Raw genomic sequence first — 87285 nt, 5'->3', positions numbered from 1 at the left:
GCAACTAAATTAGCGGCATATGGTGGCTGAAAATAGTTAGGGGCATTAGCACAGAATAGTCAGCGCGATAATGGCCAAAATTTAGCGACTGATTTGGGTATTGGGGTTGCTGGTAGTGGATTAACGAGAGCGATTACTCCGCTATTAGGTAAAGCTTATAATGCAGTTGTGCAACGTACAGCATCACCAGCATCAACTGAAATTAACACGGCAAATGATATTGTACAATTAGCCAGATCTGAAGCAGGACGAGAATCAATAGCAGAACAAGCCGCCAAAATAGATCCGGATGTTGCTAAAGCAGCTGATGTTACGGGTATTGACATTAATGCTTTAACGCCAGGTATGCGTTCAGGTAGTACAGGCATTGCGCAAAACTGAAGGAGTTTTATCTTCAACACCAGGAATTGTGCAAGATGCTCACATGAAAGCATTTGATGAAATAAAAAGCAAGTTGAACAAAAACTTAGAGGAATTAGGTGCAGAATCTGGAACGGCATCAGAAAAAAGCGCAGCGATTAAAGGAAGAGTCATATCAAAATCTAGATGAAATGAGAGAGGCAGAGTGGAAAGCCTGGAATAATGTTAGATCTACAATGCCAAATCAAAAGATGAAAATGGCTAATGCCAATGCGGTTGTTCAAGCTGAAAATTCTGCTGGCGTTCCTTTATCATCTGAAATGAAGCAATTTGTTTCTGCTTATAAAAAAGGGGGAATTACGTTTGATGGCATGAAAGCATGGAGAGCTAAATTTTCTGATGCAGCAGAAAAATATAGCCGTAGAGGTGAAGCAAATGCGGCCAGACGTGCTGGAGAAGTTAGACAAGCATAACACAAGATATGCAGAAAATGGCACAACAGGGTGGTTTTCTTGAAGACTGGACGAAAGGCTAATGAATTATCTAAGGCAAGAATAACCGCCCAAAAGATGCTGAAGCTATTTTTGGAAGAGACCTATCAAATGATGCGCTAATCACAAAAGGCGTTTCTGCATTACAAAGCTCATCGAAAAAGGTTTAAAAGATTTTCATAAAATAATGAAATCTGTTCCAAAGGATGAACATGAACCAACGATAGCATCAATATTGCAGGATGCAGCATCACAAGGTGTAGAGGGGGTAAATCAGAAGGCGCGGGAATTTCACATATTGCTTCAATACTTACACCACAAAACATTAATGTGATTAGACAATATTCACCCGATCTTGGAAGACTGACAGAAGCTTATGGCTTATTAGCAAAGCGGCGTCAAAACCTTTAAGAAGCATTGAACATACAGGGAAGATCAGTTCCGTCCTGAAAACGCTCAATGGTGAATTACCAAAAATATTACAAATTATTTCTGACCCACTCAAGAATAAGCGGTTGGGGCTATTGCTGGCTATGCAGGAGCTGGAGTAACTGGTTCTGTATTAGTTCTTTAGCGAGTTCTGCTTTGTATTCTGGTATTGCCGCAATTTAGCCAGTAAACGTAGTGGCAGATATGCAATAGAGAAAGCTATTCAGCGAAGCAACTAAGCGGTTAATGCTGGAGCGAGTCAATCAGCCATTGAAGCTGCTGAAAGACGCTTTGTTAAAAATAAAGCCGTAATGAGAGTACTTCGTGATACGCTGAGTCGTGAAGAGTTCCAGCAAATGGCCAGACTTGGTTTGTTGCTACGATGAGTGGAATGACAAAAAGTAACAACAACGAATAACAATCCTATCTAAAAGTTTTATAAATCCCATTATTTAATAAATATACACCTCATTTCTATCTGGAGAAAAAATGTCAGATATTATGCCTAATGTTGTCGTGAGTATGCCAAGCCAATTATTCACCTTAAGAAGAAAGTTTGCTGCTGCAAGCAATGGTAAGGTTTACATCGGTAAAATCGATAGGGATCCCACCATCCCAGAGAACCAGATTCAGGTATATCTTGAGAATGAAGACGGATCACATGTCCCTGTTGCACAACCTATTATCATCAATCAAGCTGGCTATCCAGTTTACAACGGTCAAATTGCCAAGTTTGTCACAGTAGAAGGTCATTCAATGGTTGTGTATGACAGCCATGGTGCGCAACAATTCTATTTTCCAAATATTCTAAAGTACGATCCTGACCAATTTAAAGGTAAGCTTAAACAACCCGATGGTGCATCAATGATAGGTGTCCAGCCATCGGGTAATCTGCAACAGATGTTGCATTATGTTACGCCTGAACAATTTGGTGCGATTGGTGATGGTAATGTCCACCCGCTATCTGAGCGATTTAAGACATTAAAAGAAGCACAAACGGTTTACCCTCACGTAACTTCATTAGATCAAACCATTGACTGGGCGGCATGCCAAGCAGCAGAGAATTATGCTAGAGGGAAGACAGAAGTTAATTGTCCTTCATATGCTCAATATCATTTTAAATTCGACTATTTAAGCATAGGTGTAAATTCAAAATGGAAAGCTGGAATCAACCCACAAACTGACTCTGGAGGCACAACAATAAAGCGTACCATTAATGTCGTCTCACCGCCATTCGGACAAGACTGCTTCGTAAGAGTAATGAACGCTACAACAGCAGGTAGTGCAGATGAATTTATACGCGGAGTGGTTTTCAAAGGATTTAAGCTTACGTATGGATTACCAAGAAGATCTCCCACTAAGAGTACTGGCAGAATCGGATTACATCTTAATTATGCTATTAAGGCTGAAATAGACGTTACCGTCAATGACTGTGAGTATGGGGTATTTGGATATTCATGCTGGGGAACAAAAGGTACAATTCGCATAGACTCATGTCATAAGGGTTTTTATGCAGATCCCGTGACACCAACGCCTGAGAATCTTTCTCCTCCAAATAATGGAAATACAAGTTTTAATTTGCGAGTAGAAATTGATGCGTGTCCTTTTGGCCTTGTATTGAGAAGTTGTGGTTATTCTGAATTTACTGGCTATATTGAGGGAGCAGTTGTAGGTCAGGGGAACTATGATAGTACAAACGAGACAGCAATTGCGGTGACAATGTTGAATGGTGATGGTAATAACATGAGGTTAGGAATTGAAGCATGGGAAGGAATTCACGTACTCTTGCAAAATGCTGCTCTTGAGATATCAGAGTCATTTGCACAGCAAAAAGATATAGTTAATTCAACGGGGAAAAATGGCCCCTGGCATTCGATGTCATTACTTACAGGTAATGAACAGCCATTAACAATTCCATCTGGTAATAATTCATTGTTTTATTCTATGTCTCATGGACGATTAACTGTCAAAAATTTAAAAATGGATGCATCAAGGGAGGTCTTCAATTCGGCATATCTTAGTTATCAAGATTCATCTAGTGGGGTACTTTTCTTTAATACAGGTATTTATACTGGCGATATTCGAAGACTATCACCAAATAATTGGGTGAATATAGACGTAATTAATGATAAATATTTAGAGCCCTGCTTTTTGCCTGATTCGGGTACAGCATACAGATACTTAGGCAAAGGAATGTGTATTATGAAAGGTTGGAAACTTAAACCCGTTAACCCAGATGGACGAGTATCCATAGACGCCCCCGAAGGATTTAAAATCATTGATTTTGATGTTCACACTGTGATTTCTAGTCAATCACAAGCTACAAATGCAGCTCCAATAGGTGTAGTATCTAACACTGATTCACAAATAGTTTTACAAACGCCAATAAATTCAGTTGGATTTTCAGTTTCATATAAATTAATCTTAGAAATTAATAAGTAAATGAGTTATTAATGAATCCGTGGTGATTAAATAATTTTTATGTCATATATAATCCGTTATAATTTATGGATATTGTTATGAACAATAAAAAATTAGATGCTATTCAGTTTCTTAGGGGGATATCTGTATTATTAGTCATCGCTTTTCATTTTAGGCAATATCTGAATAACGTCTATTTACAAGTTGATATTGGTGATAGATTATTCGGATTAGGTGAAGTAGGTGTTGATATATTTTTTGTTATTAGTGGATTTGTCATAGTTTACTCATCAATAAATAAAAAAAACAATACAACTTTAGAATTTTCTCTTAAGAGATTTTTTAAACTTTATCCTGTATATTGTTTTGTATTGTTATTACTAATTATTTTTAACATCAATCAAAATTATACTGCCTCGCAAATAATTAAAAGTTTTATTTATATACCCAATGACTATAACTTTATTGGTCCATGGTATGGATATAGCATCAATATACCCGCATGGACACTCACGTATGAGGTTATTTTTTATGCTATATTTGCTGCTGCAATATTTATGAGTCATAAGCGTCGGACAACAATCTGCATCTTTATGATAATTATTATTGTATGTACCGCACAGATGTATTTTCGTGGTTTTCTACAATTAGATCCAATAACTAGAGACATCGATAACAATAATATCGTTAGAAATTTAACTTTTCTTTCTAATCCAATCCTATATGAGTTTATTTATGGGATGATCATAGCTGAGTTTTACGTTCGTGTTATAGCTAGGCGACTTAATTTTGATTACAGCATATGTATTAAAAACAGGTCATCGATAGTGCATCCTGTTTCCATCTTTTTACGTTTAGCTTGAGACCATTTATGTTCTATAGGATTTAAATCTGGTGAATACACAGGCAAATATTCTATCTGGTGTCCTGCGTTTATAATTGCCTGTTCAATATTCTTACCTTTGTGAAAGCTAGCGTTGTCCATAAAAATAACAGAATTTTCAGGAAGTTCTGGGAGCAATATTTTTGTGATCCAAACATAAAAAACATCACGGTTAATATTGCAATCAAATAATCCGATAGCAAAAAGGGTTGTTCCCAATAAAGCGCCAATAACATTTGTTCTTCCCTTAGCACCCCAGTTTTTCAGGCCAAAACAACGGTGACCTTTTGGGGAATAGCCGTGAGTTCGTGGAGTGTCATGTGAAAAACCACTTTCATCAATAAAAACAACAGATTTATCTTTTTTTTCATACTGTTGTCTTTTTTGCTGATGTGCCAGCCTGTCGCTTTCGTTGGTTTTTGGATGGAATAGAGTTTTTTTTATAGGTTAATCCCAGCTTTTTAAGGGATTGCCAAATAGTCTTTTTACAAACACCGAATCGCTCTGCCCGTTCCTTTTGGTAAGCATCTGGATACTGTTCCACATCTTTTGCTAAAGCATTTTTATCGAGCTTCCTCTTACGTGGCGTTGAATTTTTTGGCTCTGGTCGTTTAAGCCAACGTACTAAAGACGCTTTTCCAATACGGAATTGTTTCGCAGTTTCTCGAATTGTTAAACCTTCGGCTTTCCTTACAGATATTACTTTACGTCGAAAATCAATTGTATAACTCATAACACACCTTGTAATCAAAATTAAGTCGCCTAGCTATAATGAAAGAATATCGAATAATATTATTTTTAATATTGCTATGGTAAGCATATTTTGGGTTTCCGTTGTACTAATAATTTCTGGATATAATCGAGGATCCGGACTAGGAGGGTTATATTCATTTGCATTGGTTGGATCGCTTATTCTTCTTTGTAAGAATAAAGAGATTAATTTTGGAAAATTCTGGCTTATGATGGGGGAGATGTCATACTCTCTTTATATTAATCACATGGTGGTAAAAAAATTAAGTGGAATTTATCTCAGGGATTTGGGAATTTATAATAATAATGGAGGAGTCACACTTTTTATAATTTTGTTTATACTCACCTTTGTTATGTCTTATAGCACTTATAACCTAATCGAGAAACCGAGTGTTAATTTTGGTCGTCGAGTTGTTAACATGCTTATTCAAAAAAATAGAAGTTAAATACAATAGTTAAAGCTAACTAGCCCCAATCAAGGGCCATCATATTAGCAGCGTTGAAGCAAGTTGTTAACTATTAGTTGTTAGTTGCATGTTAGTGGTTATATGTGAGATAGGCTAAACGAGTAATTGATTATTTTGAATTGTGATTAATTTAGACATAAATATATCTCCGTAGTTAAAGAATGGTAGGGTGTTTTGGTTGGATAAATTAAATGGGTGACAAATAAATTTTCTTACCAAGGGATAAAAAGTAACTTAAATTTATTGACTATTTCTTTCAGAAGATAAATCAAATTGTCTACCTATTTAATTGTTTTTATTACTACTTATATTCGCGTTATGTTCTGAAAATAAACGTAATATATTGATTTATAAACAAAAATATACTTATTTAAAATCCCTCAGCCTTAAGGCTGTGCGGGTTCAAGTCCCGCCCTGGGCACCATGAAATTTTCCAATGTTTATCAATAAGTTAAGTGGTGAAAACTTAGTCTCTTAAGAGTAAATTTTTGTGACTAAAATCACGTTTCACTATATTTTCGCTATATAATTTCACTATATTTTTGATTTAATCATTGCTTTTTCTGACCTCCAACAACAGGGACAACATTAATTTTTCTATCGTATCTTGCGGTTTGAGAAATGTTTTTATGACCAGATATTGTTTGTTTTTCAGATAAAGAACCATCAAGATCTGAAACACCTTTTGCTTTTAAATCGTGAAAAGTAAAATCAAAGTTTAAGTGTGGAAATTTAATTTTGGCTTCTTCTTTTGCTTTCCTCCATCGGCTATTGAAACCATCACGAGTGTACCCAGATCCACTTTGTTGATGCAGAACATATATACTGCTAATTCCTTTGTCTAAAGGTAAAGTATGACTTAACTCTATGGCTGCATGTAAACGATCTGTCCATGCTTTTATCTGTGCGATCCCTGTTTTACCTTGCTTAATAAATATGCCGTCATTAGATAGCTGAGAATAAGTTAAAGATAAAATATCTGCTTGCCTAGCAAGGCAAAGATAGGCAAGCTCCATCGCAATTTTTACTACAATTGGTGATATAGAATAAAGTGTATTAGTCTTAACTTAATCCGACAATTCTGATTTAAAAAAGAGCGTTACCGGTTTTAATTAACATCATTAGATAATTAAATAAAAGGTAATTCTATGTATCAAACAAATAATCCTATCATCAAACATAAAGTCGGGTTACTTAACCTCGCTGAAGAGCTTAATAACGTCTCAAAAGCCTGTAAGATTATGGGGGTATCCCGAGATACGTTTTATCGCTACCAGGAACTTGTTAACGATGGTGGGATATAGCTAGGCGACTTAATTTTGATTACAGCATATGTATTAAAAACAGGTCATCGATAGTGCATCCTGTTTCCATCTTTTTACGTTTAGCTTGAGACCATTTATGTTCTATAGGATTTAAATCTGGTGAATACACAGGCAAATATTCTATCTGGTGTCCTGCGTTTATAATTGCCTGTTCAATATTCTTACCTTTGTGAAAGCTAGCGTTGTCCATAAAAATAACCGAATTTTCAGGAAGTTCTGGGAGCAATATTTTTGTGATCCAAACATAAAAAACATCACGATTAATATTGCAATCAAATAATCCGATAGCAAAAAGGGTTGTTCCCAATAAAGCGCCAATAACATTTGTTCTTCCCTTAGCACCCCAGTTTTTCAGGCCAAAACAACGGTGACCTTTTGGGGAATAGCCGTGAGTTCGTGGAGTGTCATGTGAAAAACCACTTTCATCAATAAAAACAACAGATTTATCTTTTTTTTCATACTGTTGTCTTTTTTGCTGATGTGCCAGCCTGTCGCTTTCGTTGGTTTTTGGATGGAATAGAGTTTTTTTTATAGGTTAATCCCAGCTTTTTAAGGGATTGCCAAATAGTCTTTTTACAAACACCGAATCGCTCTGCCCGTTCCTTTTGGTAAGCATCTGGATACTGTTCCACATCTTTTGCTAAAGCATTTTTATCGAGCTTCCTCTTACGTGGCGTTGAATTTTTTGGCTCTGGTCGTTTAAGCCAACGTACTAAAGACGCTTTTCCAATACGGAATTGTTTCGCAGTTTCTCGAATTGTTAAACCTTCGGCTTTCCTTACAGATATTACTTTACGTCGAAAATCAATTGTATAACTCATAACACACCTTGCAATCAAAATTAAGTCGCCTAGCTATAGACGCTTTAATTAATCAAAATCGACGGGTGCCTAACGTAAAAAATAGAGTAGATGAACAGATTGAAAGCGCTGTAGTCGAGTATGCGATTGAATACCCTGCACACGGTCAACACCGCAGTAGTAATGAACTAAGAAAAAAAGGCATTTTTGTTTCGGGGAGTGGCGTTCGCTCTATTTGGCTGCGCCATAATCTCGAAAATTTTACAAAACGCCTAAAAGCGCTTGAAGATAAAATCGCAACAGAAGGAATTATCCTGTCAGAATCACAAATCAGTGCTCTAGAAAAGAAAGCGCAAGATGATGAAGCCTGTGGTGAGATTGAAACAGCGCATCCAGGTTATCTGGGTTCACAAGATACTTTTTATGTCGGTCATTTAAAAGGCGTTGGTCGTGTTTATCAACAAACTTACATTGATACTTACAGTAAAGTCGTTCATTGTAAGCTTTACACAACAAAAAGCGCGATAACGGCGGCAGATTTATTAAATGACAAGGTTCTCCCTTTTTATTCCCAGCATGGGTTACCGGTGTTACGTATACTGACGGACAGAGGCAGTGAGTATTGTGGTAAAGTTGAACATCACGATTATCAACTTTATCTCGCTATCAATGATATTGATCATACAAAAACTAAAGCTCGTTCACCTCAAACTAATGGGATTTGTGAACGCTTTCATAAAACTGTATTACAAGAGTTCTATCAGGTGGCTTTTCGTAAGAAAATCTATAGGGCTTTAAATGAATTACAAGCTGATTTAGATAAATGGTTAGCGGAATATAATAACCAACGCACTCATCAAGGAAAAATGTGTTGCGGTCGAACTCCTATGGCAACTTTACACGATGGAAAACAACTTTGGAGAGAGAAAGATTTAAATCAAATTTAACCTGACAGGTACTGTATAAATAACCGGTAACTGTCAGATTAAGTCTGAGCTACTACAGATAAAGCCCACTTCGGTGACCGTGACATCAAACTCATTGAGGCAATATCGCGCTCTAGCTTGTGGTTCAAGGGCAATGCCCCGTTCAATGGCCTGATTGGTTTTAATTTCTTCTCGTCGTCCGGTAAGGGTTTCACAAACTAATTGCATGAGGTAGTTTCGTTGCGTTGTTCCCCTGCCTTTGGATAACACCTTGTGTAAATTGCTGGCGGTGACTTTCCCAAGTCTTGCCTGAAACCATTCGTCCGTTTTCTGCTTCATGATTAGCCTCGTTTTTCATTGCAATATTGCGATAAATAGCCATTTTATTTTCTTCGCCAATGATATCCGTCTCTTCTGGTGTTAATTTCAGCCAATGGGATTTCATTGATTCAATACCGCCTTTTGCTGATGTTTCTAATTCCTGGATTAATTGTTCGTAACGGGCTTTTTGTTGTGCGGCTTCTTTCTGTATTACAATTTTTTCCTGTTCAGGCAAGTCTTCTCCGGCATAGATATAAAATCCTAATCCAAACATTGAAATAGCCTTGGTGAGACAGCGCATGAGCGTTTTATTGATATCAACGGCATTAGGGTTAGAAATAGCCTGATTCCGGTAATCCATAACGGGTAACCACATTTTTCGGGGAAACTCATTATTTCCTTGTTTAACCGTGAGTGTTAACGACACCATCGCACTGCCATCATTGTTATAGCTAATGGCATCAATGACATAGTAGGATTCTGGATAATGTGCCATTAATACGCCCCATGCCCAAGCCCATGAGAGATAAGAAAGGCCGTTTTTCTTTTCAACTTTATCGTTAACATTAATCACCGACAGCGTTTCCCAAACCTGTTGTTGAAAACTTCTCTCTTTTTCGGTATGTTGTGTTTCGCTCATAGATATTTCCTCTTAGGTGCTCGAAGTGCTTTGTACTGATGGATGTTCTCATTTTTGAAATGGTTAAACAGCGCCTTCCAGATATCGTCAAAATCCTCAATACTGAGTTTTCGCATCACTGAGGAAGGTAGGCAGTCATAAACAGGCTGGACAAGTTCGCTGATTTCGTCGTCCAGCCTGTCTTCCCAATAAGCAATTTCTTGCTGTTGTTCGTACCAGTAATCTTGCATGGCGTAAGGGTTCATTTGACCTCCTCGAACTGAAATAGCATCCTGTTTTTCTGGTTTTAATCTCCGCGACTAATAACTCGATTTCATTTTGTGAAAAGGACGAATCCAGTAGCAGAGTGATAATTTTTTCTTTAAGATGGCGTTTTTTCGCCTTTTCAGATTTAAGGGGCATGATGATTTTTTCCATAAGCTTTTAGTTGCAGTGATAAAGCGATTAGCCATATATCTTGTCGTTGGGTATCAATCGCTAACTTTGCTGCCTGTCTTGCCAGCGCTAGCAGGATGTTGTCTTTGTTCATCGTTACCCCTTATGCCACCTGACTATATTTGTCGTGAGTGAATTCGCCGTTCCAGTCTTTCTTCATCGGTAGCTTACTTTTGAGGTATTGGTTATATAGCCATGAAGCCCCCTTTTTTAGCAGAACGATTTTATAACACTGGCGTTTCCCGTAATCGTTTGTCATGATGAAGGGTGATTCGGTTAGATAGGTATCTCTCGCATAAGAATGAACACGCCAGACATGAGCCTTGCTGATATCCTTTTCTGCATCGTAGAGAAAATGACGCGATTCCAGAAAAAGGTTGACCTGGTTAATATTTACGCCATTAAGCTGCTTGCAGAATTGAACAGGTGTCATACCAATCTGAAACAGGTTTTTTAGGCTATCGATTTCGGTTTCAAGCTGTTGAACCTGTACCCCTAACAGTTGAACTTTTTTATGCTGCTCAGCCCATGCAATGGCTGATTCAGCAGGGTCAAGGAAATTAGGTAAGCCTAAAGTTGTTGGGTTATTAGATAATTTCGGCTGTAAAATCCGTCTCTCACATTCAATAAAATACTGTCTGGCCTGTTTCCCTTTTTCATTACGCTCAACCATTGATAATTCTTTCGCCATATCGATACTGATGCAGTAGTCTTTCATAGGCCGTTGGCGAGATTTTGCACTCCCCGATTTTGGGGAGCTCAAATTTTCTACAATTACGTAGTCTTCGTTTTCAACAAATCCATACTGGTTAACTCGGTCTTTAATCCATGTGGTAAAATCCTTGCCTACTTCTAGAAACGCATGTAAATCACGGGCATTAACCGTCTGGATTAATGTACCATTGATGTTTTTTGTTTCGATGTTGATTAAATTTTGCATGTAGAAATTCTTCAAAGTTAATTGATGAAAGATTTTGCAGACTGAACCCTAAACCCGTTATACTTACCAAAAAGGAGGATTTCCTATGGGTCAAGTTGCATTTGATACACAAGAATTTGTCGAAACATTAGAGAATGCAGGTTTGCCAAAAGAGCAGGCAAAAGCAATTTCTATTGCTGTACGTAAGTCACATGAGGTTGCTGATGTAGCAACAAAAAGAGATTTAGAAGACGTACGTAAAGATATGGTTGCTCGCTTTGAAAAGAACGAAGCTCAAATCGCTGATGTTCGTAAAGACTTATCTGCTGAAATAGCTGATGTTCGCAAAGATATGGCTGCTCGTTTTGAGAAGAACGAAGCTCAGATACAAGCACGTTTTGAAAAAACTGACGCTCAGATAGCCTTAATTCGTAAGGATGTTGAACATATTGCTACAGGACTACTTTTAAAGCTGGGTAGTGTGATAGTTTTGACTATCGGTGCTGCAACAGCAATACTCAAATTCTTCTAGTCCCTATGTTGCAGGTTCAAATCCTGCACAGCCCGCCAATTTCACGGTATATCTTCATCAGTCTTAAATTCTCTTTTTTAAGACGCTTATTTTCTTTTGTTAAGCACTGTATAATTTCTTTGAAAGTTCTTGTTTCCATGTCGTCGTCATTCCATATATCAATGCTGCTTAAGTATTTTGCATCGCTCAAATGACGACTACCATTAGTAATCCCAACCAGATTACCCATATTGGGATGCTTTGCCGTTACAATGCGTGGATTGTCCAATCTCATTATGTGTACTCCTTGTTAACATTTGCTGAAAAGTTAGGATGTGTGCCAAGTGCCTCTTGGTGTCCGATTACAGTCATCACGGTCGGGTAAACGCAATCAAACTATATTTAGCTATTTGAAAGATAATTTATAGAATGTTGACTGTCCCGCGAGCGCAGAGCCGCATTCACACATCCTGAAACTAATTTGATTGCCAGATATTTCTGGCGCGTCAGGCTCGCTCCCTCTGTGTAATCCAACAACACACAAAACAGGAATAATGATCACCTTAATAAGACATTGATTATATTATGAATTGTTTATTTATGATTAATAAAAAGAAAGGATTTGATTTTGTGAATTGATTAATTATTCTCCTATCAGATGGAATTCAATGTCTTCAGGTTCGCAGAAGTCGATATTATCATAAATTCCATATTTGCTTGCTATATCAAGAATTGCATCATTCATCTTGCTGGATGTCATTTGTGAATCGATAATTCTTTCAAATTTTTTATAATCTTCTTCGTTCATATCTACTATAAGCATGTTGCTCAATAGTGAAATAAAGTTGCTTAAAATAAAAACAAGTTAGATACATCTAAAAAATACAAAAATAGTTTATTTTTTAATCTTACATAGGTTATTTTTAATGCAAAAATTGATGATTTTATCATCATCGGCTGGTTTTTTTGTAAGTCATAATTAATTTTGCTATTGAGCAACAGGCTTTATATAGTTACACTTTGCTCTAACATCAGCAACAATTTGAACCTTAATCGTTTTGTTATTCTCAAACATTAGCAGTTACTCCGAAGTTGAGCTTAGGTTTATTTTTAAACCTTTTAGCAGTGTATAAAGCTATTTCAGGCAAACAGCAATTATCAAATGAGTCATAAACTTTAGTTAGGCGTATTGATATTGCTTTTTCTACACGACTCATCATTTTTCTTTTTAGTGAAAGAACAGGGCGTTTAGGATTTGGAGTTGTTAGTTGGTTAGATTTTTTAGATGGGTTTAACGCTGCTTTCAATGCCAAATTAAGCGCTTTGTTATAGTTATAGGCTGCTCGCTTGGCGCTTCTACGCTCATGTCTACGACAGCGAGCATTATCATAACCATGAAAGTTACACATATTACCTCCTGACAATGGGTTTTGGTGGTGTGTGATAGAACTAACAAGTCAAATTTACAGTCATATTGGTAGTACCCTGGTGTTGGTTTTAACTTAATGGCTGTATTTTGTTTATTCACACACCCCAAAACCGACTGTTTGGGTGTTTTATGGTTCGCTTTTTCAGCGAAAGGGTGTTAAAGAGCGGTATAGCTTAACTGTCGTCACTTGCCTTCATGTTCATACGCCTCAGGCTGGCTACTTGGCAACGTCTGGCAAAGTTTCAGATAACTCGTGGTATTGTCTGGCGTTTGCCTGTTGCAGTGAGTTGATGGGGTTATTATAAAACTTTGGTTTTAATTTTGCCAACAACTTAAGTTGTTTTGTTGGTTTGATGAGCTCATCTATTTGGTTTATAAATAGAAAAAATTTATTTTTATTCAAAAATGAAGGAAGATAAGTGAAAGTTGAATCAGAAAAGCTCTCAGAAAAACTAAATGTATTGGAATTGGTTTTTAAAGATTATCCGTGAAATTTATATTTTACTGATTGACTGATGAGTACCTTAGCCATGATATACAAATCAGTAATCATATTTTCTTCTAGATACCAAGTTTCGTAACATGGATTATCTGAAATAATAGCGATTTTTTTATGTTGTTTTTGTAAACGTTTTATATAAATTTGCTTTTCAAGCACAAAGACATAAATGCCATCATCATCAAAATAATTTACTGAAGTATCAACAAATATTTGATCTTGTGGTTCAAAAGTTTTAGCCATTGAATCACCTTTCACTGTAATTATTTTTATTGACTTATCAGGCCTTCCGCCAAATAACTTTCTACCTTCATAATCCGCATATTCTATCGATTTGATTGTTTCAATAAATTCATTATGAATCATTATTCCTTTACCTGCACTTGCTTCAATATCTAATACTTCAACTTTATATGAGTTTGTTGAATTACTTTGATTTGTTGCTAAAAGTATAGACGAGGAATCTTCTTTTGATAGGGAATTTTGATCATCTATCAGCCCCAGTGATAACCATTCAGGATTCACATTTAGAATTTTAGCTATATTTATCAGCTTAGTAGAATTGAGTGCTTTTCCTGATTCTAGTTTTTGAATAGCAGCCTGCGACACACTTACTGCTGCGCCTAATTCTTTCTGTGACAAACCAGCAGATTTTCTCGCCTGCCTTAATCTTTGTGCAAGTGTTGTTTTCATAAGTAAAAGATACAACTCCGGTTGTTAAAATTCAAACGAAAATAGTTGTTGATAAAAACAACTTAAGTTTTATATTTATAATAAACAACGGAGGTTTTATGAATGAAGCAATTAAAACAGCCATTGAAATTGTTGGAACTCAAAAAAAATTAGGTGAAGCATGTGGCTTGACACAACAAGCAATTTTTAAATGGCTCCACAATAAGGCAAAAGTTTCCCCAGAACATGTACCAATGATCGTTAGAGCAACAAAAGGCAAAGTCAGTGCTAAAGATATTAGACCAGACTTAGTGCATGTATGGGATCTTAATTTAAAAAAACAGTAACACTAACGCTCTTTAACAACCTGGCCTCCCTGAAATTGGGAGATTTCAAATTCCCAACCTATCGGGAGGGAAAGCTATTATCTGAAACTTATGGATTAAGTGTAGGATAAGATTGCTGCAAAGACTATCAAATCATTTTGTATGTATGCTATTTGATTTGCGGGTTTTTGAGTATTTTCTTGCAGAATAGAGATAAGTATTCGGTAAGCAACAGTTATCAAATGAAGGCTGAGGCTTTTTGTCTTTTAGATTGAGAGTGAGTGATGCAATGGTATTAATGGTGTCATCTTGCTTGTTGAATATGGAATCAAGGATTTGCTCTGTAGAACGGGCTTGGCATTTTTGTTCTGCTTCCTGACGTTTTTTAGCCAGAAATGCAGCTCTACGTTCATATCTACGTTGGGCGTAGTTACTACGCTTAATGACGGCAATCTGTGTCATGTTGACCTCCAAAGTAAGTTTTAGCGGTGTGTGCCGGATATTTCCGGTTTGTACCCACAGTCTGTTTATTCCCTGGTGTAGAAACGAGATTTGACTGTTCTGTACATTTCACACACCCCAAAACTCACTCAATGATGGTTGATTCAAGAGTGCCTGAATCCGTTCTAAGATGTTAAAGAGCGATAATGCTTAGTTACTGATGACTACACTTGCCTTCATGTTCGTATGCCTCAGGCTGGCTACTTAGCAACGTCTGGTAAAGTTTCACAGATAACTCGGAGTATTGTCTGGCGTTTGCCTGTTGCAGTGAGCTGATAGGGTTAATTAAACCATAGAGTTTTTATTTTGTCAACCAAAGGTTTATTTTAGGTGTGTCTTCAGAAGAGATTAAGATGATGTTTAGATTTTTTTGATACCTCTTTTGGCCATTAACTCATTTAATATTTTATCATAGTGAATTTTTACTCCTTGAATTTCTTCAAAAAACTTGCTTGCTTCTGATTCAGGTAATGACCTAAAAATATCAATCAATTCTGATTCGTGCTCAGTTAATAATTTTAACCCTTTTTTCTCATTTTCCGAAGGTGAAGGGTAGGTATCATCACCAAATAGCCATTCTATAGAGACATCAAGAGACTTTGAAATCTTTAAAGCACTTTCTTTGCTTATTTTCCCCCTTTTGTTGCCTCTAAACCATTTATAAACAGCTTGTGGCGATACTTGACATATGCGAGCCAAATCAGCTTGCTTAATGCCTTTTCTTGCCAAAAGCTGTTCTAGTCTTGTTGCAACGATTTCGTTGGCATTTAAGTTATTTTCTTTTTTCATTTTATAAGTATAAACCTAAAGGTTATAAACCAAAATGACCTTTAGGTTGACAAATTAATAAACCAAAGGTAACTTATTTAGTTGATTAGGAGGTATCATGAACGGATTACAGAAAGCTATTTTAGAAATGGGCAGTAGCAAAACTTTAGCTCAAAATCTTGGCTTATCACAAATGTCAATAAGCAAATGGAAAAATAAGTATAAAGGTCGTGTACCTGTCGATCGTGTTTTAGCAATTTACGAGTTAACAGGAATAACTCCCCACGAATTACGCCCCGATCTTTACCTAAACCCAACAGATGGTATCCCTGCTGATAAGCAAAATGCCATCTAAGTAACACCGCTCTTTAACAACCTGGCCTCCCTGAAATTGGGAGATTTTACCTTCCCAGCCCATCGGGAGGGATAACTATTATCTGAAACTTATGGAATTAAGTGTAGGATAAGATTGCTGCAAAGACTATCAAATTGTCAGGCAACTCTTAATTTAGTGGCTCTTGTCCGTGATATTGCAAAGTTTGATGTGTGAGGAAGTAAAGCCGCATTTTTATGTTTCACTGGTTTACTCTGCCCATAACATTTACGACGTACATCACGAATGATAGCTAATTGATAGTCACTTGCTGTAGGGTGAAATTCCTTAATGTGTTCGTAAGATTTGTTGGGATTGAAACGTTTAGAACATACAGGGCATATAGCAGATGTTTTTTTCATAATATTTTTCCTTAACAAATTAGATGAATGAATAATCGTGTTTGTAATGGAAAATGGGTTCTGCCTCTTCGGTACATTGTCTCTTAAGAGATACGCCGTCCGCCCGTGCGTTAGAGTGCGCCGTTCACTTTTTTCAATCGCTAGCTATTTGCCTTTGATGAACATCATATTGAACTATAAGTACAATTAATTCAAGTACCAAAAGTACGTTATTTTGATAAAAATTTTTCAATAGATATTATATTATTGATTTATAGAGGATTATTTTTTTTCTTTTTTAGCATTTCATTGAAAACAGAATCAAAATATTTTTTTTGCTTTCTCATTTCTTCAAGGAAATATAAAGCTTTTTCTTCTGGGAGATCATTAAATAATTTGATTAATTCAATGTGTTCTGGGGTTAAAGTTTCTTGAAATGATTTTCGATCTTTATCAAAGATGATATGTGAAACAGGGCTTATTTTACCATGTTGCAACCAAATAGGATCACAGTTTAAAAAATTAGCAAGAGCATAAATTTTATCTTGTCTTGGCAAAGATTCTCCATTAAACCATTTACTAACAGCTTTAGAAGTGACACCTATAGCTTTAACTATAGCTGCACCTCGACCATGTTGGTTTAACCCAGCTTGTTCACAGGCTCGTGCTAGCCTCTGGGAAAATTCTTTACGCACTTTTTCACTCTGTACCATAGGTACAATATAAACCTCTTGCAAAAAACTATCAGTACGATAATATGTGTACTGTAAGTACATAAGGAGAATGTCATATGAACAATCTATATGACCCAATTAAGAATATAGGCATATCTAGAGTTGCTAATGCATGCGGTGTTAGTGATATAGCTAGGCGACTTAATTTTGATTACAGCATATGTATTAAAAACAGGTCATCGATAGTGCATCCTGTTTCCATCTTTTTACGTTTAGCTTGAGACCATTTATGTTCTATAGGATTTAAATCTGGTGAATACACAGGCAAATATTCTATCTGGTGTCCTGCGTTTATAATTGCCTGTTCAATATTCTTACCTTTGTGAAAGCTAGCGTTGTCCATAAAAATAACAGAATTTTCAGGAAGTTCTGGGAGCAATATTTTTGTGATCCAAACATAAAAAACATCACGGTTATAGCTAGGCGACTTAATTTTGATTACAAGGTGTGTTATGAGTTATACAATTGATTTTCGACGTAAAGTAATATCTGTAAGGAAAGCCGAAGGTTTAACAATTCGAGAAACTGCGAAACAATTCCGTATTGGAAAAGCGTCTTTAGTACGTTGGCTTAAACGACCAGAGCCAAAAAATTCAACGCCACGTAAGAGGAAGCTCGATAAAAATGCTTTAGCAAAAGATGTGGAACAGTATCCAGATGCTTACCAAAAGGAACGGGCAGAGCGATTCGGTGTTTGTAAAAAGACTATTTGGCAATCCCTTAAAAAGCTGGGATTAACCTATAAAAAAAACTCTATTCCATCCAAAAACCAACGAAAGCGACAGGCTGGCACATCAGCAAAAAAGACAACAGTATGAAAAAAAAGATAAATCTGTTGTTTTTATTGATGAAAGTGGTTTTTCACATGACACTCCACGAACTCACGGCTATTCCCCAAAAGGTCACCGTTGTTTTGGCCTGAAAAACTGGGGTGCTAAGGGAAGAACAAATGTTATTGGCGCTTTATTGGGAACAACCCTTTTTGCTATCGGATTATTTGATTGCAATATTAACCGTGATGTTTTTTATGTTTGGATCACAAAAATATTGCTCCCAGAACTTCCTGAAAATTCTGTTATTTTTATGGACAACGCTAGCTTTCACAAAGGTAAGAATATTGAACAGGCAATTATAAACGCAGGACACCAGATAGAATATTTGCCTGTGTATTCACCAGATTTAAATCCTATAGAACATAAATGGTCTCAAGCTAAACGTAAAAAGATGGAAACAGGATGCACTATCGATGACCTGTTTTTAATACATATGCTGTAATCAAAATTAAGTCGCCTAGCTATAATATTGCAATCAAATAATCCGATAGCAAAAAGGGTTGTTCCCAATAAAGCGCCAATAACATTTGTTCTTCCCTTAGCACCCCAGTTTTTCAGGCCAAAACAACGGTGACCTTTTGGGGAATAGCCGTGAGTTCGTGGAGTGTCATGTGAAAAACCACTTTCATCAATAAAAACAACAGATTTATCTGTAGTAGCTCAGACTTGATCTGACAGTTACCGGTTATTTATACAGTACCTGTCAGGTTAAATTTGATTTAAATCTTTCTCTCTCCAAAGTTGTTTTCCATCGTGTAAAGTTGCCATAGGAGTTCGACCGCAACACATTTTTCCTTGATGAGTGCGTTGGTTATTATATTCCGCTAACCATTTATCTAAATCAGCTTGTAATTCATCTAAAGCCCTATAGATTTTCTTACGAAAAGCCACCTGATAGAACTCTTGTAATACAGTTTTATGAAAGCGTTCACAAATCCCATTAGTTTGAGGTGAACGAGCTTTAGTTTTTGTATGATCAATATCATTGATAGCGAGATAAAGTTGATAATCGTGATGTTCAACTTTACCACAATACTCACTGCCTCTGTCCGTCAGTATACGTAACACCGGTAACCCATGCCGGGAATAAAAAGGGAGAACCCTGTCATTTAATAAATCTGCCGCCGTTATCGCGCTTTTTGTTGTGTAAAGCTTACAATGAACGACTTTACTGTAAGTATCAATATAAGTTTGTTGATAAACACGACCAACGCCTTTTAAATGACCGACATAAAAAGTATCTTGTGAACCCAGATAACCTGGATGCGCTGTTTCAATCTCACCATTGGCCTCATCATCCTGTGCTTTTTTTTCTAGAGCACTGATTTGTGATTCTGACAGGATAATTCCTTCTGTTGCGATTTTATCTTCAAGCGCTTTTAGGCGTTTTGTAAAATTTTCGAGATTATGGCGCAGCCAAATAGAGCGAACGCCACTCCCCGAAACAAAAATGCCTTTTTTTCTTAGTTCATTACTACTGCGGTGTTGACCGTGTGCAGGGTATTCAATCGCATACTCAACTACAGCGCTTTCAATCTGTTCATCTACTCTATTTTTTACGTTAGGCACCCGTCGATTTTGATTAATTAAAGCGTCTATCCCACCATCGTTAACAAGTTCCTGGTAGCGATAAAACGTATCTCGGGATACCCCCATAATCTTACAGGCTTTTGAGACGTTATGAAGTTCTTCAGCGAGGTTAAGTAACCCGACTTTATGTTTGATGATAGGATTATTTGTTTGATACATAGAATTACCTTTTATTTTATTATCTAATGATGTTAATTAAAACCGGTAACTCTCTTTTTTAAATCAGAATTATCAGATTAAGTTAAGACTAATACAATTTATCTTTTTTTTCATACTGTTGTCTTTTTTGCTGATGTGCCAGCCTGTCGCTTTCGTTGGTTTTTGGATGGAATAGAGTTTTTTTTATAGGTTAATCCCAGCTTTTTAAGGGATTGCCAAATAGTCTTTTTACAAACACCGAATCGCTCTGCCCGTTCCTTTTGGTAAGCATCTGGATACTGTTCCACATCTTTTGCTAAAGCATTTTTATCGAGCTTCCTCTTACGTGGCGTTGAATTTTTTGGCTCTGGTCGTTTAAGCCAACGTACTAAAGACGCTTTTCCAATACGGAATTGTTTCGCAGTTTCTCGAATTGTTAAACCTTCGGCTTTCCTTACAGATATTACTTTACGTCGAAAATCAATTGTATAACTCATAACACACCTTGTAATCAAAATTAAGTCGCCTAGCTATATTATTCACTAATAAGAACGGATAATTTTCCAAGTCCTTTTGGCGTAATTCTTACCTGTTCAGTTAACTTTTCCGAACCGTCATTTCTGGCAACGACAGTCACTTTATGCTCGATTAAATCCTGCTTGATTTTATCCTGATAGCCAACCCAATTTTTTCCACCAACACGCCGATAAATCCAATCATGTCCTTGTAACCATGAAAAAAGTGCTTTGGGTTTCATTTTGAGTGATTTTGCCGCATCAGTAATACAAAGCGAACCTTCTGAATAGCTGATTCGTTTTAGCGCTTCGACTTGCGGTTTCATATCATCGACTGTGTGTTTAAGTGCAATAACTTTTTCTGTGTAATTAAGCAACAATCCTCTCATCGCTGATGGGTCATTTAGTATCTCAACCGGACTGACAGCTTCTAATGCTTTTCTTTCACATTCAATAAAATGCTGTCTGGCCTGTTTCCCTTTTTCATTGCGCTCAACCATTGATAACTCTTTCGCCATATTGATAGAAATTGCATACTCTTTAAGCACTCGTTGACGAGATTTTGCACTCGCCAGTTTTGGAGAGCTCAAATTTTCAACAATAATGAAATCATCGCCCTCTACAAATCCATATTGTTTAATTCTATCTTTTATCCAGTTGGAAAAATCTTTACCAATTTCCAGGAATAAATGTAAATCACGAGCATTAACCGTTTGGATTAATTCGCCATTGATATTTTTTGTTTCGATGTTGATTAAATTTTGCATATAATAATTCCTCAAAGTTAATTGATGAATGAGTATTTATGTTCATTAAGTAGAATAGGTCAGGTAGGGTAATTACTTTTTAACGCAAATCGCTTTGGCGTTGATATCCTTGAAAGTTTCAAACTCCCGCTCAAACTGTTTAGCGGCAAATTGACACATGTTCTCAGTGTCAAACTCTTGAGTATGAAGACTTGCAAAGTTACTTGATGAGTAAGGACTGGCGTACATGGACAAGATTAAAATCCACATAGTAATTTCTCCTGCGTCTAAAAGGGGATGGAATCATCAAAATCAGGCTCAATCACAGGATTATTGCTTGGCTGATTATTGGTTGGCAGATTCGGTCTACTTTGACTTTCCTGCGGTTTTCTTTCCTTCCGGTTGCCTAATATTTCAATGTCATTGACTAAAAATTCCGGTGTTATCCTTTGCTGACCGGATTTATCTGTCCATTTATTTTCCTGATAGACTGTGGTAACACGAACAAAAGTGCCTTTTTGTGCATGATTATTGATATATTCCGCTATTTGTTTAAATGCCTTGCAGTTTATCCATGTTGTGTCATCAATCCATTGACCACTGTTGTCTTTTCTTGATTTGCTGATATCGATTGAGAATACGGTGATGGGATTTTTATCCTGGGTATAGCGAATTTCTAATTTGCCGATGCGTCCGGTAAAGTTACACTGGTTTTGGTTTGCCATTTAAGCGACCTCTTTTATTTTAAGTGCTTCTTTTTTGGATTCGTAAATTTCTTGTGCTTTAGTTTGCTCTGGTGTATCTTTCAATGCCTTATAAGCCTCAGCAAATAATATTTGCAGTTCATTCATATTTTTTGTTTGGTTAACAGAATCAGTAAATAACATTAAATGTATTTCAGCCTGACTTCTGCCATCATTTAGCCATTCATTCAAGCGTTTACCTACATCCTCATTAATCACTATAAAATCAGCATTGCTAAACAATCCTGTTCTATCTTTACTTGCTGAGGCGGTATGTGTTTCATGGTTTAAATCTAAAACGGTGGTGAACTCATATTCTATACCGTCTCGTTGTTCTGATTTCATGCCGAGTTTATCGACTCTTTTCTTGCCATTTCCTTTATCCACTTGCGCCGTTTCTGTTTTACTACGCATTGTTGCAATAATGTTTATATTTGAACGGAGAATTGAATTGATAAATTTGTTATGTCTGGGCGTTATATTATTCCATGCTGACCAACTATTTCCTTTGTATTTGGTGCTTGTAATGGCATCCAATATTTCAAGGCATCCCCCTGTTCCGTTCCATTCATGCGTTATACTGTCAATAATAAGGTTGTCGTAGCTGGCTTCTTGTGCAATATTCATTGCCTGAATAAAGCGTTCAGGGGTGAAGGGTGGGTCAAGTTCAAGCACATTAAAATTAAAATAATTTGAATATAATGAAGCACTTCCTTTTTCAGTATCAATAACTGCTGTTTTGCCACCAAGCCCTTTAGCAATAGTGAGTGCGCCATAGGTTTTCCCTGAACCACTTGGTCCTGTTAAAGCGAGCCGGAGTTTTGCTTTTTTTCTCATTGCCTTGGTAAAATTCATTGTTAATCCCCCATGTATCTACCTTGACCGTAACCTCGGTCATCTTCATATTTGCTTGTTTGCGGTTCTTTAGATTGCCAATTAATCGGTGATTCAATAGATAAACTGCTTTTTATTTTATTGTATTTAAAATGTTATCCGACCTATGATTTGCAAGGACTTCTTTTTGGTTTAGATAGAACACGGGTATGTCGCTGGGTAAAAATATTATTGCCGGTTTTAGAGATGACCTTGGGGCGAGAATGTGTTTTGCCCGCTCGTCAAATTCGCTCTGCTGAGGAATTTTTTCGCGCCTTTCCTGGAGTTAAAGACGTCTTTATTGATGGGACAGAGCGACCTGTCCAAAAGCCTAAAAGCGTGTTGCTTAATAGTGAAATAAGGGTATTTCGGTGATTGAAGTAAATTTTAGGCTGTTCTGAGATGGAAATTCCAAAGACCGGCACTAAGGAGTAAAAAGGTATCATCAATAAAGGGTCTACGATTCCGTAAAATTTGGGTCATACAACCGAGGCGCTTGATACCCGCGATGGCGTGTTCAACCGTAATACGGATGCCCGAGATTATTTTATTTTCTTGTTTTTGTTCAGGCGATAAAGGTCTTTTTCGAGTTCCTTTTTTTGGGATTTGTGTATTAGGATGCTGTTTATCTATACCTTGAAAACCGGTATCGGCCCAGATGGTTACCTCAGGGGGAATATGGCGAATTATATCGACTTTATCGAGTAAGCGTTTATCGTGACGGCGCCCATTTTTGATCATGGGGATAAATCCAATTTTCCTCGTTTCGTCAGTCATAATAAGCCCTTTTCGAGTGGTCTGTCTTTTCTTTCCCGAATACATTTTTTTTCGCCGACGCAGATTCTTAGGCTTTTGGACAGGTCGCTCTGTCCCATCAATAAAGACGTCTTTAACTCCAGGAAAGGCGCGAAAAAATTCCTCAGCAGAGCGAATTTGACGAGCGGGCAAAACACATTCTCGCCCCAAGGTCATCTCTAAAACCGGCAATAATATTTTTACCCAGCGACATACCCGTGTTCTATCTAAACCAAAAAGAAGTCCTTGCAAATCATAGGTCGGATAACATTTTAAATACAATAAAATAAAAAGCAGTTTATCTAATGGGGTTGGGATAAATCCTTTCTGCCCTGCACCCATCTGCCGCTCGTGATCTTTTCGATTCTTTTTCCGATAAATCAAATAACAAGCTGAAAATTCAGCGGCTAAATTTTTCAATTCTTCGACTGATAATCCAATGATTGCTTTACATAAACGATTATCTCGTAACAACCGCTCTTTGTTGATCATTTCAAACCGTTATTTTCTAAGTTAAACCTCTTTTTATTGTCTATAGCGTGACAAAAAATGCAAGTCTCTATTCAGCAACTATTTTTAAGAATCTGCGTCGGCGAAAAAAAAATGTATTCGGGAAAGAAAAGACAGACCACTCGAAAAGGGCTTATTATGACTGACGAAACGAGGAAAATTGGATTTATCCCCATGATCAAAAATGGGCGCCGTCACGATAAACGCTTACTCGATAAAGTCGATATAATTCGCCATATTCCCCCTGAGGTAACCATCTGGGCCGATACCGGTTTTCAAGGTATAGATAAACAGCATCCTAATACACAAATCCCAAAAAAAGGAACTCGAAAAAGACCTTTATCGCCTGAACAAAAACAAGAAAATAAAATAATCTCGGGCATCCGTATTACGGTTGAACACGCCATCGCGGGTATCAAGCGCCTCGGTTGTATGACCCAAATTTTACGGAATCGTAGACCCTTTATTGATGATACCTTTTTACTCCTTAGTGCCGGTCTTTGGAATTTCCATCTCAGAACAGCCTAAAATTTACTTCAATCACCGAAATACCCTTATTTCACTATTAAGCAACACGCTTATTGATACTTACAGTAAAGTCGTTCATTGTAAGCTTTACACAACAAAAAGCGCGATAACGGCGGCAGATTTATTAAATGACAAGGTTCTCCCTTTTTATTCCCAGCATGGGTTACCGGTATTACGTATACTGACGGACAGAGGCAGTGAGTATTGTGGTAAAGTTGAACATCACGATTATCAACTTTATCTCGCTCATACAAAAACTAAAGCTCGTTCACCTCAAACTAATGGGATTTGTGAACGCTTTCATAAAACTGTATTACAAGAGTTCTATCAGGTGGCTTTTCGTAAGAAAATCTATAGGGCTTTAAATGAATTACAAACTGATTTAGATAAATGGTTAGCAGAATATAATAACCAACGCACTCATCAAGGAAAAATGTGTTGCGGTCGAACTCCTATGGCAACTTTACACGATGGAAAACAACTTTGGAGAGAGAAAGATTTAAATCAAATTTAACCTGACAGGTACTGTATAAATAACCGGTAACTGTCAGACCAAGTCTGAGCTACTATGTGCCGGCGAATCCGTAAGTTATCACACACAGCTATCGGAGTAGAATCGGCAACCGACAGACCCGTGCACTTTCCCTTAATTGACTCAAACAGTGCCGTTAAAGCTAAGGCACTGCGCGGAAGTAACTCTACGCAGCGTGAATATGATGGCAAGTTAGGAAATTCCTTCCTGAGATATAAACGGACATAATAGAGATAAAATACCTTGAATTGGCTGAATCGGAGTTGATGAAACAAAAAACAACCAGTGTCATCATTTCAGCCAATGAAAGCTGAGTAGACCGTCTACGACGCTTACTATCGTTATTCAGCTAAATTTCATACATTTTTGGCTCGAAGTCTTTACAAAAATCATCCATCAGGCAATAAAGTTCAGTAAAATTTTCCATAATTGTTTAACAATGCTCTACTCTTTAACCAGATTGTTAGAGTATTTTAACGAAATATGCGCATTCAACTATTTGAATAGCAAGACTTTCACTTTATTTCTTATCCCGACCTCAGGTTAAATAAGAAATATCAAACACGCCAGTTGCAGTACGAACAGCATGGTGTTCATCAATTTGAGAACCGTAATGCAATGACATCAGCCAGCCATGAAAATCGATCATGGTTGCATTACATGCTAAATGCTGCTCATATAATGAAGTCTGTTTTATCGTCATTGTTCTATTTTCCTCATTAATAGGTATAGACAAATTAAGTTGTTAAATCAAAGTACCTATTAGTAGAGTAAAATATTGAGCTTAAAAACAGAGTAACTACAGTAGTAAAAATAATAAACGAAATTGCTGAAATAAATTAATTGAAACAACTATTTCAAACCAGCAGTGTTATTCCCTGTAAAATGATAGATTAAGAGCAATGCACCGATAAGTTACACTATTTCTGAGGAATTTGTCGTGACTTTTGCTAACCATTCAGGCATATCATGTGCTCCTAACGCATAGCTTAACAACTTTGGTTTTATGCCTGGTAGTGTATTAGCCAACAGTAATCCAACATCACGAACCATTTTTTTGACTGGATTATTGCCATCAAATAATTGCCGAAGCCCCTGCATACTAGCCAACATCAGTACAGCACTATGTTTACGTTTACGTTCATAACTTTGTAAATAAAAATACTGCCCAATATCTTTACCTGCGCTATTCAAACGCCGTAATTGTCCAATCAACTCTGCAACATCCATAAAGCCTAAATTTACCCCTTGACCTGCTAAAAGATGTATCGTGTGAGCAGCATCACCTAATAAAGCAATACGTTGACCGGCAAAATTTCGCGCATACTGGCCAATAAGTGGAAGAATCTGACGTTCACTAATTAACTGACAAAAACCGAGGCGCATATCTAAAGCTACACTTAACTCTTTTTCAAATGCAGAAACCTCTAAATTCAAGCGTCTATTCGCTTGCATTGCCGGCAATGACCAAACAATTGAGCAAAGATGAGGATCGTGTAGCGGTAAAAAAGCTAAAATGCTATCGTTATGAAAAGATTGACGAGCAGTTAGCATATGGGGCATCTCAGTTCGAATGGTGGCAACCAATGCCGTATGTTCATAATCCCAAAAGCTAAGCGGAATATCCGCTTTTTCCCTTAACCATGATTTAGCACCATCGGCACCAACTACCAACCTTGCCGTCAACATTTGCTCATTATCAAAAGTCATAAATACTTCATTCTCGCCCCAAACAACTTTTTTCAATCTATTGTCTGTTAATAAAGTAATATCTTTGCTTGATTGAGCCTGTTGCCATAATGATCCACGAATAATCGAATTTTCAATGATATATCCGAGACCAGGTAAATAATGCTGCTTGGCATCAAATTGAATATGACCAAAGCTATCCTGCTGCCAAACCTCCATTTGCTGATAACTACCAACTCTTTTCTGCACGATGGTTTGCCAAACACCTAAATAATCGAGTAATTTTTGACTCGCTGCATTGATAGCAGACACTCTGAGTGAAGGCGATTGTTGCGGATCAAATTGATGTTGCACAGGAGAATTTTCAATAACAGCAATCCTCATCCCGCCCCCCCGTAATCCACAAGCCAGAGCGAGGCCAACCATACCACCACCCACAATAACCACATCAAACGATTGCATAGTTAAAATATTCCTCTTAAATAATTAGAGATCAAACGATCGTCCCATTGCTTGGTGGGCTAAAATGTCACGCATAAGTGGTAGTGTTTCCATTGCCATTAATCCAACATTACGGCCAATAGCAAAAATTAGATGATTATTGGAAAATAAATGAACCAGATTATCGGTTAACTTTATGGTGCTTTGACGATCATCATGACGCTGCATTTGATACTGCATAAGAACCGAGTAAGCTCCCATATCTCCACCATGATTGGCTACTTCACTAATTATATTGGCAAGGATCATGACATCACGCATACCAAGATTAAACCCCTGACCAGCAATAGGATGTAAAGTTTGTGCTGCATTGCCAACTAAAACCAATCGATGGCTAATCAATCTTTTCGCTTGCGAAAGTAACAATGGAAAACAATAACGCTCGCTAACGGCCTTAATTTCACCTAACCGCCAGCCAAACCATTTTTGTAATTCTGTTATAAATTGGTCATCACTCCACTGCATAATAGACTGCTGGTTTTCCAATGGGTGACACCAAACCAATGAACTACGCCCTTTAGACATAGGTAACATTGCCAACGGACCATGTTGGGTAAAACGCTCAAAGGCTTGGCCCTGTGGCGCTTCGCTAGTTAAAACATTAGCAATAATTGCACATTGTTGGTATGACGCGCGCTGCCATTCAATTTGACTGAGTTTACCTATCATGGAATCGCTGCCATCAGCAGCAACTAATAACTGCCCGGTTAATACTTTACCACTCGTTAATTTGACTGATACATGCTCAATTGTGCGCTCAATAGCAATAACTTCATCAGGACAATATAATTCAACACCCTGAGCTTTTTTAAGCTGCTCAAATAAGTAATTTCCTGCATCCTGCAATTCAACAACATAACCAAGTGCAGGAAGGGAATAATCTTTGGCATACATATTTACCGCGCCAGCATGGCCATAGTCAGAAACATGAATATTAGTAATTGGCGTCACATACTTTTTTAATCTGTGCCAGATACCAATTTGATTAAACTGTTGGCAAGTGCCATAAGCCAATGCAATTGTTCTGGCATCAAAACCAGGATGTGCCTTATTAGGTAACCTTGCTTCAATTAATGAAACTTGAACCTTTCCCTGACTGAAGGCCGAAATAGCAAGTGCTAATGACGCACCTGTCATACCACTGCCAACAATAATTACTTTCATCGTTTCTAATTCCCTGCCTACTTTGCTGCTGCCATCAGTGCTTCTATCTCATCAGGATCTTTAATAACAGCCACTGTCAGGTTTTCATTACCCTCTTCAGTGATCACAATATCATCTTCAATACGGATACCAATTCCTCGATAAGCTTCAGGCACATTAGCATCCGGTGCAATATAAAGCCCCGGTTCAACGGTCAATACCATACCCAGCTCTAACGGACGATCGCGATTGTTACCATAGTCACCAACATCATGGACATCAAGCCCTAGCCAGTGACTTAAACCATGCATAAAAAAAGGCAAGTGAGCTTTACTTTCGATCAGTTTATCTAGCTCACCTTGCAAAAGACCCAACTTAATTAAACCTTCGATCTTAATCTTTATCACCACCGCCATCACTTGATGAATAGTGACCCCAGGTCGATATAAGGTTAAAGCGCTATTTAGTGCCGTCAATACAATGTCATAAATTTCACGCTGCGATGGGCTGAATTTACCATTGACTGGAAAGGTACGCGTAATATCACTGGCATAACCTTGATATTCTGCACCTGCATCAACCAGAACTAAATCCCCTGCCTTCATCACGGCATCATTTTCGGTGTAATGCAAAATACAGGCATTTTGCCCACTGCCTACAGTGGTGGTATAAGCAGGAGATTTTGCGCCTTGACTGGCAAACTGATGTTCAATTTCTGCAGCCAGCTGATATTCATACATATCAGGCTGGCAGGTTTGCATTGCTCTAAGGTGTGCATCAGCAGAAATCTTGCTAGCTTCACGCATTAGAGTAAGTTCTTCAGGTGATTTAAATAATCGCATTTCGTGAAGCATTGGCCGCCAGTCAATTTGAGTAGATGGAGCTTTTAATTTTTGCCGACTACCTTGCCTTAACCGATTAAGTGCTGCACCAACGATCTGATCCGCATAAGCAAATTCACCTTGCGCATGATAAATAACGGCTAAACCATTTAATAATTGATAAAGTTGTTGATCAATTTCAGCAAACGGTAATGCCCGATCCACGCCCAGTTTTGCAATCGCGGCTTGCTGGCCTAAACGACGACCAAACCAGGTTTCCATCGCTTGATCACGCACACGATTAAATAGTATGCTCTCACTAGAGGTTTCATTATATTTAATGATAACTAAGGCTGCTTCAGGTTCACTAAAGCCAGTTAAATAGAGAAAATCACTGTGTTGCCGATAAGGATATTCACAATCTGCATTTCGCAAAGCAGATGGAGCGGCAAAAAAAATAGCCGCGCTGGCAGGTGCCATTTTTTTTAATAACTTATGGCGACGAGATATAAATGGTTGTTGAGTCATGCCTTCTCCCACAAGCGATTAAACAACAAAATAGGTTAGAATATTATGCCTATCAATGTAATGTTGGTTTATCGTTTTTTGCTTTCATTCGCCGATCTTTTACCTCCATAAAGGTAATAAAACAGAGCTGAACTGCGACCTTAACATACTCAATGATCTCTTCCAAAGCCTGTTCTAACTTATTTTGATCGTCATTTTTTGTCATAACCCAACCGGCTAAGGCATCAGCTCGCTCAGACACCTTATCATTTTCAGGTAACAACAAATTAAAAATGAAATCATTATTATCTAAAGATGCAAATGTAAAGTTATAAAGCTCACGGAGTGGATTAGTTAATATCTGCGAAAAAGCTAATCCATCATTGGTTAGTTCATAAATTGACTTTTTCCAGTTATAATCGTGATTACCGCCACAAATTAGGCCTGTAATTAAGCCGTACATTTCTGCGGCTGTTAAAGCAACATTCTGTTGTTGCAATAGTAGCTCAAGAGTTTGATAATTAGGTAAAGATTTCTGTATTGGCATGTCTGCTCAGTTACGTTAATAATATTGAGTATGTAATATGCTACCATCAAGGACGGTCGCTATACTAGATAAGTGCACAAATTGCACATAAATCACTCATAATTATTCTGATAGCATCAATAGAATTATGGGCAGCGAAATATTACTAGTCTATTTCGTCTCCCCACACAATCAGGAAGATATAATGTCTACACAACCTGTTAATATTCAAATTTTAGGACGAACATTAAGGGTTAATTGCCCCAAAGACCAACAAAATGCCTTAAAATCGTCTGCGGCTGAGCTTGAGCAACGGCTAAAAGATTTAAAAAACCGAACTGGTGTCACAAATACCGAGCAACTTATTTTTATCGTCGCTTTAAACATTTGCCATGAACTTGCGCAAGAAAAAATCAAAACTCAGGACTATACTGATAATATGGAACAAAAAATCCGTGTATTGCAACATACGATCGAACAGGCATTGCAAGAGCAAGCGCGCATTACTGGACGAACAATTACTCCGTTAGAATAAAACAACATTGGTACCAAAATAGAGTAAGAATAGGTTGCTTTCTGTATTTACTTTCATACAATAGATACATAAGATATAGTTTGAATTCTCTGAGATGCTCGTCAGCGGGTCAGTCCCCTGAGCCGATATTTCAAATCACTTAGAATGTGGCTATCTGTTTATGGTGTGCATGCCTGGTCAGCTAGAGAAAGCCTAGCCACCAGGAAGCCTAAAGTTAACGATACTACGTTCACCTTGAACCACGGGTTCAAGGGTTACAGCCCGCAACGGCATCTTGGAGGTCCTCAATGAGCTATACTGTTATACTCACAATGTTACCATTCAAATATACTATGCTTCAATCAATAAAAGCTGAATGATACAACTATAAAAAACCGTATTATTTTATTGCTGCCAAATTAATAATTCCCAATTTTATGTTTAATAATCTACCCAAACGACAGAAAATTATCCGGCAAACAGTTCGCCAATATCGTCGACAATTAACATGCGAACAACAAAATAGCGCAGCAGATAAAATAACTCACCTGGTGTTAGAACACGAGCTTATCCGATCTGCCTCCCATTTGGCGTTATTTCTTTCATTTGATGGTGAAATCAATACTCATTCATTAATCAAAAAACTTTGGACAAAAAATAAAAAAGTTTATCTACCTGTTTTGCATCCCTTCAATCGCCATCAACTGCTGTTTCTACACTATCGCCCTGATACTCAACTGATAAAAAATCGCTTTCATATCGCTGAACCAGCACTTAATGTTATGGATATTATGCCAATAGCACAGTTAGATATTCTGTTCGTGCCACTAGTTGCATTTGATAAACAAGGACAACGATTAGGTATGGGCGGCGGATTTTATGATAGGTTGCTTGCCAATTGGCGTAAAAAACACTTTTATCCGATTGGATTGGCGCATGACTGCCAATTGGTTGATAAAGTTCCCACCGCACCATGGGATATCCCATTACCAGAAACAATTACACCATCAAAAAGATGGCGTTGGTAAACAATTTAACAGGGATTAACCAAAGTTATATTAAAATCAGCAATTGATCTTATGGTCAAATAGTTGTTATTAACTGTTTCTTTCCCTTAACAATATTTTGTTGCAGCATAGCAATATTATGCTGATAAGAATTACGATAAACATCGTAATGGCCGTTGCGTTTATTTAAATATATTCGTTTACCCTGATATTTATCTAAATCTTGTTTATGTTGTTGGATAAAATGCTTTATTTCATCCGCAGATAAGCTATCGATAGTTAATTCAATTTTTTTATTGAAGTTTTTTTATGGTTAATAATTTCTAACTGAGTTGTTCGTGTTTTTTCATCCATGGTAATAAATTTTAATAATATTTTCTCATCAATTTTTATTTTTTGTTGACTATTAGTCAGTTTAGCTAATGCAATAATCGAAATTTCATTATCATTAACCAAAAAACGATTTAACTGTTTTTCTTTCTGCTCATTTTTATTATAGCTAGGCGACTTAATTTTGATTACAGCATATGTATTAAAAACAGGTCATCGATAGTGCATCCTGTTTCCATCTTTTTACGTTTAGCTTGAGACCATTTATGTTCTATAGGATTTAAATCTGGTGAATACACAGGCAAATATTCTATCTGGTGTCCTGCGTTTATAATTGCCTGTTCAATATTCTTACCTTTGTGAAAGCTAGCGTTGTCCATAAAAATAACAGAATTTTCAGGAAGTTCTGGGAGCAATATTTTTGTGATCCAAACATAAAAAACATCACGGTTAATATTGCAATCAAATAATCCGATAGCAAAAAGGGTTGTTCCCAATAAAGCGCCAATAACATTTGTTCTTCCCTTAGCACCCCAGTTTTTCAGGCCAAAACAACGGTGACCTTTTGGGGAATAGCCGTGAGTTCGTGGAGTGTCATGTGAAAAACCACTTTCATCAATAAAAACAACAGATTTATCTTTTTTTTCATACTGTTGTCTTTTTTGCTGATGTGCCAGCCTGTCGCTTTCGTTGGTTTTTGGATGGAATAGAGTTTTTTTTATAGGTTAATCCCAGCTTTTTAAGGGATTGCCAAATAGTCTTTTTACAAACACCGAATCGCTCTGCCCGTTCCTTTTGGTAAGCATCTGGATACTGTTCCACATCTTTTGCTAAAGCATTTTTATCGAGCTTCCTCTTACGTGGCGTTGAATTTTTTGGCTCTGGTCGTTTAAGCCAACGTACTAAAGACGCTTTTCCAATACGGAATTGTTTCGCAGTTTCTCGAATTGTTAAACCTTCGGCTTTCCTTACAGATATTACTTTACGTCGAAAATCAATTGTATAACTCATAACACACCTTGTAATCAAAATTAAGTCGCCTAGCTATATGAGTAATGTGACTCTTTTTAATAAAACTTCCCATGGCAAAAGTGAAGTTTCCATCTGCTTGTTTTTCCACCGCATAGATAGCAGCAAGTTGATTAAAAAACTCCATTTTCATCGGAAATGATATTTATTTAAAAAAATTATTATATCAATAAATTAAATAAAACAATGTCTTCTATATTTATTTTTATATACACAGTTATGTACAAATTATTTTTTCACTCCCGTGTGCTATCTTTGGCAAAATACCAAGAACAAAACCGCAATCTCACACAAAGCCACTTACACGCCAACCAATAACTAATGGTTAACAACTTCTTACAACGCTGCTAATATGATGCCCCTTGGGTCTGAGGAATCCCCAGAAAATCAGTGTTAATAAACCAACACCATATTTCGGTAGTTTTTAGTCAGATGATCAGTACCGTTCGCCTTAAAATTGGCGGGGTGTGTCGCAGGATACTCTTCGCTAACGTCAGATAAGAGATAACTCGTCGTGATTTAATGCTGTTGGCCTGGTACCTCAGGTGTAATCCTTTATTTTCAGCGTGATAACCAAGAAGCCACATGACGATTGTACTCAGCGTTGCCAGCAGACTCAGAACCAACATTCTTCCTGTTGAGCTACTTTTACTGGCCCGAAGACCAAACCCAAAGCATTCGCTTTTTTCGTCGCTGAAGTTCTGCTCTATCTGTATGTAGTAGCTCAGACTTAATCTGACAGTTACCGGTTATTTATACAGTACCTGTCAGGTTAAATTTGATTTAAATCTTTCTCTCTCCAAAGTTGTTTTCCATCGTGTAAAGTTGCCATAGGAGTTCGACCGCAACACATTTTTCCTTGATGAGTGCGTTGGTTATTATATTCCGCTAACCATTTATCTAAATCAGCTTGTAATTCATTTAAAGCCCTATAGATTTTCTTACGAAAAGCCACCTGATAGAACTCTTGTAATACAGTTTTATGAAAGCGTTCACAAATCCCATTAGTTTGAGGTGAACGAGCTTTAGTTTTTGTATGATCAATATCATTGATAGCGAGATAAAGTTGATAATCGTGATGTTCAACTTTACCACAATACTCACTGCCTCTGTCCGTCAGTATACGTAACACCGGTAACCCATGCTGGGAATAAAAAGGGAGAACCTTGTCATTTAATAAATCTGCCGCCGTTATCGCGCTTTTTGTTGTGTAAAGCTTACAATGAACGACTTTACTGTAAGTATCAATGTAAGTTTGTTGATAAACACGACCAACGCCTTTTAAATGACCGACATAAAAAGTATCTTGTGAACCCAGATAACCTGGATGCGCTGTTTCAATCTCACCACAGGCTTCATCATCTTGCGCTTTCTTTTCTAGAGCACTGATTTGTGATTCTGACAGGATAATTCCTTCTGTTGCGATTTTATCTTCAAGCGCTTTTAGGCGTTTTGTAAAATTTTCGAGATTATGGCGCAGCCAAATAGAGCGAACGCCACACTCCCCGAAACAAAAATGCCTTTTTTTCTTAGTTCATTACTACTGCGGTGTTGACCGTGTGCAGGGTATTCAATCGCATACTCGACTACAGCGCTTTCAATCTGTTCATCTACTCTATTTTTTACGTTAGGCACCCGTCGATTTTGATTAATTAAAGCGTCTATCCCACCATCGTTAACAAGTTCCTGGTAGCGATAAAACGTATCTCGGGATATCCCCATAATCTTACAGGCTTTTGAGACGTTATTAAGCTCTTCAGCGAGGTTAAGTAACCCGACTTTATGTTTGATGATAGGATTATTTGTTTGATACATAGAATTACCTTTTATTTAATTATCTAATGATGTTAATTAAAACCGGTAACGCTCTTTTTTAAATCAGAATTGTCGGATTAAGTTAAGACTAATACAAATTAAAAGCCTGGCAACAACGCCCTCTGGAGGCGCTCTATCCTTTTGTCTGGCTCGATGCCATTCATTACAAGATAAAACATGATGTGTAGTGGTCAACTAAAATTGGCCACCCTACCTGACTGTTCACGGAACAGTCGCTCTGATTCGTTTGGCGTTAATCCACCGTTATACCAGTGAGGTCTTATATCGCTATAGTAGTGGGTTATGTAGCGAATAATTGCTGACTGAGCAGTACTAAAGCTTTGGTAGCCAGTCGTTGGCACCCATTCGGTCTTCAGACTACGGAAGAATCGTTCCATCGGACTATTATCCCAACAATTCCCTCTGCGACTGATACTTTGGGTCATCTGATAACGCCACAATGCCTGCCTATACTGACGACTGGTATAATGACTTCCCTGATCACTATGGAACATCACCTGTTTGGGATGCCCACGTATAGCTAGGCGACTTAATTTTGATTACAGCATATGTATTAAAAACAGGTCATCGATAGTGCATCCTGTTTCCATCTTTTTACGTTTAGCTTGAGACCATTTATGTTCTATAGGATTTAAATCTGGTGAATACACAGGCAAATATTCTATCTGGTGTCCTGCGTTTATAATTGCCTGTTCAATATTCTTACCTTTGTGAAAGCTAGCGTTGTCCATAAAAATAACAGAATTTTCAGGAAGTTCTGGGAGCAATATTTTTGTGATCCAAACATAAAAAACATCACGATTAATATTGCAATCAAATAATCCGATAGCAAAAAGGGTTGTTCCCAATAAAGCGCCAATAACATTTGTTCTTCCCTTAGCACCCCAGTTTTTCAGGCCAAAACAACGGTGACCTTTTGGGGAATAGCCGTGAGTTCGTGGAGTGTCATGTGAAAAACCACTTTCATCAATAAAAACAACAGATTTATCTTTTTTTTCATACTGTTGTCTTTTTTGCTGATGTGCCAGCCTGTCGCTTTCGTTGGTTTTTGGATGGAATAGAGTTTTTTTTATAGGTTAATCCCAGCTTTTTAAGGGATTGCCAAATAGTCTTTTTACAAACACCGAATCGCTCTGCCCGTTCCTTTTGGTAAGCATCTGGATACTGTTCCACATCTTTTGCTAAAGCATTTTTATCGAGCTTCCTCTTACGTGGCGTTGAATTTTTTGGCTCTGGTCGTTTAAGCCAACGTACTAAAGACGCTTTTCCAATACGGAATTGTTTCGCAGTTTCTCGAATTGTTAAACCTTCGGCTTTCCTTACAGATATTACTTTACGTCGAAAATCAATTGTATAACTCATAACACACCTTGTAATCAAAATTAAGTCGCCTAGCTATAGTTCCCAAGCCATTTGTAGTGCTTTGGCGGTTAATTCTGAGTCTAGTGCAAATGACATTGCCCAGCCCACCGGTTTTCGGGCAAACAAATCCAATACCACAGCCAGATAGGCCCATCGTGAGCCTGTCCAAATATAGGTTACATCGCCGCACCAAACCTGGTCAGGCTTTGTAACAGCGAACTGCCTATTGAGCAGATTTGGAATATCAATACGTTCATTTCCACCGCGGTTGTATTTATGTTTTCGCTCTTGGCAACTGACGATGATTAATTCTTTCATCAACTTACCCGCTAACCATCGCCCAAGTTTCACGTTGTGTGTATTGGTAACCATCGTGGCGATAGTCCTTGCGCCAGCAGAGCCGCCACTAACGTTCCACGCTTCGCTGACTAGGCTACGTTTTATCGTCCGCTCAATATCTGGCTCCTTAGGCCGACACTAATAGCGATAACTGCTTCGGTGAACATTAAAAATACGACACAAAGTTTTCACCGGATAAAGCACTCTTAGCTTTTCAACTACCGAAAATTTTTCAGTGAGTCGGACATTAAGAGCGCAGTAGCCTTTTTTAAGATGTCATTCTCCATTTCCAGCCGGTGGATTTTTTTCTTCATTTCTCTGAACTCAATTTGTTCAGGTGTTAATGGTAGACCAGGCGATGTTTTCCCTTGACGTTCTAAACGAAGGGCTCTTACCCACCGGCTAATCGCTGAAAGACTGACGTTCATGCCTTTCGCGGCTTCCTGGTAGGTGTAATTTTGGTCAAGGACTAATTTGGCGGTTTCACATTTAAATTCAGCAGTAATTATTTTACTCATTTCGGCACCTATAAAAATTATGAGGTAAGCATATCACCTCAACTTAGGTGGCCAAATTTAGTATGCCACTACAATGGTCACTATATCAATAAGGCAATCTACACAGTACTTGGACTAACCATCGATGGGCATAAGGAATTGTTAGGACTCTATATGTCTGAAACAGAAGGAGCACATCATTGGCTGAGCGTTCTGACTTACATAACCGTGGTATACAAGATATTTTTATCGCTTGTGTTGACGGATTAAAAGGGTTTCCAGAAGCGATGGCCAGTATTTTCCCGCAGACAGAAGTTCAGCTATGCGTAGTTCATCAAATTCGCAATAGCTTACGTTATATTGCCAGTAAAGACCAAAAAGCCTTTATGGCTGATTTAAAGCCGGTTTATCGTGCAGATAAGCGCCTGCTGAGCTTGCCCTTGACGAACTGGAAACGAAATGGGGTGAAAAATACCCGATAGTGCTAGAATCCTGGCGAAGTAAATGGGAGTTGCTCAGTGCTTATTTTCGATACCCTAAAGCCATTAGAAAACCCATTGATACGACCAATGCAGTAGAGGCGGTTCATCGGCAGTTTAGGACATTAACCAAAACCAAAGGGGCTTTTCCTAATGAAAACAGCTTATTAAAATTACTCTATATTGGCATCAATCAGGTATCCAACAAATGGACTATGCCGATTAGTAACTGGGCGTTAACCATTGCTCAATTGTCCATCTATTTTAAAGGGCGCCTAAATGGTATAATCAAAATATAAAATCCCCTGACACAGAATTATGAACACCCTCGCATATTTCGTTAAAATACTCTAACAATCTGGTTAAAGAATAGAGCATTGTTAAACAATGATGGAAAATCTTACTGAACTTTATTGCCTGATGGATGATTTTTGTAAAGACTTCGAGCCAAAAATGCATGAAATTTTGCTGAATAACGGAAGTAAGCGTCGTAGACGGTCTACTCAGCTTTCATTGGCTGAAATGATGAACACTGGTTGTTTTGTTTCATCAACTCCGATTCAGCCAATTCAAGGTATTTTATCTCTATTATGTCCGTTTATATCTCAGGAAGGAATTTCTTAACTTGCCATCATATTCACGCTGCGTAGAGTTACTTCCGCGCAGTGCCTTAGCTTTAACGGCACTGTTTGAGTCAATTAAGGGAAAGTGCACGGGTCTGTCGGTTGCCGATTCTACTCCGATAGCTGTGTGTGATAACTTACGGATCCGCCGGCATAAAGTCTTCGATGGGATAGCTGAACGAGGAAAAACCTCCACGAGTTTCGCACAGGCATATAAAATTCCAGAAATGGCTTAAAAGCAATGGTTAATTTGCAAGTTACTAAAACGTATAAATTTGTTTAAATTACAATAAGTTGCTTTTAATTTATAAGATTTTGTCTATTTATATATTATGCTGAATTAAACTTAAAAATAGAGCGTTTTTTATTGGTGCGAAACTCGTGACCTCAACAGGTTGGTTCTTTGGTTTCAAACTTCATGTAATTATCAATCATTTGGGGGAAATACTCAGTTTTCGACTTACACCAGGAAACACAGATGATCGAAAAGCATTACCTGAGCTGATAAAAGATCTTTCTGGTTGTTTGTATGCGGATAAAGGGTATTTATCGGCTTCACTGAATCAGCAACTGAAAACAATGGGAATTAACCTCATAATGAATATCAAGAAGAAAATGAAGCCTGTTGAACAGACTTGTTTCGACAAAGCCATCTTACGTCATCGTTCTGTCATTGAAACGGTATTTGATGAGTTAAAGATCTTTGTCAGATAGCGCATACGCGGCACCACTCTCCTGCTAACTTTGTAGTGAATTTATTAGCAGGGCTGGTTGCATATTGTTTAATTCCATCTAAACCAAAGATACCTGTGGCAGGAACATATCTTCAAGCATAATTGATAATGCTTATCCCAAACTCAGGTTAAGACTAATACAAATAAGATGGTAGTCACCTTGTTCATGTTAATGATCAAAGCAACCCATAAAAAATGTCATACCGTAAATGGATATTTAATTGCATCATGATATTGGTAACCTATGACTTCAAAATCATCACTAGTCACCCAGCTTTCAATATCTTTTAACGTCTTAATATTAGGATTAATACGCAGTTGCGGTAAAGAATAAGGAATACGCTTCAGCTGGATATCACGCATAATCGAAAGTTGATTTTCATAAATGTGAGCATTCACTATCTTATGGTAAGCCTTACCTGGTTTGTAACCTGTGATCTGAGCAACAAGTGCCAGTAAAACAAAACATTGAACTTGATTAAAGTTTAGTCCCAAAGGAACATCACAACTACGTTGATATGAAGTTAAATAAAGCGTATCAGCTAACAGAGAAAAAATGTGCGTATGCATACAAGGGCGCAAACAACCTAATTCAAACTCACCCGGATTGTAAAAAGTGATTATCTCGGCACGATCATCTATTCCTACCGAAAGGTTGCTAATGACTTTTTGCAGCTGATCTAAATAAGTACCATCAGGCCGTCGCCATGAACGCCCCTGAACACCATAAACCCGCCCCATGTCATCTTCACCTTTACGGTTCGGATTATTGAGCCATGCCTGATTTTCATTCGCATTGGCATTCCATGTATTACAGCCAATATCACGAAATTGTGCAGCGTTAGAATAACCTCTTAGATAACCTAATAATTCAGCAATAGCCGCTTTATAAAAACTTTTGCGAGTCGTAATTAAAGGAAACTGGTTATTTGCGACATCATATTCAAGATCAGCATTAATAACCGTTAAACACCAAACACCTGTGCGTTTATTTTCTACCCACTGCCCTTTATCAATAATACGCTGACATAAATCCAGATATTGTTTCACTATTATTACTCGCTTAGAATCTATTATTTATACTATAAATAAAAACACTGTATTAAAATTTTCTGCTACTTACTCTTTTCTGCCTTGCTAGTAATGGAATAGTTCGTACAATGGTTATCTTTATTATACTTATAGGCCCAGATCATCATTAAAATACCAATAATGATCATAGGGACTGACAAAATTTGTCCCATACTTACACCACAAAATAGCCCCAACTGCGCATCCGGCTGACGGAAAAATTCAACAAAAGTACGGAAAGCCCCATAACCAATCAAAAACAATCCTGAAACACTGCCCATTGGGCGTGTTTTACGAATAAACAGATTCAAAATAATAAATAAAATGATCCCTTCAAAAAACATCTCATAAAGTTGGGAAGGGTGTCGTGGTAATACGCCATACTGCTCTAAAATCGGTAATAAAGAAGGGTCTTGACTAACAATCTGAATGTCTTCTGCCCGTGAGCCTAGGAATAACATTGCCCATGGTGTATCTAATGTTACACGTCCCCAAAGTTCACCATTAATAAAATTACCAATACGTCCCATACCTAATCCAAATGGAATTAATGGTGCAACAAAATCGGCAACTTGAAAAAAATGGCGATGGGTTCTGCATGCGTACCACCACATGGCGCATATCACACCAATTAACCCACCATGAAAAGACATTCCTCCGTCCCAAACTTTAAATAGATACAAAGGATTGCTCAGGAAGGCCGGCAAATTATAAAATAAAACATAGCCTAAACGCCCACCAATAAAGACACCTAAGAAACCAATATAGAGCAAATTTTCAACTTCGTTTTTGGTCCAGCCACTATTTGCTTTTCCGGCTCTCCGTTTTGCCAACCATAGAGCGAAAACAAATCCCACCAAATACATCAAACCATACCAATGAAGGGCTACTGGACCAATCGAGAATATAACAGGATCAATATTAGGAAACACAATATAACTATTATTCATCGTCTCCACTCTTTAGTTTTATAGAGCTTGATAGAATTGCATGACTGCATGCGGTTTAAAATCTAATAGTATTTTATTGATAAAATTCATCAACAAATCTATCTAATGCATACTTTGGCCAGTAAATTTTCCAAAAAATAAACAAGAGTAGCTTTCACTACTCTCACTTCGCTTTCAAAACGACAAAAGTTGGCTATTAAAATAAACCTACTTTCTTTCGCTAAATTTATTTAGCCACGTTTACGCCTATAGGTATGGCTCTTATTTGATGTCATTGCACTGTTTTGCAGTGACATAACCATCGGAGCAAATTCTTTCATAACGCGCCGATAAACATCGCGTTTAAAAGAAACAACCTGACGCACAGGATACCAATAACTCACCCAACGCCAGCTATCAAATTCAGGCGTTTTACTTGTTTGCACACTAATATTATGTTCATTGCAAACCAATTGTAACAAAAACCAACGTTGCTTTTGCCCTATACAAACTGGCTTTGTGTCCCAACGCACCAAACGTTTAGGTAATTTGTAACGTAACCAGTTCCGGGTAGATGCTAATATTTTAACATCTTTACGATCCAACCCAACCTCTTCGAATAATTCCCGATACATTGCCTGTTCTGGCGATTCTTCAGGATTAATGCCCCCTTGAGGGAACTGCCATGAATGTTGCCCATAGCGACGAGCCCATAATACCTGGCCCTGCCGATTACAAATTACAATTCCTACATTCGGGCGGTAGCCATCATTGTCAACCATCTGACTACCTCATCAAAAATTTAAAAGATAGCTTATTGTTTCATACTACTCTATATGGTAAGCCTTTATCAAATATAGTATTTGCAATTATAAGATAACATCTTACAATAAGGCCATCTCAACGGGGTGCTAGCTATGATTAATATTGTTAATAGCTGGCTGAGAAAAACTCGTCGAACCTGATCCGATTAACATCGGCGTAGGGATTTGAGCTACTCTAATGATTTATTCATCAATAAATAGCTTCATTACTGTCCATTCCTCAGATCCTAGAGCATCACTTTTATTTAATTATATAGGAGAACTCAGTATTGAAGAATGTACTGCTAAAAATAGTTAGTATTGGTTTAATTTGTTGTTCAGCTTTCGCTCTCCAGGCAAAACCTATATTAACCGTTTACACTTATGATTCCTTTATCGCAGATTGGGGGCCAGGGCCTACAATAAAGCCTGCCTTCGAACAAATTTGTCACTGTGAACTGAAGCTAATTGGCCTAAATGATGGAGTCGCGTTATTAAATCGCCTTAGAATGGAAGGAAAAAATAGCCCAGCTGATATTGTGCTCGGACTTGATAATAACTTAATTGATCTAGCAAAAAAAACGGGCTTATTTACTGAAAGTAAAATTGACATCAGTCAACTGAAATTACCCATAAAATGGGATAATAATATTTTTATCCCTTACGATTATGGTTATTTTGCTTTTATTTATGATAAAACGCGGATCACTGAAGTGCCTAAAAGTCTCGATGAACTTATTAATAGCCCCCAGCCATGGAAAATTATTTACCAAGATCCACGTACCAGTACACCAGGTTTAGGGCTATTACTTTGGATACAAAAAATTTATGGGCAAAACAGTGCTCAGGCTTGGCAAAAAATAGCCAAAAAAACCGTAACCGTTACTAAAGGTTGGAGCGAATCATATGGATTGTTTTTAAAAGGTGAAAGCGATTTTGTCCTCAGTTATAGCTCTTCACCAGGTTTTCATCTGTTAAATGATAAAAAAAATAATTATGCTGCGGCACTATTTAGTGAGGGGCACTATCTGCAAATCGAAGTGGCCGCCCAATTAGCAACCAGCAAGCAGCCTAAACTAGCTCAACAATTCATGCAATTTATGCTATCTCCAACGTTCCAAAAAACGTTGCCGACAACCAATTGGATGTATCCAGTCATTGATATACCCTTACCCGACGTTTATCAACAAATACCTGTGCCAAAAAAATCATTACAATTTAATGCAGAAGATATTACTCAACATCAAAATCAATGGATCTATTTATGGCAAAATGCCGTCAGCCACCAATAGGGAGTTCACTTTGGCCTGGCATAGTCGTGTCCGGCCTATTAATCACTATTGCGGTAGTCACTTTCAGCACTTTATGGTTACATGCCCCTCGAATAAATTGGCGAAAATTTATTGATGATAGCTATTTATGGCATGTCATTGGCTTTACATTTTGGCAAGCATTACTATCGACCGTCTTATCCGTTATCCCTGCAATATTTCTTGCCAAAGCCCTTTTCCGACGCCATTTTCCAGGTCGAATACTGTTTTTACGCTTATGTTCGATGACACTGGTATTGCCAGTACTGGTGGCCATTTTTGGCTTATTAACCGTCTATGGTCGGGTGGGATGGATTACTCAATTTTGTCAATGGTTAGGTATTAATTACCAATTTACCCCTTACGGCCTAAAAGGCATTTTATTAACACATGTCTTTTTTAATTTACCATTAGCTATGCGGATGCTATTGCTCGCGCTAGAGAATATTGCGGTTGAGCAACGTCAGCTTACCGCACAACTCGGCATGAACCAATGGCAACATTTTCGAATTGTTGAATGGCCTTATCTTAGACGACAGATTTTACCAACATCCGCCCTGATTTTTATGTTGTGCTTCACCAGTTTTGCTACCGTATTGACGCTTGGCGGGGGGCCTGCTGCAACCACAATTGAACTCACTATCTATCAATCATTAAGTTATGATTTTGATCTCAATAAAGCCGCTTTGCTGGCTCTGATCCAACTTTTTTGCTGTTTAGGGCTAGTATTATTAAGTCAAAAATTAAATGTCGTCTTTTCCGTCGGTGCTAGTCGACAATTGAGGTGGACAAATCCAGCTGATAGTCGATGGCAGAAATGGTGGGATACATTACTGATTAGTATAACCCTATTTTTCTTAATTCCGCCTTTCTTGGCTATTATCGTTGATGGTTTAAACTTAACGCTATTACACGTGTTACAACAGCCAGGCTTATGGCAAGCAGGCATTAATTCGATTTTTATCGCTATTAGTGCTGGCGTACTTTGTATTATTCTTACCATGATGTTGCTTTGGAGTAGTCGAGAATTACGTCTGCGTCGCTCAATACTGCTTTATCGAACTTTCGAATTAAGTGGATTATTAATACTGGCAATGCCAGGCATAGTTTTAGCAACCAGCTTCTTTTTATTGCTAAATAATACTATTAATTTAACCTACTCGCCTTATAGTTTAATCATCTTGACGAATGCTTTAATGGCTATTCCTTATGCCTTAAAAATATTAGAAAGTCAGATGTATGACTTAGCTGAACGCTATAATTTATTATGCCTTTCATTACAGATCAAAGGCATAAATCGACTAGCCCTAATTGAATTAAAAGCTTTGAAACGTACAATAGGACAAGCCTTCGCTTTTGCCTGTATACTCTCAATAGGTGATTTTGGTATTATTGCACTGTTTGGTAATGAGAACTTTCGTACCCTACCTTATTATATCTATCAACAATTAGGCTCTTACCGTAATAATGATGCGGCAGTTACCGCGTTGTTAATGCTATTACTTTGTTTCAGCTTATTTAGTTTATTAGAATATTTATCAGGAAAAGAGCATGATTAAATTAGATCAACTTGTCTATTGTTATGAAAATCCAACAATGCAGTTTGATTTTCAAGTAAATAGAGCTGAAAGGGTGGCTATATTAGGCCCTAGTGGCGCAGGAAAAAGTACTCTACTGGATTTGATCGCCGGATTTCAATATCCCAAACAGGGGGAAATTTGGCTAAATAGACAAAATCATACTGCTACACCACCCGCCAAGCGGCCAGTTTCTATCCTTTTTCAGGAAAATAACCTCTTTTCTCATTTAACTGTTTGGCAAAATATTGCGTTAGGCATTTCACCAAATTTAAGATTAGAAAGCGCTCAACATCGCGCAGTAAAACAGATCATAGAACAAGTTTCTCTTAATAATTGTATGACTCGTTTACCTGCACAAATATCAGGCGGGCAACGCCAACGTACTGCGTTAGCGCGTTGTTTGATCCGCCAAAAACCGATTTTATTGTTAGATGAACCTTTTTCTGCTCTCGATCCAGCTTTACGTAATGAAATGTTAACATTACTTAAACAGATGTGTGATGAACGCCAATTAACCTTACTGATGGTTTCTCATAATTTGGAAGATGCTAGCCAAATAGCAACTCGGTCTATCGTAATTGCAGATGGAAAAATTGCCTATGATGGTCAACCAGATTGTTTAATTAATGGATTAACACCCGCAAGTAAACTGCTGGGTATATCTCATTTTTGACATTATTTATAAAATTAATTATTAATTCACACTTTGGCAAATAATTGGATGGTATTTTTCGACCTTTATAATACTATTCGTTGTATTAATACTAAGACTATTTTTTCTAATACAAAAATATATGTTGTCACAATTTTATTAGGAATGTATCTGTTTGTTGTTTTTTATTTAAAAAAAAGGCTTTAAATATTAAAAACATCAATTAATAAAAAATTACTTTTTCAATAAATTAAAAACATAAAATAAACATTTAAAACAAAATACAAACATATTATAAATTATATCAAAATTTAATAATTATTTATTTTTTAATAATATAGAAGAATCAATAATTCGGCAAATAAAACTGAGCGTAGCTTATTTCATCATTTTTTACCTTAATATTCATCATTTCATCTCGCTTTTAGCAAGAATGACATGGATATAAGCGGTTATAGCACTCTATCAATTTAACGAAAAATTAAATAATTTATTATATAATATCGATAAAAAACATTTTGTTAAAAAGATTATTTAAAATAGCACAGAATTTTATTAAATAAATGGATATATTAAACGAAAAATTTTACTACATATAACAGCATTATCAAAAGCTAAGATTGTTGCTGACTAATTACAAAAATCACTAACTTAAATAATCATTTTTAGTGATTACAAAAATAAAAATGACTAATATGTAAAAGCAATTAATCAGAAATAATAAAGCTAAATTTAACTTGTTAAATAACTCAAAAATTATTAAAGAGTGATATCAAATACTCTATTAAATTTATTGTTAACTATAACCATTTTTATTTTATATTTTCAAAAACTAATAATTGAAAATTAAAAAATTATAATAACTTCATTAATTATATGAAAATTTTTATCATGCTGTTATATCATTACCTTTATTTTTGTATAAATAAAATTTATTTTATGCTTTATATAAAAATCCATTATTTTCAATAACAATAAAAAATAATAACGAAAATTCTAAATTTTGAATTTGATTTTATATATAACTTAAAGCAATGTAGTCATGTGTTATATAAAATATAGATGCGCATCTAATTAGCCAAATTTTAATATACCAAATACTAGATGAGGTTATATATGTCAAATAATACACGAGTTCCGCAAGCTCCGAAAAAGAAGTATAAAGTTCAAAACAAGAAAAAATTAGGATGTTTATATTTTGTCAGTTTATCCATGCATTAAAGATAACTACAAAACATTCTTACAGGTGAGCAGTGTGAGATACTCTGGTTTGGCGTTATCAGAAGTAAGCCCATCGCCTTTATCTGTATTAGTCTTGACTTAATCTGACAATTCTGATTTAAAAAAGAGCGTTACCGGTTTTAATTAACATCATTAGATAATTAAATAAAAGGTAATTCTATGTATCAAACAAATAATCCTATCATCAAACATAAAGTCGGGTTACTTAACCTCGCTGAAGAGCTTAATAACGTCTCAAAAGCCTGTAAGATTATGGGGGTATCCCGAGATACGTTTTATCGCTACCAGGAACTTGTTAACGATGGTGGGATAGACGCTTTAATTAATCAAAATCGACGGGTGCCTAACGCAAAAAATAGAGTAGATGAACAGATTGAAAGCGCTGTAGTTGAGTATGCCATTGAATACCCTGCACACGGTCAACATGTAGTGGTCAACTAAAATTGGCCACCCTACCTGACTGTTCACGGAACAGTCGCTCTGATTCGTTTGGCGTTAATCCACCGTTATACCAGTGAGGTCTTATATCGCTATAGTAGTGGGTTATGTAGCGAATAATGGCTGACTGAGCAGTACTAAAGCTTTGGTAGCCAGTCGTTGGCACCCATTCGGTCTTCAGACTACGGAAGAATCGTTCCATCGGACTATTATCCCAACAATTCCCTCTGCGACTGATACTTTGGGTCATCTGATAACGCCACAATGCCTGCCTATACTGACGACTGGTATAATGACTTCCCTGATCACTATGGAACATCACCTGTTTGGGATGCCCACGTAGTTCCCAAGCCATTTGTAGTGCTTTGGCGGTTAATTCTGAGTCTGGTGCAAATGACATTGCCCAGCCCACCGGTTTTCGGGCAAACAAATCCAATACCACAGCCAGATAGGCCCATCGTGAGCCTGTCCAAATATAGGTTACATCGCCGCACCAAACCTGGTCAGGCTTTGTAACAGCGAACTGCCTATTGAGCAGATTTGGAATATCAATACGTTCATTTCCACCGCGGTTGTATTTATGTTTTCGCTCTTGGCAACTGACGATGATTAATTCTTTCATCAACTTACCCGCTAACCACCGCCCAAGTTTCACGTTGTGTGTATTGGTAACCATCGTGGCGATAGTCCTTGCGCCAGCAGAGCCGCCACTAACGTTCCACGCTTCGCTGACTAGGCTACGTTTTATCGTCCGCTCAATATCTGGCTCCTTAGGCCGACACCAATAGCGATAACTGCTTCGGTGAACATTAAAAATACGACACAAAGTTTTCACCGGATAAAGCACTCTTAGCTTTTCAACTACCGAAAATTTTTCAGTGAGTCGGACATTAAGAGCGCAGTAGCCTTTTTTAAGATGTCATTCTCCATTTCCAGCCGGTGGATTTTTTTCTTCATTTCTCTGAACTCAATTTGTTCAGGTGTTAATGGCAGACCAGGCGATGTTTTCCCTTGACGTTCTAAACGAAGGGCTCTTACCCACCGGCTAATCGCTGAAAGACTGACGTTCATGCCTTTCGCGGCTTCCTGGTATAGCTAGGCGACTTAATTTTGATTACAGCATATGTATTAAAAACAGGTCATCGATAGTGCATCCTGTTTCCATCTTTTTACGTTTAGCTTGAGACCATTTATGTTCTATATAGCTAGGCGACTTAATTTTGATTACAAGGTGTGTTATGAGTTATACAATTGATTTTCGACGTAAAGTAATATCTGTAAGGAAAGCCGAAGGTTTAACAATTCGAGAAACTGCGAAACAATTCCGTATTGGAAAAGCGTCTTTAGTACGTTGGCTTAAACGACCAGAGCCAAAAAATTCAACGCCACGTAAGAGGAAGCTCGATAAAAATGCTTTAGCAAAAGATGTGGAACAGTATCCAGATGCTTACCAAAAGGAACGGGCAGAGCGATTCGGTGTTTGTAAAAAGACTATTTGGCAATCCCTTAAAAAGCTGGGATTAACCTATAAAAAAAACTCTATTCCATCCAAAAACCAACGAAAGCGACAGGCTGGCACATCAGCAAAAAAGACAACAGTATGAAAAAAAAGATAAATCTGTTGTTTTTATTGATGAAAGTGGTTTTTCACATGACACTCCACGAACTCACGGCTATTCCCCAAAAGGTCACCGTTGTTTTGGCCTGAAAAACTGGGGTGCTAAGGGAAGAACAAATGTTATTGGCGCTTTATTGGGAACAACCCTTTTTGCTATCGGATTATTTGATTGCAATATTAATCGTGATGTTTTTTATGTTTGGATCACAAAAATATTGCTCCCAGAACTTCCTGAAAATTCTGTTATTTTTATGGACAACGCTAGCTTTCACAAAGGTAAGAATATTGAACAGGCAATTATAAACGCAGGACACCAGATAGAATATTTGCCTGTGTATTCACCAGATTTAAATCCTATAGAACATAAATGGTCTCAAGCTAAACGTAAAAAGATGGAAACAGGATGCACTATCGATGACCTGTTTTTAATACATATGCTGTAATCAAAATTAAGTCGCCTAGCTATATCTGGGTTCACAAGATACTTTTTATGTCGGTCATTTAAAAGGCGTTGGTCGTGTTTATCAACAAACTTACATTGATACTTACAATAAAGTCGTTCATTGTAAGCTTTACACAACAAAAAGCGCGATAACGGCGGCAGATTTATTAAATGACAAGGTTCTCCCTTTTTATTCCCAGCATGGGTTACCGGTGTTACGTATACTGACGGACAGAGGCAGTGAGTATTGTGGTAAAGTTGAATATCACGATTATCAACTTTATCTCGCTATCAATGATATTGATCATACAAAAACTAAAGCTCGTTCACCTCAAACTAATGGGATTTGTGAACGCTTTCATAAAACTGTATTACAAGAGTTCTATCAGGTGGCTTTTCGTAAGAAAATCTATAGGGCTTTAGATGAATTACAAGCTGATTTAGATAAATGGTTAGCGGAATATAATAACCAACGCACTCATCAAGGAAAAATGTGTTGCGGTCGAACTCCTATGGCAACTTTACACGATGGAAAACAACTTTGGAGAGAGAAAGATTTAAATCAAATTTAATCTGACAGGTACTGTATAAATAACCGGTAACTGTCAGATCAAGTCTGAGCTACCACACTTAATTTCTGGCGTTCTGTCATAGTTTAATCTTTAAATAGGCTGCTCATTTCAGTATCAGTGAGACCCGTAAATTTCATCACTGATTGTCTGTCCATGCCACTTTCGAGCATTTGGCGCGCTATCTTCATCGAAGCCTGTTTTTCGCCCTCTTGAATCCCTTCAATTTTACCTTTTTGAAGGCCTTTCTCTTCACCAATTTGAATACCCATTTCTTCAATTTGTTGAGCAATGGTCATAAGTGCTCCTTCGTGTTTCTCTGATTGTTTGGCTATCTTAGTAATAAATTCCATGGGTTTTTGAGCGTTACCTTCTTGGATGAGATAGTTGAACATAGTAATAACCTGATTGTCCGTATAATAATTATACGACAATAGCGTAACAATTTCATTCAGAAGCTCCGTCATATCTCGGCGACGAATGTGTTTTTGTACCAGCGTTAACAGAGCCATTCGCTTATGCTTCATAATTTCACCGTCATCAAGCGTTGTCACATCTGCTAATTTAAACGGTTGCGTATAAATACGCTCTGCGAGTTTTCTGTCATGAAAACAGTCAAGCCAATTAGTGCTATAGTAATGGGTAATGTAGCGAATAATGGCTGACTGAGCAGCACTAAAGCTTTGGTAGCCAGTTGTCGCGGCACCCATTCGGTCTTCAGACTACGGGAGAATCGTTCCATCGGACTATTATCCCAACAGTTTCCTCGGTGGCTCATGCTTTGGGTCATCTGATAACGCCACAATGCCTGCCTATACTGACGACTGGTGTAATGGCTTCCTTGGTCACTATGAAACATGACCGGTTTGGGATGACCACGCAGTTCCCAAGCCATTTAGTAGTGCCTTACTTGTTAATTCTGAATCTAGCGAAAATGACATTGCACAACCCACGGGTTTTCGGGCGAATAAATCCATTACTACCGCCCGATACGCCCATCGGGCACCTGTCCAAATATAGGTTACATCGCCACACCAAACCTGGTCAGGTCGGGTGACAGCAAATTATCTGTTGAGAATATTGGGAATATCAACGCGCTCATCTCCTCCCCGTTTGTATTGATGTTTTTTCGTTTGGCAACTGACAAGGTTTAACGATTTCACCAGATTACCTGCCAACCAACGGCCAAGTTTAACCCTGAGTGTATTGGTAACCATTGTGGCGCCAGCGGACCCGCCACTGACTTTTCCAAGCTACGTTTTACCATCTGGAGCCTTCGGCCGACACCAATAGCGATAACTGCTTCGGTGGATACTAAAAATACGACACAATGCTTTTACCGGATAAAGCGCTCTTAACTTTTCAACTACCGAGAATTTTTTAGTGAGTCCGACATCAAGAGCGCAGTAGCCTTTTTTAAGATGTCATTCTCCATTTCAAGGCGTTGAATTCTTTTCTTCATTTGCTTGAGCTCAACGTGTTCCGGTGTTAATGGCAGCCCAGGCGCAGATTTCCCTCGCGTTCTAAAAGAAGTGTTTTTACCCATCGGCGTATAGCTGAAAGGCTTACATTCATCGCTTTCGCTGCTTCCAGGTAGGTGTAATTTTGGTCAAGGACTAATTGGGCGGTTTCACATTTAAATTCCGCAGTATATGTTTTACTCATTTTGGCACCTATAAAAATTATGAGGTAAGTATATCACCTCAACTTTAGGTGGCCAAATTCAGTATGCCACTACAATAGCCCAATGGAGCGATTTTTGTAGTTTCTCTTCTTCATATATTGAATCATTTATCTATTAAAAACGTTAGTCTAGTTCTAAAAAAATTTAGATATATTCGAAACCTGCTCAATATTGATTAATCATTGGGTTATGTCATAAGTTAACCTCTAGTTCAGGATGATGCTTGGTTTTAATTTTAAATAATAAACTTTGTTAAAGGATATAACATATTTTGAGTTCTTATTTTGAAAGAAAAAAATAATTTGGGGATTGATTTTTTTGCAATTTTTTTACATCATATTACCACATATTGCCTATTCATCACAACCAACTAAAAAATCTTATCCGTTAACTCCCTTTGAAAATTTAAGTCCAGAAAATTATCCTCTGGAAATGCCAGAAATTGAGGTAGTTGAAAAAGATGACGCAAAAAATACGAGAGTAAAATCTATTTTACCTGATTTAGACAGTTCTAATTTCGATCCAAAAGAAGAGGATACATTTGATAAGAAAATAGCTTCAGGAGTTACTCAGGTGAGTAATATTCTTCTAAACAAGGATCCATTAGAGACTTCTATTGGCTATGCAAAGAATATTGGCCTAGGATTAGTTAATCAACGAATTACCGGTTGGTTAAACCAATATGGTAAGGCCCGTGTTTCTTTTAATACAGATACTAAAATTTCGGGCGATTTTTTATTACCTATTATTGATAAGGAAAACAGTCTTCTTTTTAGCCAGTTAGGACTCAGAAATAATGCTGAAAGAAATACGGTAAACCTCGGTTTAGGATATCGCCAATATTGGAAAAAATTGATGTATGGTGTTAATACTTTTTATGATTATGACATTACCGGAGGTAATGCGCGTTTAGGAATTGGTGGTGAAACGTGGACAGATTATTTTAAACTTGCTGTAAATGGTTATTTTGGCTTGACTCAATCGCATCAATCAAAATTATCACGCATGGATGATTATGATGAACGTCCTGCAACAGGTTTTGACGTTAGCGCTGAAGCTTATTTGCCAAAGTACCCTCAATTTGGCGGTAGTGTTAAATATGAAAAATATTTTGGTAAAGGCATCGATCGTCACGCTAACCTTGATCCAACCCAATTAAATGATTATCCACAAGCTTTAAGTTTAGGAATAATTTACGCGCCTATCCCCCTGTTAACCTTCAGAGGGGAACATTCAATTGGTGATCAGAATAATACAAAAATTAGCATGAATGTGAACTATCGTTTTGGGGTATCACTTCAACAACAATTAGATCCTGATTCTGTTGATATAATGCGTAGTCTCGTTGGTAATAAGTATGATTTTGTCGACCGAAATTATGATATTGTGATGCAATATAGTAAACAAGAATTAATAAATATTGCTTTACCTAAAGAGATAATTGGTGAAGCTAAAGAAATAAAGACAATCAATGTTAAGGTCAATAAAACAAAGTATGGTTTAAAAGATATAAAGTGGATTGTGGACCATCACTTTTCCACTGATGGGGGAGAATTCAAAAAAATTTCACAGACTGAAGCGCAAATTATCTTACCACCTTATTCGAATTTTTCAAAAGAATATTATATCAGCGCAGTAGGTATTGATAAAAACCATAATGAGTCAAATAAAGCCACAACAGTTATTCGGAGTATTCGATCTACAAACGACTTTAGTACAAATTTAATTATTACACCACCAGGAAAAACTCTCACAGCAAATAATAAAGATAGGTATGTTGTTACAGCTGAGATCAAAGATAAAAAAGGAAAGCCACTTAGTAATGAAAACATTACTTTTGAGATAAGTGGGCTGAATTTAATTAATGGTGAATCCGGCGCAACATTATCTTCTAGTAGTCATATTGATAATAAAAAACTCACCGTTAAAACAGATAGTAATGGAAAATCCTTCATTGAAGTTTTTAGTAAAACTGCCGGTAAAGGTAGCATTACAGCAACGATGGACAATGGAAATCATAAAAGTGCTACTATTAATTTTGAGTCGGATGAAAACACAGCTGAAATAAAAGACAGTAACTTAGAAGTTATCACTGATAATCAAATAGCAAATGGTCGAGCGGAAAATAAGGTAAAAGCCGTCGTTACCGATAAGTATGGTAATGAAGTGCCGAACGTTATAGTCAAATTTACCGCGAGCAATGAAGCAAATTCCCAAAACCGTAATGTTACTACCGACAATAATGGTAAAGCGATTTTTAGTATTGTCAGTGAGCAAGCAGGACAAATGAAAATCACAGCCAATATTAATGGTTCTAATACAGAAAAAATTATTACTTTTTTAGCAGATGTCAGTACCGCGGAAATAGGCAGTGTAAAGCTTGATGATACTACGACGACAAAGATAGCAGATGGCAATCAGTATTTTACCTATACCGCACAATTGGTAGATAAAAACGGTAATCCAGTGAAAGTAGCAAATAAGATTATTCGTTGGCATCAAGATAAAAACACGGATGTTAACGTGCCACCTACTAGTGAAACTGATGCTAATGGTCAAGCCAAAATTAGACTAACCAGCACAACAAAAGCCGTTGATAATGTAATGGTAAGTGCACAGTATGAAGATACCCCTCAACGGGAGGCTAATGAGAGAGTTAGTTTTATTGCCGATATCAGTACCGCGAAAATAGGTAGTATAGAGCTTAATGATACTACAACGACAAAGATAGCAGATGGCAGTCAGTATTTTACCTATACCGCACAATTGGTAGATAAAAACGGTAATCTATTAAAGATAGCTGATAAAGTTATCGATTGGCACTTAAATAAAAACACGAATGTTAACATGCCATCTACTAGTGAAACTGATGCTAATGGTCAAGCCAAAATTAGACTAACCAGCACAACAAAAGCAGTTGATAGTGTAGTGGTAAGTGCACAGTATGAAAATACCCCTCAACGGGAGGCTAATAAGAGAGTTAGTTTTATTGCCGATATCAGTACCGCGAGAATAGGTAGTATAAAACTTGATGATGCTACAACGACAAAGATAGCAGATGGTAGTCAGTATTTTACCTATACCGCACAATTAATAGATGATAATGGTAATCTAATAAAGATATCAAATAAGATGATTAGTTGGTATCAAGATAAAGACAATGCTGTTATTTTGCCAAAAACTAGTGAAACTGATGCTAATGGTCAAGCCAAAATTAGACTAACCAGCACAACAAAAGCAGTTGATAATGTGGTGGTAAGTGCACAATATGAAAGTACCCCTCAACGGGAGGCTAATAAGAGAGTTAGTTTTATTGCAGATAGTCATACCGCTCATATTGACAGCCTAAACGTCGATAAAGGAACTGCAACAGCAAACGGCTCTGATGTCATTACATTTACCGTAACAGTGAAAGATGCAAACGGTAATCTTGTTCCAAAAAATGAAATCGCTATTAGTCAGAGCCCAGAAGGGACAGGAACATTTGAGAATTTAAATGATGGAAAAATTATAACAGATGCTAATGGTCAGGCCACTTTTAGACTTAGAAGTAACAAAGCAGAAAATGTGACCGTAACAGCAGTTAACGATACCGATACAACGGGAAAAGAAAAGGTAGTTAACTTTGAGCCCAATGATAGTACAGCAACCATAGCGATAGAAAATGATAAAGATAGCGGAATAGCGAATGGCTCTGATGTCATTACATTTACCGTAACAATCAAAGACGGAAATCGTAATCCGTTTATCAATCATCAGTTGAATATCAAAACCACTTTAGGTGGTTTAAATCCTAAAACTGTTAAAACAGATCAGCACGGTAAAGCTACTTTTACGTTAGAGAGCAAAAAATCAGGCAATGCGACAGTAACTGTTACTCATACTCAGTCTAGTAAACAGCAAACTAGCAATGTCAGTTTTAAAACTGATAGCAGCACCGCAAGTATTGCCAGTCTAACAGCAGATAAGGATAGAGCAACAGCGAATGGCTCTGATGTTATTATATTTACCGTAACAGTGAAAGATGCAAACGGTAATCTTGTTCCCAAAAATGAAATCGCTATTAGTCAGAGCCCAGAAGGGACAGGAACATTTGAAAATTTAAATGATGGAAAAATTACAACAGATACTAATGGTCAGGCCACTTTTAGACTTAGAAGTAACAAAGCAGAAAATGTGACCGTAACAGCAGTTAACGATACCGATACAACGGGAAAAGAAAAGGTAGTTAACTTTGAGCCCAATAATAGTACAGCAACCATAGCGATAAAAAATGATAAAGATAGCGGAATAGCGAATGGCTCTGATGTCATTACATTTACCGTAACAATCAAAGACGGAAACCGTAATCCGTTTATCAATCATCAGTTGAATATCAAAACCACTTTAGGTGATTTAAATCCTAAAACTGTTAAAACAGATCAGCACGGTAAAGCTACTTTTACGTTAGAGAGCAAAAAATCAGGCAATGCGACAGTAACTGTTACTCATACTCAGTCTAATAAACAGCAAACTAGCGATGTCAGTTTTAAAGCTGATAGCAGCACCGCAAGTATTGCCAGTCTAACAGCAGATAAGGATAGAGCAACAGCGAATGGCTCTGATGTTATTATATTTACCGTAACAGTGAAAGATGCAAACGGTAATCTTGTTCCCAAAAATGAAATCGCTATTAGTCAGAGCCCAGAAGGGACAGGAACATTTGAAAATTTAAATGATGGAAAAATTACAACAGATACTAATGGTCAGGCCACTTTTAGACTTAGAAGTAACAAAGCAGAAAATGTGACCGTAACAGCAGTTAACGATACCGATACAACGGGAAAAGAAAAGGTAGTTAACTTTGAGCCCAATAATAGTACAGCAACCATAGCGATAAAAAATGATAAAGATAGCGGAATAGCGAATGGCTCTGATGTCATTACATTTACCGTAACAATCAAAGACGGAAACCGTAATCCGTTTATCAATCATCAGTTGAATATCAAAACCACTTTAGGTGATTTAAATCCTAAAACTGTTAAAACAGATCAGCACGGTAAAGCTACTTTTGCGTTAAAGAGCAAAAAATCAGGCAATGCAACAGTAACTGTTACTCATACTCAGTCTAATAAACAGCAAACTAGCGATGTCAGTTTTAAAGCTGATAGCAGCACCGCAAGTATTGCCAGTCTAACAGCAGATAAGAATAGAGCAACAGCGAATGGCTCTGATGTTGTTATATTTACCGTAACAGTGAAAGATGCAAACGGTAATCTTGTTCCCAAAAATGAAATCGCTATTAGTCAGAGCCCAGAAGGGACAGGAACATTTGAAAATTTAAATGATGGAAAAATTACTACAGATGCTAATGGTCAGGCCACTTTTAGACTTAGAAGTAACAAAGCAGGAACGGTGACTATAACGGCAACAACTACCAATACTGATAAAGCAGGAAGAAAAGAAACTACAGTTTTTGACCCTGATACAAGTTCGGCACATGTTACCTCATTAAATAATAAATTAGATAAAAATTATGCAAGTGCAGATGGTAGAACTCCTGTTAAATTTATTGTAGAAGTAAAAAACAAGCAAGGTAGTGCGCTAGCAGATATTCCAGTTAAGATTACAACGACTCTAGGTCATTTTGCTGATAATAAAAAACAAGAGACAACAGTAAGAACGGATAAAACGGGTAAAGTTGAATTTTCTTTAATAAGCAATGACGATGGTCAAGCAATGTTGCATGCATCCGTTACTGACAATCGGAATGATGTCGGTAAAAAAACTGACTTTGATTTTATCAAATATGATTTTGAAATTAATGAAAAAAATAGAAGTATCATTGTTAATGGCTCGTTTCTGTATAAGGTCAAGTTAATTCCCTCACGCAATATTGAAAGCTATAAAGAAGGCGAATTTGTGAAGAATGATCTGATTGAATGGGTTTCAAGTAAGCCAAATATTGCTACTATAAATAATACTGGTTTAGTAACAGGAAAAAGCGCAGGAATTACTACTATTACTGCTAAAGGTAATCATGATGGATTTGAATTTATGGTAACATCAACGATTAACGTAAAAGAAAAAAAGTTCTCTCCTATTTATGGAGATCAAAATACAACGTTACATGAATATATAATCGAACCGCCAACCTATAGTCTTGTGTTTTCTGGGGGATGGATTGTTGATCGATTAGGAACACCAGAAAACACATTAATGACTGGCGGTCCAGGTGGGAATATTGTAAACGTAAAAAATATGAATGATGTAAAATCATTTGAGGTGACGGTGGGAGATAATTATTTTGGTACAAAAAAGTCAAGGGAAAACGTTGAAGTTCGGAAAGTAGCCGATTTAAAACTTGATATGGATATAAATAAGGTAGAATATGTAGTTGAAGGAGTTTTTATTGGTCAAATAGTTATTACGTATAAGAATGGTCTCACGAATAAAATAGGCAAAAATGAAGGCTTAATTAATCATAGAACAGAGACTTACAATATTCCAGATGGTTATATCTTACAGGGTATAAAAGTCGGGACATTTGGGGTTTACATACAAAGTATTCAGTTTATTTCTATGCCAGAATCATAAAATGTTCCATCGCCAGTCGAATGTTCATGGCCCCCAATTTATTCGGTGGGCAGAAATTAATAATTTTCTTCTAGATTATATTAGGTAATTTGTAATAATAAGGAGGTAACTATAAAGAACATAGTGATATTTCTGGTAAAGTGGTTAAATATTTTTATTTTTACGTTTTTTATGTTGATTATATCGATTTATATGGTCATAAAAACACATTGGGGAGCAGAACAATTAAGTTATTTATTAAGTAAATATACTCATTATGATGCTAAAATAGACGATATTAGCCATAGTCTTAAAACACCAGGAATAATCTTATTTAAAGATGTTTCTATCCATAATAAAAAAATAACTTTTCTCTCAATGTAAAACAAATTAGGTTAGAAATTTTCTTGCAAAAAATATTTTCAAAATTGTCGTTTGACAGAATAATCCTTACAGAAGGAAAAGTAAATCTACCTATTTCTTTCAAGGCGTTTCCTTTTATAACTAAAAGACTAAAATTAGAAAGGATTAATATAAGCTATAGAGGTAAAAATATTTCTAACGTAGCTACTAATATGACTGGCGAAATAACCTTCCACAATTCATTCGAAGAAGGTGTTTTTCAGTTCAATTCTGATCGACTTGAGTTAAATAATTTTAACTTAACAAATTTGATGGTAAAAGGAGCATATAAAAAAAATTTTCTTTCATTCAATAAATTTTCTGCTCATGTCAATAATGGTATTATTAACGCCAACATTGTTCAATATACTGATAATTCACTCACTGTTGAAAAACTAGTGTTAGCTAACACGGATTGGCAATTTTCTATGTCATTTGACGAAATGCTTAATATACTGAAAGACATTAAAAACCTAAAAGTTGAAGATATGGATTTAATAAATACTAATTTCCAAGGAAAAGAGTGGTCAATTTTAGGTTTATCAGGAAAGGTAAATGATATAAATATTATTGATGGGCATTGGAAAAACTCTTTTAATAAAAGTGAATTAAATATTGATAAGTTAATATCACATAATCAACAAATTAGTCACCTAGTTGCAGACATAACATATTCAAATGATATACTTTACTTTCATCGTCTTTTTGGTTATACACACGAAGGTACGTTTAGTTTAAAGGTAATTTCGAATATACAACACCATTCGATTAATATTGTAGATGCGAGGTTAGCTAATATACATTATCAATTACCTGCTAATTGGATAGAATTTATTACATTGCCGGTTACAAATTCGATTACTTCGTTACACGTTACTAATTTGAAATTAATTAATTCATCAATTATAGATATTAACCATAATTTCCCCTTCGAATTTACTAATATTAATGGTGATATCTCTAATATGGATTTTATAAAACAAAAAAAATGGGGATTATGGAAAGGGAAAGCTAGATTTAATGCTAACAGTGGTATGATTAATCAGATTGTTTTACGGCACCCTTATTTAGAAATATCTCAACAGAATAATACTAATATTATTTCAATGTTCAATGCCCGTATAAAAAATGCTTTAGTAAGATTTACTGCTAACATCGAACAACAAATGGATAAGTATCTTTTTGCATTGGAAGGGGAGGGCTTTAATATTAATCTAGGTATACTAAATCAATGGGGCTGGAAGAATTTACAAATAGATTCAGTTGGAAGCTTTAATTTCATACTTACAGGAAATTTATTAGCCAATTCCATTGCTGAAACCTTAGCAGGAAAATTATCTTATCAACCTACTACAGGAAAAAAAGAGACTTATTCTATTGTTAATGGAGAAATAAAGTTGTGTTGCATGTAAGCGGTGTTGAGAGGTTTTGTTCGGTTACTTCGTCATGAGTTGTAGTAGCTCAGACTTAATCTGACAGTTACCGGTTATTTATACAGTACCTGTCAGGTTAAATTTGATTTAAATCTTTCTCTCTCCAAAGTTGTTTTCCCTCGTGTAAAGTTGCCATAGGAGTTCGACCGCAACACATTTTTCCTTGATGAGTGCGTTGGTTATTATATTCCGCTAACCATTTATCTAAGTCAGCTTGTAATTCATCTAAAGCCCTATAGATTTTCTTACGAAAAGCCACCTGATAGAACTCTTGTAATACAGTTCTATGAAAGCGTTCACAAATCCCATTAGTTTGAGGTGAACGAGCTTTAGTTTTTGTATGATCAATATCATTGATAGCGAGATAAAGTTGATAATCGTGATGTTCAACTTTACCACAATACTCACTGCCTCTGTCCGTCAGTATACGTAACACCGGTAACCCATGCTGGGAATAAAAAGGGAGAACCTTGTCATTTAATAAATCTGCCGCCGTTATCGCGCTTTTTGTTGTGTAAAGCTTACAATGAACGACTTTACTGTAAGTATCAATGTAAGTTTGTTGATAAACACGACCAACGCCTTTTAAATGACCGACATAAAAAGTATCTTGTGAACCCAGATAACCTGGATGCGCTGTTTCAATCTCACCACAGGCTTCATCATCTTGCGCTTTCTTTTCTAGAACACTGATTTGTGATTCTGACAGGATAATTCCTTCTGTTGCGATTTTATCTTCAAGCGCTTTTAGGCGTTTTGTAAAATTTTCGAGATTATGGCGCAGCCAAATAGAGCGAACGCCACTCCCCGAAACAAAAATGCCTTTTTTTCTTAGTTCATTACTACTGCGGTGTTGACCGTGTGCAGGGTATTCAATCGCATACTCAACTACAGCGCTTTCAATCTGTTCATCTACTCTATTTTTTACGTTAGGCACCCGTCGATTTTGATTAATTAAAGCGTCTATCCCACCATCGTTAACAAGTTCCTGGTAGCGATAAAACGTATCTCGGGATACCACCCCATAATCTTACAGGCTTTTGAGACGTTATTAAGCTCTTCAGCGAGGTTAAGTAACCCGACTTTATGTTTGATGATAGGATTATTTGTTTGATACATAGAATTACCTTTTATTTAATTATCTAATGATGTTAATTAAAACCGGTAACGCTCTTTTTTAAATCAGAATTGTCGGATTAAGTTAAGACTAATACACATGAGTTTCGCACCAATAAAAAAACGCTCTATTTTTAAGTTTAATTCAGCATAATATATAAATAGACAAAATCTTATAAATTAAAAGCAACTTATTGTAAGTTAAACAAATTTATACGTTTTAGTAACTTGCAAATTAACCATTGCTTTTAAGCCATTTCTTGAATTTTATATGCCTGTGCGAAACTCGTGCAAATTTCATACATACAAAATGATTTGATAGTTTTTACAGCAATCCTAACCATGAGTTCATGGTAAGGCCTAACTAAATGAATAGTGCAAAACTAGACTTAAGGTTAAGGTGACTTAGTAAGTATTTTTAGTTAATTTGAACTGGTCATACGAATAGTAAAAAAATAAATCGAAAACTTTTATATTAACTTCAGATCAATTATTTAATTTTAAAAAAATATATTTATATAGGGAAATATTATGTCAATATCAGTTCAATCCAATCTAAATCCTTATTCTTTATTTACTAGAGAAATTGGCGATAAATATATTCAACAAGCAGTGAATAGTTCTTCAAAAGAAGATGCTACACATCTGGATATATTTACTAAAATAAAAGACTGGTTTTGTGGAACGAAGACAGATGAAGTTTTGGGGTTGCTTTATGACTTAACTCATACCCCAGACAATCAGTCTGATATTGAATCCTCTCTACAAAAAGCAGAAGCTTTCTATAAATTGAAGGAAATGAGTCCCGCAAAACATCAAGATAAATTTCAGGCATCTATTATAAAAAATGAAGCTAGTAGTGATTATACATTTAAATTTTCTATAAAAGGGGCGATGGAAGAAAGAGCCTTTTCTTACGGTGATATTAACGTTAAAGATAATCGTGATTTTTTTGGAGAAAAAAATTACAAAACTCATTTTAATGAAAGATTAGGAAATTTCTGTAATAAAGGTAATCCTGATAACACATGGATATATAACTTTTTTGATTCTCATCAAGAAATAAAAGAATCTATGCGTAAATCGGCTGAAAGATCTTACACAGAATCTTTTGAAGTAACCCCTGTTAAGGTAGCAACAAAATTTTATCTCAAAAAATATAAGCAGAGCGTAAGCTCTATTATCTTAACTCCAGAAAAGGCATAATGTCAAACATCGTTCCTTCAAAACAGCAACTTGCAGCAGAAGCTTTAAAAAAATCAAAAGATGATATAACAAGGGGCCATCAATCAGCGATTTGAAAAAAAGAATTGAAGAAATAAGGAAGGATGAAGTTATGCGTCGCCACGAGCTTGATGAACATAAAAAGCAGCCTGATATTGGTGAACTAAAATTGAACATTTAATTAAAGATGCTCACTTTATAATCTTTAAAAATGCCTAGCTTATCCTACAGTTAACTCCATAAGTTCTAGATAATAGTTATCCCTCCCGATGGGCTGGGAATTTGAAAAATCTCCCAATTTCAGGGAGGCCAGATTGTTAAAGAGCGGTGTGGCTAATAAATCGTAATTAACCTGAGTTCGGGATAAGAAATAAAGTGAAAGTCTTGCTATTCAAATAGTTGAATGCGCATATTTCGTTAAAATACTCTAACAATCTGGTTAAAGAGTAGAGCATTGTTAAACAATTATGGAAAATCTTACTGAACTTTATTGCCTGATGGATGATTTTTGTAAAGACTTCGAGCCAAAAATGCATGAAATTTTGCTGAATAACGGTAGTAAGCCGTCGTAGACGGTCTGCTCAGCTTTCATTGGCTGAAATGATGAGACTGGTTGTTTTGTTTCATCAACTCCGATTCAGCCAATTCAAGGTATTTTATCTCTATTATGTCCGTTTATATCTCAGGAAGGAATTTCCTAACTTTGTAGTGGCATACTAAATTTGGCCACCTAAGTTGAGGTGATATGCTTACCTCATAATTTTTATAGGTGCCGAAATGAGTAAAATAATTACTGCTGAATTTAAATGTGAAACCGCCAAATTAGTCCTTGACCAAAATTACACCTACCAGGAAGCCGCGAAAGGCATGAACGTCAGTCTTTCAGCGATTAGCCGGTGGGTAAGAGCCCTTCGTTTAGAACGTCAAGGGAAAACATCGCCTGGTCTGCCATTAACACCTGAACAAATTGAGTTCAGAGAAATGAAGAAAAAAATCCACCGGCTGGAAATGGAGAATGACATCTTAAAAAAGGCTACTGCGCTCTTAATGTCCGACTCACTGAAAAATTTTCGGTAGTTGAAAAGCTAAGAGTGCTTTATCCGGTGAAAACTTTGTGTCGTATTTTTAATGTTCACCGAAGCAGTTATCGCTATTGGTGTCGGCCTAAGGAGCCAAATATTGAGCGGACGATAAAACGTAGCCTAGTCAGCGAAGCGTGGAACGTTAGTGTGTAGTGGCATACTAAAATTGGCCACCCTACCTGACTGTTCACGGAACAGTCGCTCTGATTCGTTTGGCGTTAATCCACCGTTATACCAGTGAGGTCTTATATCGCTATAGTAGTGGGTTATGTAGCGAATAATGGCTGACTGAGCAGTACTAAAGCTTTGGTAGCCAGTCGTTGGCACCCATTCGGTCTTCAGACTACGGAAGAATCGTTCCATCGGACTATTATCCCAACAATTCCCTCTGCGACTGATACTTTGGGTCATCTGATAACGCCACAATGCCTGCCTATACTGACGACTGGTATAATGACTTCCCTGATCACTATGGAACATCACCTGTTTGGGATGCCCACGTAGTTCCCAAGCCATTTGTAGTGCTTTGGCGGTTAATTCTGAGTCTGGTGCAAATGACATTGCCCAGCCCACCGGTTTTCGGGCAAACAAATCCAATACCACAGCCAGATAGGCCCATCGTGAGCCTGTCCAAATATAGGTTACATCGCCGCACCAAACCTGGTCAGGCTTTGTAACAGCGAACTGCCTATTGAGCAGATTTGGAATATCAATACGTTCATTTCCACCGCGGTTGTATTTATGTTTTCGCTCTTGGCAACTGACGATGATTAATTCTTTCATCAACTTACCCGCTAACCACCGCCCAAGTTTCACGTTGTGTGTATTGGTAACCATCGTGGCGATAGTCCTTGCGCCAGCAGAGCCGCCACTAACGTTCCACGCTTCGCTGACTAGGCTACGTTTTATCGTCCGCTCAATATCTGGCTCCTTAGGCCGACACCAATAGCGATAACTGCTTCGGTGAACATTAAAAATACGACACAAAGTTTTCACCGGATAAAGCACTCTTAGCTTTTCAACTACCGAAAATTTTTCAGTGAGTCGGACATTAAGAGCGCAGTAGCCTTTTTTAAGATGTCATTCTCCATTTCCAGCCGGTGGATTTTTTTCTTCATTTCTCTGAACTCAATTTGTTCAGGTGTTAATGGCAGACCAGGCGATGTTTTCCCTTGACGTTCTAAACGAAGGGCTCTTACCCACCGGCTAATCGCTGAAAGACTGACGTTCATGCCTTTCGCGGCTTCCTGGTAGGTGTAATTTTGGTCAAGGACTAATTTGGCGGTTTCACATTTAAATTCAGCAGTAATTATTTTACTCATTTCGGCACCTATAAAAATTATGAGGTAAGCATATCACCTCAACTTAGGTGGCCAAATTTAGTATGCCACTACACTTCAATAAGCATGTTGCTCAATAGTGAAATAAAGTTGCTTAAAATAAAAACAAGTTAGATACATCTAAAAAATACAAAAATAGTTTATTTTTTAATCTTACATAGGTTATTTTTAATGCAAAAATTGATGATTTTATCATCATCGGCTGGTTTTTTTGTAAGTCATAATTAATTTTGCTATTGAGCAACAGGCTTAATGTTTCACCTTCACTGATCGGTGTAATCAGTGACTGGTAACAGTTCAATAAGCGTGTTGCTTAATAGTGAAATAAGGGTATTTCGGTGATTGAATTAAATTTTAGGCTGTTCTGAGATGGAAATTCCAAAGACCGGCACTAAGGAGTAAAAAGGTATAATCAATAAAGGGTCTACGATTCCGTAAAATTTGGGTCATACAACCGAGGCGCTTGATACCCGCGATGGCGTGTTCAACCGTAATACGGATGCCCGAGATTATTTTATTTTCTTGTTTTTGTTCAGGCGATAAAGGTCTTTTTCGAGTTCCTTTTTTTGGGATTTGTGTATTAGGATGCTGTTTATCTATACCTTGAAAACCGGTATCGGCCCAGATGGTTACCTCAGGGGGAATATGGCGAATTATATCGACTTTATCGAGTAAGCGTTTATCGTGACGGCGCCCATTTTTGATCATGGGGATAAATCCAATTTTCCTCGTTTCGTCAGTCATAATAAGCCCTTTTCGAGTGGTCTGTCTTTTCTTTCCCGAATACATTTTTTTTCGCCGACGCAGATTCTTAGGCTTTTGGACAGGTCGCTCTGTCCCATCAATAAAGACGTCTTTAACTCCAGGAAAGGCGCGAAAAAATTCCTCAGCAGAGCGAATTTGACGAGCGGGCAAAACACATTCTCGCCCCAAGGTCATCTCTAAAACCGGCAATAATATTTTTACCCAGCGACATACCCGTGTTCTATCTAAACCAAAAAGAAGTCCTTGCAAATCATAGGTCGGATAACATTTTAAATACAATAAAATAAAAAGCAGTTTATCTAATGGGGTTGGGATAAATCCTTTCTGCCCTGCACCCATCTGCCGCTCGTGATCTTTTCGATTCTTTTTCCGATAAATCAAATAACAAGCTGAAAATTCAGCGGCTAAATTTTTCAATTCTTCGACTGATAATCCAATGATTGCTTTACATAAACGATTATCTCGTAACAACCGCTCTTTGTTGATCATTTCAAACCGTTATTTTCTAAGTTAAACCTCTTTTTATTGTCTATAGCGTGACAAAAAATGCAAGTCTCTATTCAGCAACTATTTTAATGTTCGGATATCCATTGCATAGTGAATTCTCCACTCAGGGGAACGGCTTCAGGGTTCTTTTACCACAGATCCATCTACAGCAATGAGTGGACGATGGCTTATGGATTCAGGAATATCAAAATTCTCTGATGTTTGCTTTACGAGACCTTCTGTCATCCATTGGAACCACGCACCGCATTTATCAATACGTTTTAGAAGCGCAACATCTGAGATATTGACTAAGCCTGCAGCGGCTGCTCGAGCGACAGTTTCACGCATTGAGAAATCATTACAAAAATAAATCAGCAACACCCTGAGCAAAAGAGCAGGACTAGTAAATTGACGTCCAAATTTCAATGCACCGCATTCTCGAGTTTTATCTTGCCAACCATCAGGCAGGAGCATCGTTATTTTTTCCCAGTCGTCAAACGCCAAATTTGTAGTAGATGTCATTTTCATCATCTCTTCTCAATCATGAGACGCAATTATACATCGTGATGATTTTTTGGTTAGCGCTTATGGGGGTGCCCTACGTACCTGGCAATTTTATATCATTGCCGCTAGTTATACCGCCTTTCTTTGGTGCGGTATTACCGTTAATAGCTTTGCCGTTGCCCACATCATAGAACAAGGTTTTAGCGAAACAATTGCCGCAGGTTCCTTAAGTGCAATGGCGTTTATCAACGCCTTCTCTCGCCTGGCTGGCGGTGCAGTCGGTGAGCAGCTAGAACCAAAAAAATTATTAATAATCAGTCTAATAATTATTATTTGTGGACTTATTTGCTCTCAGTTTTGCGACATCCTGGCTGTGGTTAATTTTATTTACTATTGGTGTTGGAGTCGGTTATGGCATGACCTTTCTAGCCTCAAGTGTTTTACTGGCTAACTATTTTGGTCGAGGTCCATACCTGGAGCTTTTTTCTGTCATGAATTTACTCTCTACTTGCGCCTGTTTTGCCCCATTCTTCGGCGGAATAATAAAAGATTATACAGCGAGTTTTACTCCGACATTTTTAATTATTACTATTCCTGTTTTCATCATTTTATAGCTAGGCGACTTAATTTTGATTACAGCATATGTATTAAAAACAGGTCATCGATAGTGCATCCTGTTTCCATCTTTTTACGTTTAGCTTGAGACCATTTATGTTCTATAGGATTTAAATCTGGTGAATACACAGGCAAATATTCTATCTGGTGTCCTGCGTTTATAATTGCCTGTTCAATATTCTTACCTTTGTGAAAGCTAGCGTTGTCCATAAAAATAACAGAATTTTCAGGAAGTTCTGGGAGCAATATTTTTGTGATCCAAACATAAAAAACATCACGATTAATATTGCAATCAAATAATCCGATAGCAAAAAGGGTTGTTCCCAATAAAGCGCCAATAACATTTGTTCTTCCCTTAGCACCCCAGTTTTTCAGGCCAAAACAACGGTGACCTTTTGGGGAATAGCCGTGAGTTCGTGGAGTGTCATGTGAAAAACCACTTTCATCAATAAAAACAACAGATTTATCTTTTTTTTTCATACTGTTGTCTTTTTTGCTGATGTGCCAGCCTGTCGCTTTCGTTGGTTTTTGGATGGAATAGAGTTTTTTTTATAGGTTAATCCCAGCTTTTTAAGGGATTGCCAAATAGTCTTTTTACAAACACCGAATCGCTCTGCCCGTTCCTTTTGGTAAGCATCTGGATACTGTTCCACATCTTTTGCTAAAGCATTTTTATCGAGCTTCCTCTTACGTGGCGTTGAATTTTTTGGCTCTGGTCGTTTAAGCCAACGTACTAAAGACGCTTTTCCAATACGGAATTGTTTCGCAGTTTCTCGAATTGTTAAACCTTCGGCTTTCCTTACAGATATTACTTTACGTCGAAAATCAATTGTATAACTCATAACACACCTTGTAATCAAAATTAAGTCGCCTAGCTATATCACTAACATTATTCATGAAACCGCCAGTACAGCGATTGCCTCAAAATTACAAATTGTAATTAAAAACAGACTTATTTTACTTATTTAGCGCTTTATCTGTTGGCATTAAGAATCAATACTAATATGTAACATGATAATTTTATTGAGATCAAAAACCATGAAAAGAGTGATTTTTATTACCGGAGCCTCAAGTGGTATTGGATTATGCGCTGCCAAAATTTTGCTAACCAAAGGTTATCGAATATTAGCGGGTTGTCGTAAAGAAGCCGATTTAATTACCATGAAAACACTAGGCTTTGAACCGATTAAAATCGATATGGATAATGCAGAAAGTGTAAAACAAGCAGCCCAACAAGTTATCGAATTAACTAATGGCCGGTTATATGCCTTATTTAACAATGCCGGTTATGGTGTCTATGGCTCACTGAATACCATCAGTCGACAACAACTAGAGCAGCAGTTTTCCACTAATTTTTTTAGTATCCATCAGCTCACCACTTTATTGCTACCGGCCATGCTACCTTATAACGAAGGGCGTATTATTCAGACCAGCTCTGTGTTAGGGATTGTCTCTTCTCCTGGTCGTGGAGCCTACGCCGCTAGTAAATATGCTTTAGAGGCTTGGTCAGATGCACTTCGTCTTGAACTAAAAGGATCGGGTATACAAGTTTGTATTATCGAACCTGGCCCAATTAAGACACGTTTTACTGACAACGTCGATCAAACCAACAAAGATAATCCGGTTGAAAATCCAACTATCGCTGCAAGGCTAGCATTAACGCCAGAACACGTTGTCAAACGACTACTCCATGCATTAGAGAGTCCCAAGCCTAAAATTCGCTACCCAGTAACACTATTAACTTACGCTATTGCCTTTATGAAACGTCTATTACCTGATCGGTTAATGGATAAATTTTTAACATAACAAATAACTTTTTCCCCTTGAAATAACCAAGTTTGAGCTTATTTTATAGGGATCACCGAACATAATTTAAGAGAAACATCATGCTAGCAACTGCTTATGCCATCGACGTAAACGAATCTAATCTGCAACAAGTCATCGAACAATCAATGACGCAACTAGTTGTTTTCTATTTTTGGTCATCACAAAGCCCTCATTGCCAAACCTTAGGTACCACTCTGGATAAATTAGCGGCTGAATATGCTGGCCAATTCACGCTAGCAAAAGTCAATTGTGACACCGAGCAAATGGTTGCCGCTCAGTTTGGATTACGTGCCATTCCAACTGTCTATTTATTACAGCAAGGTCAACCGATTGATGGTTTTCAAGGACCTCAATCTGAAGAATTTATCCGCGAAATGTTAATGCATGTCCTACCGACGGCAGAAGAATTAAAAATTGCTCAAGCGACTGAATTAATGGCCGCTAGAAAAACCGCCGAAGCTTTGCCCTTGCTAAAAGAAGCCCATCAACTAGCGCCTAAAAATAGTGACATTAGCCTAACTTATGCAGAAGCATTAATTACCCTCAACCAATTAGATGAAAGCCAGAAAATTTTGAACACCATTGCTATTCAAGATCGAGATAGCCGTTATCAAGGTTTATTAGCCCAAATTGAACTACAAAAGAAAGCCGCTGATACACCGGAAATTAAGCAATTACAAGAGACTTTCGCTCAACAACCAGAAAACGCCGAACTAGCGGTACAACTAGCACTCAAACTACATGAAGTAAATAGAAATGAAGAAGCATTAGAAATTTTGCTAACATTTCTTAAGAAAGATTTGTCGGCAGGAGACGGTTCTGTGAAAAAAACGATGATGGATATTTTATCTGCATTAGGCCCTAGTGATCCCTTAACAAATCGCTACCGTCATCAAATTTACTCACTACTTTACTAACATCAAACAGGAAAAACGCGATGGACTTATTTTCTTTTGGTGCCATACCCATTATTATTTTTGTTGCTATTGTCATTGTCTTAACTTGTGTGAAAACTGTGCCACAAGGTTTTCAATGGACGGTTGAACGTTTTGGTCGCTACACCCGTACACTACTACCTGGTTTACATTTCATTGTTCCGTTCATGGATAAAATTGGAAGAAAAATCAACATGATGGAACGAGTTTTCGATATTCCATCGCAAGAAGTTATTTCTAAAGATAATGCCAATGTGACTATTGATGCCGTTTGCTTTATTCAAGTTGTTGATCCCGTTCGCGCCGCATACGAAGTGAATAACCTTGAATTATCTGTAATTAATCTCACCATGACCAATATTCGTACGGTATTAGGTGCGATGGAACTGGATGAAATTTTGTCACAACGAGATGTAATCAATGGTCGTTTACTGCATATTGTCGATGAAGCCACCAATACCTGGGGGCTTAAAATCACCCGGATTGAAATCCGTGATGTTCGGCCGCCGAAAGAATTAATTAATGCCATGAATGCGCAAATGAAAGCAGAGCGAACTAAGCGCGCTGACATTCTTGAGGCCGAGGGGGTACGCCAGGCAGCTATCCTAAAAGCTGAAGGTGAAAAGCAGTCACAAATTTTAAAAGCGGAAGGTGAACGTCAATCAGCATTTCTACATGCTGAAGCGCGAGAGCGCGCGGCAGAAGCCGAAGCCAAAGCAACCCAAATGGTCTCTAATGCCATTGCCAATGGTGATATGCAGGCGATAAACTATTTTATTGCACAAAAATATACCGAGGCGCTAACCAATATTGGTAAAGCTGATAACAGCAAAGTGATTATGATGCCTCTTGAAGTAAGTAATTTAATGGGTGCTATTGGTGGCATCAGTGAACTATTTCAAGACAACAAAAAACGCGATAGCCAAAAAAGCAATCAAACATAAATAGAGGTATTAAACGATGCTTGAGCAAATAATTGCGCAACCAGCCTGGTTTTGTGGCTCTGTTTAGGTGGATTACTGTTAATTGCTGAGCTACTCTCGGTGCCGGCGGTTATCTACTCTTGTTTGGTGTTGCTGCCGTTATCATGGCGCTTATTACCTGGCTTATACCTGAAATGAGTTGGGATTGGCAAGGTCTATTATTTGTATTAGTCTTAACTTAATCCGACAATTCTGATTTAAAAAAGAGCGTTACCGGTTTTAATTAACATCATTAGATAATTAAATAAAAGGTAATTCTATGTATCAAGCAAATAATCCTATCATCAAACATAAAGTCGGGTTACTTAACCTCGCTGAAGAGCTTAATAACGTCTCAAAAGCCTGTAAGATTATGGGGGTATCCCGAGATACGTTTTATCGCTACCAGGAACTTGTTAACGATGGTGGGATAGACGCTTTAATTAATCAAAATCGACGGGTGCCTAACGTAAAAAATAGAGTAGATGAACAGATTGAAAGCGCTGTAGTCGAGTATGCGATTGAATACCCTGCACACGGTCAACACCGCAGTAGTAATGAACTAAGAAAAAAAGGCATTTTTGTTTCGGGGAGTGGCGTTCGCTCTATTTGGCTGCGCCATAATCTCGAAAATTTTACAAAACGCCTAAAAGCGCTTGAAGATAAAATCGCAACAGAAGGAATTATCCTGTCAGAATCACAAATCAGTGCTCTAGAAAAGAAAGCGCAAGATGATGAAGCCTGTGGTGAGATTGAAACAGCGCATCCAGGTTATCTGGGTTCACAAGATACTTTTTATGTCGGTCATTTAAAAGGCGTTGGTCGTGTTTATCAACAAACTTACATTGATACTTACAGTAAATCGTTCATTGTAAGCTTTACACAACAAAAAGCGCGATAACGGCGGCAGATTTATTAAATGACAAGGTTCTCCCTTTTTATTCCCAGCATGGGTTACCGGTGTTACGTATACTGACGGACAGAGGCAGTGAGTATTGTGGTAAAGTTGAACATCACGATTATCAACTTTATCTCGCTATCAATGATATTGATCATACAAAAACTAAAGCTCGTTCACCTCAAACTAATGGGATTTGTGAACGCTTTCATAAAACTGTATTACAAGAGTTCTATCAGGTGGCTTTTCGTAAGAAAATCTATAGGGCTTTAAATGAATTACAAGCTGATTTAGATAAATGGTTAGCGGAATATAATAACCAACGCACTCATCAAGGAAAAATGTGTTGCGGTCGAACTCCTATGGCAACTTTACACGATGGAAAACAACTTTGGAGAGAGAAAGATTTAAATCAAATTTAACCTGACAGGTACTGTATAAATAACCGGTAACTGTCAGATTAAGTCTGAGCTACTACATTACGGAAAAGTTCAAGTAATTTCCGACACTCTTTTAACGTAAATCCAACCTCCTTGGCTTGCTTTAATAATGTTAATTCTTCCAAGTGAGCAAGTTGATAATGGCGATAGCCATTTTCACTTCTCGCTGGCGGAGTAATTAATGACTTTTCCTCATAAAACCGAATTGTCTTGGCACTTAATCCCGTTTTCTCTGCAACTTGAGTAATATTCATTATTTCTCCTTGACCTTACCCTTACTAGAAGGTTTAACCTTTATCATAATCCAGGTTATTTCAGCCATAATATTAGGACGTAATTAAATTAATTTATTGTATGCATTAGGAGTGTCAATCATGCCTAATATCACCATTCTAGCGCTACAAGGACTGACTTGCTCCAATTGTATTAGCAAGCTAACTAAAGCGCTGGAAGCACGGCCAGACATACAACAAGTTGCCGTTACACTTAATTATGCCAAAGTTACCGGTTCTGCTTCAATACAAGATATGATTAAAACCATCGAACAAACCGGTTACCAAGGGAAAGTGGCAACACAGCCTGATATTAAACTACAGTTTACAAGGCTCAATTGCCGCAACTGTGTCAATAAAACACAACAAACATTGGAAAATATCAGTGGTGTTGCAGCCGCCATAGTAACCACTCAAACAGCCCAAATTTTTGGTACTGCCGAGCCTACAGAGCTAATTGCGGCGGTTAGGTCGGCCGGCTACCAAGCGACATTGGAAACAGCAAGCAATCCTTCCACTCGCCAACAATCAGCCACACTATCACCCGAGACAGCCCAAACAGTTAGCAAACAAACTGCATCGGATAGACTTGAGAAAGTAAATATTGATAGTGAGACAATACAATTACTCATCAATGGTATGACTTGTGCCAGCTGCGTTAACAAAGTACAAAAAGCGTTACTTAGTATTCCAGGCGTACAAAACGCTCAGGTTAATTTAGCCGAGCGCAGTGCTCTAATCACCGGACAAGCTAAACATCACGCATTAATTCAAGCGATGCAAAAAGCGGGTTATGACGCCGAAATCATTGACAATGAAATGGAACATCGAGAAAAACAACAGCAGCTAACCAAGGACACTATAAGCAAATTTCGTTGGCAAGCCGCTTTAGCACTACTAATTGGTATCGCCGTTATGATTTGGGGCATGATTGGCAACCATATGATGTTAAGTGAAGAAAATCAATTTAGCTGGCTGCTTATTGGTCTACTCACTCTGATTATCATGGTTTTAACTGGTGGCCATTTTTATTATAACGCCTGGAGAAGTCTAAAAAATGGCAGTGCGACAATGGATACCCTGGTCGCACTTGGAACCGGTGCCGCCTGGCTATATTCAATTAGCGTTAATTTGTGGCCAGATAAATTTCCTTTCCAGGTTCGTCATCTTTATTATGAAGCCAGTCTAATGATCATTGGTTTAATTAATCTTGGCCATGCATTAGAACAAGGTGCCCGTCAACGTTCATCAAATGCGCTAAGGCGATTACTTGATCTCACGCCACCCACTGCACTGGTTATTAGTGAAAAGGGCGAAAATAGAGTGCCACTGTCTCAAGTTGAACAAGGTATGGTATTACGTCTAACTACCGGTGATCGCATTCCCGTTGACGGTGAGCTGACTAACGGTGAAATTTGGCTAGATGAATCCATGTTAACTGGGGAGGCTATTGCACAATATAGGACCGTAGGTGAAAAAGTACATGCAGGAACGGTGGTACAAGATGGTACTGCATTATTGCGCGTTTCGGCAGTCGGCCAATATACCACCTTAGCACGCATTATTAAATTAGTGCGCCAAGCACAAAGCAGCAAACCAGCAATAGGACTATTGGCTGATAAAATCGCCGCTATTTTCGTTCCTATTGTGATCATAATTGCCTTAATTGCCGGAACTATTTGGTATTTCTTTGGACCATCACCTCAAATCAGCTATGCATTAATAGTTACCACCAGCGTACTCATGATCGCCTGCCCATGTGCACTCGGTCTAGCAACGCCAATGTCAATTATTGCGGGTGTTGCTCGCGCTGCAGAATACGGCGCTCTAATACGCGATGCCGAAGCCTTACAACAAGCTAGCAACCTAGACACCTTAATTTTCGATAAAACCGGAACATTGACGCTAGGTAAACCTGAAGTCACAGAAATTCATACTTTTAATCAATTTGAACAATCCCAAGTACTGGCCATTGCTGGCGCCCTTGGGAAAGGTGCTAATCATCCATTAGCAAATGCGATTTTAGCGAAAAGCGTTGGGTTATCGTTACCAGAGGTAAATCAGTTCCGCACTTTAGCCGGCGCCGGAGTGAAAGGTGAAATCGACAATAAAACAATTTTGTTAGGCACCCAAGCCCTGATGTCACAATACTCGATTAGCAGCCAACAAGTTGATCAATTAATTGCTAAACAAGCCAATAATGGGATCACTCCGGTCTTGCTGGCCATTGATAATCAATTAGCTGCTTTATTTTCAATTCGAGATCCACTACGAGAAACCGCCATTAGCGCTTTACAGCGGCTACATAAGCAAAAATATCAATTGATCATGTTAACCGGTGATAATCCAATCACCGCCAATGCCATTGCTAAAGAATTGGGAATAGACCAAGTGATTGCCGGTGTATTGCCTGATAAAAAAGCAGCCGTTATCGCACAACTACAAAAGAGTGGCCATAAAGTTGCCATGATTGGTGATGGCATTAATGACGCCCCTGCTCTAGCTCGTGCTGATGTTGGTATTGCCATGGGAAGTGGTAGCGATATTGCAATTGAAACAGCCGCTATCACGTTAATCAATCATAACTTACATAGTGTTGCTGATGCGATGCAAATTGCCCAAGAGACTTTGCGTAATATGAAACAAAATTTGTTTGGTGCATTTATTTACAACGCGCTGGGCATCCCAATCGCAGCAGGTCTATTTTATCTATTTACTGGAACCTTACTTAATCCGGTTATTGCTAGTGTCGCTATGGCATTGTCATCAATTACTGTCGTTAGTAATGCCAATCGTTTATTGCGATTTAAACCTAAGTAACACGAGTTTCGCACCAATAAAAAAACGCTCTATTTTTAAGTTTAATTCAGCATAATATATAAAAGACAAAATCTTATAAATTAAAAGCAACTTATTGTAATTTAAACAAATTTATACGTTTTAGTAACTTGCAAATTAATCATTGCTTTTAAGCCATTTCTGGAATTTTATATGCCTGTGCGAAACTCGTGAGTAATAAATTATTCATCCACCAGTTAACAAAACGGTGACTAAAACTCAGTTACCGTTTTTTATAAAGCCACGAGTTTCGCACAAAACTAATTTGGGTACGCTAATAAAACACGGATGTGCTCAGTAATAGCATTTTTGATTACGTCCCAATTTTGTTGATAAAGGGTTATTTTTTCAGATATACGACGTTTATGTTGTTCAAACCACGCAGAAATAGCGAGAAAAATATGATTTCTTTGCGCTCGGCTCGTGCGAGCCTGACAGCGTTCAATACCACAATTTTGTTTAACTTCTCGATGATAAACTTCAACAGACCAACGGGCATCCATGATAGATTTGACGTATTGACGGGTGGGATTGTCTTTGTTTGTTACTATATAATCAATACGGCCGTTTTTGGCTGTAAATTTGAAAACAGTCACCCAACCGTAGCCTCGTAAGTGTATTGGAGTTCCTTCTTCTGAGATGTCTAACTTGTTCAGTTGTTTGTTATGGTTGACAATCCTGTTTTTCCTCAGCGTGGTTACCCTGACCCAACCATGAGAGCGAATTGATTTCAGATTATCCAGGCTAGAATACCAGGCATCCATCACTACCGCTTCTGGTATGATCCTTCTTTTTTTAGAAAGAGCGAGCATTTCGGAAAAGTGCGTGTTTTTTGTTTTTCCATCAGAATCTTTATCATAAATACGATGATCAATAGGAATTGATTCAACAGTTGTTAGATTATGCCAACGTAAATTAACTAAACCTATGCCAGCAATAACATCATGTTCATTACCTGAATATTGATAATGGACCATCTTTATTTTTTTACTACGTGTTTTGGCAATCAATGTATCATCGGCAATTAGTACGCAAGGGCTTTTTTTGTCTATAGAAGGTTGAACTAATCGCCATAGGTCTTTAGGTCGAAAACATCTACTTTTTAGCCATCGGCTAACAGTGTCATGAGATAAAGGCGATGGGCTTACTTCTGATAACGCCAAACCAGAGTATCTTACACAGCTTACTTGTAAGAATGTTTTATAGATCACGAGTTTCGCACCAATAAAAAAACGCTCTATTTTTAAGTTTAATTCAGCATAATATATAAATAGACAAAATCTTATAAATTAAAAGTAAATTATTGTAATTTAAACAAATTTATACGTTTTAGTAACTTGCAAATTAACCATTGCTTTTAAGCCATTTCTGGAATTTTATATGCCTGTGCGAAACTCGTGTAGATATTTTTATGCATGGATAACCGGACAAAATATGAACATCCTAATTTTTTCTTGTTTTTAAATTTATACTTCTTTTTTGGAGATTGCGAAACTCGTGAAAGCATAGAAAATCTTGTACTCGATGATTAAAAACAGCTAACCTATTAACTGGCAATGAGCAATTTTTGTGTTAAGGGGAAATGAAGAATGGTAGAGCCTGTATTATCTAGGCTAAAAAAATATTTGATTGTCAATAAGACTAAACATTATCCTTATCCTGCTTATGATGTTAGCCTGGCCGGAAATATTCATCTGCATCTCGTTGGTAGCATTCATATGGCCAGCAAAAATATGTTCCCGCTACCTCAAACTCTAATAAACAAACTCAATCAATCCGATGCTTTGATTGTTGAAGCCGACATTACTGATACCGTGCCTCCCTTAACTAACAATCCTGATATCCCTTGCCCTCCGGTCAAACAACGGCTTTCACCTTCACTATATCTGAAATTTAAACATTATTGCCAAGAAATCAAATTGCACTATGAACAATTAGATGGCCTTGCTGCCTGGCAAATTGCGTTGTTCTTACAAGCCAATCAAGCGCATATAGCCTAGGATTATTTCCTCAATACGGAATAGATTATCAACTGCTGCAAGTTGCACAGCAACAGCAGAAACCGATCATTGAACTAGAAGGCGCCGCCTCTCAAATCGAGCTACTCATGAATTTACCTAATAACGGGCAATCTTTATTGGAAGATACGTTGACATATTGGCGCTCTAATGCTCGTTCGCTACAGATAATGTTGAGTTGGTGGATAAACTTCAAACCTGAGCTGGATGTAGTAGCTTAGACTTGATCTGACAGTTGCCGGTTATTTATACAGTACCTGTCAGGTTAAATTTGATTTAAATCTTTCTCTCTCCAAAGTTGTTTTCCATCGTGTAAAGTTGCCATAGGAGTTCGACCGCAACACATTTTTCCTTGATGAGTGCGTTGGTTATTATATTCCGCTAACCATTTATCTAAATCAGCTTGTAATTCATCTAAAGCCCTATAGATTTTCTTACGAAAAGCCACCTGATAGAACTCTTGTAATACAGTTTTATGAAAGCGTTCACAAATCCCATTAGTTTGAGGTGAACGAGCTTTAGTTTTTGTGTGATCAATATCATTGATAGCGAGATAAAGTTGATAATCGTGATGTTCAACTTTACCACAATACTCACTGCCTCTGTCCGTCAGTATACGTAACACCGATAACCCATGCTGGGAATAAAAAGGGAGAACCTTGTCATTTAATAAATCTGCCGCCGTTATCGCGCTTTTTGTTGTGTAAAACTTACAATGAACGATTTACTGTAAGTATCAATGTAAGTTTGTTGATAAACACGACCAACGCCTTTTAAATGACCGACATAAAAAGTATCTTGTGAACCCAGATAACCTGGATGCGCTGTTTCAATCTCACCACAGGCTTCATCATCTTGCGCTTTCTTTTCTAGAGCACTGATTTGTGATTCTGACAGGATAATTCCTTCTGTTGCGATTTTATCTTCAAGCGCTTTTAGGCGTTTTGTAAAATTATCGAGATTATGGCGCAGCCAAATAGAGCGAACGCCACTCCCCGAAACAAAAATGCCTTTTTTTCTTAGTTCATTACTACTGCGGTGTTGATCGTGCGCAGGGTATTCAATCGCATACTCAACTACAGCGATTTCAATCTGTTCATCTATTCTATTTTTTACGTTAGGCACCCGTCGATTTTGATTAATTAAAGCGTCTATCCCACCATCGTTAACAAATTCCTGGTAGCGATAAAACCCCCATAATCTTACAGGCTTTTGAGACGTTATTAAGCTCTTCAGCGAGGTTAAGTAACCCGACTTTATGTTTGATGATAGGATTATTTGTTTGATACATAGAATTACCTTTTATTTAATTATCTAATGATGTTAATTAAAACCGGTAACGCTCTTTTTTAAATCAGAATCGTCAGATTAAGTTAAGACTAATACATATATGTCGGTCATTTAAAAGGCGTTGGTCGTGTTTATCAACAAACTTACATTGATACTTACAGTAAATCGTTCATTGTAAGTTTTACACAACAAAAAGCGCGATAACGGCGGCAGATTTATTAAATGACAAGGTTCTCCCTTTTTATTCCCAGCATGGGTTATCGGTGTTACGTATACTGACGGACAGAGGCAGTGAGTATTGTGGTAAAGTTGAACATCACGATTATCAATTTTATCTCGCTATCAATGATATTGATCATACAAAAACTAAAGCTCGTTCACCTCAAACTAATGGGATTTGTGAACGCTTTCATAAAACTGTATTACAAGAGTTCTATCAGGTGGCTTTTTGTAAGAAAATCTATAGGGCTTTAGATGAATTACAAGCTGATTTAGATAAATGGTTAGCGGAATATAATAACCAACGCACTCATCCACGAATTTCGCACAGGCATATAAAATTCCAGAAATGGCTTAAAAGCAATGGTTAATTTGCAAGTTACCAAAACGTATAAATTTGTTTAAATTATAATAAGTTGCTTTTAATTTATAAGATTTTGTCTATTTATATATTATGCTGAATTAAACTTAAAAATAGAGCGTTTTTTTATTGGTGCGAAACTCGTGATCATTTGACAGTCTCTGAATACTGGGATAGCAACAATGATTTTCATCTGCTCTGTCAGCAAGAGCCAGTAATAACAACTTCTGAGAAGCTTTTAAATTAATTTTCCATACCCAATTTGTTGATATTCTACTCATACTGATTACCTCTGATTAATTCTTTACGATATTTAAGTCTTAATTTCGCATCTTCAAATGCGGCTTTGAGCTTCTTGGCGACTAATTCCGTGAAAGAGTGATTAACTCTGTCTCGAATAATGTTTTTATGGATATTTGACTGGTAAAATCGGCGATTTTTTGGAATAATGACCTCGCTGAAATTGAAAGAAAAAAAGGGAAATTGGTCGTTTCCCATTCTCCTTGAATACTAAACTTTCTTCATAAAACACAAAGCTCATTACAATTCTCAAAAGAGCTCCATTGTTTTTTAGCTCTGGAGCTTCTTTTTTTGGCAATCTCAAATGTTCTAACATGTCAATCAGCTTCCGTATCTCTTCACCTGATATATTTGTAACCTGAGTTCGGGATAAGCGATAGTTGCGAGAAAATAAAAATAGCCGATATTATCAAAAAATATTTTAAAATCAATAAGATAAAAAAGAAGGAAAATTCTTAGTGATAGCAGGTTAAAAAAGAAGCTATTTTTCTCTACTAAAATCGTGAAAAAAACAAAATTAATACTGTTTTATGTAATTATTTTAAATTAACTATTTGAATATGTGATAAAAAATTAGGATCCTTATCCCGAACTCAGGTTATTTGTAATAACAACCTCCTGTGTCGATGAATCAGCCACACTCACCACATGTCTTGGCAAGCCGTATTCTGAAACGACCTGACAGGCTAGTTTAACCTGAGTTCGGGATAAGAAATAAAGTGAAAGTCTTGCTATTCAAATAGTTGAATGCGTGTATTTCGTTAAAATACTCTAACAATCTGGTTAAAGCGTAGAGCATTGTTAAACAATGATGGAAAATCTTACTGAACTTTATTGCCTGATGGATGATTTTTGTAAAGACTTCGAGCCAAAAATGCATGAAATTTTGCTGAATAACGGTAGTAAGCGTCGTAGACGGTCTACTCAGCTTTCATTGGCTGAAATGATGACACTGGTTGTTTTGTTTCATCAAGAGGGTGTTCATAATTCTGTGTCAGGGGATTTTATATTTTGATTATACCATCTAGGCGCCCTTTAAAATAGATGGACAATTGAGCAATGGTTAACGCACAGTTACTAATCGGCATAGTCCATTTGTTGGATACCTGATTGATGCCAATATAGAGTAATTTTAATAAGTTGTTTTCATTAGGAAAAGCCCCTTTGGTTTTAGTTAATTTCCTAAACTGCCGATGAACCGCCTCTACTGCATTGGTCGTATAAATGGGTTTTCTAATGGCTTTAGGGTATCGAAAATAAGTACTGAGCAACTCCCATTTACTTCGCCAGGATTCTAGCACTATCGGGTATTTTTCACCCCATTTCGTTTCCAGTTCATCAAGGGCAAGCTCAGCAGCCGCTTTAGTATCTGCACGATAAACCGGCTTTAAATCAGCCATAAAGGCTTTTTGGTCTTCACTGGCAATATAACGTAAGCTATTGCGAATTTGATGAACTACACATAGCTGAACTTCTGTCTGCGGGAAAATACTGGCTATCGCTTCTGAAAATCCTTTTAATCCGTCAACACAAGCGATTAAAATATCTTGTATACCACGGTTATGTAAGTCAGTCAGAACGCTCAGCCAATTATGTGCTCCTTCTGTTTCAGACATATAGAGTCCTAACAATTCCTTATGCCCATCGGTGGTTAGTCCAAGTACTGTGTAGATTGCCTTATTGATATAGTGACCGTCATGTTTTATCTTGTAATGAATGGCATCGAGCCAGACAAAAGGATAGAGCGCCTCCAGAGGGTGTTGTTGCCAGGCTTTTAATTCAGGGAGTAATTTATCAGTAATATGCGTAATAGCTCCATCTGATATTTCCAGTCCATATAATTCTGCAACATGTTTTTGAATATCACGATAACTCATGCCTAATGCAAATAACGATAGGATTTTGTTATCAATATCCTCTGATAATTTTGTCTGATTTTTCTTAAATGAGCTGAGGCTCAAAAGCACCTGACCTGTCTCTGGGCGTTTTCAGTTCAAATTGACCTGATGTCGATTTAACCGTTTTTAGAGTATAGCCATTTTTACGCATATCGATTGACGTTGTCGATAGGTAGTGTTCTATTTCTGCCTGCAGGGCAGCTTCGGTCAGCTGTTTTATGAGTGGTGTGAGTATTCCATCCGTACCGAGTAAATTTTTACCTGATTGTAATTGCTTCAACGATTCATCAAAATTAACTGATTGATTTCTCATATGTCATACCTCTTTTTTTGAGTTTAAGATATGACACAGATTTTTGAACACTACCGTTGAACGCATATTTCCACGAGTTTCGCACCAATAAAAAAACGCTCTATTTTTAAGTTTAATTCAGCATAATATATAAATAGACAAAATCTTATAAATTAAAAGCAACTTATTGTAATTTAAAAAATTTATACGTTTTAGTAACTTGCAAATTAACCATTGCTTTTAAGCCATTTCTGGAATTTTATATGCCTGTGCGAAACTCGTGTAATATTTTCATTAGCATAGAGTGAATCCAGGAAATGAATATGTTGTTTTTCCATAGTCGAAAGTGGGGGAGAAGCTCTTTGTGTATCGGATTGATAATTAGGTAATGGATTAAAGTTTATTTTATTGATGGAGAACATAACTTTCCTACGTTTAAGCCGTTAACTTTAACCATATTGTAAGGAAGTAATCAATTTTAAAAAGTGACGGGTTAACCAGAATAAATTAAGCAATATACCTAATTCATGTAATATTTATTTGCTTTAAAATTAATTAAATAACTCGATTAATAAATAAATTATTTACAAGCAAAAATCTAAATTTGATCATAATATTATGCGTTTTGTCAGCAAAAAATGAATTTTAGTGAGAAAAGTACTGGAGTCAATAAATTTCGTCATGTACAATGTCGCCGCAATATTTTATCTTTTTCCAAATCCTGCCTGGTGAGATATATTGCTTATGCTACGTATTAAGAAAGAAGCACTAACATTCGATGATGTATTGTTAGTTCCTGCACACTCAGATGTATTGCCTAATACTGCTGATTTATCAACTCAATTAACTGCCTCGATCCGTTTAAATATTCCTATGCTTTCTGCCGCCATGGATACCGTGACTGAATCAGATTTAGCTATCGCATTAGCCCAAGAGGGCGGAATTGGTTTTATTCATAAAAATATGCCAATTGAGCGTCAGGCAGAAGAAGTTCGCCGCGTTAAAAAGTACGAAAGTGGCATCGTTATCGATCCGGTTACCGTCACACCCGAAACCACAATTCGCGAAGTCTATGAAATGGCTGAGCGTAATGGTTTTGCTGGTTATCCTGTGGTTAATAATAATAAAGAATTGGTTGGTATCATTACTGGCCGTGATATCCGTTTTGTGACGGATTTGGATCAGCCGGTTACGGCGGTTATGACAGCTAAACCCCATTTGGTCACGGTCAAAGAGGGTGAATCCCGTGATGTGGTTTTGCAAAAATTGCATGAAAGACGTATTGAAAAAGCCTTGGTGGTTGATGATAACTTTCACCTATTTGGTATGATCACAGTAAAAGATTTTCAGAAAGCTGAACGCAAGCCCAATGCATGTAAAGATGAGCAAGGTCGCTTGCGAGTAGGCGCAGCGGTTGGCGCTGGCGCGAATAATGAACAACGTATTGAGGCATTAGTGGCGGCCGGTGTTGATGTGTTGTTAATTGACTCTTCCCATGGACATTCACAAGGGGTTTTACAACGTATTAGTGAAACGAGAGCAAAATATCCTGATTTGCCGATTATTGGTGGTAATGTTGCCACCGGCGAAGGGGCTAAAGCTTTGGTTCAAGCAGGTGCCAGTGCGGTAAAAGTCGGTATTGGCCCGGGTTCTATCTGTACAACGCGAATTGTCACTGGTGTTGGTGTACCTCAGATCACTGCTATTGCCGATGCCGTTGAGGCACTGAGAGGCATGAATATACCGATAATTGCCGATGGCGGTATTCGCTTCTCGGGTGATATTGCTAAAGCACTGGCTGCCGGCGCCTCTTGCGTTATGGTTGGCTCAATGCTTGCCGGTACTGAGGAGTCACCCGGTGAAACTATCTTGTTTCAAGGACGCTCTTATAAAGCCTACCGAGGAATGGGATCATTAGGTGCAATGTCGAAAGGCTCTTCCGATCGTTACTTCCAAACCGATAATGCTGCAGATAAATTGGTACCTGAAGGCATCGAAGGACGAGTTGCTTATAAAGGATTTTTGAAGAATATTGTTCATCAGCAAATGGGCGGGCTTCGTTCTTGTATGGGATTGACCGGTTGTGCCACTATTGATGAATTAAGAAGCAAAGCAGAATTTGTGCGAATTAGTGGTGCTGGTATCCAAGAGAGTCATGTACATGATGTTACCATCACCAAAGAATCACCTAATTATCGTTTAGGTTAATTATTTTATTAGCGGTTTTTGCTATAAACCGTCAAATTATTATTTGTTTTGGAATTATCTTTAGATGACAACTGACATTCATCAATACCGAATTTTGATCCTCGATTTTGGTTCACAATACACGCAATTAATTGCTCGTCGTATTCGTGAAATTGGCGTTTATTGTGAACTTTGGGCTTGGGATGTTTCCGAGGCACAGATCCGTGAATTTAATCCCAATGGAATTATTCTTTCTGGCGGGCCGGAGAGTACCACCGAACTAAATAGCCCACGTGCACCGGAATATGTTTTTCAGGCTGGCGTTCCGGTATTAGGTATTTGTTATGGCATGCAAACGATGTCCATCCAATTAGGTGGGCAAGTTGAGGTGTCTGGCGAGCGAGAGTTTGGTTATGCCCAGGTGTCCATTCAACAATCCTGTGAACTATTTCGCGATATTTATGACAGCTTAGGTGCAGATGGTAAACCACTGCTTGATGTCTGGATGAGTCATGGCGATAAAGTGACGGCAATTCCAGCTGATTTTAAAGTTATCGCCAGTACCGATAGCTGCCCATTTGCCATTATGGCTAATGAAGAAAAACGTTTCTATGGTGTTCAGTTTCATCCTGAAGTGACTCATACTCATCAAGGAGCAGCTATTCTACAGCGTTTTGTATTAGATATTTGCCTCTGTGAAGCTCGTTGGACGGCGGCGGCGATTGTTGAAGATACGGTACAGCGCTTGAAGGCACAGATTGGTGATGATCAGGTTATTCTGGCATTATCAGGCGGTGTTGATTCATCGGTTACTGCGTTATTACTCAATCGTGCTATTGGTAAGCAGCTCACTTGTGTGTTTGTTGATAATGGTTTGTTACGCTTAAATGAAGCGCAGCAAGTTATGGCCATGTTTGCCGGTAAATTTGATCTTAATATTATTCATGTGGCCGCAGAAGAGCGCTTTCTTAGCGCATTGGTAGGGATTGATGAGCCAGAATTAAAGCGTAAAGCGATCGGCCGCGTTTTTATTGAAGTATTTGACGAACAAGCGGCTAAACAAACGCAAGTAAAGTGGTTGGCTCAGGGTACTATTTATCCGGACGTAATCGAATCTGCCGCTTCAGCAACCGGCAAAGCGCATGTCATTAAATCTCACCATAATGTGGGTGGCTTACCAGCAGAAATAAAACTGGGATTAGTTGAGCCATTAAAAGAGTTATTTAAAGATGAGGTGCGTAAAGTAGGCCTGGAGTTAGGACTTCCTTATGACATGTTATACCGTCACCCATTTCCTGGTCCAGGCTTAGGTGTGCGGGTACTAGGTGAGGTGAAGAAAGCCTATTGTGATCTGTTACGTCAGGCAGATGCCATTTTCATCGAAGAATTACATAAAGCCGATCTTTATCATAAAGTCAGCCAAGCTTTCACTGTTTTCCTGCCGGTACGCTCTGTTGGCGTAATGGGAGATAGCCGAAAATATGACTGGGTTGTGTCATTGCGCGCGGTTGAAACTATTGATTTCATGACCGCCCATTGGGCCCATTTGCCCTATGATTTTCTTGGCAGGGTGTCAAATAGGATCATCAATGAAGTGGCCGGTATTTCTAGGGTAGTTTACGATATTAGCGGCAAACCACCAACGACGATTGAGTGGGAATAAAAACGCCGATTGCCAAAATAATTTTATATTAACAACCCAGTAAAAAACTTTTACTGGGTTTTTTGTTACTGAGAGTTATATTGTTATTTTAATATAGCTAGGCGACTTAATTTTGATTACAGCATATGTATTAAAAACAGGTCATCGATAGTGCATCCTGTTTCCATCTTTTTACGTTTAGCTTGAGACCATTTATGTTCTATAGGATTTAAATCTGGTGAATACACAGGCAAATATTCTATCTGGTGTCCTGCGTTTATAATTGCCTGTTCAATATTCTTACCTTTGTGAAAGCTAGCGTTGTCCATAAAAATAACAGAATTTTCAGGAAGTTCTGGGAGCAATATTTTTGTGATCCAAACATAAAAAACATCACGATTAATATTGCAATCAAATAATCCGATAGCAAAAAGGGTTGTTCCCAATAAAGCGCCAATAACATTTGTTCTTCCCTTAGCACCCCAGTTTTTCAGGCCAAAACAACGGTGACCTTTTGGGGAATAGCCGTGAGTTCGTGGAGTGTCATGTGAAAAACCACTTTCATCAATAAAAACAACAGATTTATCTTTTTTTTCATACTGTTGTCTTTTTTGCTGATGTGCCAGCCTGTCGCTTTCGTTGGTTTTTGGATGGAATAGAGTTTTTTTTATAGGTTAATCCCAGCTTTTTAAGGGATTGCCAAATAGTCTTTTTACAAACACCGAATCGCTCTGCCCGTTCCTTTTGGTAAGCATCTGGATACTGTTCCACATCTTTTGCTAAAGCATTTTTATCGAGCTTCCTCTTACGTGGCGTTGAATTTTTTGGCTCTGGTCGTTTAAGCCAACGTACTAAAGACGCTTTTCCAATACGGAATTGTTTCGCAGTTTCTCGAATTGTTAAACCTTCGGCTTTCCTTACAGATATTACTTTACGTCGAAAATCAATTGTATAACTCATAACACACCTTGTAATCAAAATTAAGTCGCCTAGCTATAAGAAAATAATTAAATATTTTATTTAAAAATTAATGCAAAAATTCAGTATGAACCGCAATCAGTTGAAGGTCGTAAAGGTTTCCCACAAAGAGGGTCAGCTGATGGCAAAATAGCCAGTGCTGGTGTGGGGGTGTTTAAACAATTAGATGAGCAAACGGCAACTCGTTGGACTAAGGTTAATGTGGTATCAGGTGAAAATATCTTTCATTGGACATTAACGGCCCCACATAGGACCACCGGCTGGTAATATTTTATTACCAAACAAAATTGGGATCCTAATGCTCCATTTGAATTAAAACCCTTTTGTTCACGATTTGATGGTGGAGCGGTACCTGCCCGAGAAGTTACCCATGAAATACCAAATACCTAAACGTACGGGTTATCAGGTCATTACTTGCCAAAGAAAAGTCGCTGATAAGATGATTAAAACTAGCGAGTTTTCATATTGGCATTAATAACTTGATAAAATGCATTGGAAGTATCACCTATAGTCAATACACCTAAAATGGTATTAATAAAAATCTTGATTTAGCTGAGGGCACTACACTTACTGCGATTTGTCAACGATCATGCAAAACTGATCCACTGTTTTACTCGGTTATTGCTTCTGAGCGCCGCTTAATCTTCTTTCAATCGATAGCTTTCACCGCTCAATTGCAGTACATGCGAATGATGAAGTAAACGATCAAGCATAGCGGCGGTTAATGTTACGTCATCAGCAAAGGCACTGGGCCATTGCCCAAAAATAAGTTACTGTCAATATAACGCTGCCATGCTCATAACGCTTGGCAATCACATTGAAAAATAGGTTTGCTTCCTCTCGCCCAAACGGTAGGTATCCAATCTCATCCATAATCAACAACTTCGGTGCCATCACCGAACGTGATAGATATTGTTTGAGCTTATTTTGTTGTTTGCAGTTGAGAGTTGCAACATCAGTTCAGCCGCTGTTGTAAAGCGGGTTTTCCTCTTGGCCTGTACTGCTTT

General features: G+C 37.4%; 75 protein-coding genes, 1 other RNA gene, 33 pseudogenes and 1 riboswitch (1 of these 110 running past the window's edge). Of the genes and pseudogenes, 45 read left to right on the top strand and 64 right to left on the bottom strand.

What is annotated here, in order from left to right; all coding sequences use genetic code 11:
* Positions 1-93: 93 nt before the first annotated feature.
* The 4 genes from AYJ55_RS11560 to AYJ55_RS25935 all read left to right on the top strand — a co-directional run bounded on the left by AYJ55_RS11560 (position 94) and on the right by AYJ55_RS25935 (position 4564).
* Positions 94-381: a hypothetical protein gene (locus AYJ55_RS11560; protein ID WP_063656488.1), complete on the top strand. Its 288-nt coding sequence runs from the start codon at positions 94-96 to the stop codon at positions 379-381.
* Positions 382-479: 98 nt separating this feature from the next.
* Complete coding sequence (locus AYJ55_RS11550) at positions 480-833, top strand: hypothetical protein (RefSeq protein WP_162505496.1); 354 nt, start codon at positions 480-482, stop codon at positions 831-833.
* A gap of 936 nt (positions 834-1769) precedes the next feature.
* On the top strand, positions 1770-3722 hold the full coding sequence (locus tag AYJ55_RS33100; protein ID WP_063656482.1) for a phage head-binding domain-containing protein: 1953 nt from the start codon (positions 1770-1772) through the stop codon (positions 3720-3722).
* A 65-nt stretch (positions 3723-3787) separates the two neighbouring features.
* A complete protein-coding gene (locus AYJ55_RS25935) occupies positions 3788-4564 on the top strand; it encodes an acyltransferase family protein (protein WP_162505495.1) in 777 nt (258 codons plus the stop codon).
* On the opposite strand, the gene AYJ55_RS11540 is transcribed toward AYJ55_RS25935, so the two are convergent.
* The 3 genes and pseudogenes from AYJ55_RS11540 to AYJ55_RS11525 form a co-directional block, all read right to left on the bottom strand.
* Positions 4495-4983 (bottom strand): IS630 family transposase, encoded by a 489-nt coding sequence (locus tag AYJ55_RS11540; protein ID WP_063653499.1) that lies wholly within the window; start codon positions 4981-4983, stop codon positions 4495-4497. The two genes, AYJ55_RS25935 and AYJ55_RS11540, sit on opposite strands and share 70 nt — an antisense overlap.
* Positions 4952-5317 (bottom strand): IS630 transposase-related protein, encoded by a 366-nt coding sequence (locus AYJ55_RS11535; RefSeq protein ID WP_063653415.1) that lies wholly within the window; start codon positions 5315-5317, stop codon positions 4952-4954. The genes AYJ55_RS11540 and AYJ55_RS11535 overlap by 32 nt, the downstream gene beginning before the upstream one ends.
* A 1035-nt stretch (positions 5318-6352) precedes the next feature.
* Positions 6353-6859 (bottom strand): annotated as a pseudogene (locus tag AYJ55_RS11525) (tyrosine-type recombinase/integrase); the annotation flags it as partial.
* Positions 6860-6949: 90 nt separating this feature from the next.
* On the opposite strand from AYJ55_RS11525, the pseudogene AYJ55_RS25930 reads away from it, so the two are divergent.
* Positions 6950-7102: pseudogene (locus tag AYJ55_RS25930) on the top strand (helix-turn-helix domain-containing protein); the annotation flags it as partial.
* A 22-nt stretch (positions 7103-7124) separates the two neighbouring features.
* Here the strand turns inward: AYJ55_RS25930 and AYJ55_RS11520 are convergent.
* Positions 7125-7613: an IS630 family transposase gene (locus tag AYJ55_RS11520; RefSeq protein ID WP_063653499.1), complete on the bottom strand. Its 489-nt coding sequence runs from the start codon at positions 7611-7613 to the stop codon at positions 7125-7127.
* Positions 7582-7947, bottom strand: coding sequence for an IS630 transposase-related protein (locus tag AYJ55_RS11515; RefSeq protein WP_063653415.1), 366 nt, complete (start codon positions 7945-7947; stop codon positions 7582-7584). The genes AYJ55_RS11520 and AYJ55_RS11515 overlap by 32 nt, the downstream gene beginning before the upstream one ends.
* Positions 7948-7982: 35 nt before the next feature.
* On the opposite strand from AYJ55_RS11515, the pseudogene AYJ55_RS11510 reads away from it, so the two are divergent.
* Positions 7983-8873: pseudogene (locus tag AYJ55_RS11510) on the top strand (IS481 family transposase); the annotation flags it as partial.
* Positions 8874-8906: 33 nt separating this feature from the next.
* Here the strand turns inward: AYJ55_RS11510 and AYJ55_RS25925 are convergent.
* The 5 genes from AYJ55_RS25925 to AYJ55_RS33090 form a co-directional block, all read right to left on the bottom strand.
* Positions 8907-9122 carry a PDDEXK family nuclease gene (locus AYJ55_RS25925; protein WP_245677346.1) on the bottom strand — a complete coding sequence of 72 codons (216 nt, stop codon included), beginning with the start codon at positions 9120-9122 and terminating at the stop codon, positions 8907-8909.
* A complete protein-coding gene (locus tag AYJ55_RS33095) occupies positions 9064-9813 on the bottom strand; it encodes a Sak single strand annealing protein (RefSeq protein ID WP_063653613.1) in 750 nt (249 codons plus the stop codon). Before AYJ55_RS33095 ends, AYJ55_RS25925 begins: the two co-directional genes overlap by 59 nt.
* Positions 9810-10058 (bottom strand): hypothetical protein, encoded by a 249-nt coding sequence (locus AYJ55_RS11500; protein ID WP_063653611.1) that lies wholly within the window; start codon positions 10056-10058, stop codon positions 9810-9812. The genes AYJ55_RS33095 and AYJ55_RS11500 overlap by 4 nt, the downstream gene beginning before the upstream one ends.
* A gap of 146 nt (positions 10059-10204) precedes the next feature.
* Positions 10205-10342, bottom strand: a complete 138-nt coding sequence (locus tag AYJ55_RS30745) for a hypothetical protein (RefSeq protein WP_187153132.1) — start codon at positions 10340-10342, stop codon at positions 10205-10207.
* Positions 10343-10351: 9 nt separating this feature from the next.
* The gene (locus tag AYJ55_RS33090) at positions 10352-11203 is read right to left on the bottom strand and encodes an antA/AntB antirepressor family protein (RefSeq protein ID WP_245677344.1); all 852 of its coding nucleotides are present in this window, start codon (positions 11201-11203) and stop codon (positions 10352-10354) included.
* Between the two features lie 70 nt (positions 11204-11273).
* Here AYJ55_RS33090 and AYJ55_RS11490 point away from each other — a divergent pair, with 70 nt between their 5' ends.
* On the top strand, positions 11274-11699 hold the full coding sequence (locus AYJ55_RS11490; RefSeq protein ID WP_063656477.1) for a CCDC90 family protein: 426 nt from the start codon (positions 11274-11276) through the stop codon (positions 11697-11699).
* Between the two features lie 16 nt (positions 11700-11715).
* On the opposite strand, the gene AYJ55_RS11485 is transcribed toward AYJ55_RS11490, so the two are convergent.
* From AYJ55_RS11485 to AYJ55_RS11465, 4 genes are all read right to left on the bottom strand, one after another.
* Positions 11716-11973, bottom strand: a complete 258-nt coding sequence (locus AYJ55_RS11485; protein WP_063656476.1) for a hypothetical protein — start codon at positions 11971-11973, stop codon at positions 11716-11718.
* Between the two features lie 348 nt (positions 11974-12321).
* Positions 12322-12501, bottom strand: coding sequence for a hypothetical protein (locus AYJ55_RS11480; RefSeq protein WP_063656475.1), 180 nt, complete (start codon positions 12499-12501; stop codon positions 12322-12324).
* A 244-nt stretch (positions 12502-12745) separates the two neighbouring features.
* Complete coding sequence (locus tag AYJ55_RS11475) at positions 12746-13087, bottom strand: transcriptional antitermination N peptide (RefSeq protein WP_063656474.1); 342 nt, start codon at positions 13085-13087, stop codon at positions 12746-12748.
* 501 nt (positions 13088-13588) lie between these two features.
* Positions 13589-14299 (bottom strand): XRE family transcriptional regulator, encoded by a 711-nt coding sequence (locus AYJ55_RS11465; RefSeq protein ID WP_063656472.1) that lies wholly within the window; start codon positions 14297-14299, stop codon positions 13589-13591.
* 98 nt (positions 14300-14397) lie between these two features.
* Between AYJ55_RS11465 and AYJ55_RS11460 the strand changes: the two genes are divergently transcribed.
* The gene (locus tag AYJ55_RS11460) at positions 14398-14625 is read left to right on the top strand and encodes a transcriptional regulator (RefSeq protein ID WP_063656471.1); all 228 of its coding nucleotides are present in this window, start codon (positions 14398-14400) and stop codon (positions 14623-14625) included.
* 132 nt (positions 14626-14757) lie between these two features.
* On the opposite strand, the gene AYJ55_RS11455 is transcribed toward AYJ55_RS11460, so the two are convergent.
* Together AYJ55_RS11455 and AYJ55_RS11450 are read right to left on the bottom strand one after the other, a co-directional pair.
* Entirely contained in the window at positions 14758-15066 is a 309-nt protein-coding gene (locus tag AYJ55_RS11455; protein ID WP_063656469.1) for a transcriptional antitermination N peptide, read from the bottom strand.
* Between the two features lie 399 nt (positions 15067-15465).
* On the bottom strand, positions 15466-15894 hold the full coding sequence (locus AYJ55_RS11450) for a helix-turn-helix transcriptional regulator (RefSeq protein ID WP_063656467.1): 429 nt from the start codon (positions 15892-15894) through the stop codon (positions 15466-15468).
* 97 nt (positions 15895-15991) lie between these two features.
* Here AYJ55_RS11450 and AYJ55_RS11445 point away from each other — a divergent pair, with 97 nt between their 5' ends.
* Positions 15992-16228: a transcriptional regulator gene (locus AYJ55_RS11445; RefSeq protein ID WP_063656465.1), complete on the top strand. Its 237-nt coding sequence runs from the start codon at positions 15992-15994 to the stop codon at positions 16226-16228.
* Positions 16229-16365: 137 nt separating this feature from the next.
* On the opposite strand, the gene AYJ55_RS11440 is transcribed toward AYJ55_RS11445, so the two are convergent.
* From AYJ55_RS11440 to AYJ55_RS11430, 3 genes and pseudogenes are all read right to left on the bottom strand, one after another.
* Entirely contained in the window at positions 16366-16608 is a 243-nt protein-coding gene (locus AYJ55_RS11440) for a hypothetical protein (protein ID WP_063656463.1), read from the bottom strand.
* A gap of 464 nt (positions 16609-17072) precedes the next feature.
* Positions 17073-17300 (bottom strand): annotated as a pseudogene (locus tag AYJ55_RS33085) (helix-turn-helix domain-containing protein); the annotation flags it as partial.
* 172 nt (positions 17301-17472) lie between these two features.
* Positions 17473-17754 carry a transposase gene (locus AYJ55_RS11430; protein ID WP_281181134.1) on the bottom strand — a complete coding sequence of 94 codons (282 nt, stop codon included), beginning with the start codon at positions 17752-17754 and terminating at the stop codon, positions 17473-17475.
* A 19-nt stretch (positions 17755-17773) separates the two neighbouring features.
* Here AYJ55_RS11430 and AYJ55_RS11425 point away from each other — a divergent pair, with 19 nt between their 5' ends.
* Entirely contained in the window at positions 17774-18139 is a 366-nt protein-coding gene (locus tag AYJ55_RS11425; RefSeq protein WP_063653415.1) for an IS630 transposase-related protein, read from the top strand.
* A pseudogene (locus AYJ55_RS11420) lies at positions 18063-18482 on the top strand (transposase); the annotation flags it as partial. The gene AYJ55_RS11425 and the pseudogene AYJ55_RS11420, both read left to right, overlap by 77 nt.
* A 44-nt stretch (positions 18483-18526) precedes the next feature.
* Here the strand turns inward: AYJ55_RS11420 and AYJ55_RS33080 are convergent.
* From AYJ55_RS33080 to AYJ55_RS11395, 7 genes and pseudogenes are all read right to left on the bottom strand, one after another.
* Positions 18527-18664, bottom strand: coding sequence for a hypothetical protein (locus AYJ55_RS33080; RefSeq protein ID WP_245677343.1), 138 nt, complete (start codon positions 18662-18664; stop codon positions 18527-18529).
* Positions 18665-18787: pseudogene (locus AYJ55_RS34605) on the bottom strand (transposase); the annotation flags it as partial.
* 75 nt (positions 18788-18862) lie between these two features.
* Positions 18863-19903: an IS481 family transposase gene (locus AYJ55_RS11415; protein ID WP_063656459.1), complete on the bottom strand. Its 1041-nt coding sequence runs from the start codon at positions 19901-19903 to the stop codon at positions 18863-18865.
* A gap of 110 nt (positions 19904-20013) precedes the next feature.
* Positions 20014-20379, bottom strand: coding sequence for an IS630 transposase-related protein (locus AYJ55_RS11410; RefSeq protein ID WP_063653415.1), 366 nt, complete (start codon positions 20377-20379; stop codon positions 20014-20016).
* Positions 20380-20417: 38 nt separating this feature from the next.
* Positions 20418-21164: an antA/AntB antirepressor family protein gene (locus AYJ55_RS11405; RefSeq protein ID WP_063656457.1), complete on the bottom strand. Its 747-nt coding sequence runs from the start codon at positions 21162-21164 to the stop codon at positions 20418-20420.
* A 266-nt stretch (positions 21165-21430) separates the two neighbouring features.
* Entirely contained in the window at positions 21431-21868 is a 438-nt protein-coding gene (locus AYJ55_RS11400) for a single-stranded DNA-binding protein (protein ID WP_063656455.1), read from the bottom strand.
* Entirely contained in the window at positions 21869-22741 is an 873-nt protein-coding gene (locus AYJ55_RS11395; protein WP_063656454.1) for an ATP-binding protein, read from the bottom strand.
* A 51-nt stretch (positions 22742-22792) separates the two neighbouring features.
* On the opposite strand from AYJ55_RS11395, the gene AYJ55_RS11390 reads away from it, so the two are divergent.
* Positions 22793-23134 carry a helix-turn-helix domain-containing protein gene (locus tag AYJ55_RS11390; protein WP_063656452.1) on the top strand — a complete coding sequence of 114 codons (342 nt, stop codon included), beginning with the start codon at positions 22793-22795 and terminating at the stop codon, positions 23132-23134.
* A 12-nt stretch (positions 23135-23146) separates the two neighbouring features.
* Here the strand turns inward: AYJ55_RS11390 and AYJ55_RS11385 are convergent, their stop codons facing one another.
* Entirely contained in the window at positions 23147-24046 is a 900-nt protein-coding gene (locus tag AYJ55_RS11385) for a transposase family protein (RefSeq protein WP_063653812.1), read from the bottom strand.
* A 57-nt stretch (positions 24047-24103) separates the two neighbouring features.
* Here AYJ55_RS11385 and AYJ55_RS11380 point away from each other — a divergent pair, with 57 nt between their 5' ends.
* On the top strand, positions 24104-24592 hold the full coding sequence (locus AYJ55_RS11380; RefSeq protein WP_063656450.1) for a transposase family protein: 489 nt from the start codon (positions 24104-24106) through the stop codon (positions 24590-24592).
* A gap of 46 nt (positions 24593-24638) precedes the next feature.
* Positions 24639-25106, top strand: a pseudogene (locus AYJ55_RS11375) (integrase core domain-containing protein); the annotation flags it as partial.
* A 50-nt stretch (positions 25107-25156) separates the two neighbouring features.
* Here the strand turns inward: AYJ55_RS11375 and AYJ55_RS35940 are convergent.
* The 6 genes and pseudogenes from AYJ55_RS35940 to AYJ55_RS11355 form a co-directional block, all read right to left on the bottom strand.
* Positions 25157-25551: pseudogene (locus AYJ55_RS35940) on the bottom strand (transposase family protein); the annotation flags it as partial.
* Positions 25552-25665: 114 nt separating this feature from the next.
* Positions 25666-25827, bottom strand: a pseudogene (gcvT, locus tag AYJ55_RS25905) (glycine cleavage system aminomethyltransferase GcvT); the annotation flags it as partial.
* Positions 25828-26039: 212 nt separating this feature from the next.
* Positions 26040-27275: an FAD-dependent 2-octaprenylphenol hydroxylase gene (gene ubiI / locus AYJ55_RS11370; protein ID WP_063656445.1), complete on the bottom strand. Its 1236-nt coding sequence runs from the start codon at positions 27273-27275 to the stop codon at positions 26040-26042.
* A gap of 24 nt (positions 27276-27299) precedes the next feature.
* A complete protein-coding gene (gene ubiH / locus AYJ55_RS11365) occupies positions 27300-28478 on the bottom strand; it encodes a 2-octaprenyl-6-methoxyphenyl hydroxylase (protein ID WP_063656443.1) in 1179 nt (392 codons plus the stop codon).
* A gap of 17 nt (positions 28479-28495) precedes the next feature.
* Positions 28496-29806 (bottom strand): Xaa-Pro aminopeptidase, encoded by a 1311-nt coding sequence (gene pepP, locus AYJ55_RS11360; protein WP_063656441.1) that lies wholly within the window; start codon positions 29804-29806, stop codon positions 28496-28498.
* 52 nt (positions 29807-29858) lie between these two features.
* Positions 29859-30332: a UPF0149 family protein gene (locus AYJ55_RS11355; RefSeq protein ID WP_063656439.1), complete on the bottom strand. Its 474-nt coding sequence runs from the start codon at positions 30330-30332 to the stop codon at positions 29859-29861.
* 184 nt (positions 30333-30516) lie between these two features.
* Between AYJ55_RS11355 and zapA the strand changes: the two genes are divergently transcribed.
* From zapA to AYJ55_RS11340, 3 genes are all read left to right on the top strand, one after another.
* A complete protein-coding gene (gene zapA / locus AYJ55_RS11350) occupies positions 30517-30846 on the top strand; it encodes a cell division protein ZapA (protein ID WP_063656437.1) in 330 nt (109 codons plus the stop codon).
* Between the two features lie 83 nt (positions 30847-30929).
* Positions 30930-31131: non-coding RNA, 6S RNA (gene ssrS / locus AYJ55_RS11345), on the top strand.
* Positions 31132-31262: 131 nt separating this feature from the next.
* Positions 31263-31853, top strand: a complete 591-nt coding sequence (locus AYJ55_RS11340) for a 5-formyltetrahydrofolate cyclo-ligase (RefSeq protein WP_063656434.1) — start codon at positions 31263-31265, stop codon at positions 31851-31853.
* Positions 31854-32111: 258 nt separating this feature from the next.
* On the opposite strand, the gene AYJ55_RS30740 is transcribed toward AYJ55_RS11340, so the two are convergent.
* The 6 genes and pseudogenes from AYJ55_RS30740 to AYJ55_RS28775 all read right to left on the bottom strand — a co-directional run bounded on the left by AYJ55_RS30740 (position 32112) and on the right by AYJ55_RS28775 (position 35006).
* Positions 32112-32288, bottom strand: coding sequence for a hypothetical protein (locus tag AYJ55_RS30740; RefSeq protein ID WP_187153236.1), 177 nt, complete (start codon positions 32286-32288; stop codon positions 32112-32114).
* Between the two features lie 62 nt (positions 32289-32350).
* Complete coding sequence (locus AYJ55_RS11335) at positions 32351-32839, bottom strand: IS630 family transposase (protein WP_063653499.1); 489 nt, start codon at positions 32837-32839, stop codon at positions 32351-32353.
* On the bottom strand, positions 32808-33173 hold the full coding sequence (locus AYJ55_RS11330; protein ID WP_063653415.1) for an IS630 transposase-related protein: 366 nt from the start codon (positions 33171-33173) through the stop codon (positions 32808-32810). The genes AYJ55_RS11335 and AYJ55_RS11330 overlap by 32 nt, the downstream gene beginning before the upstream one ends.
* The gene (locus AYJ55_RS30735; RefSeq protein WP_187153235.1) at positions 33157-33318 is read right to left on the bottom strand and encodes a hypothetical protein; all 162 of its coding nucleotides are present in this window, start codon (positions 33316-33318) and stop codon (positions 33157-33159) included. Before AYJ55_RS30735 ends, AYJ55_RS11330 begins: the two co-directional genes overlap by 17 nt.
* A gap of 266 nt (positions 33319-33584) precedes the next feature.
* Positions 33585-33907: pseudogene (locus AYJ55_RS25900) on the bottom strand (IS4 family transposase); the annotation flags it as partial.
* Between the two features lie 56 nt (positions 33908-33963).
* Positions 33964-35006 (bottom strand): annotated as a pseudogene (locus tag AYJ55_RS28775) (IS481 family transposase).
* 95 nt (positions 35007-35101) lie between these two features.
* Here AYJ55_RS28775 and AYJ55_RS35935 point away from each other — a divergent pair.
* Positions 35102-35188, top strand: a pseudogene (locus AYJ55_RS35935) (transposase); the annotation flags it as partial.
* 9 nt (positions 35189-35197) lie between these two features.
* On the opposite strand, the pseudogene AYJ55_RS11315 reads toward AYJ55_RS35935, so the two are convergent.
* From AYJ55_RS11315 to AYJ55_RS33070, 4 genes and pseudogenes are all read right to left on the bottom strand, one after another.
* Positions 35198-35542, bottom strand: a pseudogene (locus AYJ55_RS11315) (integrase core domain-containing protein); the annotation flags it as partial.
* Between the two features lie 24 nt (positions 35543-35566).
* Positions 35567-36055, bottom strand: coding sequence for an IS630 family transposase (locus tag AYJ55_RS11310; RefSeq protein ID WP_063653499.1), 489 nt, complete (start codon positions 36053-36055; stop codon positions 35567-35569).
* Complete coding sequence (locus AYJ55_RS11305) at positions 36024-36389, bottom strand: IS630 transposase-related protein (protein WP_063653415.1); 366 nt, start codon at positions 36387-36389, stop codon at positions 36024-36026. Before AYJ55_RS11305 ends, AYJ55_RS11310 begins: the two co-directional genes overlap by 32 nt.
* Positions 36390-36428: 39 nt before the next feature.
* A pseudogene (locus AYJ55_RS33070) lies at positions 36429-37246 on the bottom strand (IS3 family transposase); the annotation flags it as partial.
* A 72-nt stretch (positions 37247-37318) separates the two neighbouring features.
* Between AYJ55_RS33070 and AYJ55_RS25895 the strand changes: the two are divergent.
* A pseudogene (locus tag AYJ55_RS25895) lies at positions 37319-38003 on the top strand (IS256 family transposase); the annotation flags it as partial.
* Positions 38004-38094: 91 nt separating this feature from the next.
* Positions 38095-39163, top strand: a pseudogene (locus tag AYJ55_RS35930) (IS982 family transposase).
* Between the two features lie 96 nt (positions 39164-39259).
* Here the strand turns inward: AYJ55_RS35930 and AYJ55_RS11270 are convergent.
* The 3 genes from AYJ55_RS11270 to rppH form a co-directional block, all read right to left on the bottom strand.
* On the bottom strand, positions 39260-40111 hold the full coding sequence (locus tag AYJ55_RS11270) for a thymidylate synthase (RefSeq protein ID WP_063656422.1): 852 nt from the start codon (positions 40109-40111) through the stop codon (positions 39260-39262).
* Between the two features lie 65 nt (positions 40112-40176).
* Positions 40177-41082 carry a prolipoprotein diacylglyceryl transferase gene (lgt, locus tag AYJ55_RS11265; RefSeq protein WP_063656420.1) on the bottom strand — a complete coding sequence of 302 codons (906 nt, stop codon included), beginning with the start codon at positions 41080-41082 and terminating at the stop codon, positions 40177-40179.
* A gap of 230 nt (positions 41083-41312) precedes the next feature.
* Positions 41313-41843 carry an RNA pyrophosphohydrolase gene (gene rppH, locus AYJ55_RS11260; RefSeq protein WP_063656418.1) on the bottom strand — a complete coding sequence of 177 codons (531 nt, stop codon included), beginning with the start codon at positions 41841-41843 and terminating at the stop codon, positions 41313-41315.
* A gap of 112 nt (positions 41844-41955) precedes the next feature.
* A riboswitch (TPP riboswitch) is annotated at positions 41956-42067 on the top strand.
* Positions 42068-42154: 87 nt separating this feature from the next.
* On the opposite strand from rppH, the gene thiB reads away from it, so the two are divergent.
* From thiB to AYJ55_RS11240, 5 genes and pseudogenes are all read left to right on the top strand, one after another.
* Positions 42155-43156: a thiamine ABC transporter substrate binding subunit gene (thiB, locus tag AYJ55_RS11255; RefSeq protein WP_063656416.1), complete on the top strand. Its 1002-nt coding sequence runs from the start codon at positions 42155-42157 to the stop codon at positions 43154-43156.
* On the top strand, positions 43129-44733 hold the full coding sequence (gene thiP / locus AYJ55_RS11250) for a thiamine/thiamine pyrophosphate ABC transporter permease ThiP (RefSeq protein ID WP_063656413.1): 1605 nt from the start codon (positions 43129-43131) through the stop codon (positions 44731-44733). The genes thiB and thiP overlap by 28 nt, the downstream gene beginning before the upstream one ends.
* Positions 44726-45427: a thiamine ABC transporter ATP-binding protein ThiQ gene (thiQ, locus tag AYJ55_RS11245; protein WP_063656411.1), complete on the top strand. Its 702-nt coding sequence runs from the start codon at positions 44726-44728 to the stop codon at positions 45425-45427. The genes thiP and thiQ overlap by 8 nt, the downstream gene beginning before the upstream one ends.
* A 1177-nt stretch (positions 45428-46604) precedes the next feature.
* A pseudogene (locus tag AYJ55_RS34600) lies at positions 46605-46712 on the top strand (IS701 family transposase); the annotation flags it as partial.
* 95 nt (positions 46713-46807) lie between these two features.
* Positions 46808-47086, top strand: a pseudogene (locus tag AYJ55_RS11240) (helix-turn-helix domain-containing protein); the annotation flags it as partial.
* On the opposite strand, the pseudogene AYJ55_RS33060 reads toward AYJ55_RS11240, so the two are convergent.
* A pseudogene (locus tag AYJ55_RS33060) lies at positions 47082-48172 on the bottom strand (IS3 family transposase); the annotation flags it as partial. The pseudogenes AYJ55_RS11240 and AYJ55_RS33060 sit on opposite strands and share 5 nt — an antisense overlap.
* 152 nt (positions 48173-48324) lie before the next feature.
* Between AYJ55_RS33060 and AYJ55_RS11225 the strand changes: the two are divergent.
* From AYJ55_RS11225 to AYJ55_RS11215, 3 genes and pseudogenes are all read left to right on the top strand, one after another.
* Positions 48325-48690, top strand: coding sequence for an IS630 transposase-related protein (locus tag AYJ55_RS11225; RefSeq protein WP_063653415.1), 366 nt, complete (start codon positions 48325-48327; stop codon positions 48688-48690).
* Entirely contained in the window at positions 48614-49147 is a 534-nt protein-coding gene (locus AYJ55_RS11220; protein ID WP_162505291.1) for an IS630 family transposase, read from the top strand. Before AYJ55_RS11225 ends, AYJ55_RS11220 begins: the two co-directional genes overlap by 77 nt.
* A 22-nt stretch (positions 49148-49169) precedes the next feature.
* A pseudogene (locus tag AYJ55_RS11215) lies at positions 49170-49718 on the top strand (integrase core domain-containing protein); the annotation flags it as partial.
* A gap of 83 nt (positions 49719-49801) precedes the next feature.
* On the opposite strand, the gene AYJ55_RS35925 reads toward AYJ55_RS11215, so the two are convergent.
* Positions 49802-50299 carry an Rpn family recombination-promoting nuclease/putative transposase gene (locus tag AYJ55_RS35925; RefSeq protein ID WP_425393796.1) on the bottom strand — a complete coding sequence of 166 codons (498 nt, stop codon included), beginning with the start codon at positions 50297-50299 and terminating at the stop codon, positions 49802-49804.
* Between the two features lie 45 nt (positions 50300-50344).
* Positions 50345-51380, bottom strand: a pseudogene (locus AYJ55_RS31915) (IS3 family transposase); the annotation flags it as partial.
* A gap of 337 nt (positions 51381-51717) precedes the next feature.
* Here AYJ55_RS31915 and AYJ55_RS11200 point away from each other — a divergent pair.
* Positions 51718-57975: an Ig-like domain-containing protein gene (locus tag AYJ55_RS11200; protein ID WP_063656407.1), complete on the top strand. Its 6258-nt coding sequence runs from the start codon at positions 51718-51720 to the stop codon at positions 57973-57975.
* Positions 57976-58361: 386 nt separating this feature from the next.
* Entirely contained in the window at positions 58362-59768 is a 1407-nt protein-coding gene (locus AYJ55_RS11190) for a hypothetical protein (protein WP_063656403.1), read from the top strand.
* 97 nt (positions 59769-59865) lie between these two features.
* Here AYJ55_RS11190 and AYJ55_RS11185 read toward each other — a convergent pair.
* Positions 59866-60908 (bottom strand): annotated as a pseudogene (locus AYJ55_RS11185) (IS481 family transposase).
* Positions 60909-61436: 528 nt separating this feature from the next.
* On the opposite strand from AYJ55_RS11185, the gene AYJ55_RS11175 reads away from it, so the two are divergent.
* The 3 genes and pseudogenes from AYJ55_RS11175 to AYJ55_RS11170 form a co-directional block, all read left to right on the top strand.
* Entirely contained in the window at positions 61437-62111 is a 675-nt protein-coding gene (locus tag AYJ55_RS11175) for a hypothetical protein (protein WP_063656399.1), read from the top strand.
* Between the two features lie 485 nt (positions 62112-62596).
* Positions 62597-62831: pseudogene (locus AYJ55_RS35920) on the top strand (IS982 family transposase); the annotation flags it as partial.
* A gap of 75 nt (positions 62832-62906) precedes the next feature.
* Positions 62907-63358: pseudogene (locus AYJ55_RS11170) on the top strand (transposase); the annotation flags it as partial.
* Here the strand turns inward: AYJ55_RS11170 and AYJ55_RS11165 are convergent.
* The 3 genes from AYJ55_RS11165 to AYJ55_RS11145 all read right to left on the bottom strand — a co-directional run bounded on the left by AYJ55_RS11165 (position 63332) and on the right by AYJ55_RS11145 (position 66324).
* Positions 63332-64533 (bottom strand): IS3 family transposase gene (locus AYJ55_RS11165; protein ID WP_425393795.1). Its coding sequence is split into 2 segments (ribosomal slippage): positions 63332-64278 and positions 64278-64533, totalling 1203 coding nucleotides; the frame shifts between segments, so codons are not numbered across the junction. The pseudogene AYJ55_RS11170 and the gene AYJ55_RS11165 overlap by 27 nt on opposite strands.
* A 372-nt stretch (positions 64534-64905) precedes the next feature.
* Complete coding sequence (locus AYJ55_RS11150; protein WP_063656395.1) at positions 64906-65805, bottom strand: transposase family protein; 900 nt, start codon at positions 65803-65805, stop codon at positions 64906-64908.
* Between the two features lie 135 nt (positions 65806-65940).
* Positions 65941-66324, bottom strand: a complete 384-nt coding sequence (locus AYJ55_RS11145) for a hypothetical protein (RefSeq protein ID WP_162505485.1) — start codon at positions 66322-66324, stop codon at positions 65941-65943.
* Between the two features lie 73 nt (positions 66325-66397).
* On the opposite strand from AYJ55_RS11145, the pseudogene AYJ55_RS11140 reads away from it, so the two are divergent.
* Positions 66398-66920, top strand: a pseudogene (locus AYJ55_RS11140) (MFS transporter); the annotation flags it as partial.
* Positions 66921-66939: 19 nt separating this feature from the next.
* Here the strand turns inward: AYJ55_RS11140 and AYJ55_RS11135 are convergent.
* Positions 66940-67401, bottom strand: coding sequence for an IS630 family transposase (locus tag AYJ55_RS11135; RefSeq protein WP_063654041.1), 462 nt, complete (start codon positions 67399-67401; stop codon positions 66940-66942).
* Positions 67398-67763, bottom strand: a complete 366-nt coding sequence (locus AYJ55_RS11130) for an IS630 transposase-related protein (protein ID WP_063653415.1) — start codon at positions 67761-67763, stop codon at positions 67398-67400. Before AYJ55_RS11130 ends, AYJ55_RS11135 begins: the two co-directional genes overlap by 4 nt.
* A 196-nt stretch (positions 67764-67959) precedes the next feature.
* On the opposite strand from AYJ55_RS11130, the gene AYJ55_RS11125 reads away from it, so the two are divergent.
* The 4 genes and pseudogenes from AYJ55_RS11125 (at position 67960) to AYJ55_RS11110 (ending at position 71965) form a co-directional block, all read left to right on the top strand.
* Entirely contained in the window at positions 67960-68727 is a 768-nt protein-coding gene (locus AYJ55_RS11125) for an SDR family oxidoreductase (protein WP_063656496.1), read from the top strand.
* Between the two features lie 80 nt (positions 68728-68807).
* Positions 68808-69665, top strand: coding sequence for a co-chaperone YbbN (locus tag AYJ55_RS11120; RefSeq protein WP_063656392.1), 858 nt, complete (start codon positions 68808-68810; stop codon positions 69663-69665).
* A 20-nt stretch (positions 69666-69685) separates the two neighbouring features.
* Positions 69686-70627, top strand: coding sequence for an SPFH domain-containing protein (locus AYJ55_RS11115; RefSeq protein ID WP_063656390.1), 942 nt, complete (start codon positions 69686-69688; stop codon positions 70625-70627).
* A gap of 298 nt (positions 70628-70925) precedes the next feature.
* Positions 70926-71965: pseudogene (locus tag AYJ55_RS11110) on the top strand (IS481 family transposase).
* 56 nt (positions 71966-72021) lie between these two features.
* Here the strand turns inward: AYJ55_RS11110 and AYJ55_RS11105 are convergent.
* Positions 72022-72237, bottom strand: a pseudogene (locus AYJ55_RS11105) (MerR family transcriptional regulator); the annotation flags it as partial.
* Positions 72238-72357: 120 nt separating this feature from the next.
* On the opposite strand from AYJ55_RS11105, the gene copA reads away from it, so the two are divergent.
* On the top strand, positions 72358-75075 hold the full coding sequence (gene copA, locus AYJ55_RS11100) for a copper-exporting P-type ATPase CopA (RefSeq protein ID WP_063656388.1): 2718 nt from the start codon (positions 72358-72360) through the stop codon (positions 75073-75075).
* A 278-nt stretch (positions 75076-75353) separates the two neighbouring features.
* Here copA and AYJ55_RS11095 read toward each other — a convergent pair whose 3' ends face one another.
* A complete protein-coding gene (locus AYJ55_RS11095; RefSeq protein WP_222703481.1) occupies positions 75354-76304 on the bottom strand; it encodes an IS701 family transposase in 951 nt (316 codons plus the stop codon).
* 378 nt (positions 76305-76682) lie between these two features.
* Between AYJ55_RS11095 and AYJ55_RS35915 the strand changes: the two are divergent.
* Positions 76683-77332, top strand: a pseudogene (locus tag AYJ55_RS35915) (TraB/GumN family protein).
* Between the two features lie 44 nt (positions 77333-77376).
* Here AYJ55_RS35915 and AYJ55_RS11085 read toward each other — a convergent pair.
* A pseudogene (locus AYJ55_RS11085) lies at positions 77377-78402 on the bottom strand (IS481 family transposase).
* A 98-nt stretch (positions 78403-78500) separates the two neighbouring features.
* On the opposite strand from AYJ55_RS11085, the pseudogene AYJ55_RS11080 reads away from it, so the two are divergent.
* Positions 78501-78934 (top strand): annotated as a pseudogene (locus tag AYJ55_RS11080) (integrase core domain-containing protein); the annotation flags it as partial.
* Between the two features lie 154 nt (positions 78935-79088).
* On the opposite strand, the gene AYJ55_RS30705 reads toward AYJ55_RS11080, so the two are convergent.
* Both AYJ55_RS30705 and AYJ55_RS30700 read right to left on the bottom strand, forming a co-directional pair.
* On the bottom strand, positions 79089-79262 hold the full coding sequence (locus AYJ55_RS30705) for a helix-turn-helix domain-containing protein (protein WP_187153232.1): 174 nt from the start codon (positions 79260-79262) through the stop codon (positions 79089-79091).
* Positions 79263-79387: 125 nt separating this feature from the next.
* Positions 79388-79579 (bottom strand): hypothetical protein, encoded by a 192-nt coding sequence (locus AYJ55_RS30700; protein ID WP_187153231.1) that lies wholly within the window; start codon positions 79577-79579, stop codon positions 79388-79390.
* A gap of 513 nt (positions 79580-80092) precedes the next feature.
* Between AYJ55_RS30700 and AYJ55_RS11070 the strand changes: the two are divergent.
* Positions 80093-80254, top strand: a pseudogene (locus tag AYJ55_RS11070) (IS982 family transposase); the annotation flags it as partial.
* Between the two features lie 31 nt (positions 80255-80285).
* Here the strand turns inward: AYJ55_RS11070 and AYJ55_RS11065 are convergent.
* Positions 80286-81492 (bottom strand): annotated as a pseudogene (locus AYJ55_RS11065) (IS256 family transposase).
* Positions 81493-82215: 723 nt separating this feature from the next.
* On the opposite strand from AYJ55_RS11065, the gene guaB reads away from it, so the two are divergent.
* Both guaB and guaA read left to right on the top strand, forming a co-directional pair.
* Positions 82216-83679, top strand: a complete 1464-nt coding sequence (gene guaB, locus AYJ55_RS11060) for an IMP dehydrogenase (protein ID WP_063656494.1) — start codon at positions 82216-82218, stop codon at positions 83677-83679.
* Between the two features lie 64 nt (positions 83680-83743).
* Positions 83744-85321: a glutamine-hydrolyzing GMP synthase gene (gene guaA / locus AYJ55_RS11055; protein ID WP_063656379.1), complete on the top strand. Its 1578-nt coding sequence runs from the start codon at positions 83744-83746 to the stop codon at positions 85319-85321.
* Between the two features lie 116 nt (positions 85322-85437).
* Here guaA and AYJ55_RS11050 read toward each other — a convergent pair whose 3' ends face one another.
* Entirely contained in the window at positions 85438-85926 is a 489-nt protein-coding gene (locus AYJ55_RS11050) for an IS630 family transposase (RefSeq protein ID WP_063653499.1), read from the bottom strand.
* A complete protein-coding gene (locus AYJ55_RS11045) occupies positions 85895-86260 on the bottom strand; it encodes an IS630 transposase-related protein (protein ID WP_063653415.1) in 366 nt (121 codons plus the stop codon). The genes AYJ55_RS11050 and AYJ55_RS11045 overlap by 32 nt, the downstream gene beginning before the upstream one ends.
* Before the next feature lie 51 nt (positions 86261-86311).
* Between AYJ55_RS11045 and AYJ55_RS36650 the strand changes: the two genes are divergently transcribed.
* A complete protein-coding gene (locus AYJ55_RS36650) occupies positions 86312-86545 on the top strand; it encodes a lytic polysaccharide monooxygenase (protein WP_187153239.1) in 234 nt (77 codons plus the stop codon).
* Between the two features lie 371 nt (positions 86546-86916).
* On the opposite strand, the pseudogene istB reads toward AYJ55_RS36650, so the two are convergent.
* Positions 86917-87285 (bottom strand): annotated as a pseudogene (istB, locus tag AYJ55_RS11040) (IS21-like element helper ATPase IstB); it runs 372 nt beyond the window's last position.

It is taken from the genome of Candidatus Arsenophonus triatominarum, assembly GCF_001640365.1.
Classification (GTDB): Bacteria; Pseudomonadota; Gammaproteobacteria; order Enterobacterales; family Enterobacteriaceae; genus Arsenophonus; species Arsenophonus triatominarum.
This window is presented reverse-complemented; position numbering and strand designations above follow the sequence as displayed.

Bases quoted from the DNA above. Each gene is read 5' to 3' on its own strand.
- AYJ55_RS33100 (WP_063656482.1), top strand. From the start codon at position 1,770: ATGTCAGATATTATGCCTAATGTTGTCGTGAGTATGCCAAGCCAATTA.
- AYJ55_RS25935 (WP_162505495.1), top strand. From the start codon at position 3,788: ATGGATATTGTTATGAACAATAAAAAATTAGATGCTATTCAGTTTCTT.
- AYJ55_RS11535 (WP_063653415.1), bottom strand. From the start codon at position 5,317: ATGAGTTATACAATTGATTTTCGACGTAAAGTAATATCTGTAAGGAAA.
- AYJ55_RS11515 (WP_063653415.1), bottom strand. From the start codon at position 7,947: ATGAGTTATACAATTGATTTTCGACGTAAAGTAATATCTGTAAGGAAA.
- AYJ55_RS33095 (WP_063653613.1), bottom strand. From the start codon at position 9,813: ATGAGCGAAACACAACATACCGAAAAAGAGAGAAGTTTTCAACAACAG.
- AYJ55_RS11500 (WP_063653611.1), bottom strand. From the start codon at position 10,058: ATGAACCCTTACGCCATGCAAGATTACTGGTACGAACAACAGCAAGAA.
- AYJ55_RS30745 (WP_187153132.1), bottom strand. From the start codon at position 10,342: ATGAACAAAGACAACATCCTGCTAGCGCTGGCAAGACAGGCAGCAAAG.
- AYJ55_RS11490 (WP_063656477.1), top strand. From the start codon at position 11,274: ATGGGTCAAGTTGCATTTGATACACAAGAATTTGTCGAAACATTAGAG.
- AYJ55_RS11485 (WP_063656476.1), bottom strand. From the start codon at position 11,973: ATGAGATTGGACAATCCACGCATTGTAACGGCAAAGCATCCCAATATG.
- AYJ55_RS11480 (WP_063656475.1), bottom strand. From the start codon at position 12,501: ATGCTTATAGTAGATATGAACGAAGAAGATTATAAAAAATTTGAAAGA.
- AYJ55_RS11475 (WP_063656474.1), bottom strand. From the start codon at position 13,087: ATGTGTAACTTTCATGGTTATGATAATGCTCGCTGTCGTAGACATGAG.
- AYJ55_RS11465 (WP_063656472.1), bottom strand. From the start codon at position 14,299: ATGAAAACAACACTTGCACAAAGATTAAGGCAGGCGAGAAAATCTGCT.
- AYJ55_RS11460 (WP_063656471.1), top strand. From the start codon at position 14,398: ATGAATGAAGCAATTAAAACAGCCATTGAAATTGTTGGAACTCAAAAA.
- AYJ55_RS11455 (WP_063656469.1), bottom strand. From the start codon at position 15,066: ATGACACAGATTGCCGTCATTAAGCGTAGTAACTACGCCCAACGTAGA.
- AYJ55_RS11450 (WP_063656467.1), bottom strand. From the start codon at position 15,894: ATGAAAAAAGAAAATAACTTAAATGCCAACGAAATCGTTGCAACAAGA.
- AYJ55_RS11445 (WP_063656465.1), top strand. From the start codon at position 15,992: ATGAACGGATTACAGAAAGCTATTTTAGAAATGGGCAGTAGCAAAACT.
- AYJ55_RS11440 (WP_063656463.1), bottom strand. From the start codon at position 16,608: ATGAAAAAAACATCTGCTATATGCCCTGTATGTTCTAAACGTTTCAAT.
- AYJ55_RS11425 (WP_063653415.1), top strand. From the start codon at position 17,774: ATGAGTTATACAATTGATTTTCGACGTAAAGTAATATCTGTAAGGAAA.
- AYJ55_RS11415 (WP_063656459.1), bottom strand. From the start codon at position 19,903: ATGTATCAAACAAATAATCCTATCATCAAACATAAAGTCGGGTTACTT.
- AYJ55_RS11410 (WP_063653415.1), bottom strand. From the start codon at position 20,379: ATGAGTTATACAATTGATTTTCGACGTAAAGTAATATCTGTAAGGAAA.
- AYJ55_RS11405 (WP_063656457.1), bottom strand. From the start codon at position 21,164: ATGCAAAATTTAATCAACATCGAAACAAAAAATATCAATGGCGAATTA.
- AYJ55_RS11400 (WP_063656455.1), bottom strand. From the start codon at position 21,868: ATGGCAAACCAAAACCAGTGTAACTTTACCGGACGCATCGGCAAATTA.
- AYJ55_RS11395 (WP_063656454.1), bottom strand. From the start codon at position 22,741: ATGAATTTTACCAAGGCAATGAGAAAAAAAGCAAAACTCCGGCTCGCT.
- AYJ55_RS11385 (WP_063653812.1), bottom strand. From the start codon at position 24,046: ATGATCAACAAAGAGCGGTTGTTACGAGATAATCGTTTATGTAAAGCA.
- AYJ55_RS11380 (WP_063656450.1), top strand. From the start codon at position 24,104: ATGCAAGTCTCTATTCAGCAACTATTTTTAAGAATCTGCGTCGGCGAA.
- ubiI (WP_063656445.1), bottom strand. From the start codon at position 27,275: ATGCAATCGTTTGATGTGGTTATTGTGGGTGGTGGTATGGTTGGCCTC.
- ubiH (WP_063656443.1), bottom strand. From the start codon at position 28,478: ATGAAAGTAATTATTGTTGGCAGTGGTATGACAGGTGCGTCATTAGCA.
- pepP (WP_063656441.1), bottom strand. From the start codon at position 29,806: ATGACTCAACAACCATTTATATCTCGTCGCCATAAGTTATTAAAAAAA.
- AYJ55_RS11355 (WP_063656439.1), bottom strand. From the start codon at position 30,332: ATGCCAATACAGAAATCTTTACCTAATTATCAAACTCTTGAGCTACTA.
- zapA (WP_063656437.1), top strand. From the start codon at position 30,517: ATGTCTACACAACCTGTTAATATTCAAATTTTAGGACGAACATTAAGG.
- AYJ55_RS11340 (WP_063656434.1), top strand. From the start codon at position 31,263: ATGTTTAATAATCTACCCAAACGACAGAAAATTATCCGGCAAACAGTT.
- AYJ55_RS11330 (WP_063653415.1), bottom strand. From the start codon at position 33,173: ATGAGTTATACAATTGATTTTCGACGTAAAGTAATATCTGTAAGGAAA.
- AYJ55_RS30735 (WP_187153235.1), bottom strand. From the start codon at position 33,318: ATGGAGTTTTTTAATCAACTTGCTGCTATCTATGCGGTGGAAAAACAA.
- AYJ55_RS11305 (WP_063653415.1), bottom strand. From the start codon at position 36,389: ATGAGTTATACAATTGATTTTCGACGTAAAGTAATATCTGTAAGGAAA.
- lgt (WP_063656420.1), bottom strand. From the start codon at position 41,082: ATGAATAATAGTTATATTGTGTTTCCTAATATTGATCCTGTTATATTC.
- rppH (WP_063656418.1), bottom strand. From the start codon at position 41,843: ATGGTTGACAATGATGGCTACCGCCCGAATGTAGGAATTGTAATTTGT.
- thiP (WP_063656413.1), top strand. From the start codon at position 43,129: ATGGCAAAATGCCGTCAGCCACCAATAGGGAGTTCACTTTGGCCTGGC.
- thiQ (WP_063656411.1), top strand. From the start codon at position 44,726: ATGATTAAATTAGATCAACTTGTCTATTGTTATGAAAATCCAACAATG.
- AYJ55_RS11225 (WP_063653415.1), top strand. From the start codon at position 48,325: ATGAGTTATACAATTGATTTTCGACGTAAAGTAATATCTGTAAGGAAA.
- AYJ55_RS11175 (WP_063656399.1), top strand. From the start codon at position 61,437: ATGTCAATATCAGTTCAATCCAATCTAAATCCTTATTCTTTATTTACT.
- AYJ55_RS11150 (WP_063656395.1), bottom strand. From the start codon at position 65,805: ATGATCAACAAAGAGCGGTTGTTACGAGATAATCGTTTATGTAAAGCA.
- AYJ55_RS11145 (WP_162505485.1), bottom strand. From the start codon at position 66,324: ATGACATCTACTACAAATTTGGCGTTTGACGACTGGGAAAAAATAACG.
- AYJ55_RS11135 (WP_063654041.1), bottom strand. From the start codon at position 67,401: ATGAAAAAAAAAGATAAATCTGTTGTTTTTATTGATGAAAGTGGTTTT.
- AYJ55_RS11130 (WP_063653415.1), bottom strand. From the start codon at position 67,763: ATGAGTTATACAATTGATTTTCGACGTAAAGTAATATCTGTAAGGAAA.
- AYJ55_RS11125 (WP_063656496.1), top strand. From the start codon at position 67,960: ATGAAAAGAGTGATTTTTATTACCGGAGCCTCAAGTGGTATTGGATTA.
- AYJ55_RS11120 (WP_063656392.1), top strand. From the start codon at position 68,808: ATGCTAGCAACTGCTTATGCCATCGACGTAAACGAATCTAATCTGCAA.
- AYJ55_RS11115 (WP_063656390.1), top strand. From the start codon at position 69,686: ATGGACTTATTTTCTTTTGGTGCCATACCCATTATTATTTTTGTTGCT.
- copA (WP_063656388.1), top strand. From the start codon at position 72,358: ATGCCTAATATCACCATTCTAGCGCTACAAGGACTGACTTGCTCCAAT.
- AYJ55_RS30705 (WP_187153232.1), bottom strand. From the start codon at position 79,262: ATGAGTAGAATATCAACAAATTGGGTATGGAAAATTAATTTAAAAGCT.
- guaB (WP_063656494.1), top strand. From the start codon at position 82,216: ATGCTACGTATTAAGAAAGAAGCACTAACATTCGATGATGTATTGTTA.
- guaA (WP_063656379.1), top strand. From the start codon at position 83,744: ATGACAACTGACATTCATCAATACCGAATTTTGATCCTCGATTTTGGT.
- AYJ55_RS11045 (WP_063653415.1), bottom strand. From the start codon at position 86,260: ATGAGTTATACAATTGATTTTCGACGTAAAGTAATATCTGTAAGGAAA.